Raw genomic sequence first — 115343 nt, 5'->3', positions numbered from 1 at the left:
CTCAACCTGTACCGGACCGTTCCAGCCTTCGATGGTCACTTTTTCCGTTTCCAGATCGGAGGTTGCTTCGTAGGTCAGCAGGCTGCCCACTTCAGAAGCCAGTTCGCGAAAACGCTTCGTGCTGATGTCATGCTCACGCATCAGGCCCAACTTGTGTTTAACGAGTGGGTGTTTCACTTCCACAATCTTCATTCTCTTTCTCCTCTGAGGTGGCATCCGCAAAAAAATCGCGGGATTATACCGCTTTTTTCGGATTGCGCCATACCCAACTTGCTTGACGTATATCAATCAAAAACAAAAAAGCCGGAGGCAGGGCTCCGGCTTGGGTGCGGGATCTTGCCCGGTGGCGCTGCGCTTACGCGGGCCTACGTGTATTGTAGGTCGGGTAAGCGTGAGCGCCACCCGACAGTTAGAGGTTATCGCCGTTGCTGGCAATCACCTGCTTATACCAGTCGAACGACTTTTTCTTGCTGCGGTTCAGCGTGCCGTTCCCTTCGTTATCTTTATCGACAAAAATAAAGCCGTAGCGTTTCTTCATTTCACCGGTGCCGGCAGACACCAGGTCGATACAGCCCCACGGGGTGTAGCCCATCAGATCGACGCCATCTTCCACCACCGCTTTTTTCATCTCGCGGATGTGTGCAGACAGATAATCAATACGGTACTGGTCGTTCACCGTGCCGTCGCTCTCCTGCACGTCGATCGCGCCAAAGCCGTTTTCAACAATGAACAGCGGCAGCTGATAGTGATCCCAGAACCAGTTCAGAGAGTAGCGCAGGCCGACAGGGTCAATCTGCCAGCCCCAGTCGGATTTCTGCACGTACGGGTTAGAGACCAGACTCTTGCTCTCGTCGTAATCCAGCGCCGGGTTATCTGCCGTCGCTTTGGTGGCGAAAGACATGTAGTAGCTGAACCCGATGTAATCCACGCAGCCCTGCGTCAGCGCGGCCTTATCTTCTTCGGTGATATCCAGCGCGAAGCCGCGACGTTCAAAGTAGTTGAGCAGATGCTGCGGATACTTGCCGCGCACGTGCACGTCGGTGAACCAGTAGCGGCGATGCATGGCATTCATCGCCATCATCATGTCGTCCGGCGCGCAGGTCAGCGGGTAGATGGGACACATGGCAATCATGCAGCCGATTTGCAGCGACGGATTGATCTCGCGGCCCGCCTTCACCGCCAGGGCGCTGGCCACCAGCTCATAGTGCGCCGCCTGGAACATGACCGGCTCGCGGTCTTCACCCGGCGCATATTTCAGCCCGGAGTTGGTGAACGGCGCAAAGTCTTCGTGGAAGTTGGCCTGGTTGTTGATCTCGTTAAAGGTCATCCAGTACTTCACCTTGTGCTGGTAACGCTCAAAAACGACCTTCGCGAAGCGCACGAAGAAGTCGATCAGCTTACGGTTGCGCCAGCCGCCGTATTCCGTTACCAGGTGGAAAGGCATCTCGAAATGGGAAAGCGTGATAACCGGTTCGATGCCGTACTTCAGGCACTCGTCAAACAGGTCATCGTAGAATTTGAGTCCTGCTTCGTTCGGCTCCAGCTCGTCGCCTTTCGGGAAGATACGCGTCCAGGCGATGGAGGTGCGGAAACATTTGAACCCCATCTCGGCAAAGAGTTTGATGTCTTCTTTATAACGGTGGTAGAAATCGATGGCTTCGTGGTTAGGATAATTTTTCCCCTCCAGCACGCCGTTGGTGATTTCACGCGGCACGCCGTGGGCGCCTGCCGTCATCACATCGGCAACGCTTACGCCCTTGCCGCCCTCTTTCCAGCCGCCTTCAAGCTGGTGCGCCGCAACGGCTCCACCCCACAGAAAACCTGCTTTAAATCCAGACATTCGCTTTCCCTCATTCTGCGTTATTTTCTGCAAAAACAGTTACAGAAACCGGTTTCAGTTCGATGATGTGCAAAGGGGAAAGCCGTTGCAAGCAGATCGCAGAAACCGGTTTCATTTTCGTGAACAGAGTCAAGTTTGTCGCCCTTTACCGGCCACTGAGAAAAAAAGATCTTCGCGCCGAGAATAGGCTCGCAAACGTTTGCCTGGACTGTTAGAATTGCGCCGATTTTTCTTACTAGCTATGCAATCGCGTGGGGACTTGAGCCGTGACCAACAAAACTTCTCTCAGCTACAAAGATGCCGGTGTTGATATTGACGCAGGTAATGCGCTGGTTGACCGAATCAAAGGTGTGGTGAAAAAAACCCGCCGCCCGGAAGTGATGGGTGGCCTGGGTGGATTCGGCGCACTGTGCGCGCTGCCGCAAAAATATCGTGAACCTGTGCTGGTCTCGGGTACGGATGGTGTAGGGACAAAACTGCGCCTGGCGATGGATCTTAAGCGTCACGATACGATCGGTATCGATCTGGTGGCGATGTGCGTCAACGACCTGGTGGTACAGGGCGCTGAGCCGCTGTTCTTCCTGGATTACTACGCGACCGGCAAGCTGGACGTGGACACCGCAGCCAGCGTCATTAACGGCATCGCCGAAGGCTGTCTGCAATCCGGCTGTGCGCTGGTCGGCGGTGAAACCGCTGAAATGCCCGGCATGTATCACGGTGAAGATTATGACGTCGCAGGCTTCTGCGTTGGCGTGGTAGAAAAATCAGAAATTATCGACGGCAGCAAAGTGGCTGACGGCGATGTGCTGGTTGCGCTGGCCTCCAGCGGCCCGCACTCTAACGGCTACTCTCTGGTACGTAAAATCCTCGAAGTGAGCGGTTGCGACCCGCTGACCACCGAGCTGGACGGCAAACCGCTGGCCGATCACCTGCTGGCCCCGACCCGCATCTACGTGAAAAACGTACTGGCGCTGATTGAGAACGTCGACGTTCACGCTATCGCTCACCTGACCGGCGGCGGCTTCTGGGAAAATATTCCGCGCGTGCTGCCGGACAATACCCAGGCGGTAATCGACGCCTCCTCATGGCAGTGGCCGTCCGTCTTCAACTGGCTGCAAACCGCCGGCAACGTGAGCTCGCACGAAATGTACCGCACCTTTAACTGCGGCGTGGGCATGGTTATCGCCCTGCCGGCAAGCGAAGCGGATAAAGCGGTTAAGCTGCTGACAGAAAAAGGTGAAAACGCGTGGAAAATCGGTACGATTAAAGCGTCCGATTCCGAACAGCGTGTGGTCATTGAATGAAAAACATCGTGGTGCTTATTTCCGGCAACGGAAGCAATTTGCAGGCAATCATAGATGCCTGCAAACAGAAGAAAATCAATGGCACCATTCGGGCAGTATTCAGCAACAAGGCCGATGCATTCGGCCTTGAGCGCGCGCGGGAAGCCAATATCCCCGCGCACGCGCTGGAAGCCAGTCAGTTCGCGGGCCGTGAAGCGTTTGACCGCGAACTGGTGCAGGAAATTGACGCCTACGTGCCCGACGTCGTGGTGCTGGCAGGCTACATGCGCATCCTGAGTCCGGCTTTTGTTGAACACTATGCCGGTCGGCTGCTCAATATTCACCCTTCCCTGCTGCCAAAATATCCCGGCCTGCACACCCATCGTCAGGTGCTGGAGAACGGCGATGAGGAGCACGGTACCTCCGTGCATTTCGTCACCGACGAGCTGGACGGCGGTCCGGTGATTTTGCAGGCGAAAGTACCGGTCTTTGACGGCGACAATGAAGACGACGTGACCGAACGCGTACAGACGCAGGAGCACGCCATTTATCCCCTGGTGGTAAGCTGGTTTGTCGATGGACGCCTGGAGATGCGCAACGGCGCAGCCTGGCTGGACGGCGTGAAGTTGCCCCCGCAGGGTTATGCGGCCGAAGAGTAGTCTGTTTGTATTGCCCGGCGGCGCTTCGCTTTCACGGGCCTACGGTCCCGTAGGTCGTGGTAAGCGCAGCGCCACCCGATACCCCTCCCCCAACCCTCTAAAATCCCCAACAAAAAAAATAACTGTCATACTTTTCTGGCACTGTTGGACATATCGTGGAAATGCTCGCCATAATAAGGACGAGACGGATTTACCACGTCCTGTGATTGAACTGGAGTGTGAGCTGTAATGGGTCAGGAAAAGTTATACATTGAGAAAGAGCTAAGCTGGTTAGCATTCAACGAACGTGTACTTCAGGAAGCGGCCGATAAAAGCAACCCGCTGATTGAGCGCATGCGTTTTTTAGGCATCTATTCCAACAATCTGGATGAGTTCTATAAGGTTCGCTTTGCCGAACTGAAGCGCCGAATCATCATCAGTGAAGAACAGGGCTTAAACTCCCACTCGCGGCATCTGCTTGGAAAAATCCAGTCTCGCGTCATGAAAGCCGATCAGGAATTTGATGGCCTCTATAACGAGCTGCTGCTGGAAATGGCACGCAATCAAATCTTCCTGATCAATGAACGTCAGCTCTCCGCGAATCAGCAAAACTGGCTTCGCCACTATTTCAAACATTATCTGCGCCAGCACATCACCCCGATTCTGATCAACCGTGAAACCGATCTGGTGCAGTTCCTGAAAGATGATTACACCTATCTGGCAGTGGAAATCATTCGCGGTGAGACCATCAACTATGCGCTGCTGGAAATTCCGTCCGATAAGGTTCCGCGCTTTGTGAACCTGCCGCCGGAAACGCCGCGTCGACGTAAACCAATGATTCTGCTGGATAACATCCTGCGTTACTGCCTTGACGATATCTTCAAAGGCTTCTTCGATTACGACGCGCTAAACGCCTACTCGATGAAGATGACCCGTGACGCCGAGTACGATCTGGTGCACGAGATGGAGGCCAGCCTGATGGAGCTGATGTCCTCCAGCCTCAAGCAGCGCCTGACCGCAGAGCCGGTGCGTTTTGTTTATCAGCGCGATATGCCGGACGCGATGGTGGAAATGCTGCGCGATAAGCTGACCATCTCCCGCTACGATTCCATTATCCCCGGCGGGCGTTACCACAACTTTAAAGATTTCATCGGCTTCCCGAACGTGGGCAAAGCCAACCTGGTGAACAAGCCGCTGCCGCGCCTGCGCCATATCTGGTTCGATAAGTTCCGTAACGGGTTCGACGCCATCCGCGAGCGCGATGTGCTGCTCTACTATCCGTATCACACCTTTGAACACGTGCTGGAGCTGCTGCGTCAGGCCTCGTTCGATCCGAACGTGCTGGCGATTAAAATCAACATCTATCGCGTGGCGAAAGATTCCCGCATCATCGACGCGATGATCCACGCGGCGCACAACGGCAAGAAAGTGACCGTGGTGGTTGAGCTACAGGCACGCTTCGACGAAGAGGCCAACATCCACTGGGCGCGCCGACTGACGGAAGCGGGCGTGCACGTCATCTTCTCCGCGCCGGGGCTGAAAATTCACGCCAAGCTGTTCCTGATTTCCCGTAAAGAAGGCGACGACGTGGTGCGTTATGCCCATATCGGCACCGGTAACTTCAACGAGAAAACCGCGCGAATTTACACCGACTACTCGCTGCTGACGGCCGATGCGCGCATTACCAACGAAGTGCGTCGGGTGTTCAACTTCATTGAGAATCCTTACCGCCCGGTTAGCTTCGACTACCTGCTGGTGTCCCCGCAGAACTCGCGCCGCCTGCTGTACGATATGATCGACAAAGAGATTGCCAACGCGCAGAACGGGTTGTCGTCCGGCATCACGCTGAAGCTCAACAACCTGGTAGACAAAGGCCTGGTAGACCGCCTGTACGCGGCCTCCAGCTCCGGCGTGCCGGTTAATCTGCTCATTCGCGGCATGTGCTCGCTCATCCCGGAACTGGAAGGCATCAGCGACAACATCCGCGTGATCAGCATTGTGGATCGCTATCTTGAACACGATCGCGTCTATATTTTCGATAATGCCGGTGATAAGCGCGTATATCTCTCTTCCGCCGACTGGATGACGCGTAATATTGATTACCGTATTGAAGTGGCGGCGCCGCTGCTGGATCCCCGCCTTAAGCAGCGTATTCTGGACATTATCGAGATCCTGTTCAGCGATACGGTGAAAGCACGTTATATCGACAAAGAACTCAGTAATCGCTATGTACCGCGCGGCAATCGCCGAAAAGTCCGGTCGCAGCTGGCGATTTACGATTACATCAAATCACTTGAGCAACCCGATTAACCTATGCCAATAAACGATAATACCCCCCGCCCGCAGGAGTTCGCTGCGGTCGATCTTGGCTCAAACAGTTTCCATATGGTCATCGCCCGCGAGGTGGATGGCGCGATGCAGATCATCGGTCGCCTGAAACAGCGCGTGCATCTGGCCGATGGTCTTGATGCGCGTAACATGCTGAGCGAAGAGGCAATGGAGCGCGGGCTAAACTGCCTGTCGCTGTTCGCAGAACGTCTGCAAGGCTTTTCGCCGTCCAGCGTCTGCATCGTCGGGACGCATACGCTACGCCAGGCGCTGAACGCGCCGGAGTTTCTGAAGCGCGCGGAAAAGGTCATCCCCTACCCGATTGAGATCATCTCCGGTAACGAAGAAGCACGCCTGATTTTTATGGGCGTGGAGCATACCCAACCGGAAAAAGGCCGCAAGCTGGTGATTGATATCGGCGGCGGCTCAACTGAACTGGTGATTGGCGAAGACTTCGAGCCGCGCCTGGTGGAAAGCCGCCGTATGGGCTGCGTCAGCTTCGCGCAGATGTATTTCCCGGGCGGCGTAATCACCCGCGAAAACTTCCAGCGCGCGCGCATGGCCGCCGTGCAAAAACTGGAAAACCTGGCCTGGCAGTACCGTATTCAGGGCTGGAACGTGGCGCTCGGGGCATCGGGTTCGATTAAAGCCGCCCACGAAGTGCTGCTGGCGATGGGTGAAAAAGACGGGTTTATTACGCCTGAGCGCCTGGTAAAACTCACCGAAGAGGTGCTTAAGCATAAGAGCTTCGACGCCCTGAGTCTGCCGGGCCTGTCCGACGAACGTAAAGCGGTGTTCGTCCCGGGGCTGGCGATCCTGTGCGGCGTGTTTGACGCGCTGGCGATCAAAGAGCTGCGCCTCTCTGACGGCGCCCTGCGCGAAGGCGTGCTGTATGAGATGGAAGGCCGCTTCCGTCATCAGGATATTCGCAGCCGCACCGCCCAGAGCCTGGCGAACCAGTACAACATCGACCGCGAGCAGGCGAAACGGGTTCTGGAAACCACGGTTCAGATGTACGAGCAGTGGGAGGAGCAGAATCCGAAGCTGGCGCACCCGCAGCTCGCTGCGCTGTTAAAATGGGCCGCGATGCTGCACGAGGTGGGGCTGAACATCAACCACAGCGGGATGCATCGTCATTCAGCCTATATTCTGCAAAACAGCGATCTGCCTGGCTTCAACCAGGAGCAGCAAACCATGATGGCGACGCTGGTGCGCTATCACCGCAAAGCCATTAAGCTCGACGATCTGCCGCGCTTTACGCTGTTCAAGAAAAAGCAGTTCCTGCCGCTGATTCAGCTGTTGCGCCTTGGCGTGCTGCTTAATAACCAGCGTCAGGCAACCACCACGCCGCCGACGCTGAAGCTGAAAACGGACGACCATCACTGGACGCTGAGCTTCCCGCACGACTGGTTCAGCCAGAACGCGCTGGTTCTGCTGGATCTGGAAAAAGAGCAGCAGTACTGGGAAGCGGTCACCGGCTGGCTGTTAAAGATTGAAGAAGAGAGTTCTGAGGCAGCCGCGTAACGGCTCAGGCGCTTTCCTCAGAAGGCTGCGTTTCGAGCAATGTTTCGAGCTCCACCGGCAGCCCAATCAGATAGCCCTGCACATAATCGATACCTAGCGCGTGGACCGCGCTACGTATCTCTTCTGTTTCCACGTATTCCGCCACCACCAGCATTTTCTTCATCCGGGCCAGATGGCAAATGGAGGCCACAATCTGGTAATCCAGACTGTTGCTGACAATATTGCGAATAAAGCCGCCGTCGATTTTGAGGATGTCGGCGTCCACGCTTTTTAACCGCGCGTAGCTGGCGTAGCCAGTGCCAAAATCATCAATGGCGATCCGTATCCCCATTTTTTGTAATTTCCTGAGGTTGGTTTCCGCCCGATCCGCATGACCAAAGGCGCTGCTTTCGGTTACCTCAAAAATCAGCTGCCACGCTTCAACGGCATATTTCGCTAGCAGGCGGCTCACCTCGAGCGGGAACTGAGCCCGGTAGACGGTAGACGGCGCAAGGTTGATCGCAAAGCGCTGGCCCGGCAGACGCTGACGGTGCTGCGCCAGGAAACGCAACGTACGCTCGAGTACCCATAAATCCACACGCGACGATAAGCCAAACTCCTGTGCTATGGGCAGGAACTGCTCGGGAAAGATCAGCGCACCGTTATCGTCGCGCATCCGCAGCAGCACCTCGTGGTAACGATCGCCGCGCAGCCCGCGAACCGGCTGAACCAGCAGGGTAAAGGCATCCTGCTCCAGCGCGGCCTGCAAACGACTCATCATCGCCACCTTATCTTTCAGGCTACGCTGCAAATGAACGGCCCCGCGCTGCTGAAGATTTTCCGGGTGGTTGGTGGACAGGGAGAGGTCGGCCACGATGCCCAGTTCCCCCAGCACCAGATAGAGATGATTGACGGGTGAACGTACATAGCAGTAGCTCACGCCGACCTGAGGCTGTACCGGCATACCATCCCAGATAAAAACGAACTGCTTGATATGCTCGTCCAGCGTCTCAATACGCTGCTGATGCGACTCCGCATCCAGACGCACCGCCATGTCATACCCGGTGAGGTGATAGACGCGCTCATTTGGCTGAAGGGTGCCATTTATCCATTGCGCCAGCTGCTGTTTATACTGGATGCGCAGCAGTACGCCGTAATTACGCCCCAGCACTTCCAGCTCGGGTACGCGCAGTAAGCAGAGCGCCGACCAGGGGTTACTGGCCAGCTCGCGCGACAGCGCCCGAAGATTCGGCATATGCACAACCGGATCGAGAAACGCCTGTCTGCGGGAACGAATATTAATGGCGCGCTGGCGTGTCGCCAGCATCGACATGTAGATGACGATAAATGAAAAGACCAGATAGCTGGAGGAGGTAATCGCCAGCTGAATGTCATAGCCCTGATGCTGCGGAATATAGTGATAATAATAGTGAATCGACACCAGCAGGACCGGCGTCCAGATAATCGACATCAGCTTGTAACCGAAGCGCATTGCGCCCCAGAGCATCACAGGCATCAGCAGAGACAAGGTATAGTTTGTACTGAAAATAGAGCTGTTGATGTTCATGGGCAGCAGCAGCATGCCCAGCAGCCCGCCCAGCGCTAAAAACCACGCCACAAACTCTACGACGGTGACCTTTTTGTCTATTTGCGCGCGAATCTGGGATATCAGCCCTTTGACGTAGCGCGGATGGCGAATCAGACGGATCAGCAAATAGCTGAGCGGCACGCCCGTCAGCCCGCTCACCAGCAGCGCCTGATAGTTAATGAGCGTGCGGATGTTGAAAGGATTTAACCCTGCCAGGCTCTGGCGGCTTTCGTACACGCCGAGATACACCGCAAACTGAAACAGTATCAAAAAGAGCGTTGCAGGGCAGAAAACCTGCCAGAAAATACGCTGCCCCATCAGGCGCACGTCGCCGTACGCGGTCATATTGCGTCGGGGCGCAAACACGCGATAACCGCCCCAACTGAGCACCAGGGGAACGATAAAATGCAGAATGCCGGCCACGGTTTCATACAGCCCAACGGAAGGGTAATAGCGTAAAAACAGCGACACCACGATGCCGGGGAGCGCCTCCATGCCGAAGAACAGCATCAGCGTCAGCAGAAAAGAGAGCGGTAAATAATAGAGTGCAACGATACCCTCGCCCAGCTGCGTTAAGGTATTTGCCACGCTCAGCACCGGGAGTAACACCACGGGTAAAATAAGAGGAAGTGCCCACCAGCGGTCTTTATTTTGCTTCAGGATGTGCTGAATATTCATAGATGCTCGTTTACAACCCTTGCGCTCCAGAGGGTAAGTGAAGACAGGCATCCAACCTGACGTATAAGTTGCCTGGAAAATTCCTGGCAAGCAGTGGAGGAAGGATTTTAAATACCAGAGGCGGGATTCCGTTGACCTAAATCAAATTAAATTATCTGAATAAATCTTTCTTACGTTTTTTTTGAATATTTTTCCTGTAATTATCAAGGCGATAAATAAATGCGTTGTTTTTAATAACATAAATTAATGTAAGCATTGACGGTATTTTACATTCTGACGAATTGACCCTGACTTGCGGCTGTGCCTTAATAGCCTCATCGCCCAAAAGGGTATACTCAGGAAAAATAAAGTGAGTCAGGCTACGCGTATGCGAAAACGACATCGATTCAACACCCGGATGACCCGCATCATACTGCTCATCAGCTTCATGTTTTTCTTTGGCCGCTTTGTATATTCCTCCATCGGCGCCTGGTATCACCATCAGGACAAAATTCAGTCGCAGCAGTCAGGTCTTGTGGTGGATACGCCCGAGCGCTAACGCTTGTTCGTTCCCGGCAGACAAACTGTATCGCACTGTATCCCGAGCGCCAGGCTGACAAACCGGTACAAAATGCCCGCAAAAGCAAACATCCCCGATACATAAAAATGGTCTTCTGTATCCCTCGCCATAATAAACTGATGAGGAGAGACACAGATGATTCGTCGATATTTCCTGCTTCCTGTATTTGCGTTGACGTCATTTGCTGGCGCACTGGCCGCACCGTTGGATGGCCTGAGCGCCGCTGAGGTTAATGGCCCGGCCGCCGTAGCGCCGCTGGAAAAACCCCAGCCGCCCGCAAAACTGATCGTCGATCCGCCGCTGGCGGGACCGCTGAGTAAAGGTGCGGTCTTTATTCAGTACCGGGTCGAAAACCTGCGCATTGAACCTGTATTTGGACCCGATGCGCTGAAAGTCACTCCGCGTATCGGCCATATTCACGTTGTGGTGGATGACGCGCCCTGGCACTGGGCTGATACCAGCGGCGAGCCGGTGATCCTGGTCGGGCTGCCCGCCGGGAAACACAAGGTAACCATCATCGTTGCCGACCCGACCCATAAACCCATCGACCATAAAACCGTTGAATTCACCGTGCCGCCACACGCCGCGGTTCATCACTTTTAAGGAGCCTTGTTATGAAAGCATTGTCTGTATTAACAGCGGTGCTGCTGGTGCACGGGGCAATGTGCGCAATCATATTAATTAGTCACAAATGCCCCCTCCCCCTCGCTTAACCATCAGAATCTATATGCCACCTTGAGGCTTCCCGTAGGGGACGTTTTTCGCTGAACAATTGGGCTATCGCCTGCATCACCCGTCAGCTGCGTAACGCCAGCTGCGGCAAGCAGACTCCAGCGAGAGGTGAGCTTATGAGTCCAGTCCAGGTTCAGCGAATACGCATATATTCCGGAACCGGCTTCATGTCGGGCAAATCGCGATGCGGCCGACTGGTCGGCGCTGACGCCGTAGTACGTTTGCATGTACTTGCTGGAACCCCAACTGCCGGTCAGCGCCAGCGTTACCGTATTTTTGGGAGATGTATAAAGCGGGCTGGCAATGCCGAAATGCACAGCTTCCCCGTTGTCTCTCTCCGAAACCGGAACCTCAGCCTGCATCTGCACGTTAAGCCAGTCGGTCACCTTGTATTCCAGCCCGGGCACAACGATAGCTGAGCCTTTAACGTCACCCATTCCTCGCAGGTAGTCGCTGCCGGAGGCGATCGAATCGCTGCTTACATCGCGATCCTTACGTCCTGCGCGATAGCTCAGCGCAGCGTTGTAGTTCAGGTTGCCAAAGCTATTGCCGTAGCCGATCCCCCGCATGGTGCTGACAAAGAAACCATTCGCCATAGCGTAATCAACCACCTGAGCCGCCGTAACGCGGCTCTTATCCGAACCGGAATAGCGTGGCGCAACGTCGACGCCGCCCCCCAGGGTTAACACATTGCCCTGAGGCTGATCAGCCGCCAGCGCCGGGGCGGCCAGTAACGCCAGGACGGCCCCCGGCAGGATGCTTTTCATGCTGCGACCGATGCGTGAACGGGGGAAATTATGACGCAGTTTGATGTTTCTCATTAAAGAAGCCCTTTGGATTCAGATAATTACGATACAAGCGGTGTTAAACGCCAGAACGAACATTCTGAATACCTACCCTGAGGTTCTAATGAGCCGTAAATGAAGAAATGCTGAAGCACGTGAACGTGCTGTAAACACTGAATAATTCCTGTTACCGTTTTTTCTTCAGTTGTTCTTCATTCTCTGTTGATACAGTGACCAATGTGAAAATTCTCCTCATTGAAGACGACCTGGATCTCGGCAATGGCGTACGTATCGCCCTTGCAGATCAGGGATTTGATGTTATATGGGTACGCCGCAAAGAGGATGCGCTGCATCAGCTTGCGCTCTGCGTGCCGGAACTTATTTTGCTCGACCTGGGGCTGCCCGATGGCGATGGCATGAGCCTGATGACGCGCCTGCGTCAACAGCTTAAGGGCGTCCCCGTCATCATCCTGACGGCGCGGGGCACGCTACAGGACCGCCTGTGCGGGCTGGATGCAGGTGCAGACGACTATCTGGTTAAACCTTTTGTTCTCGCCGAGCTGCTGGCGCGCGTACGGGCCCTTGCGCGGCGTAGCTATGGCTTTGAAAATGAAGCAATAGAAATTCGCGGTTTATCGCTTCATGTGCCGACGCGCCGCGTGACCGTAAGCGCACGTCACGTTGAGCTGACGGCCAGTGAATATGCGCTGCTTGAAACCTTAATGCTGCGTGCCGACCGCGTGCTTACGCGGCGGTATCTGGAAGAAAGAATATTCGGCACAAAAGAAAACCTCAGCAACGCGCTCGACGTGCATATGGGTAACCTCCGGCGAAAGATTGGCGAGGGCTTTGTGCGAACGGTGCGCGGCGTTGGGTACGTCATTGATACCGTACCGGTTCAGAAGGCGGCAGGCTGATGCGTAAAGTTTGGTATCACCTCAGGCTCCCTACGCTGGTCAGGCGTATGATGGTCGCCCAGATGCTGCTGCTTACGCTGCTGTGGTGTCTTTTTTTAACCTTCATTTTGCTGGAGGACCTGCGCAGCCCGCCGATCCTCACGGGCAGTGAGACTTACGAAACCGTTTTTTCTCTTGTCGAGAGCATGGACGATCGCCCGCAGGCGCGTGATGTTGTGCTGGCAGCGTTCAGCAAAGCGCTGCGGGAGGGATATGGCGGCGGCGAAGATCCGGAGCTGTCCATCAACCTCATTGTTCGCAAGCATAATGAGGTTATTTATTCATCGCCTGGCGCGCCAACGGAGGTGAAAAATAGCCGCCTGGGGGAAATGCAGCGTGTCGAGACTGAGGACCACGCCTGGACGAGCCGTACGCTCAAATCCGCGCACTCCGACGTGGAGGTCACCCTCTTCACCCCGGCCGGGAGCTGGAATTTCTTTATCTACCTGAACTCGCGCGGCTACTACGTCATGCCGCTGATGATATGCATCCCTTTTCTTCTGTTTCCCGCGTGGCTGTCAATCCGCATCGCGATGCGCCCCTGGAACAGGGTGGTGAATGAAATTTCATTACGTACGCCGGACGATCTCTCTCCTTTAAAGTCCGTCCCGAGGCACAGGGAGCTTCGCCAGACGGTGGACGCGATTAATGACTTTCTCGCCAGGGTGCGGGAAAGCGCCGAAAGGGAGAGAATTTTTATTGCCGATGCCGCACACGAGCTGCGAACGCCTCTGGCCGCGATGCGGATCAACGTCGAGGCGTTGCAGTCCTGGGTCACCAGCGAAAGCCAGCAGGAGCTGCTTGCAGGCATTGTTCGCAGCAATAGCCGTGCTGCTCGTCTCGTCAATCAGCTTCTGCTGATGCAGCACAGCGAAGCGCACATCGACACGGTTATGGAGCCTGTGCCGCTGACAACGCTTATTCAGGAGCGCATGGCTGCCCTGGAGCCGCTGGCGTCGGCGCGCAGTATTGAGCTTGAGTTTTTCGCCGACGATGAAATCCGGGTCGCAGGCATCCGGGAACGGCTGGTGTCACTGATCGACAATTTGATCGAAAATGCCGTGAAGTACAGCCCCGAGGGGGGACGCATAGAGGTGCAGCTGCAATCGAGAGAGACATCCGCTCAGCTGTGCGTCTCGGATGCGGGGCCCGGCATTCCGGTTGAACTGCGGGAGCGGGTGTTCGACAGGTTTTTCCGCGATCCCAATCAGATCCAGAGCGGGAGTGGCTTAGGGCTTGCCATCGTCAAAGCCGTTACGCAGCAGCACAACGGCAGGGTCAACCTGAGCACGTCAGCAGAAGGTGGCCTGATGGTGACCGTTGACTTCCCGACCCCCGCGTTCGCATGAACGGAAACGCGGCGCGCCCCAACGGCTGCGTAATTTTGCGGATGCCGCAGATTGCTTCAATAAGATTACCGTATTTGTTATATTGTTACTTATTGATTATTCACCTCTGCGGTGCCAAAAAGAACAAGATTCACCGCGACCCAGGACAGAAAAATGCTAGATTACCGCTTCCCGACAGCTTTGCAGATGGTTCTCAGCGTAGCGATGGCGGAGCAATCGGGTGAACGTTCGACGAGTGCAATCCTGGCCTACGGCCTGGAGGCGAATCCGAGCTTTATCCGCAAGTTAATGGTTCCGCTCGCTCGCGACGGCATTATCGTCTCCACGCTTGGCCGCAACGGCTCTATTCACCTTGGCCGCCCGGCGGAAGAGATTACCCTGCGTGATATTTACCTCTCCGTCACGGAAGATAAAAAGCTGTGGGCGTCCCGTCCTGACGTCCCGGCCCGCTGCGTGGTCAGCGCCAACGCCTGCTGGTATTTCAAATCCATTGCTGATGAAGCGGAGCAGGCTTCGCTGGAGGTTTTAGCGCGCCATACCGTCGCCAGCGCGCTGGAAGAGGTAAAAAAAGCCGACACCAGCGGGTGCGATCCGGTGCCGGAAATCTGTACGCAGCATAAAAAAGCGCCATAATCCTTTACGGACGGCGAAAAAAAACCGCCTTCACTGTGAAGGCGGTTTTTTATTGTCTGCTACGTCCTACGCAGGCAACACCTCTCTTTCCGCTTTGCCGCGCGTCACGAACTTACGCAGCGTGACGTAAAAGACCGGCGTCAGGAACAGACCAAACAGCGTCACGCCCAGCATACCGGAGAACACGGTGATCCCGGTGACGCCGCGCACTTCGGCACCCGCGCCGTGGCCGAGGATGAGAGGGATCGTCCCGGCAATAAAGGCGATTGAGGTCATCACAATCGGACGTAAACGCAGGCGGCACGCTTCCAGCGCGGCTTCCATAATGCCTTTGCCCTGCATTTCCAGCTCGCGGGCAAACTCTACGATAAGAATCGCATTCTTACAGGCCAGCCCCATCAGCACCACCAGACCCACCTGCACGAAGACGTTGTTATCGCCACCGGTCAGCCAGACGCCAAACAGCGCGGAGAGCATGGTCATCGGCACGATGAGGATCACCGCCAGCGGAAGCGTCCAGCTCTCATACAGCGCCGCCAGCACCAGGAACGCCAGCAGTACCGCGACCGGGAAGACGATCAGCGCCGTGTTGCCCTGAGTTGCCTGCTGGAAGCTCAGATCCGTCCATTCAATATTCATTCCGTTCGGCAGGATCTGCTTAGACATGGTGTCCAGCTGCGTCATGGCCTGCGCGGACGAGAGCACGCGAGGATCGGCATCGCCAATCAGATCCGCCGCCGGGTAACCATTGTAGCGGATCACCGGGTCCGGCCCGTAAGTAGTGCTGATATTTACCATGCTGCCGATCGGCACCATTTCGCCGAGGTTATTGCGGGTACGTAAATTCGCAATATCTTCCACGCTGTCGCGGAACTGCCCGTCGGCCTGCGCCATCACGCGCCAGGTGCGGCCAAACTGGTTAAAGTCGTTTACGTATGACGAGCCCAGATAGGTTTGCAGCGTACCGAACAGATCGGTGAGCGACACGCCCTGCGCTTTCGCCTTATCCCGGTCGACCTGCACGTCCAGCTGCGGAACGTTAGCCTGATAGGTTGAGATGGGGAAATGCATCCCCGGCGTCTGCATAATTGCGCCGGACATGGTGTTCACCGCATTTTGCAGCGCGCCATAGCCCAGACCTGCGCGATCCTGAATGTACAGGGAATAGCCCGATCCCTGTCCCAGCCCCAGAATCGGCGGAGGCAGAATCGAGAAGCCGAAGCCCTGCTGGATTTGCGCGATTTTCGCGTTGATCTCCGCGTTAATTTCCGCCGCAGAGTGTTTACGCTGGTCGAACGGCTTCAGGCCAAAAAATACCGTCCCGGTGTTCGGCGTATTGGTGAACTGGAGCGCATTCAGGCCAGGAAACGCGACCGCATAATCCACGCCTTCGGTATTCATACCGATTTCGCTCATTTTGCGGATCACCGCATCGGTACGCGCCAGCGACGAGCCTTCCGGCATTTTCACGCCGCCGATCAGGTACAGCTTATCCTGCGTCGGAATAAACCCGCCGGGTACGGCTTTAAACATCACGCCCGCGGCACAAAGCAGCAGCAGATAAACCGCAAACACCGCCCCGCGTCGGCCAAGCGTTTTGCCCACCAGCCCCTGATAGCCGGTCGAGCTGCGGTGGAAAAAGCGGTTAAACGGACGGAAGATCCAGCCAAACAGACGATCGATAAGCCGGGTCGGAGAATCTTTCGGCGCGCCGTGCGGTTTCAACAGCAGCGCGGCCAGCGCTGGCGAGAGCGTCAGCGAGTTGATCGCGGAGATCACCGTTGAAATGGCTATCGTTACCGCAAACTGCTTGTAGAACTGGCCGGTAACGCCAGAGAGGAATGCCATCGGCACAAACACCGCGCACAGCACCAGCGCTATGGCGATAATCGGCCCGGACACTTCCCGCATCGCCTGATGCGCTGCCGCAAGCGGGGCGAGCCCCTCTTCAATATTTCGCTCGACGTTCTCCACCACCACGATGGCATCGTCCACCACGATACCAATCGCCAGCACCAGCCCGAATAAACTCAGGGTATTAAGCGAAAAGCCCAGCAGATAGAGAATACTGAACGTGCCCACGACGGATACCGGCACCGCGATCAGCGGGATGATCGACGCCCGCCAGGTTTGCAGGAACAGGATCACTACCAGTACGACCAGCACCACCGCTTCCAGCAGCGTCTGCACCACCGCGCGGATCGAATCGCGGACGAAAACGGTCGGGTCGTAAGGCGCCGCCCATTTCATATCGTCCGGAAAACGGGTGGAGAGTTCGTCCATTTTCGCACGCACCGCGTTAGACAGATCGATGGCGTTTGCCCCGGGAGACTGGAAGATACCAATCCCGACCGCGTCTTTATTGTTGAGCTGCGAACGCAGCGCATAGCTGCCGGAACCCATCTCGATGCGCGCCACGTCGCGCAGGCGGACGACCGTCCCATCCTGCGTTGTTTTCAGGACAATATTGCCAAACTCTTCTTCGGTATGCAGCCGGCCCTGAGCGTTAATGGAGATCAGGAAATCGCTCTCTTTCGGCAGCGGCTCGGCACCAAGCTGCCCGGCGGACACCTGCACGTTCTGCTCCTGCATCGCCGTCACCACGTCTGAGGCCGTCAGCCCGCGCGCCGCCACCTTGTTTGGGTCCAGCCAGACGCGCATCGCGTATTCGCCCGAGCCGAAAATCTGAATCTGCCCCACGCCGGGCAGGCGCGCCAGCTCGTCCTTCACCTTCAGCGTGGCGTAGTTACGCATGTACAGTGAATCGTACTTACCGCCTGGCGAAAACAAATGCACTACCAGCGTCAGCGTCGGGGACTGTTTCTGAGTGGTGATGCCCAAACGCCGCACATCTTCCGGCAGACGCGCCTCAGCCTGCGCTACCCGGTTTTGCACCTGAACCTGCGCCTGATCCGGGTCGGTACCTGGACGGAAGGTGACGGTGGTCACCAGCACGCCGTCGGAACCCGCAACGGACTTCATGTACATCATGTTTTCAACGCCGTTGATCGCCTCTTCCAGCGGCGTTGCCACGGTCTCGGCAATCACCTTTGGGTTGGCGCCCGGATACTCCGCGCGTACCTGCACGCTTGGCGGGACGACGTCAGGATATTCGCTCACCGGCAGCAGCGGGATAGCGATTAATCCGGTGATAAAAATCAGAATCGACAGTACGGCGGCAAAAATCGGCCTGTCGATGAAAAAACGGGAAAAGTCCATGGGTTGGATTCTCAGGTAAGGGATCAGTTAAGGGCGGTGCTGGCGGTCATGGAAACGGTTTTCGCGTTAACCGGCATACCCGGCATAAACACTTTTTGTAAACCATCGACGATGACTTTATCCCCAGGATTCAGCCCCTGCTGTACGATGCGTAAACCGTCGGCCAGACGCCCGGGCGTGATATCGCGACGCTGCGCTTTTCCGTCTTTATCAACGACATAAACATATTTACGATCCTGATCGGTCAGCACCGCTTTATCGTCAACAAGCGTGGCTTTAAATTCCGCGCTGCCCGGCAGGCGCACGCGGGCAAAAAGACCCGGCGTGAACTGACGCTGCGCGTTATCTAACAGGGCGCGCATGCGGATCGTTCCGGTACTCGGCGTGAGCTGATTATCAAGAAAATCCACTTTGCCCTGGTGGGGATAACCCTCCTCACCGGTCAGGCCGATCTCCACCGGCAGCGCCGTATGATGACTGGACGCCCCCTGCCCGCTGCGGGCAAGGTTTTGATAGTGAAGGTAGGTTGACTCGTCCACGTCGAAGTAGACGTAAACCGTCTTCTGCGAGACCAGGGTGGTGAGCACGCTGGCGCTGTCGCCGGCGGTGACCAGATTACCGCTGGTGATCAGTGCACGGCTGGCGCGGCCATCAATGGGCGCGGTCACTTTGGTGAAGTCCAGGTTAAGCTGCGCGGCATCAACCGCCGCCTGCGCTGCGCGAATGTCGGCCTGCGCCTGGGTGGCGGCCGAACGACGCTGCTCCCACTCTTCACGGGAAACCACGTTAGTGTTGACCAGTTTATCGGTCCGGTTAGCCTCGCTTCGCGCCAGGCTGGCCTGCGTTTTGGCTCTCGCCAGCGCCGCCTGCGCCTGTTCCAGCGCGGCGCGATAGGTTCGGTCGTCAATCGTGAATAGCACCTCGCCCTTTTTCACCTCCTGGCCGTCGGTGTAATTCACTTTATCAATGTAGCCGGAGACGCGCGGGCGCAGCTGGACGCTTTCCACCGCCTCAATGCGACCGTTAAAGCTGTCCCACTGGCTAATGGATTTCACAACCACGTCAGCGGCGCTGACGGCGGGCGCCTGCGGCGCAGCATTTTGCGCGACGCTGTCATCGCACCCGACCAGCAGCGCGGAGAGTAATATCACCCCCATCGCGCTCAGATGAAAGTTACCCCAGGTTTTTTGCAGGCTCATTATTTTTATTCCGGTTATTGTAGCCGCCGGGCAAGACGCAGCGGGAGGCGCCGCGCCACTTCCTTTGTCCGGGCTGGCTGAAGGCCATTTGTGTCGTTCATCGCCACAAAACTGTAACAGTTGCGAATACACTATCGCGGCGATTGTAGGAAGGCGCTTAATTAAGTGCAAGAATAATTGTTGCACTTTATGTGCTATTTGCGGTGAAGGTGAATAACCTGTTTTTAGAAGGGATTTAAATGTAACAATAATACTTGCAATTAATGCAAAAACGGGCCACCTTTAAATGCAACAAACAAAGATGCTTTTTGATGCGTGGCGTAGGGGGAAGCAAGATGAACACGGGTGCATTCATTCACGATTTACTCGACTGGATCGACAACAACCTTGATAGCCGTCTGGACATTGAAACCGTCTCCAGGCGAGCCGGGTATTCGAAATGGCATCTCCAGCGGATCTTCAAAGAACATACCGGCTCCCCTCTCGCCGAATATATTCGCGCGCAAAAGCTGCAAAAATCGGTTGAGCGCCTGGCTCAAAGCGATGAACCGATTCTGAACGTGGCGATCGCGCTCGGCTTTGACTCCCAGCAGTCCTTCAACCGCAGCTTTAAACGTCAGTACGGTCAGGCGCCAGGCGCATGGCGGCGCAGTATCGGCTGCCGTGGATCGCGGCAGATGAGTCAGTAGCTGACGTTACGGTCGGGCAAAAAAAACCCTCTGTTTAAACAGAGGGTTTTAAATGCTTCTGCCTGTTTATGAGAAAACAGGTTGGGTTACTGGCTTATTCCCACTCAATTATCAATAATAAAATAAAACATAAATAAATCAAGAATTTGCAACAAATAACTTTTCAGTTACCGCGAAAAATGTCATGTCTCAACAATAGAGCTGTCTACAGGCTGTTCAGACGAATAATATGGCCGCTCTACTCCTACTAGAGTCCTTAGCTCGGTCACATCACTAATTTCAACACAGATGTGAACAAAATGAGGCATCAACGCACCTATTCAGTTAGTGTATTTGATATCGTATTTGGCGACGAAAAATGGAGTTACAATCTTGAAAGTAAGCGAGTTATCTAGCCAAATTGGCCGACTTTACGGCTTGAACAACATCAACATAATTATGGGCCGAAACGGCGCGGGAAAAAGTCGTTTTCTTCGCGATATTGAACAAACAATCAGCCAGAACAAGCAGCAATTTTATGTCCGGTATGTAAGTCCAGAGCGAGCAGGGTCGTTCAAGCGAGATGGCTCCGTCCTCACAAATATGAGCGACAACCCCGAATGGCTAAGGCACACTCGGGCAGTTAATCAGGCAAGCAACTTCAAAGCTGCATCGGCTATGCTATTTCGCGAGGCTGAGACTCTTTACTTACGTCGACTTGCCAATACCCCGGAAATTCGAACTGATCTAACGCGAAACTTTCAGACAGACCGATTAAGTAAAATTAATCAGCTTCTTACTAACATTTCGCTCGAGATGGGTAATGCCGATTATGAGTTTCGATCACTTGTAGATGGTGAGATTATTGATCCGGCCCAAATCAGTAGCGGTGAATCAGAAGCGGTTGCATTAGCCGCGGAAATCATCTATTTCTTCGATACAATAGATCCGGAGAAATTCAACGTACTCCTCCTCGATGAGCCTGATGTACATCTGCACCCCGACCTCCAAGCTAGACTGGGCAAGCTGATAATCAGTATGCTCGATGAATTCAGAACACACGCGAACAGTATTGCCATATGCTTATCCACCCATAGTTCCCCGCTCGTCTGTTCTCTTGCCGCCTCCCCATATGTATCAATAGGCACGAAAAGTTTTGCAGTAAATGAAATATCACTGAAACCGGCCAGCGACGAACTTCGAAAGATTGCTCCATTTTTTGGGCACCCCCTATCGCTTTCTCTTAGCGAAGACGCTGCATTGATTTTGGAAGGAGAGGACGACGAAAGAGTGTGGCAACAAGCGGCCAGAACCTCACAGGGCCGAATAAAAATCTTTCCCGTACTTGCAGGTAGCGTAGATCAACAGAGCCAACTTGAGGATTTTTGCGTAGACCTCCTTAGTACACTCTATGACAATCCAATCGCCTTTTCCCTTCGTGACGGCGATGGGGTAATCAAAGAGTCACTTGAACATCGCCTACCTCTTAAACGTTATCGATTACGGTGCTACGCTATCGAAAATGTTCTTTTGACTGATTCATGCCTTGCAGTAATGAACGTTACATGGGTGGAATTTGTAGCCGCAGCCAAAAAATGGATTGAATTTAATCAAACACATTCCGACATAGCGTTAATTGCAGAACTAATAGAATCGAACGACCGATTGCGTCACAAGAAGATCAAGAAAATCCGCCAACTCGTATGTGCTATTGTTGAGTGCAAAAAACCTTGGGAGGTAGTAGTTGGACAAGCAATCGGGGCATTGACCAGAGAAGACCTTGAAAACTCGAATATGTTGATCGATTTCCTTGACGGAGAGATGGTCAGCGACGTCATTTTCAGGGTCGCAATAAACCCATGAGAATAGCCTGATACCATGACCACGATTGATCCGTCCTCATGGTATCAGTATTTTTTATAACCCGCCTCTCAATACACCAAGAGAAACGCTATTAATAATGTGGGATATATAATCACCAATAAAAATATTTAGCAATTAAATCAACACATTAAAGATAGATTTCACTCCCACTCAATCGTCGCCGGTGGCTTACCGCTGATGTCATACACCACGCGGGAAATGCCGTTAACTTCGTTGATGATGCGGTTAGACACGCGGCCTAAGAAGTCATACGGCAGATGCGCCCAGTGCGCGGTCATGAAGTCGATGGTTTCCACCGCACGCAGGGAGACAACCCAGTCGTACTTACGGCCATCGCCCATCACGCCGACGGAGCGAACCGGCAGGAATACGGTGAACGCCTGGCTGACCTTGTTGTACAGGTCAGCCTTGTGCAGCTCTTCGATGAAGATCGCGTCCGCACGGCGCAGCAGGTCGCAGTACTCTTTCTTCACTTCACCCAGCACGCGCACGCCGAGGCCCGGGCCCGGGAACGGGTGACGGTAGAGCATGTCGTACGGCAGACCCAGCTCCAGGCCGATCTTACGCACTTCATCTTTGAACAGCTCGCGCAGCGGTTCAACCAGGCCCATCTTCATCTCTTTCGGCAGGCCGCCCACGTTGTGGTGAGATTTGATGACGTGCGCTTTACCGGTTGCGGAGGCCGCAGACTCGATCACGTCAGGGTAGATAGTGCCCTGCGCCAGCCACTTCACGTCTTCCAGCTTCAGCGCTTCTTCGTCGAACACTTCCACGAACACGCGGCCAATGATTTTACGTTTCGCTTCGGGATCGTTCTCGCCGGCCAGCGCGTCGAGGAAGCGCTGCTCGCCTTCCACGTGAACGATGTTCAGACCGAAGTGGTCGCCAAACATGTCCATTACCTGCTGGGCTTCGTTCAGGCGCAGCAGGCCGTTGTCCACGAAGACGCAGGTCAGGTTTTTACCGATCGCGCGGTGCAGCAGCATCGCGGTGACGGAGGAGTCCACGCCGCCGGAGAGGCCGAGGATCACTTTGTCATCGCCAACCTGCTGGCGGATACGCTCCACGGCGTCGTCGATGATTTTTGCCGGGGTCCACAGGGCTTCACACTGGCAGATGTCACGCACGAAGCGCTCCAGCATGCGCATACCCTGACGGGTGTGGGTCACTTCCGGGTGGAACTGCACGCCGTAGAAGCGTTTTTCTTCGTTCGCCATGATGGCGAACGGGCAGCTTTCGGTGCTGGCAACGGTCACGAAGTCGGATGGGATGGCGGTAACCTTGTCGCCGTGGCTCATCCACACGTCCAGCAGCGGCTTGCCGTCTGCGGTCAGGGAGTCTTCGATACCGCGCACCAGCGCGCTGTCGGTGACGACTTCAACCTGCGCGTAGCCGAACTCACGCTCGTTAGAGCCTTCTACGTGGCCGCCCAGCTGCATCGCCATGGTCTGCATGCCGTAGCAGACGCCGAATACCGGTACGCCCGCTTCGAACACGTATTGTGGCGCGCGCGGGCTGTTCTCTTCGGTGGTGCTTTCCGGACCGCCGGAGAGGATGATGCCGCTTGGATTGAACTCGCGAATCTGTGCTTCCGTGACATCCCACGCCCACAGCTCACAGTAAACGCCCAGCTCACGCACGCGGCGCGCCACCAGCTGAGTGTACTGAGAACCGAAGTCCAGGATGAGAATGCGATGTTTATGAATGTTTTCCGTCATTGACGCTAATTCCGAGGCAAGTGAAACAAAACAAAGCGCCCGGCATTGAGCCGGGCGCGGAAATTTATCAGGAGCCCAGACGGTAGTTCGGGGACTCTTTGGTGATCGTCACGTCGTGAACGTGGCTCTCCTGGATACCCGCACCGCTGATGCGTACGAATTCCGCTTTGGTACGCAGCAGGTCGATGGTACCACAGCCGGTCAGACCCATACAGGAGCGCAGGCCGCCCATCTGCTGGTGAATGATCTCTTTCAGGCGGCCTTTATAGGCCACGCGACCTTCGATACCCTCCGGCACCAGTTTGTCTGCGGCGTTATCGGTCTGGAAGTAACGGTCGGAGGAACCTTTGGACATCGCACCGAGGGAGCCCATACCGCGATAGGATTTATAAGAACGGCCCTGGTAGAGTTCGATTTCGCCCGGGGATTCTTCAGTACCGGCCAGCATAGAGCCCACCATCACGGCGGCTGCACCTGCGGCGATTGCTTTGGCGATGTCGCCAGAGAAGCGAATACCGCCGTCAGCGATAACCGGGATACCGGTCCCTTCCAGCGCTTCAACCGCGTCAGAAACCGCTGTGATCTGCGGAACGCCCACGCCGGTAACGATACGGGTGGTACAGATGGAGCCAGGGCCGATACCCACTTTCACCGCGCTGCAACCCGCTTCCGCCAGTGCGCGAGCGCCTGCGCCCGTTGCCACGTTACCGCCGATGATCTGGAGATCCGGGTATTTAGCACGGGTTTCACGGATACGTTGCAGAACGCCTTCGGAGTGGCCGTGGGAGGAGTCAATCAGCAGCACGTCAACGCCCGCAGCAACCAGAGCGTCAACGCGCTCTTCGTTACCTGCACCCGCGCCAACCGCTGCACCGACGCGCAGACGGCCATGCTCGTCTTTACAGGCGTTCGGTTTACGTTCTGCTTTCTGGAAATCTTTAACGGTGATCATGCCGCGCAGATGGAAGCTCGCATCCACAACCAGCGCTTTCTCAACGCGTTTTTCGTGCATTTTCGCCAGCACGACGTCGCGGGTTTCGCCTTCACGCACGGTCACCAGACGCTCTTTAGGCGTCATGTATACGCTGACAGGCTGGTTCAGGTCAGTGACAAAACGCACGTCACGACCGGTGATGATGCCCACCAGCTCGTTATCTTCGGTCACAACCGGGTAGCCCGCGAAGCCGTTACGCTCGGTCAGCGCTTTCACTTCGTGCAGGGTGGTGGTTGGCAGAACGGTCTGAGGGTCGGACACAATACCGGATTCATGTTTCTTCACGCGGCGAACTTCTTCCGCCTGGCGCTCGATAGACATGTTTTTGTGGATAAAGCCAATGCCGCCTTCCTGTGCCAGGGCGATAGCCAGACGCGCTTCCGTCACGGTGTCCATTGCTGCGGAGAGCATAGGAATGTTCAGACGAATGGTTTTCGTCAACTGCGTGCTGAGGTCGGCAGTATTCGGCAGAACGGTGGAATGAGCGGGAACGAGGAGGACGTCGTCAAACGTCAGTGCTTCTTTAGCGATACGTAGCATGGGCAATATCTCTGACCTGGGTGGTTAAATATTGCCGTGGCATTATACAGAGCGTAACCGATTGCATCTACACTTTTTTAAAAAAAATGCTTGCGCTCCCCTCTCAGCAGGTTACTATCGACTGAATAACTTGCTGATTTAGAATTTGATCCCGCTCACATGTTATCCTCTCAATCCCCCTCAATTTATACTGTCAGCCGCCTTAATCAGACGGTGCGTTTGCTGCTTGAGCAGGAAATGGGGCAGGTCTGGATCAGCGGTGAAATCTCTAACTTCACGCAGCCCGCTTCCGGCCACTGGTACTTTACGCTGAAAGACGACACCGCCCAGGTGCGCTGTGCCATGTTCCGCAACAGCAACCGTCGCGTGACGTTCCGTCCTCAGCACGGCCAGCAGGTTCTGGTGCGCGCCAATATTACCCTGTATGAGCCGCGCGGTGATTATCAGATTATCGTCGAGAGCATGCAGCCCGCCGGTGAAGGCTTGCTGCAACAGAAGTACGAGCAGCTTAAAGCCATGCTTTCGGCTGAGGGGTTGTTTGACCAGCAGTTCAAAAAGCCCCTGCCCTCTCCTGCCCACTGCGTAGGGGTTATCACCTCGAAAACCGGTGCGGCCCTGCACGATATTTTGCACGTGCTGAAGCGTCGTGACCCTTCCCTGCCCGTCATTATCTACCCAACTGCCGTTCAGGGTGACGATGCGCCGGGGCAGATCGTACGCGCCATTGAGCTGGCGAATGCGCGTCAGGAGTGTGATGTCCTTATCGTCGGGCGCGGCGGCGGCTCGCTGGAAGACCTGTGGAGCTTTAACGATGAGCGCGTGGCGCGGGCAATCTTTGCCAGTCTTATTCCTGTCGTGAGCGCCGTCGGTCACGAAACGGACGTGACGATTGCGGATTTTGTCGCGGATTTACGCGCCCCCACGCCGTCTGCGGCGGCAGAGGTGGTCAGCCGTAACCAGCAGGAGCTACTGCGTCAGATCCAGAACGGGCAGCAGCGCCTGGAGATGGCGATGGACTATTTCCTCGCTAACCGCACCCGCCGCTTTACCCAGCTTCACCATCGTCTGCAACAGCAGCATCCGCAGTTGCGTCTGGCGCGCCAGCAAACCGTGCTGGAGCGTCTGCGCCAACGCATGAACTTCGCGATAGATACCCAGCTTAAGCGCGCGGTATCCCGTCAGCAGCGCGCCACGCAGCGTCTGAATCAGCAAAACCCGCAGCCGACCATCTACCGTGCGCAAACGCGGATCCAGCAGATCGAGTATCGCCTTGCGGAAAATATTCGTTCACGCCTGAGCACCACCCGCGAGCGTTTTGGCAATGCGGTCACCCATCTGGAAGCCGTCAGCCCGCTCTCCACGCTGGCGCGCGGCTACAGCGTGACCACCGCGACGGACGGCAAAGTGCTGAAACAAACGAAACAGGTTAAAGCCGGGGATGTGCTCACCACCCGTCTTTCAGACGGCTGGGTTGAGAGTGAAGTCAAAGAGATCAAACCGGTGAAAAAAACGCGTCAGCGTAAAAGCGGATAAATCTTCGCCGGTTACAAACTATACTGCTGCTATTGCCTTTTTTAATAAGGAGAGCAGCATGCCCCATCTACATAGCGTCATCCCTCCGTATATTCTTCGTCGTATTATCGAAAGCGGGTCAGAGCCCCAGCAGCGCTGCGCCCGTCAGACATTAACCCACGTGCAAACCCTGATGGCGCATATGCCGGGTAAGCCCGCCGCGCCGCACGTCAATAAAGCCGGTCAGCTTGAGCGTGACATCTACGATGCAAAACAGACCCAGGAGCTGCCGGGTACCCAGGTGCGCTATGAAGGCCAGCCGTCCAACGGCGATGTGGCGGTGGATGAAGCGTACGATTATCTGGGCATCACCCATGATTTCTTCTGGAAGGAATATCAGCGCGATTCGCTAGATAACAAAGGGCTGATCCTCACCGGCACCGTGCACTATGGCCGGGAGTATCAAAACGCCTTCTGGAACGGCCAGCAGATGGTCTTTGGCGATGGCGACGGGGAAATCTTCAACCGCTTCACCATTGCCATCGACGTGGTGGCGCATGAGCTGAGCCACGGCGTGACGGAGACCGAGGCCGGACTGATCTACTTTGAACAGTCAGGCGCCCTGAACGAGTCGTTATCCGACGTGTTTGGTTCGCTGGTGAAGCAATACCGTCTTAAGCAGACTGCCGATCGGGCAGACTGGCTGATTGGCGAAGGACTGCTGGCGGAAGGCATTAACGGGAAAGGGCTGCGCTCTATGTCTGAACCCGGCACCGCCTATAACGATCCCCTGCTCGGCAAAGATCCGCAGCCCGGGCATATGAAAGATTTCATTAAGACGCGCGAGGATAACGGCGGCGTACATCTCAACTCCGGCATCCCCAACCGGGCGTTTTACCTGGCCGCGACGGCGATCGGCGGTTACGCCTGGGAAAAAGCCGGTTATGCCTGGTACGACACGGTGTGCGATCGCAATCTGGCGCAGGATGCCGATTTTGACGCTTTCGCAAAACTGACGATCGCCCACGGCGAGAAGCGCTCCGGTAGTGACGTTGGGGCGGCAATTAAACAAGCCTGGGAACAGGTGGGAGTACTGTAATGCAGGTACCGGAACTGACGGATGACGCCGTGGTTGAGCTGGCCCGGGAAGGCGGCGTCGCCTTTATTCCTAAGCTGAGCGGTCAGCGCACTATCGCCCTCTCCACGCTCAACGAGGCGCAGCGTCAGCGCGTGGTGAATATTCTGGAACAGGCTATCCCGCGCGGGCAGCCGCCGGGCCAGGCGTCGTCTCCGGGCAGCGGCGATCAGCGCTATTTTCGCATTCAGATCATCTGGACCCGGCACAATCAGGCGCAGTATACCGATATTATCGTGCTGGTTCCGGAGCAGGAAGCGCCGGAATCGCTGATCCAGCTGTGGCAAAAAGGCGAAGGCTGCGTTTGCGATTAAGCCTCGGCCCTGACGAACTCGACGCGTTTTTTTGAGATCAGTCCGTGGCCGTTCTGACAGAAGTAATCCACCGCGCCGCAGGCTTTGAGTACCTGAAGCGGCTGGTGACAGTCAGGGCAGCGCGCTTCGAGGGGAATATCTTTATTGCAGCTGTCGCAGTGCGCGATACCGTTTTGCGGCTCAAGCTCTGCGTGGCAGTCAGGACAGGTAATAGACATGCTCTCTCCCGTTAAGTTGGGCCGGGGCAGGATAACCGCCCCGGCAGTCTGAGAATTATCAGGCTTCAGTAGCCGGTTTAGTCTGCGCATTTTCCAGCATGCGACGTACCGGAACAATGAGGACGATCAGCACCGCAGCACAAATTAGCAGCGCAATGGAGCAACGGGCAAAGAGGTCCGGCAGCATATCCAGCTGGTCGGCCTTCACATGCCCACCAATGAGGCCCGCCGCCAGGTTACCCAGCGCACTGGCGCAGAACCACAGGCCCATCATCTGGCCGCGCATTCTTTCCGGTGCCAGCAGGGTCATGGTTGCCAGGCCGATTGGACTCAAGCACAGTTCCCCGAGCGTCAGCATCAGGATACTGCCCACCAGCCAGAACGGCGATACGCCTGCCCCACCGTTGCTCAGCACGTTCTGTGCCGCCAGCATCATCAGCCCAAAGCCCCCTGCCGCACACAAAATACCGATAACGAACTTGGTGATGCTGCTCGGGCGAATATTATTGCTCGCCAGCTTTGGCCATGCCCAGCTAAATACCGGGGCCAGCAGAATGATGAACAGGGCATTAATCGACTGGAACCATACCGCCGGGATTTCAAAATCACCGATCATGCGGTTAGTGTAGTCGTTGGCGAACAGGTTGAAGGAGGTTGGCTTCTGCTCGAACGCGGACCAGAAGAACGCGGCGGAGACCAGCAGAATAAAGCACACCAGCAGCCTGGCGCGTTCTTTGCGGTTCAGACCGGCGAAGATGAACAGGTAGATAAAGTAGAGCGCAACGGAGGCGGCGATCACATACACCAGCACGCTGGCGACCGCGACCGGATTGATCACAATCACGCCCTGGGCAATCAACGTAACGATGATTGCAACACCCACCGCCAGCGCCAGCAGCCAGGCACCTACGCCGTTACGTTTCACCACCGGGCTGTTCCAGGTAGAGTCCAGACCCACTTCAGCGTCATAGCGCTTCATGGCCGGAACGGCAAACACGCGGAAGATGATCAGCGCCACCAGCATCCCGATACCGCCGATACCAAAGCCCCAGTGCCAGCCGTGCGTTTTGATCAGCCAGCCGGAAATCAGCGGGGCAATGAACGAGCCCATGTTGATGCCCATATAGAACAGCGAGAAACCGCCGTCACGACGCGCGTCGCCCTTTTTGTACAGGGTACCGACCATGACCGAGATACAGGTCTTAAACAGGCCGGAGCCGAGCACGATGAACATCAGGCCGATGAAGAACAGGTTGTCGCCCATGATGGCCGACAGCGCGATCGACAGGTGACCAAGCGCAATCAGAATCGAACCGTACCAGACGGCACGCTGCTGGCCGAGCCAGTTATCCGCCAGCCAGCCGCCCGGCAGCGCGGCCAGGTACATGGTTCCGGCAAAGATACCGACAATCGCCGAGGCGTTTTCGCGCGCCAGGCCCATCCCGCCGTCATAGACGGTGGCGGCCATAAACAGGATCAGCAGCGGGCGAATACCGTAAAACGAGAAACGCTCCCACATCTCGGTGAAGAACAGCGAACCGAGCGGATAAGGATGGCCGAAGAAGGTTCGGCTCTCTTTTGGATTAACAGAGGATTGCATAATTCTCCCGAAAAGGTATGTGTCGTGCTTGTAAACACCAGCATGTACGCCGAACGGTTACGTATCCGATCGATTTTTTACATGCGGCGAAAAGTTGGTTAACCATTTGATAACCAGGCGCTAGTTTTGTCTAGTACCGAACCCTGGACTTTAAGACGAAAATTCGACGATTGTCTACTTTCTTAGATATAAACATGGTTAAAAGTGAATAGTGATTGACATCACAGAGACTTAATCAAGGCCTGCTGTCAGGCATAAAAAAACCCGCGACAGGCGCGGGTTTCAGTGGGAAGAGCAAGGCTTATTTGCTTTTCTTAATGTGCTTAATCAAACGCTTACGCTTACGCATCTGGTTCGGCGTCAGGGTGTTGCGTTTATTCGCAAACGGGTTTTCCCCTTCCTTAAACTGAATACGGATAGGCGTACCCATTACGTCCAGCGACTTGCGGAAGTAGTTCATCAGGTAGCGTTTGTAGGAATCCGGCAGATCTTTCACCTGGTTGCCGTGGATCACCACGATAGGCGGATTATAGCCACCGGCGTGGGCATATTTCAGCTTCACGCGACGACCGCGCACCAGCGGCGGCTGGTGATCTTCCGCAGCCATATTCATGATGCGGGTCAGCATGGCGGTGCTCTGACGACGGGTAGAGCTGTCGTAGGCTTCACGAACGGATTCGAACAGGTTACCAACGCCGCTGCCGTGCAGGGCAGAGATGAAGTGCACGCGGGCAAAGTCGATAAAGCCCAGACGGAAGTCCAGGGTTTCTTTCACCTGTTCACGCACCTCGTTGCTCAGGCCGTCCCACTTGTTGACGACAATGACCAGTGAGCGCCCACTATTGAGGATAAAGCCGAGCAGAGAGAGATCCTGATCGGAGATACCTTCACGTGCGTCAATCACCAGCAGCACTACGTTCGCGTCTTCAATCGCCTGAAGGGTTTTGATCACCGAGAATTTTTCCACCACATCGGTGATTTTCCCGCGCTTACGCACGCCTGCGGTGTCGATAAGGACATACTCACGTTCATCGCGCTGCATTGGAATATAAATGCTGTCACGCGTTGTGCCCGGCATGTCGTAAACCACCACGCGTTCTTCACCCAGAATACGGTTAGTAAGCGTAGACTTACCTACGTTAGGGCGACCAACGATAGCCAGCTTAATAGGCAGATCCTGCGGGTTGAAGTCGTCTTCCGGCTCTTCCTCGCCTTCTTCTCCGGTTTCAAACTGCGCCCAGTATTCGGCGTCTTCATCCACCTCTTCCGGCGGGTTCACTTCATCCACCCACGGCAGAAGAACGGTTTCCAGCAGGCTGGTCACGCCGCGGCCATGCGAAGCCGCGATAGGATAAATATCGCCCAGGCCTAAAGACCAGAAATCCGCAACGGCCTGATCGGCATCGATACCGTCAGTTTTGTTCGCCACCAGGAAGGTTGGCTTTTCGCGTGAACGCAGATGTTTGGCAATAGCAGAGTCCGCAGGCATCAGGCCAGCGCGCGCATCCACCATAAACAGAACCACGTCCGCTTCTTCGATAGCCAGCAGAGACTGCTCTGCCATGCGGGTTTCTACGCCGTCTTCCGTACCGTCAATACCCCCGGTATCGATACAGATGAACTCGCGTCCTTCCACCTCTGCACGACCGTACTTACGGTCACGCGTCAGCCCCGGGAAATCCGCAACCAGCGCATCACGGGTGCGTGTTAAACGGTTAAAAAGAGTGGATTTTCCAACGTTAGGGCGCCCGACAAGCGCGACCACAGGTACCATGTTTGAAGCCTCATAAAATTCAAAATAACGTCGCTTTCGCGGCGTTTTTAAAAATGTCAAAACGGCTCCTGAGTGAACAGGAGCCGTTTAGTATACTACAACCGCCGTGTAATTAACGCGTGATCGCGTACAGCGTGCCGTCTTTTGCCTGAATCAGCAGTTTGCCGTCAGCCACAACCGGGTCGGTCAGGAAGCCTGAGCCGTCCACTTTCTGCTGCGCCACGAAGCGGCCATTCTCTGGATCGATCCAGTGCATATAGCCTTCGCTGTCGCCCACCACCAGGCTGCCGTTATACAGTGCCGGTGCGGTCAGCAGACGGTGCAGCAGATCGCTCTGCGTCCACAGCGTCACGCCACCTTCGGTGCTCAGCGCCAGCAGACGGTCGTTCTGATCCACCATATAAATACGGTTGCCGTCGACGATGAAATCGTTCACGGAACCCAGCTCACGTTTCCACATGATCTGGCCGCTACGCAGGTCCAGCGCCGTCAGGTTGCCGTTATACGCCAGCGCGTAAACCACACCGTCAACGATAACTGGCGTCGTGTCCACGTCGCTCAGACGGTCAATTTCAGTTGAACCGGTCGCCTGAGAGATACGCTGCTGCCAGATCATCTGACCCTGCTGCATCAGTACCGCACTGACGCGGCCGTTGTCACCGCCCACAATAGCGGCGCCGAAGGCGGTCGCCGGAGCAGATTCACCGCGCAGAGACAGCGCTGGCATATCCAGGTTAACGGTCCATTTTACCAGACCGTCGGCTTCGTTCAGCGCCTGAAGCTGGCCGTTGCTGGTATGGATCAGCACCAGCCCGTCGCTCACGACCGGACGAGACAAGGATTCACCGGCAACGGCGGTCTGCCATGCAACAGAACCGTCGCTGGCATTGAGCGCGTAAACCTGCGCTTTTTCGCTGCCCACGTACACGTGACCACCGACAACGGTCAGGCCGCCAGAAAGCAGTGCAGGCTTACGGGAGAACCAGCCGTCTTTTTCCGCCAGGTTAATGGACCACACTTCTTTTCCGTCATCCGCGTTAAGTGCTTTGACGGTGCCTTTGCGATCGGCTGCATAGACCACGCCGTCAGCAAACGCCGGGTGCAGGTTGGAATAAAAATCGCCAATACCATCTCCCACGGAGGTATCCCAGGCGGTGGCTGGCGTGAACTGGTTTTCAACCGTCGGCAGCGGGGACATTTTGACAACGTCTTCTTCGCCACTGAACAGTGAACAACCGCTCAATAACGTAACAGAAAGCAGTCCTGGCAGAAGTAATTTACGCAATTGCATTGGGTCCCTCTCAGACGGACAAATTATTTATTTTCATCTGCATCATTTCGCTCAGCGCAGGTGAAGCTTTGCTATCCACGCCAGCTTGCCACGCTTTGCGCGCGCCCGCTTTGTCACCTTTGCTCAGCAGTGCTTCACCGCGGAGATCGGCAACGATGGCGGCAAAGCCTTCGCCTTTGATGGTATCAAGCGTTTTCAGCGCGTCGTCAGCTTTTTTCTGCTGAACCTGAATACGTGCCAGGCGCAGATTAATTACCGCTTTCAGATTTTCGTCACTGGCAGCAGCAAGCCCCTGAGACAGCTGCGCAGCGGCTTTGTCCAGTTCGTTTTTATCAACATACTGCTGAGCCACTTCCAGCGCAGCCAGTGCGCCGTAGGTATTTTTGTTGTCAGCGGCAAATTTTTCCGCGGCCGCCAGGGTTTGCGGCCGATCGGCACTGATTGCGCTAACGGTATTTTCGTAGTTCAGGGACGAACCGCGAGCAGAGTCAGCCTGATGATTGTTCCAGTAACGCCAGCCTACCAGCGCACCTACACCTAAAATAACCCCAACAACCAATGCCTTGCCGTTTTCGGCAAAGAAGCGTTTAACCGCATCCACCTGGTCGTGTTCGTTCTCGTAAATTTCCACGCAGTCCTTCTCCTTAGCCTAATAGAGTGCGCAAGTGTGCCGCAACGCCGTCCTGCGTTACCGTAGTTTGCTCACCAGAGCGCAGGTCTTTCACTACCACTTCGCCGTTGGCCACTTCGGACTCACCCAGCACCAGTGCGATACTTGCGCCCCACTTATCGGCACGAGCAAACTGTTTTTTAAAGTTGCCGCCGCCGTGGTTGGTCATCAGCTTAACGTCCGGCAGCGCATCGCGCACGCGTTCGGCAAGCTGCATTGCCGCAGACTGCGTATCCGCACCTGAGGCCACCAGGTATATATCGACAACAGGATCGGCTTTAAATTCCGGATTAACTGCCTGAACCAGCAAAACAAGTCGCTCAAGGCCCATCGCGAAGCCAACAGCCGGTGCTGCACGACCACCCAGTTGCTCAACCAGACCGTCATAACGACCGCCGGCACACACGGTGCCCTGCGAACCGAGGCTGGAGGTGACCCACTCAAATACGGTGCGGTTGTAGTAGTCCAGACCGCGAACCAGACGCTGGTTAACGGTATAAGCAATGCCCGCCGCTTCAAGCAGCTTGCACAGGCCGGCAAAGTGTTCGCGGGATTCTTCGTCAAGGTAGTCACCCAGTGCAGGCGCATCGTTCAGCAGCGCCTGTACGTCAGGATTTTTGGAATCGAGTACGCGCAGCGGGTTGCTGTACATACGACGCTTACAATCGTCGTCCAGCTTCTCTTTATGCTGTTCCAGGAATGCCACCAGCGCATCGCGATAGTTCGCACGCGCTTCCAGAGAACCGATTGAGTTCAGCTCCAGTGAAACGTGCTCAGAAATACCGAGCGCACGCCACCAGCGGGCAGTCAGCATAATCAGTTCAGCGTCGATATCTGGCCCTTGCAGACCAAACACTTCCACGCCAAGCTGGTTGAACTGACGATAGCGGCCTTTCTGCGGACGTTCGTGGCGGAACATCGGGCCGATATACCACAGGCGCTGCTCCTGATTGTACAGGAGACCATGTTCGATGCCGGCGCGTACGCAACCCGCCGTCCCCTCAGGACGCAGGGTCAGGCTGTCGCCGTTGCGGTCCTCAAAGGTATACATCTCTTTTTCAACCACGTCGGTCACTTCACCGATCGCGCGTTTGAATAACGGGGTCTGCTCTACAATCGGCAAACGAATTTCGCTGTAACCGTAGCTGCCGAGCACCTGCTTCAGTGTGCCTTCAATGCGCTGCCAGATGGCGGTTTCGCCAGGCAGATAATCGTTCATGCCGCGGATGGCTTGAATGTTTTTTGCCACGTTTATTCTCTTTCTATATACAAAAAAGAACCCAAAGAATGGGCTCAATCATACATGGGAAGCAGCCTGCTTCCCATCACGTTATTTTTCAACCTGCTGAACGCTGATGCGCTGCGCTTCGTCCATCATCGTCGCTTTTGCGCGAATGCGGGCTTCGAGCTGGTCGATCATGTCACTATTATCCAGACGATCTTTACGAACGCCATCTTCATAGAGACCACTTTTCTTGTTACCGCCGGTCACGCCCAGCGTGGACACCAGCGCTTCACCCGGACCGTTCACCACGCAACCGATGATGGACACGTCCATCGGGGTGATGATGTCTTCCAGACGCTGCTCCAGGGCGTTCACGGTGCCGATCACGTCAAATTCCTGACGTGAACAGGTTGGGCAGGCAATGAAGTTGATCCCACGCGCGCGGATACGCAGTGATTTCAGGATATCAAAACCGACTTTGATCTCTTCCACCGGATCGGCGGCCAGAGAGACGCGTAACGTGTCGCCGATGCCTTCAGAGAGCAGCAGGCCAAGGCCAATCGCCGATTTTACCGAACCGCTGCGCAGGCCGCCCGCCTCGGTGATCCCAAGGTGCAGCGGCTGATCGATCTGTTTCGCCAGCAGGCGATACGATTCAACGGCCAGGAAAACGTCAGAGGCTTTTACGCTCACCTTGAATTGATCGAAGTTAAGGCGATCCAGATGATCGACGTGACGCATGGCGGATTCGAGCAGCGCCTGCGGCGTTGGCTCGCCATACTTTTCCTGGAGATCTTTTTCCAGAGAGCCGGCGTTCACGCCGATACGGATTGGAATGTTTTTGTCGCGGGCGCAGTCAACCACCATGCGAATGCGTTCTTCATTGCCGATGTTGCCTGGGTTAATGCGCAGGCAATCGACACCGTATTCAGCGACTTTCAGCGCGATACGGTAATCGAAGTGAATATCGGCAACCAGCGGCACGCTCACCTGCTGCTTGATCAGTTTGAACGCCTCAGCGGCGTCCATGGTCGGCACAGAGACGCGAACAATGTCCGCGCCTACGCGCTCTAACGCTTTGATTTGATTGACCGTCGCTTCCACGTCCGTGGTGCGCGTATTGGTCATCGACTGGACGGCGATAGGCGCCCCATCGCCGATTGGCACGTTCCCAACGTAAATCCGTTTCGATTTTCTACGTTGAATAGGAGCCTGGTTATGCATGTAAAATCTCCCGCATTGCCCGTCTGTTACTGTGCTGCTGATTGTTCGGCATTAACGGTAAGACGCGCAACCTGGTTAGTTCTGATAAAGCGGCTCAGATCGACAGGTTTTCCTTGATACTGGATCTGTACCGCTGCCGGTGCGCCGATTTTAAGCTTGTAAGGTGCCTGGCCCGTTAGATTTAACGTGCCATCTTTGCGTTGCAGGCCGCTGAACAGCTTTTTACCTGTTGCGTCAGTCACTTCCAGCCAGCAATCCGCCGTAAAATTCATCACCAGCGCATTCGGGTCAACGGCAGGGGCCGCCGTACCAGCCGGGTCAGTTGGCAGCGACGCCGCGGTGTTATCCGCCTGTGCCGTTGCCGCAGGTGCGGTATCAACATTTGCCTGTGAAGGCGATACCACCGCATTCTGATCCTGAGCCTGGGTTGCTGGCGCGGTATTCGCCGTCGCCTCTGGCGCTGGAGCAGCTTCGGTTGCAGGCGCGTTCGCTGCTGCCGTCTGCGGTTCGCTGGAGGTCGAAGCCCCTTCCGTACTCAGCGGCACGCTTTGTGCACCGTTGGATTGATTAAGCTCAGCGGAGGACTGATCGGCCATGGTGGTGATCTCTTCCTGCTGCGCTTTGTGGTTTTGCCACCACCATGCGCCCGTCAGGCCGACAACCACAAACAGAACCAGCCAGGTAAAGCTCATCAGCCAGCCATCGCGTTTTTTACGACGCTTACCCAGCGAGAAGCTTTGCATCGGCGCCACTTTTGCTGCACGTACCGGCGCCTGCTTCTCCATCATCGGCAGTAATTCGTCTTCAGGGATATGAACCAGTTTGGCGTAAGAACGGATATAGCCGCGCAGAAACGTTGAAGCCAGATCGGCAGGAGCCTTATCTTCTTCAATGTCGCGAACGGTGGAAACCTTCAGGCACAGGCGTTCTGCAACGGCTTGCTGGCTGAGTCCGAGTTGTTCACGGGCGTTGCGAAGACGAACGCCAGTGGAGAGTGCTGCATTTTGATCGTGAGTGGCTTCAGTATTCATTCGCTACAACTACTGGTACGTGAAAATAAGGGTTCAGGTGCCGGTGAGTCACAATGCCACCCGCACCGCGAAACTTCAGGTCAGTTAACCTGGAACAAACAGTATAAGACTGTCGGGCCGCAGATGACAGCGCTGGCGGGCCTTCACGCTAAACTGTTGTTACGTCGTTACATACTGCCCGAAAGTCGTATGAAACGCACCGTAATTATTAATCAGTTGTAATGATTGTGGCTGATTATTCAGTAAATTAATGCTTCACGGCGCAAAAAATGCGCCGTGTCTGCATAATAATCAGACGGTTTTAACCGCGATTGACTCACCCTGCATGCGCTTACGCAGCGTACGTTTGGTACGGTCAATAACGTCCCCCGCCAGCTGACCACAGGCTGCGTCAATATCATCACCACGCGTTTTACGCACGATGGTGGTGAAACCATACTCCATCAGCACCTTGGAGAAGCGATCGATACGGCTGTTTGAGCTACGGCCATACGGCGCGCCCGGGAACGGGTTCCATGGGATCAGGTTGATCTTGCATGGCGTATCTTTCAGCAGTGCTGCCAGCTCGTGAGCATGCTCGGTACCGTCGTTGACATGATCCAGCATCACGTATTCGATGGTCACGCGGCCCTGGTTGGCGTTGGATTTCTCCAGGTAACGGCGCACGCCGGCCAGGAAGGTTTCGATATTGTACTTTTTGTTGATCGGCACAATTTCGTCACGGATGGCGTCGTTTGGCGCGTGAAGGGAGATTGCCAGTGCGACGTCAATCATGTCGCCCAGTTTGTCCAGCGCAGGCACAACGCCGGAAGTAGAGAGCGTCACGCGGCGCTTGGACAGACCAAAACCGAAGTCGTCGAGCATGATTTCCATCGCCGGCACGACGTTGGTCAGGTTCAGCAGCGGTTCACCCATCCCCATCATCACCACGTTGGTGATGGGACGCGTACCGGTGACTTTCGCCGCGCCCACGATTTTCGCGGCACGCCAGACCTGGCCGATGATTTCCGACACGCGCAGGTTACGGTTAAAGCCCTGCTGCGCCGTTGAGCAGAATTTGCACTCCAGCGCACAGCCCACCTGAGAAGAGACGCACAGCGTGGCGCGATCGTCTTCCGGGATATACACGGTTTCAACGCGCTGATCGCCAACGGCAATGGCCCACTTGATGGTGCCATCCGAGGAGCGTTGCTCTTCCACCACTTCCGGCGCGCGGATTTCCGCCACTTCTTTAAGCTTATTGCGCAGCACTTTGTTGATGTCCGTCATGTCATCAAAGTTGTCGCTGCAATAGTGGTACATCCATTTCATAACCTGATCGGCACGAAACGGCTTCTCGCCCATCTCTTTAAAGAACTCGCGCATCTGCTGACGGTTCAGGTCCAGCAGGTTAATTTTTCCATTTTTATTGGGAACCGCAGGAATGGCGACTTCGGAGATATTTACTAATTCAGACATAATATTTTCCGGCCTCGTTGTTACACGTTGTGGCCCTTGGTGGGTTGAAAAGAAACGCCCCGGTAAGCAGTCTGCTCGTCCGGGGCGTTGCATTGTACAAAGTCTGGCGCAGGGATGCCACGTTTGCACGCGGCATTTACGAAATTATTAGCGAGTGCGCGGGCACACTTCGCCTTCAGCGAAGAAGAACGCGATTTCGCGCGCAGCAGATTCAACGGAGTCGGAACCGTGGGTGCCGTTCTCGGTGAAGCTGTCTGCATAGTCGGCGCGCAGAGTACCGGCCAGCGCGTTGTCCGGGTTGGTTGCACCCAGCAGGTCACGGTGACGCTGTACCGCGTTTTCGCCTTCCAGTACGGATACCACGATTGGGCCAGAAGTCATGAACTCGACCAGACCGTCAAAGAATGGGCGACCTTCGTGCTCAGCGTAGAAACCGCGAGCCTGCTCAACGGTCAGGTGCAGCATTTTGGTGCCAACGATCTTAAACCCTGCTGATTCAAAGCGAGCGAAGATGCTGCCAATAACGTTTTTTGCCACCGCGTTTGGTTTGATGATGGAAAAAGTACGTTCAATAGCCATTGATAACCTCTGTAAAATGTTCTGTTGTTTTTGCATACCTGAGTATGGTGTGGCGCGGATTATAAAGAGCAATAGCGCCATTGCCTATGGTTATGCATAACATTTTTTTAAAATGAGACGAAGATTAGCAACAGCCCGTATTTCGCATACCGTATTGATGGTGAAAACAGAGCGGACACTGCTTTTCATCAGGCGTAAATGACCAGAAATGACGGTGGCACGTCCGGCAAACGGCTTCATATGCCGGTATGGCCACGCTTTTCGCTGTCCCCTCTGTTTGCGTCACTTTTATCGCCCCATGCTGGCACACCGCTTCGCAGCCGCCGCAGCCGGTACAGCGCCCGGTTTCCACGACCAGTTCAGCGTTCTCAAACCGAATCGCGTTTTCCGTACAGCTCCGCCAGCACGCGCCGCACAGTACGCACGTTCCGGCCTCGAGAGTGACCTCTGCCTCGCTAAACGCAGAAAACGCCCTGCGCAGTTCACGCTGACCGGGCACGACGCTACAGGCCTGGACATCCTCGCGGGGTACGTGCATCAGCGCGCGGCGGGCGATATTCACCTCGCTGGCGGGTATCAGCTTAAACGCCCACGCCGCTTCACCGCGTCGACGAAGCGCAAGATTGAGCCGGGCAATCGCCAGCAGCCAGTCAGGATACTGTTCTGCGTCGATACTGATAAAACGAACGTGGTGCTGCACGTGCCACAGCAGCAGCTCATTCACCCCGGGCGCGCGTTCAGTAAAAGGCCCAACCAGCGTATCGCCATACAGAAATCGTTTTCGCGGCGTGATGCCGGCGATCGCCTCCGTGGGGCAGACAAACAGGCAGTCACCGCATTCTATACAGCGGCTCTCATCAACCGAAATGCCTGCGTCCGTAAAAGAAAAAGCCTGCACAGGACAGGCGTCCGCACAGGCGCAGCAGGAAGCGTGGCGAAAACGGCGATGGACGCACGCCTGCGTCACGTCCATCGCCGGGGCAAACGTTAATCCGCCCATCAGCCAATACTGAAGAAAACGAAGCGCAGCATCAGTTCACCCACAATCAGCAAGGCGCTGCCCAGCAGCATTGTGCCGCGCGCCACTCTTAAGCCGCCCGCAGCAAAGCACAGCAGACCCGCAACAGAAACGCACCAGCTCAGCAGATGCACGGTGCGCAGTTGCTCCAGCATCCGTAGCGGAGCGTGAGGGAACGTCACTACGGCGTTGTCCATGGCAGTGATGTCCGCCAGCCAGACGGGCTGCATCACCAGACGCACAAGCACCAGCAGCGTGACAATGCCCACCGCCGCACGGACGTTGATGCGGGCATGCGGCGCACAGGCCATGCAGGCTGAGCCGATGATCCCCACCGAGCCGATAAACAGCACAAGCGTGTTAATGTGCTGCCACGTCACCACGGACGCATGCATGTAGATCTGTGCCATGCAGAACACGTCGACCAGACCCATCAGACCTGCCACAACCAGCAGCGGCTTCCAGCCCGGCTTTTTGACAAACATCAGCAGCACGGCGAGACCAAGCGCCGCAAGGTAAAGGCTGGCAAAGATGATCTCACGGCTTAGCCAGGAGCTGGAGACGTGGCGCAGCGCGTTAAGCGCATTAAGCGGATAGCCCATGTGCAGCGCTGAGGCGAGCAGCCCAAGGCTTGCCAGCACAAACGCGCCGACAGCAGGAAGCAGCGCGCTACGTTGCGAAGCGTACGCGCCCCCGAACGCCAGCCAGAGCGTAACGCCAACCGATCCTTGCAGGAACAGCGTAAAAATCAGCAACGGTAACTCATGCATGACGTTTCCCCTCTTTCTCTGCGCCCTGATGCGCTTTGATCACCAGGTTTGGTTTGGTGATGGAGGAATCAGGTAACCCTTTCACATCACAGACCGCACCATACTTCGCCCGCAGTTCATCAATCGGCCCGAATTTAATCGCTTCGAGTGGACAGGTTGCCACGCAGACGGGCTGTTCTCCCTTCGCCTGGAGATCCACGCAGAAATCACATTTGGACATCTGCCCGGTCTGCTCGTTGAGCTGGGGCGCGCCGTAAGGGCAAGACCACGCGCAGTACCCGCAACCCACGCACTTATCCGTATCAACACGCACAATGCCGTCCCCCGGACGCTTATGCATCGCGGTGGTCGGACAGTTTTTGGTGCAGATTGGGTCCGCACAGTGATTACAGGAAATAGAGAGCGTGTAGGCAAAAACGTTATTGCTGACGCCGCCCTGCCCGGTCGGGATAAAGCTCCCGCCGTACACTTCATAAACACGACGGAAACGACGTCCGACCTCAAGGTTGTTTTTATCTTTGCATGCCACCTGGCAGGCCTTGCAGCCCGAGCAGCGAGAAGAGTCGATATAAAAACCCAGCTGTTTGTCGCTCACCGGCGCGTAGTGTTTAAACTGACTCATGCTTTAGCTACCTCCACCAGCATGGTTTGATGGGAATTCCCTTTCGCAAGCGCGGTAATACGGGCAGAACTGAGCACGTTCGCGCAGCCGCCCTTATCGATACCCTGCGCGTCCGGCTGCCACCAGGCGCCAGCCTGCATGGCGACAACGCCTGGAATAATGCGCGGCGTGACCTCCGCCGGGATCTCGCAAATGCCGCGGGCGTTATGAATACGCACGGTATCCCCCTGCGCAATGCCGCGCTTCTGCGCGTCCTGCGGGTTGATCCACAGCTTTTGCTGCTGGGCTTCAATCAGCCACGGGTTGGCGTACTGGGTGGAGTTAGCGCGGTTTTTCCCCTTCCAGGTGATCAGCTGGAGCGGGAAGCGTTTCGCCAGCTCGTCTTCCGGCCCTTCATGGGCAGGCACGTAGTGCGACAGCGCCGGAATTTCCGGATGATGCATGTCGTACAGACGCTTCGAGAAGATCTCAATTTTCCCGGAGGGCGTCGGGAACGGATGATTCTGCGGATCGCGAATGTTGTCTTCAAAGGCGACGAACGGCGCGCTTTTGAAGAGGTGCTGGCGCGTCTTCTGAAGCGTCGCGAAGTCCGGCAGGTTTTCATCTGGCATGGAGAGCCGCGTCTGCTCCCAGATGTGCTCAATCCACGCTTTTTCATCACGGCCTTCGCTGAACGCAGGTTCGACGCCAAGCTTAGCAGCAACTTCCCGCAGCCAGTCGTAGTCTGAACGGCGCTCGAATTCGGGTTCAATCAGCTTCTCTGACAGGATGAGATAGCTTGCGGTGCCCCAGGTTTCGCCGATATTCCAGCGTTCCATAAAGCTGGTTTCCGGCAGGAGAATATCGGCGTATCTGGCGCTCGGCGTCATAAACAGATCGCTTGCGACGATGAACTCGATTTTCGACTCGTCTTCCAGAACACGGGTTGCCTGATGCAGATCCGGGTTCTGGTTAGCCAGATAATTTCCCGCCAGCGAAAACAGGATGCGGATATTGCTGTCCAGCTTCTCTGCATCCTTCAGGCCGTCTTCCGCCGTTACCTTAGAAGCATCATCGGCGGCCTGCACCCAGTTCATTACCGATATTTTGGCCTTCACCGGGTTTTCCGGCATTTCGGGACCTGCGGCAAATTTCCGGTTTGCGCAGCCGCCATATCCTGCCGCCCAGCCGCCCTTCACCCCGACGTTACCCGTCAGCGTGGCCAGCAACGTCGAGCCGCGTGCGGTGCGCTCGCCGCAGTTATGGCGCTGCGGCCCCCAGCCCTGGATCAGCGCGGCGGGTTTGGTGGTTGCGTAGTCGCGCGCCAGCTGACGAATGGTCTGCGCAGGCACGTGGGTGATTTTCTCTGCCCACTCGGGCGTTTTCGCCACGCCATCTTTTGCGCCGCTCAGATAAGCCATCAGGGATTCATTAGCCGGAACGCCTTCTGGCATGGCGTCTTCGTCAAAGCCCAGGGTATAGCGCTGAATAAAGTCGCGATCGTGCAGATTCTCCGTGACGATCACATACATCATCGCGTCCATCAGGGCGTTGTCTGTTGTGGGGAGCAGCGGGATCCACTGGTCGGCCAGGGAGGAAACCGTATCGGAATAGCGTGGGTCAACAACGATAAAGCGCGTCCCGTTTTGCTTCATCTTCTGATAGAAGTGGTTGCTGTGCCCGAAGATCGTTTCCGTCGGGTTATGTCCCCAGAGAATGACCAGTTTGGTGTCCAGCAGCGTGTCCAGAGAGCTGCCGCTGGCGGCGGTGCCGTAGGTATACGGCGTGGCTGCCGCCGTGTTACCCATACTGACCGAGTGATAGCTTTCGAGATAGCCGCCGGTTAAGTTCAGCAGACGACGAACCATTTTATCGCCGGAGAACGTCCCGCCGGAAACCGCCGTACCCACATGAACATAGCGTGAAGCCGCACCGTATTTTTGCGTAATGGTTTTTAAATGATTCGCAATAAGCGTGGTGGCTTCATCCCAGGTAATACGCTCGAATTTTCCTTCGCCACGTTTACCCACTCGTTTCATTGGATATTTTAGCCGATCGGGATGATAAACAAATTTCCGATAAGCCCGACCACGAACGCAGGCGCGCATTACCGGCATTTGCGGATCCAGCGCGTTATCCGGACGCGTTGAAATTCGGGTCACGACGCCTTCACTGACGTGAGCACGAATATCGCACTTACCGCCGCAGTCAAACGTGCTACAGGTTTGCACCACTTTTTCTTCAGGCGTAGCGTCTGATACCGCCGCGTCCTGTGCCTGTGCTTTGCCCGTTTTGATGACAAACGGCAGGGCGGCGAGCGCCGATCCTGCCTGAATAAACTGACGCCGGGATATGGCGGGAATAATCCCCTCTCCCTGATGTTTATTTTTTTTCATTGCTCGTTCCTGAAAATAAAAACGCATTCTCGTTTTTTTTCAGGAACGAATATTGATAATTATCAAGCTAACTCTTCAGGAGTAACACTTAGCGATCTAATTCAAAATTCACCGTCGCCGTTTGTCCTGTTTCATCTAATACAATTAATTGATATTTACCCGACAAATATAATTGTAATGAATAATTCTTTTGATGGCCGTCCAGCGGCTCGCCGTTCAAAAACCACCATCGCTGCCCCTCCCCGCCGCTGGTTGAAACGAAGAGGGTCATATTTTTCTCGCCCGGAAGACGTTTAATAACCGCCCCTTCCCTGACGCCTGACAACATCAGCGGTGCTGCATTATGGTTATCCAGCGGGGGGCAAACCCCGGAACGGGCGGGGAGACGAGCAGCCCGTTTTTCGGCAGCAGGCAGCCAGGGCTCCAGCGGCAACGGCCAGACATCCAGCACTTTCTCTGTGGCATCCGGACAATCCGCCGCGACGCGTTTTCCTGCCTTATCCAGCCAGACCGGGAAACGGATCCCGCGAATCCCTTCCTGTTCCGGCAACAGCAGCGTAGGTGGTTCACTGCCTTCAAGCAGCCAGGTTGACAGCCGACGCCGACAGTTTTCGCTGCCTTCAGGCAGAAACTGGCCGCCTGGCCAGCAAATCACGCCCCGTCCAACGCTGGCAGGACGCGGATCGCGCGGCAGACGCGCTTCATCCACCATTGAGCGTGACTGAAGCATGTTATTCACCTGATTAAGGAGCGGAACCGCGCTGGCGAAACCAAATTGCCCCGCAACGGGCGTACCGTCCGGACGTCCAGTCCAGATCCCGATGACATAGCGGGCATTCAGCCCGATGGCCCAGGCATCCCGGTAGCCGTAGCTGGTGCCCGTTTTCCAGGCCAGCGGCGCAACCTGGGGCAGCGCGCTGTCCGGCAGGGGCTGCGCTTCGTTGGCAAGTATGCGACGAATAATCCACGCCGCGCCCTGCGACAGCAGCGGACGTTCGATCAGCGGATCGCCAGGCTGTAAACGCAGTCGGCCCGCCTTACCCTGACGCGCAAAAGCGCTGTAGGCGGCAGCGATATCAGCCAGGCGCGCTCCGGCGCCTCCCAGAATCAGGGAGAGATTGGGCTGCGCACCCGCAGGGAGAATGAGCGGTAATCCCGCGTTGCTCAGCATGCCTGCAAAGCGTTTTGGACCGTACGCTTCCAGTACCTGCACCGCAGGCAGGTTGAGGGAACGCACCAGGGCTTCACTCATGCTGACCGGCCCGTGAAAGCCACTGTCAAAGTTGCCGGGACGATAATCTCCCGTTTTTCTTGGGACATCCTGAAGCAGCGAGGCGGGATGGATGAGCCCCTCGTCCAGCGCCATGCCATAGATGAATGGCTTGAGAACCGATCCCGGGGATCGGATCGCATTGACCATATCCACGTGGCTAAAACGGCTGTCATCATTGATATCTACCGAACCAACCCAGCCACGTACTTTCATGGACGTATGATCAACGACGATCATCGCCAGCGAACTGCGGGCGGGCAGGCGCGATTTCCAGTTCATTGCCAGCTCTTCAAGCTGTCTTTGCAGAGCTGCATCCAGCGTGGTGACTATTTTTGTGTCACGACTTTTGCTGAGCATCATGCGTGAAAAGAGCGGCGCCAGCTGCGGCATCTGCCGGGGAGCCAGCCACACCGGTTCTTCACGGGACTCTTGCACCTGCTTCTCTGACCAGACGCCCTGAGTCAACATGCGGTCGAGCACTTTGTTACGCGCCGCTTCCGCACGCGCCGGCCAGCGGTCCGGGCGCAGACGGCTTGGCGCCTGCGGCAGCACCGCCAGCAGCGCCGCGTCGGAATAGCTCAGCCGTGAGGGCGGCTTTCCAAGGTAAGTCCAGCTTGCAGCGCCCACGCCCTGCAACGTGCCGCCAAACGGGGCACGGTTTAGATACAGCGTAAGAATGTCACGCTTGGAGAGATGCCACTCCAGCTGCATCGCCCGCCACAGCTGGCGAATTTTGCCGCCAAAGGTGCGCGGATGCGGATCCAGCAGGCGCGCCACCTGCATGGTCAGCGTGCTCCCGCCTGACACGACTCTCCCGGAGGTGAGATCCTGCCAGGCGGCACGCAGTACAGAAAGCGGATTGACGCCAGGGTGGTTCCAGAACCAGCGGTCTTCATACTGGATCAGCGCTTCCAGATAGCGTGGTGAGACGTCTTCAATGGTAACCGGATAGCGCCAGATACCTTCGCTGTCGGCAAAACGCCACAGCGGGACGCCCTGCTCATCCACGACCACTCGCGCAGGGTTAACCTCTTTCAGGGGCAACGGCCAGACACGGTCAGCGACGACAATCAGTCCCCCTAAAACGAGAAGCGCTCCCGCCAGCCACAGCCAGCGGGAGCGAATCAGGCGCGTTATCCGCATTTTACGGTACAACGATCAGCGGGCCACTGGCCGCCCCCGTTGCTCGCCACTGCGGAACGTACATGGACTCGACCATCGGAACAGGCACCTGGTAGGTTCCCGGCGTAACGGCACGTGCCAGATAGACCAGCGTGACCGGCTGACCTTCGTTGACCGGCACGGCGGCCACAAAGCGATCGTCGCGGAATTCCATGTGCTGGATATCAGACTGCTGCATCTGATTAAGCAGGTTTTGCACCTCACTGCCGCTGTCCGGCAGGCTGGCACTGCTGCTCGCCAGATTCTGATTTTCCAGCTCCAGACCTGCCGGGAGCAGATCCACCACCAGGGCATCCGGCACGTTCTGGCTGGCCTTCACTTCCAGCCACACCAGAACCAGTTCCCCGCTCTTCACCGATGAGAGCGATTTCGTGCTGCCGTCCAGGGACAGTATATGACGCTGGATGCTCAGAACCTTCGAAGAGGGCTGCGGGGCATATTCCGGATAACCGGTACTGTCGAGGCGCACCCACAGCGGCGCGGCGCCGATGTTGGTGACCTGCAAACCGTCAAGCTGAGCACCGTTCACGTTTTGAACCTGCGATTTTTCACTGTTCAGCGTCTGATCGGAAAGGCTGGTGGTGGCCTGCCAGGCGCCGCTGAGGTTTTGCAGCGAACGTCCGGCAAGAAACAGGGCGTTACTTTCCTGCGTGGAGAGCCAGCGCTGGCTAAATGCCTGCTCAGACAAGCCGTTCAGTAGCGTATTTTGCGCCTCCGGCAGCAGCTTATTTTCTTCAAGGAGGGCGAGCATCAGGGCGTTATCGCGAAGCTGGCTGCCATAATCCGCAATCCAGGTTTTGCTCTCTTTGCGCGGCGTTTTCATCGCCTGATCCATTGCCTGCTGGCTGCGCGGCCCGTCGCCCATCAGCTTCAGCGCCACGCCCAACTGCATCAGCGGGAGCCCGGAAGCAGCCTGGGCCTGACGATCCCAGATTTCACGCAATGCCCCAAGCGGCGCTTTTTGCTGGCGCGCCAGCACCAGCGCAGCATAGGCCTGCACGGCGAATTTGCTGGCCTGGGTGTCGTCGCTGTAGCGGATGGACATCATGCCCGGATCCTGCAAATAGCGCAGCAGGCGGTTATTGGCTTTATTGACCGCGTCAGCGGGAACGCTGTAGCCCAGTTCTCCCGCACGAACCAGGAAATCCGTCACATAAGCGGTCAGCCAGTACTCTTCCGGACCATTTCTATCCCACAGCGCAAAACCACCGTCGTCACGCTGCATTTGCAGCAGGCGGGAGATCCCGATATCAATGGCGGCGCGGCGTTTATCATCAGTGTCGCCCTTGATGCCCAACGCCGCCAGCTGCGCGGCGTTAGTGTAGAGCGACGGGAACAGGCCGCTGGTGGTTTGTTCCAGACAGCCGTACGGATACGCCTGTAGCTCACGAATATAGCGCGCCAGGTTCAGCGGCGGTTTGCCGCTCAGCAGCAGTTGCCCCTGTAAAGTGGCAGTCGATAAGCCGCTGCTGTGCTGCACCGGCGCGGTCCATGACTCGCCGGGATTGAGCATGGCGCCGGTATTCACCGTTTGCGCCGGGTATGCGGGACGCACGCCTATCTTCCAGCTCTTGTGCTGAGGGACAAACGTTTCACCCGGCAGCTGAAGCCCGGTAACAAGCGCGATGACTTCCCCTTCACCGTAACCGTCCTGCGCGCGCACCGGGATGTACAGCGTGCTGCGCGCGCCGGGCTCTAGCTGAACCGGGCGCGGCGGCGCGCTACTTTCAATCGCCAGCTTGCCCGTAGAGGTTAATACGACATTGAGCGTTTGTGGCTTGTCAGTCAGGTTCGTCAGATCCAGCGTCAGCCGTGAGGTATCGCCGCTCGCCAGGAACCGCGGCGTGTTAAGCTCGGTGATAATCGGCGCAGCCACTACGACTTTGCTTTCGCTGCTGCCGAAATCGTCTTCCGTCCAGGCCTGTGCCATCAGACGCAGTTCGCCGTTGAAATCACCAATCGGCAGCGTGATAGTGCCTTCGCCATTGGCATCAAGCGTTACCGGCTGCGCCTGCTGGGCAATAATGGTGACATGGTTCACCGGTGGCTTACCGCCGCGTTTCAGTTCATCGCCGTCCCCCCCAAAGCGCAGTGCGGCCATGCGGCCCTGGCCCTCAATAACCTGGCCGTAAACATCATAGATATCCGCGCCATAGCGCTTCTGGCCGAAGAAAGCTTCCCACGGATCCGGCGTAACGTAGTCGGTGATGTTCAGCACGCCGCTATCCACAGCCGAGACCAGCACATTGACTTTCTGCGGCACAGCCCCCTCTTTCACGCTGGCCTTAACCTTCACTGAAAGTGTCTGGTTCGGGCGCATTTTTTGCGGGTTCTCAAGGGCAATGTTGAGACGACGATTTTCGTCGCCCATCGGCAGGTGCAGCAATCCAACCGCGCGCTTCGGCGTGGCGGATTTGGATTTATCGCCGGGACGAACCACCAGCGTGCTGAGATAGAGATCGTGACGCTTCCAGGCTTTATCCACCGGAATAGAGAGATTCAGACCGTTTGCCGGCACGTCGATCTCTTTCCACCACAGCGGTCCTTCGCTGGATTCGATCATCGCATAGCCCTTGCCTGCTGCCGGGGCCGCAATGTGCAGGTTAATGGTATCGCCCGGCTGATAAGCGGGTTTATCCAGCTTCAGCGTTACGCGGTCTGGACGTGCAGCCCCCGTGCCATCGCTGTTATCCTGCCAGCTGTAACCGGCCCAGAAGCGTACGCTGCTGACCATATCATCAGGCGCTTTCACTTCCAGACGGTATGAGCCCCACTCCACCGGGAAGGTGACTTTTCCGGTTTCATCGGCCTTGAGGTTAAGCTCCTGCTCGCCCTCAACCAGATCTTTTTGATCGAACTGAGACTGCCAGCCCTCACTCTCGGACCAGTTCCAGAAGTAGTCACGACGCTCACGGATAAGACGCACCTGCAAGCCGGATGCCGCTTTTTTCGCCCCGCTGGCATCGGCATAGACAATGTCAAAACTGGCGTTGCCGTTCTCATCGACGATCGGCTGGTTGACGGTGGTATCGGTACGGTAGTCATAAACGGCCTTGCTGGCGAACTGTGGACGGATCCCCGGGAGTTCAGCCGCAGGCCAGATAGCCTGCTCAGCGCGTCGTGTCACCGGACGCCCGCCTGATTCCAGCAGGCTGGCCTGCAAAATCAGATGCAGCGGCGAGTGCGTATCTTTCCACTGGCTTTCGGTGGTTACCTGCCCGCGTCCCTTTTCGTCCAGCGTAAGCTGCACTTCATCCAGGCTGCGGCTCAGGTTTTCCTCGGCAATATCACCAAACTGGAAGCCAGGCAGTGCAGGAACGGCGTCGCGTAGCGGGCGCAGGAAAAGCTGGCCTTGCAGAGCATTGCCGTTAGCCGGTGCGCCATACAGGTAATAGCCCACAACGTTAAAGTCCACATTATCCTGCGGGGAAATCGGTGTTTTTTGCCCGGTCAGATTCAGCGCCATACGCTCAGGCATAAAATCTTCGACGTGGAAATCCCACATGCGCTGCTGGTTATCGCCCGTATTTGCGCGAATATGCCACATGCCGGTCTGGGCGCCGCTATCCAACGGATAATTGAAGCGATAGAGACCGTTCTCGGGTTGCACAACGACCGTACGTGCTACCTGTCCGTCCGGACGCAGTACTTCAAGTTTTACCGGCTGATCGGGAAGCGGTTTTCCGTCGCTGTCGCGCAGCAGGCCGTTAAGGATCACCGTTTCACCCGGACGATAGAGATCGCGCGGGCCAAACATAAAGAACTGCTTGCTGTACCCGGGCTTGCCTGCGATATCAAACTCCGCCAGATCCAGCGCCGGAAGCTTGAGGTCAAGAAGCGTGGTCTGGCCGTCTTTGCTGGCCAGGATCAGCGCGGCTTCTTTATCGGTTTCCAGTTTCGCATGGCCGTCGGCGTCGCTGTTCGCCTCGGCAAGGGTCTGCCCTTTATCGTTCAGCAGGGTAATGGTCACGCCTGACTGCGCCGCACCGTTTTCAAGACTCTGGGTGAAGATGTCCAGGCGGTTATGATAACGGTGAGCGGACAGCCCAATATCACTTAAGGTAAAGAGCGTCGCGGCGTTACTGTAGTTATAGTGACCGGCCTGATTCATCACGGCGATATAGACGCCAGACTGCTGGAGCGGCTTAATCTCTTTGAGCGGCAAAAGCAGTTTTTCACGCGTGTTGCGCGCCGGGTTGAGGTCGAAACGGCCGGTATAGACCAGTTCCGCCATCTTCAGCAGGTTATCGGATTCCCAGTTGGTCAGCGAGTTACGGTACTCCCACTGGCTGACAAACGAGGCCAGCGACTCCGGCTTCACGCGGTAGAAGTTGACGTCCACGTTGCTGACGTTAAGCGCCATCACCGGCAACCCTTCCACCACTTTGCCCGGCAGCAGCGATCCCCGGCTGGCGAATCCGACCGTCGGCTCAATATCCCGTGTCGTAAGCGCCTTTTCATAGCTCTTATCGAAGGTTGCGTTATTCAGTGCCTGTAGGCCATGCTCAACGGTGACGACCAGATTACGATTCGGCTCCAGGTGGCGCAGGCGCAGCTCCTTAAGATTGGGCGCCAATTCCCATGCACCGTCCACCTTCCCGCTTTTCTTATCCACCACGTGCACCGTTTTGGCGAAATCCTGATCGGGTTTCAGAGGTACAGAGAAGGTCAGAACCAGCGTCGCGGCGCCGTCGAGTTGCACTTCAGAAGCATCCAGCAGCGTCAACGCCTTGCCCTGACTCTGCGCGGCCAGCTTAGCCAGCTTTTCAGGATCAGCTTTTTCCGGGGCTTTCTGTTGTGATGCCGTAGACGCTGCGGGCGCAGCGGCCTGAGGTTTATCGTCGCTGTTATCACAGCCGACAAGCGTAAAGGTGGTGAGCAGCGCGAGAGAGATCGCGGCTAAGCGAAACGGTTTCATCCTGTGTCCCTGGCCTGAGGGGGCCTGTTGGTCGTCGTCCGGATAAGTATTATCCGCAAGTTTCGTTAATACAAAAAGTCCAATTTTATAATCTGGAAAGCGCCTCGCAGAATTGCATCGCGCTCACCTGTGGGGATTGGAAGCGCGATCACACGGCGTAACGTAACATGTTACCTTTCACGTCATTTGTTTTTAAAACAAGAAGATAGCTGGATAAACTCGCGCTGAGCCTGCTAGTTTTATGTCCATGACGCACCCCGAGTGCGCGGTTCAATAAGAGAGAAAGCCATGAAACGAGCCGTGAACGCCCTACAAAATTTCGGAAAATCACTTTATGGACCTGTACTTATCTTACCCATCGTCGGCCTGTTTATCGCCTTTGGCAATGTACTGGGTAACGGCAATCTGGCCGAGTACCTGCCCTTTCTCGGCCATCCGCTGATCCAGAATGTCGGCCAACTGATCGCCAAATCTGCCGTGTCGGTGCTGGTCAACCTGGCGCTGGTGTTTGCCGTCGGGATCCCCATTGGGCTGGCAACACGAGACAAAGGCTACGCGGCGCTGATTGGGCTGGTGACCTTTATCGTATTCATTAACGCGATGAACGTGACGCTACAGCTTCAGGGTGAACTGGCTCCCGCTGAGCAGATGAAAGCCGCCGGACAAAGCATGGTGCTGGGCGTCCAGGTGCTGGAGATGGGTGTTTTCGCCGGGATCCTGACCGGGGCGCTCTCCGGTTATCTGTACAACAAATATTCCGGCGTACAGTTTAACGGCGCGATGGCGATTTACTCCGGCCACTGCTTTGTGGCGATTGTCATGCTGCCCGTCTCTATGCTGCTCGGCGTGGTCATGAGCGAACTCTGGCCATACGCGCAGCATGGGATTAGCGCCCTGGCGCTGGCTATTAAAGGCTCTGGTCCGTTCGGCGTGGCGATCTACGGTTTCCTTGAGCGAATTCTGGTACCGACGGGTCTGCATCATCTGGTCTATACGCCGTTCCTGTATACCGAACTGGGCGGCACGCAGGAGGTGTGCGGCACGGCTTACCAGGGGGCGCGCAATATCTACTTCGCCGAGATGGCCTGCCCGGACGTCAAACAGCTCAGCAGCACCGTGGTGTGGGATGCGCGCGGCATCAGCAAGATGTTTGGCCTGCCCGCCGCCGCGCTGGCGATGTACATGACCGCGAAGCCAGAGCGTAAGGCGATTGCGAAGGCCATTCTGATCCCGGCGGCGCTGACCTCGCTGCTGGTCGGCGTAACCGAGCCGATTGAATTCTCCTTCCTGTTTGTCGCCCCGCTGCTGTTCGTGGTGCATGCGGTGCTGACCGGCATCGGCATGATGCTGTTCTCGCTGTTTGGCGTTCACGCCATCGGCGCCAACGGAATTATCGATTTCATCCTCTACAACCTGCCGCTCGGCACGGAGAAATCCAACTGGCCAATGTACATCGTGGTGGGGCTGATCATGTTTGCCCTCTACTTCGTGGTGTTCCGCTTCCTGATCCTGCGTTTCAACATGAAAACGCCGGGCCGTGAAGATGAGGATCGGGAGACGCGCCTCTACAGCAAGCAGGAGTACCAGGCGAAGGGGAATAACGACGGGCTGGGCGAATCTATCGTGGTGGGTCTGGGCGGTCGGGAAAATATTGAAGTCGTTGATAACTGCTACACCCGCTTACGCGTCACGGTGAAGGACGTCGACATCATCGACGAACCGCGCCTGAAAGCGACCGGCGCGAAAGGGGTTATCAAACAAGGTAACAACGTTCAGGTGGTCTACGGGCTGCATGTCAAAAAAATGCGAGAAGCCGTTGAGACGTTTCTCTGAAAGGAGCTAAAAATGTTTACACCCCCCTTTATTCTGTCGATTGCCGGCGGCGGCAGCACCTACACGCCGGGTATTGTGAAAAGCCTGATGGTACGCCTGGACGATTTCCCTCTGGCAGAGATCCGCCTGTACGACATCGACGAGGCGCGTCAGAAGACCATTGCGCCCGTGGTGGAGAAGGTCATTCGCGACCACAGCCAGAGCATCAAATTCACCGTCACCAGCGACCCGGAAGTGGCCTTCAGCGGCGCACACTTTGTTTTTGCCCAGATGCGCGTCGGGCAGTACAAAATGCGCGAGCAGGATGAAAAAATTCCGCTGCGCCACGGCGTGGTCGGCCAGGAAACCTGCGGCCCAGGAGGGCTGGCGTATGGCCTGCGCACGATCCTGCCGATGGTGGAGCTTATCGATCTGGTCGATCGCTACGCACATGAGAAAGCGTGGATCGTGAACTACTCCAACCCGGCGGCGATTGTTGCGGAAGGCGTGCGTCGCCTGCGCCCCAACGCACGGGTGCTGAACATCTGCGATATGCCGGTCGCGGCGATGCGTAATATGGGGGCCATACTGGGCGTGGATCGTCGCAGGCTGGAGGTGGACTATTTTGGTCTCAACCACTTCGGCTGGTTTACCCGTGTGCTGGTGGACGGCGAGGACAAATTACCGGAGCTGCGTAAACATATCGCGAAGTTTGGCCTGCTGACGGAAGATGCCGCAAAAACCGACCCGCAGCACTCGGATCCGTCGTGGGTGAAAACCTGGCGCAACATCAAGCCGATAATGGATAACTTCCCGGAGTACCTGCCGAACCCGTATCTACAGTACTACCTGATGCCGAACCAGATTGTGGAGCATCAAAACCCCGACTATACCAGGGCCAATGAAGTGATGAACGGACGTGAGAAAAAGCTGTTCGCCGCTGCCGAAGAGTACCAGCGCACCGGAATTTTACCGGATGCCTTCCACGTAGGTGTCCACGGTGAGTTTATCGTCGATGTCGCCTGCTCGCTGGCGTTTAACCTGCGCCAGCGTCATCTTGTGATGGTCGAAAACCGCGGGGCGATTACCAACCTGCCTTATGATGCGGTGGTGGAAGTGCCTGCCTATATTACCTCCGAAGGACCAGAGCCCGTCCGCGTGGGTCAGGTGCCGCTGTTCCACCAGACGCTTTTACAGCAGCAGCTGGCCTCTGAACAACTGCTGGTTGAGGCGACCATCGAAGGCAGCTATGAGAAAGCGTTGCAGGCATTCACCCTCAACCGCACCGTGCCGACCATGGAACACGCGAAAGCGATCCTGGATGAGATGATCGAAGCCAACCGCGACTACTGGCCTGCACTGCAAAAGGCCTGGCAGGACGGCGAAGCGGTGAAAAAATAGGGGCTTGCTCGCGAGTTGAACGTGGTTAGCTTGTCGGTGTCAGAAAAAACACCGACAATCCTTTTTTACGGAAAAGAATGGAGGCAACCATGTCCACCTCATATTTTGTCGCTGCCGACTGGCTGATTGAGCACGGCGACGATCCGGAAGTTCAGATTATTGATGCGCGCATGGCCCCTCCGGGGCAAGAGCATCGTGACGTTCCCGGTGAGTACCGCGCAGGGCATCTGCCAGGCGCGGTATTTTTTGATATCGAAGCGCTTTCCGATCACACCTCTCCCCTGCCACACATGCTGCCGCGTCCGGAAGCGTTTTCCGTGGCGATGCGCGAGCTGGGCATCAGCAAAGACAAACATCTTGTTGTTTACGATGAAGGCAATCTGTTCTCCGCGCCGCGCGCGTGGTGGATGCTGAAAAACTTCGGCGTGGAAAAAGTGTCGATTCTGGCGGGTGGGCTTGCGGGCTGGAAACGCGATGAGCTGCCGCTCCAGCAGGGTGACGTCACGCTGCCGGAAGGCGATTTCGACGCGTCCTTTGACGCACACGTGGTGAAGCGTCTGACCGACGTGCTGGTCGTCAGCCACGAAAAGACGGCGCAAATCGTCGATGCGCGCCCAGCACCACGCTTTAACGCTGAAGCGGATGAACCACGTCCGGGGCTGAGGCGAGGCCATATTCCGGGTGCGCTGAACGTGCCCTGGGGTGATCTGGTGTTTGAAGGCGAGCTGAAAACCACCGATGAATTGCGTGCCGTTTTTGAACGTCAGGGCGTGGATCTGCATCGTCCGATTATTGCCAGCTGCGGCTCCGGCGTGACGGCCTGCGTGGTGATTCTGGCGCTGGCAACCCTTGGCGCGAATGACGTGACGCTGTATGACGGCGCCTGGAGCGAATGGGGCGCGCGGGACGATCTGCCGGTTGAACCGGCGAATTAATGGATAACCGCCTGGCAACGCTGTTAACGCGCGGGTCCTCACTGACCCGCGCGGAGTATCGCGTCCTCGCCCACCTCACAGAGCATCCGCTGCTGGTGGGCAACATCACGGTGCGCGAGCTGGCGCTGGCGACATTTGTCTCCACCGCGACGATTATGCGCCTGTGTCAGAAGCTCGGATTCAGCGGCTTTAGCGAGTTTATCTGGCACTGCAAGCAGCTGCTTTCAGACACGCCGCACATCACCGTGCAGCCTGAGCAGCATGCGGAATTGCCTACGCTTTTTGCTCAGTTCATTGCCAACTATCAGCACACCTTTCAGTGGGTCACCCAGGCCAAACGCCAGCAGTTTGCCGGCCTGCTGCGCCAGAAAGAGAGCTTCTTTCTTTACGGCGCCGGGTTTTCGTATCTTTTTGCCGAGTACCTGACCAAGAAGTTGCAGGTGCTGGGTAAAACGGCGTTCATCTCCGGGCCGGGAGACAGCCGGAATATTTTTCTCAGTAACGCCGCGCGTTATCAGGTGTTTATTGCCGTCTCCCGCAGCGGCGAAACGGAGCAGGTACTGGATAAAGCGCGGATAGCCAAAAACGTCGGCATGACGGTCGTCGCCTTTACCCGGGCCTCCGCCAATACGCTGGCGGGCATGGCGGATCTGCATTTCGCGCTGTATGACGAGGCGGTGCACTTCGCTGCCGAAGCCGCAGGCGTGACGTCGTTTGAGTCGAATCTGGTGCTGCTGATGGATTTACTGCTGCTGGAGGCAACGGGGTGAGGCTCACCCCGCCGTAATTAAATAATGCGGTTGGTTTTAAGATCGCGCAGGAAGCCGCCCCAGCGACGCTCGTAGAACGGGGTGATGTGCTCGGTAATAAAGTGGCTGATCCCTTTCTCGCCCTTCTTCACCTGACAGATATCGATCGGCTCATCGCCCGGCAGCGTGTCGGTCGCTACGCTTCCCGCCGCCTGAATGATGTCTTCAATATCGCCGTCCGCTTCAATACCAATCAGCAGCACGGGCTGTTCATCAGCCCCCTCTTTGATGGAGCAGAGGAAAGCGCGTTTCACCGGCTTGATGGTACTAAACAGCGTGGTCAGGGAGTCAATCATCTGCGCGGGCGGCTCGGCCACTTCAGAGAGCAGCAGCGTTTCTCCCCCTTCCAGCACCTCCTGGGTGCTAAGCGGGTTGCCCTCCTCACCAATCAGGTGGCTGATTTCGCGCGGGGTGAACTCTTTCCCTGTTGGCAGTTTGGCGTTGAGGAAAAGCGTCTGCCCCAGCGTCATTTCGAACAGCGTGCGCACCGGCATCACCACGAACGCCTGTTCGTCTTCTACCGCTTCCTGCAAGGCTTCCAGTGAGGTAAAGAACGGGATCACCGAGGTGCCGTCATCTTTCTCCCAGTGCAGCAGATCCAGCGCGCTGTCTTCCACTACCTGCTCCCCTTCTGCCGCCGTTCCCGGCACCCAGACGGTAGATTCCAGCAGCGTGCGGAAAAAGGCCGGACGGTGAGCGGGCTCGGTCGCCGCCTGCTCCAGCAGGGTCTCTAATTCGTTTTTAGTATCTGACATAGTTTCGCTACTTCAAAAAAACGCCGGGTGGCGCTTCGCTTACCCGGCCTACAAAACCGTAGGCCCGTGCAAGCGCAGCGCCGCCGGGCAAAAAAGATCACTCAGCCGTCAGCAGGTTCGCCACGGTACGCACGCCCAGACCGGTCGCACCCGCAGACCACTGTTCAACCGCCGCTTTACGGTAGGTTGCAGAGCAGTCGATGTGCAGCCAGCCTTCATGATAGTTCTCAACGAAGTGCGACAGGAAGCCCGCTGCGGTGCTTGCTCCCGCCGGATATGCCGCGCTCGCGGTGTTGTTCAGCTCGGCAAAGTTAGACGGCAGCTGGCTGCGGTGGAACTCGGCCAGCGGCAGGCGCCAGAACGGCTCGTTTTCCGCCGCGGCGCTTGCCAGCAGGCGAGCGGCCAGCTTGTCGTCGAAGCTGAACAGCGCGTGGTAGTCGTTACCCAGGGCCGTTTTCGCCGCGCCGGTCAGGGTTGCCATGTCGATAATGAGCTCTGGCTTCTGGGCGGAGGCGTCGATCAGGCCATCGGCCAGCACCAGACGGCCTTCGGCGTCGGTGTTCATCACTTCGACATTTTTACCGTTGCGGTAGCGAATGATGTCGCCCAGCTTGAAGGCGTTACCGCTCACCATGTTATCCGCGCAGCACAGGTACAGCTTGACGCGCTTGTTCAGACCACGTGTGATGGCGAACGCCAGCGCGCCGGTGATGGTTGCCGCACCGCCCATGTCGGACTTCATGGAGTCCATGAATGCGCTCTGCTTCAGGCTATAGCCGCCGGTGTCGAAGGTAATGCCTTTCCCGACCAGGCAGGCAAAGACCGGCGCTTCTTTATTGCCGGTTGGGTTGTAATCCAGCGCCAGCAGGACCGGAGGACGTTCGGAGCCGCGGCCCACGGTATGAATGCCCATGTAGTTCTGCTCGCGCAGATCTTCGCCCTTGGTGATGCGGTAGGACATGTTATCCCCCGCCACGCCGGACAGCAGGTCAACGGCGCGCTGCGCCAGCTGCTCAGGGCCAAGCTCTTCCGCCGGGGCGTTAATGGTGTCGCGCACCCAGTCGATAATTTTCAGGCGGCTTTCCAGCTCTTTCTGACCAGCTTCGTCGAGGTTCGCCCACTCAATTTTACGGGTGCCTTTCGGGCCTTTGTATCCCGCCCAGAACGCCCAGCTGCGGTCAGTATCCCAGCCTTCACCTTCCAGCGACACATGCTTAATGCCCAGGCCGTCAATTTTACGCGCGGCGCGCTGGATCAGACCCAAATCATCGTTGCCCGTCAGGTGCAGGGTGATACCGTCGTTGTTGATGCTGTACGTGGCTTTTTCGCCCCAGCGCGCGTCAGCAGGCTGTGTGGCGAGCGTAATCTTCATCGCTTCGGTCATTTTATTTATCCTTATTAGCAACTAGCAAACGGGCCGCCTGAAGGCAGCCCGTTTTGTTATTTATTCTGCTTCATCTAACCAGACTAACAGAATCGCCTCCAGAATTTTTTCATTGGATGCGTTAGGATCGTCGTCGAAATCCTCTAAATCGCAGATCCACTGGTGCATGTCGGTGAATCGTACGGTCTTCGGATCGAGATCCGGGTTCGCGTCGTAGAGCGCTTCGCCGATTTCACGGCTGTCTGTCCACTTCAGTCCCATATTAGTGCTCGCGTGCGTGGTTGATGGTGTAGCGCGGGAATTCTACGACCAGATCTTCATCGGTCACCGCGGCCTGGCAGCTCAGGCGGCTGTCTGGCTCCAGACCCCATGCTTTATCCAGCATGTCGTCTTCGTCTTCGGTGCTCTCGGCGAGAGAGTCGAAACCTTCACGCACGATGCAGTGGCAGGTGGTGCAGGCACAGGATTTTTCACAGGCGTGTTCCACTTCGATACCTGCACGCAGGGCAACATCGAGAATGGTTTCACCGGTCTTCGCTTCCAGAACTGCGCCATCCGGACAGAGGTCCGCATGAGGCAAAATAACAATCTTTGGCATATTAAACCTCGTCCACGGACTGGCCTTTCAGCGCGACGCGGACAGATTTGTCCATGCGGCGAGCGGCGAAGTCCTGGGTTTGTTTATCAACGTTTTTAATGGCTTCTTCTATTGCGTCAGCGTCATTGCCTTCGGCGACTGCGCTTAGGCGCGCAGCAGCCTCGTCAATCACCTGACGCTCGGCGGCGCTTAACAGCGCGGCATCGGCAGCGAGCGCCCCGTTCAGGCTTTCCAGCACGCGTGCGGCTTCAACTTTCTGTTCAGCCAGCATACGCGCCTTCACATCCTGCTCGGCGTAGCTCATTGAATCCTGGATCATGGAGGCGATTTCGCCATCGGTCAGGCCGTAGGACGGCTTCACCTGGATGGACGATTCCACGCCGGTGGATTTTTCCATCGCCGTCACGCTCAGCAGGCCGTCGGCGTCCACCTGGAAGGTCACGCGAATATGCGCCCCGCCCGCCGGCAGCGCCGGGATACCGCGCAGCGCAAAGCGCGCCAGAGAGCGGCAGTCCTGCACCAGTTCGCGCTCGCCCTGCATCACGTGGATGGACATCGCGGTCTGGCCGTCTTTGAAGGTGGTGAACTCCTGCGCGCGCGCCACCGGAATGGTGGTGTTACGCGGGATCACTTTCTCCACCAGGCCGCCCATGGTTTCTAAACCGAGAGACAGCGGGATGACGTCCAGCAGCAGCATTTCGCTGTCCGGCTTGTTGCCAACCAGAATATCGGCCTGGATAGCGGCGCCGACGGCAACCACTTTGTCCGGGTCGATGGAGGTCAGCGGCGTGCGGCCAAAGAATTCGCCCACGCGCTCGCGCACCAGCGGCACGCGCGTTGAGCCGCCTACCATGACCACTTCCAGCACCTCGTCAGCCTCCACGCCCGCATCCTTCAATGCGCGACGGCAGGCCAGCAGGGTGCGTTTAACCAGAGGCGCAATCAGCTCGCTGAACCGATCGCGGGTGATTTCACCCTGCCAGCCTGCGACATTCACGCTGACCGACTGCGCATCGCTCAGCGCAATTTTGGCGTCGATGGCCGCATCCAGCAGTTCGCGCTGAACGCGCGCATCGCTGCGATCGCTGATGCCCGCCTGCTCGCGGATGTAGTCCGCCAGCAGATGGTCGAAATCATCGCCGCCGAGCGCGGAATCCCCGCCGGTCGCCAGCACTTCGAACACGCCGCGGCTCAGGCGCAGGATAGAAATATCAAAGGTGCCGCCGCCCAGATCGTAGACCGCAATCACCCCTTCCTGACCGGAGTCGAGGCCGTAGGCAATCGCCGCCGCCGTCGGTTCGTTCAGCAGGCGCAGCACGTGCAGGCCCGCCAGACGCGCGGCGTCTTTGGTGCCCTGACGCTGTGCGTCGTCAAAATAGGCCGGAACGGTGATCACTACGCCGTCCAGATCGCCGCCGAGCGTCGCCGTCGCGCGCGCCGCCAGCGCTTTGAGGATGTCAGCTGAAACACGAATTGGGTTCAGCAGGCCGGCCGCCGTGGCAATCATCGGCAGGCCGTTTTCACTGGCCTGAAGCTGATACGGCAGGTGCGGGTAGCGGGTCTGGATATCAGCCAGCGAGCGGCCCATCATGCGCTTTACGGAACTGATGGTATTGGCCGGATCGCGCGCGGCGTTGGCGCGGGCGTCGTAGCCAACCGCGTGCCCCTGCGGCTGATAGTGGACCACGGAAGGCAGCAGATGGCGGCCCTGCTCGTCAGCCAGCGTTTCCGCCTGGCCGCTGCGCACGGTCGCCACGAGGGAATTGGTGGTGCCCAGGTCAATACCGACCGCCAGACGACGCTGGTGCGGTGCGGCGCTTAAGCCAGGCTCACTAATTTGTAATAAGGCCATAATTGCTTCCGAAATTAAAAATCGAGCAGCTTTTCTTCGAGTTGTTCAGCACTGCTTCGCAGTTTATCGAGAAAACGGAGTTTGCGCACAGTGTCTGCCGCGACGTCCCAGGTCTCGTTGTTCAGTTGCTCCACCATCTGCTGATGGCGGGTATCGAACATGCCCTTCACGCGCGTGATAAAACGTTCCAGACGCGCTTCATCTTTGGCCTGTTCAATCTCATCCAGCTCTTCGCGAAGCGTAAGCTGTTCCATCAGAAAGGCGGTGTCGCGCACGGTATGCTGTTCGCTCGCCAGATCGAAACCGTGGAGCGAAAGCAGATATTCGGCACGCGTCAGCGGATGACGCAGCGTTTGCCAGGCCTGATTGATGGTCGCGGAGTGCGATACCGCAGCCAACTGCTCTGCCTGCGTCCCGCTGGCGAATTTATCCGGATGGTACTGACGCTGTAGATCCTGGAAACGGATCGTCAGTGCCTGAAGATCGATCGGGTATTGAGCGGGTAGTCCGAAGAGAGTGAAGTAATCCATAACAATCTCAGGGGTAGCCTGTTAGAACAAACCCCACGCGCAGCAAAGCCACGGTGGGGTTTCGGATGACGCGCGGTTAAACGTGGAAGCTTTCGCCGCAACCACACTCGTCTTTGACGTTCGGGTTCGTGAATTTGAACCCTTCGTTCAGGCCTTCTTTTACGAAGTCCAGCTGAGTGCCGTTGAGAAATTGCAGGCTTTTGCCATCGACCACCACCTTCACGCCCTTGTCTTCAAACACGGTGTCATCAGACGCCGGCTCGTCAACAAACTCCAGTACGTAAGCCATACCAGAACAGCCGGAGGTACGTACGCCCAGTCGCAGGCCAAAGCCTTTACCACGGTTCGCCAGAAAAGAGCTTACTCGCGCGGCAGCGCTGTCGCTAAGGGTAATCGACATACTCAAACCTCAATTATTTTGCTTCACGTTTGCTTTTGTAATCCGCAATGGCGGCTTTGATCGCGTCTTCTGCCAGAATAGAACAGTGAATTTTCACCGGTGGCAGTTCGAGTTCTTCAGCAATATCCGTGTTCTTGATTGCCTGTGCTTCGTCCAGAGACTTGCCCTTCACCCACTCGGTGACCAGGGAGCTGGAGGCGATAGCAGAACCGCAGCCGTAGGTCTTGAAGCGCGCGTCTTCAATGATACCTTCATTGTTGACTTTAATCTGCAACTTCATCACGTCGCCACATGCTGGCGCACCAACCATGCCGCTGCCGACAGAGTCGTCGCTGTTGTCAAAAGAGCCAACGTTGCGCGGGTTCTCGTAATGATCGATAACTTTTTCGCTGTATGCCATGATTGAATTCTCCTTATGTACCGATTAGTGATGTGACCATTCAATGCTGTTCAGGTCCACGCCCTGCTTGAACATTTCCCACAGTGGAGAAAGGTCGCGCAGACGGCCGATGGAGTTACGAACCAGCTTGATGGTGTAGTCAATCTCTTCTTCGGTAGTGAAACGACCTAAAGAGAAACGGATTGAGCTGTGTGCCAGCTCGTCAGTCATGCCCAGCGCACGCAGCACGTAGGATGGCTCCAGGCTTGCAGACGTACAGGCAGAACCGGAAGAAACGGCCAGGTCTTTCAGCGCCATGATCAGCGATTCACCTTCAACATAGTTGAAGCTGACGTTGAGGATGTTTGGCGCGCCCTGCTCGAGATCGCCGTTCAGATACACTTCTTCCATATCTTTCACGCCGTCCCACAGACGGTTACGCAGCGTACGCAGGCGTGCCATCTCGGTTTCCATCTCTTCTTTCGCGATACGGTACGCTTCGCCCATGCCCACGATCTGGTGAACAGGCAACGTACCGGAACGCATGCCGCGCTCATGACCGCCGCCGTGCATCTGTGCTTCGATGCGGATGCGTGGCTTACGACGAACGTACAGCGCGCCGATACCTTTCGGCCCATAGATTTTGTGGCCGGAGAAGGACATCAGGTCTACCTTCAGCTGGCTCAGATCGATAGGCAGTTTGCCCACGCTCTGGGTCGCATCCACGTGGTAGATGATGCCGCGCGCACGGCACATTTCGCCGATGGTCGCGATGTCCTGTACAACGCCGATTTCGTTGTTAACGTGCATGATGGAAACCAGAATGGTGTCGTCACGCATCGCCGCTTCGAGCTCTTTCAGGTCGATGATCCCGTTGCTCTGCGGCGCCAGGTAAGTCACCTCGAACCCTTCGCGCTCCAGCTGACGGCAGGTGTCCAGCACGGCTTTGTGTTCGGTTTTGCTGGTGATGATGTGCTTGCCTTTTTTCTGATAGAAGTTGGCCGCACCTTTGATCGCCAGGTTGTCGGATTCGGTCGCACCGGAGGTGAAAACAATTTCACGCGGGTCGGCGCCAACCAGGTCAGCAATCTGATTACGGGCGATATCTACCGCCTCTTCAGCATGCCAGCCAAAACGGTGTGAACGGGAAGCTGGGTTACCAAAGTTTCCGTCCAGGGTCAGACACTGCATCATTTTCTCGGCAACACGCGGGTCCACCGGCGTGGTTGCGGAGTAGTCGAGATAAATCGGTAATTTCATTGCTCTATAAACTCCGTACATCGCTTCAATGCAAGGAATCAGGCAACCGGCTGGATGTACGACCGAGTACGCGGGGTGTGACCACCCCGGCCTGATTCTGAATACTTATCTTTTTAATTACGCGCGCAGTTTAACGTCGATAGCGTCCTGCGAACGGGTGCTGCGTTGTGAATCCTGACTGTGCTGACGACCAGAAACGTCCAGAACTTCCTGGTTATTCACCAGTTCACCGAGGGTGATGTTGTTCAGGAAGCCGGTCAGACGGTCGCTCAGATCGCGCCACAGCGCGTGGGTCAGGCATTTATCGCCGCCCTGACAGCCGCCTTTACCCTGGCAACGGGTTGCGTCAACGGATTCATCCACCGCGCTAATCACTTCGCCAACCGCAATACTGCCCGCGTCTTTACCCAGCAGATAACCGCCGCCCGGGCCACGAACGCTGGACACCAGTCCATTTTTACGCAGTCTGGAGAACAGCTGTTCCAGGTAAGAGAGGGAGATCCCTTGTCGTTCAGAAATATCAGCCAACGGAACCGGGCCCGCTTCGGAGTTGAGCGCAACGTCCAGCATCGCGGTCACGGCATAACGCCCTTTAGATGTCAGTCTCATGTCTTACTTAACCTCAAACTCGCCCCTGCCCGGGGTTTTTTATTGTAAAATGGGGGTATTGCATAGCAGGGCCAAGTCTGACATTCCTGACTAAATTGGTCAACTATTTACTTGACTGTTTTAGTCAGGTATTTAACCTTCTGTGCCGTATTTTTTGCCCGGCGGCGCTGTGCTTGCACGGGCCTACGGGCTTTGTAGACCGGGTAAGCGAAGCGCCCCCCCGGCGAACACACGGCACTACTCTTTATTCTTCTGTTCAATCGACGCCAGAATCCCGCGCAGGATGTTAAGCTCCTGGCTTTCCGGACGGGCGCGGGTGAACATACGGCGCAGCTTGTTCATTACCTGGCCCGGGTGGCCTTCACGGATGAAGCCGGTAGAGAGCAGCGTCTGCTCCAGGTGGCCGTAGAAACGCTCCAGGTCGTCCACCAGTGGGTAGGCCGTCTCTTCTTTAGGTTCGACCTTTTTTTCCTGCGTCGCCAGCCATGCCATGCGCACTTCGTAGGCGATTACCTGCACCGCCATCGCCAGGTTAAGCGAGCTGTATTCCGGGTTGGCGGCAATCGCCACGTGGTAGTGGCACTTCTGTAGTTCCTCGTTGGTCAGGCCAACGCGTTCGCGACCAAACACCAGTGCAACCGGCGCCTGCTCCGCTTCTGAGACGCTTTTCAGGCCGCATTCTCGCGGGTCCAGCATCGGCCACGGCAGCGTACGGGAGCGCGCACTGGTGCCCACCACCAGACTGCAACCGGCCAGGGCTTCATCCAGCGTGTCCACGATCTGCGCATTACCGATCACGTCGCTGGCGCCGGCCGCCAGGGCAATAGCCTGAGAGTCTGGTTTCACCAGCGGATTAACCAGCCACAGGTTCGTTAAGCCCATGGTTTTCATAGCGCGGGCCACAGAGCCCATGTTGCCGGTGTGCGATGTTTCGACCAGCACGATTCGAATGTTTTGCAGCATAATTTTTAGATGTCTGGGTTCAGTGTCTGAAGAATATTCGGGCATATTATCATAAACGAGAGACATAATCCGATCCCGCTGCTATACTCTGCGCCGATTTTCCTGTTCTTTAACATCCAGTGAGAGAGACCGATGCATCCGATGCTGACCATCGCCGTGCGCGCAGCGCGCAAGGCGGGTAATGTAATTGCCAAACACTACGAAACTCCAGACTCCGTAGAAACCAGCCAGAAAGGCAGCAATGATTTCGTGACTAACGTCGATAAAGCCGCAGAAGCGATTATTATCGAAACGATCCGCAAATCTTACCCGCAGCACACCATCATCACCGAAGAAAGCGGTGAACATGAAGGTACCGATCAGGATGTTCAATGGGTTATCGATCCACTGGATGGCACCACCAACTTCGTTAAACGCCTGCCACACTTCTCAGTTTCTATCGCAGTACGCATCAAAGGCCGTACTGAAGTCGCCGTTGTCTACGATCCAATGCGTAACGAACTGTTCACCGCTACCCGCGGTCAGGGCGCGCAGCTGAACGGCTACCGTCTGCGTTGCAGCAATGCACGCGATCTGGACGGCACCATTCTGGCGACCGGCTTCCCGTTCAAGGCGAAGCAGCACGCAACCACCTATATGAATATCCTGGGCAAACTGTTCACCGAATGCGCGGACTTCCGTCGCACCGGCTCTGCTGCACTGGATCTGGCCTACGTGGCGACCGGTCGCGTTGACGGTTACTTCGAGCTGTCCCTGAAGCCGTGGGACTTTGCAGCGGGCGAACTGATCGCACGTGAAGCAGGCGCCATCGTGTGCGACTTCACCGGCGGTCATAACTATATGTCTACCGGCAACATCGTTGCAGGTAACCCGCGCGTTGTTAAGGCCATGCTGGCAAACATGCGTGATGAACTGAGTGATGCGCTGAAGCGTTAAGCCCGGTAACTGCCCCCAGCGGTTATTTCTTCCGTACTGTCTGTGCGTATATAAATCCCCGACGTTCAACATCGGGGATTTTTTATTAGTGGTTCTTTTACCCCTAAATAAACGTCAGTATTTTCTCTGTAATTTGATTTATAGCAGATTGCCTTTTCAATTTTATCATTACGATACTTCCTGACTAAGCGCCTCACTCAGGAAAAATAAATGAGCAACCTTATTTATTTAACGCTTGAGGGCGATATTCAGGGAAGGATTTCTGCTGACTGTGGTTCTCAGGCTTCAGTCGGCAACCGATATCAGCTGGGGCATGAAGATGAAATCTTTGTTTTCAGCCTGAAGCAGGAAGCGGGCGGTATCGGTGGCCGGTTTCACCATCGCGGACTGCAATTCTGTAAGATCCTGGATAAAAGCTCTCCGTTAATGAGTAACGCCATTAATAACAATGAACGTCTCAAGCTTACGTTTAATATTTACCGCATCAATCGGCACGGCCAAATGGAGAAGTATTATCTTATCGAATTACGTGGTGCAACAATACGGTCCATTCACCTGAATTACAGGATGAATGATATGGACTATGAATACATCTCGGTTGATTATGATTATATTCTGAGTCGCCATCTTATTGCCGGTACCGAATTTGATTATCTGCTGACGCCTGAAAATTATAACCGTCTCTTTCCGGTGGTGCAGAAGACAGTCCTCCCCGAAGAGCGGCCTGAACGTAAGGTGACGCTGGTGCTGGGGATATTCTTTGACGGCACTGGCAATAACGCGGTGAACACCCGGAACATGCTTGAGGCTCTGACGGCGCAGCACTTTGATATCAACAGCCCGGATGCGGCAACCATTCTCGCCAGAAATGCATCGGAGAAGATGGGGATAAGTGGGATCGGGGCGGGGAGCTATCTGGGATATTATACAAACATTTATTGGTTGAATGAGTTGTATGAGAAAAAATTTCCACCAGACAGTCACTACATACAAGATGTTATCTATGTCGAGGGTATTGGTACCCGGGCAGGTGAACCCGACAATCCGATAGGTCTGGGACTGGGCACAGCAGAGACCGGAATTATTGCCAAAACTGACGATGCGGTGACACAACTGGAAGTCGGGATAAAGAAAGCGCTTTCTCAATTAAACGGTAAGTTTGTTGTCGATACCCTGCTGTTTGATATCTTCGGTTTCAGCCGAGGTGCGGCGGCGGCCCGTCATTTCGCCAACCGTGTCCAGGCGGAAGACCGCGCCATAATCGAAACAATCTCGGCTGGGATGAAAGAATATAATTATCGCGGCGCACCAGCGGGTAAAACCCGCTTCCTCGGTATCATGGACACCGTGGCGGCCGTCGGTACGGTAATGAATGGCCTCAATCCACACAGCGCCGACACCGGAAATGTCAACATCCGCCTGCGTCCCGGCGTGGCGGGAAAAGTATTTCACATCATCGCCCAACACGAGTGTCGCTTTAACTTCGCACTTAATAGCGTTGCCCCTGCCTGGCCGGAACTTACACTTCCCGGCGCCCATTCCGATATAGGCGGCGGCTATCTGCCTCAGTTGCGGGAAGACCTCTTTCTTACTAGACCGTTAGTGGAAACCCTGCCACACAACCAGCCCGGCACACAGTCGCATGTTTACCAGCAGACGATGGCGCAGCTGCGCGTGCTGGAGCGTTCACCGGTTGTCATGCCCGTCATTCGAACCAATGCTATCACCCCGGACGTATGGGAAGATGATTTCGCCCCGCCTGACCGCTACAGCCAGCCGCAGAAACGGATCTTTTCCGCTCTGACGCTACGCCATCGGACGGTCCTTTTTGACTGGTCAAAGGTGGCGCTGCGGGTAATGGTCGATGCGGCAGTAGAGGCAGGAGCGTTATTAACTGACGTAGACAGCATCAGAACGCACGCCTTACCTGATGAACTGAGGCCGTTGTGCGATTACGCACGATTGATGGGTAAAGCAGCCCGTCAGCACAGAAGCGTAAACGGCTTCACACCCGACGAGGTGGATATAATTACCCGGAAATATATCCACTGTTCAGCCCACTGGAACGCAGTGGAGCTTAAACAGTCCGGTGAAATACAGGGTGGCGCTTCAGCGTGCGAAACCGTCGGCTTTGTTAATCGGCCAGATGAAAACTGGATAAGAACGATTTACAACATGGATGGAAAAAAACGATGAAAACACATAACGCACTGACAATTCTACTGCTGCTGGCAATGACGGGCTGCAACCCGCACAAGCCTCATCCTTTACAATCAAAACAGGCCGCCAGTGGTGACTGGATTCTGCCTTATGGCGAATGGAGTTTTTCTTTTATCACGCCCTACGAGCTGCCAGCAAAAGCGCTTCATGCCCGGGTGATCGACACGGATGGTTACTTGTATACCTTTAATACCCTTGACTCCACTTCTCGCGATTCCGAATCCGTGGGCAAATGGACTGATGTGGCCTATGGAGGTAGTGTCAATTTCAACAAAGTCAAAAAGCCCCCTCAGTACATTGTCTTCTGCTGGGAGTCCTACATTGACCAGCAAACCTATGAAACCAGCGCCGTGTTCGGACCGGACACCTGGCTGCGCATGAAAACCCCTGCCGATCATACCTATCGATCTGGCGCTCCCGTCTGGTACGACAATATGACCTTCGGCCTGTCCCCCGGCGGCAAAGTCAAGGTCTGGCTTCCGGATGTCGCCGGACGCCCCAGCCTGCCCCTCAAACCGTTGAAGATGTGGACTCACGCCGGCAAGGACCTGACTCTTTGCAAAGACTATGTTGTTCCCGGCGGTACGTTTAACGTCATCAAGTCAACGCAGGATTTCATTAAAGGCAAAACTTACCCCTACGGTAATTGGGATTAACAATAAGAGACAGCTCCGTGGCAGAGGGGAAGGAGACCGCACGTCGTTAAAACGACCGCAGCCCCCTTCCCACCGGCACCGCGCTCATCCACATCGTGACCGCAGCCACCAGCAGAATCACCCCGCCCGCCAGCGCAAGCGTCGTCCAGCCAACCTGTCGCCACAGCACCGGCGTTTTATTGCCGCTGAGTTTTACCGCGAGCTGACGAAAGCTGTGCACCAGCAACGCTAACGAAGAGATAGTCAGAGATGTTCCCGCCGCCATCGCCAGCGCCGAGAGCATACCCCAGCCAAATACCCCAATCACTTTGCTGAACAACAGCACCATGATTGCTCCCGAGCACGGGCGCATCCCCATAGAGAGCACAATCATCAGCCGCGCGCGCCAGTCGTCGCCGCTCTGTAATTGCGCCTGCGTCGGCAGATGCTGATGCCCACATCCGCAGTTTTCATGGTGAACGTGATGCGGCGTAAAGGCTCTGAATTTCGGTTTTTGCAGCAACGCGCGCAACTTTTTCAGCGCCCGCCAGCAGAGGATCAGCCCCAGCACGCCGACCAGCGCGTAACTCCCCTTCTCCAGCCAGAAGCTGCTCATATGCAGCTGACGGGCCGGCAGCTGCAACAGCGAAAGGACTATCACCACGAGCGCAATCGCCACAATGCCCTGAAGTAAAGAGGACGCCAGCGTCAGGCCAATACTTGATTTCAGCTTCGACGGATGGGTGGCAAGCCAAGTGGTGATGACGATTTTACCGTGCCCCGGCCCCAGCGCGTGCAGCACGCCATAGATAAAGCTGAACGCCAGAAGAGAACCGCCCGCTTTGGTCGGGTTCTCCGCCACCGCCTTCAGCAGCCCGCTCATCTGCTGGTTGACTTCACGCTGCCAGATAATGCTTTTTATCATCACCTGCGGCCAGGCCTGCCACAGCCAGAGCGCGCCGCAGACGGCTAACAGTAAAAAGAGCGCCAAAGGCCAGAGGTGCAGCCAGCGACGCTGCTTGCTGACGGGAGAGGAGATCACTGACATTGCAACGTTACCTCCTGCGCAAACTGTTTTCCTAATTCCATGTCTTCTGGGGGCGCATCTTCTTTATCAAGGGAAACGGCAAAATTCAGCGTCTCTTCGCTGGGCGTCGGCGTGTGCACGGCAATTTTGCAGTTTTTTTGCAAATTTTCCGGCAGCTGCACGTCGCTGTCCTGGGCGTAATGCATATCGACGTAGTAGGTTGGATCAAACGTAGAGAACGTGTACTTCTGCCCTGCCAGCGGCTGAGGGTGCGCCAGCGGAAGGATAAACGTCAGCACCGCCTGATGACCGTCGCGGGTCATGCCGTACTCCGTGGGACGGTTAAGAAACTTCACCTTTTGTCCGTTGTGCCAGAACTCGGTGAAGTAGTGCTGACCCAGCACGTTGGCCATCACCTCTGCCGCCAGCTTTTTCCAGATCTCGTCGCCGGGCTTTGCGTTTCCGGCATCGTACAGCAGATCGGCGGAGGTGATTTCATCCATCGTCCAGCGCATTTTCAGGCCGCTGAGCTGCGTGCCGTCCGTCACCAGCTCGGTTTTCAGGCTGATAAAACTGTGAGGATGGGCGCCGGCGGCGAAAGTGAAAACCGCCAAAAATAACGCTACCGCGCTTTGTTTAACTATTTGCATCTGTTCCTCACGTCAAAAATTCTGTGATGTTCGCCAGCAATCCTGAGTGAAAGGCCTGCCGGCGCGCTTTTCAGCGCCCATCCTTTAGCTATTCTTATCAAACATTCACACTGGATACCCGACAGATGATGATGACGACGCTTGAAATTCCATCTGTGCTTTCCAGTTCGCAGCGCCGCTGCCAGGTGCTTTTGATGCTTTACCTGCCCGATGCTGCCGTCACCGCACAGAGCATAATCGCTGCCAACGGCGTGGACGACGCCCTGGCACGGCAAGATATAGCCGAGACGCGCGATGAAATCCAGCGCTATCATCGGCTTGATATCGTCACGCACCTTGATGGCTGCTACCGAATTGAGGGTTCCGCCCTGAACCAGCGCTTGTGCCTGCTGCACTGGCTGCGCAGGGCGCTCCGGCTGTGTCCGCATTTTGTCTCGCAACAGTTTACCCCGGCCTTAAAAACGGCGCTTAAACAGCACGGTATCGCCCGCCCTCTTTATGACGATGCGAATCTTCGGGCGCTTATCAGCTTTTGTTCGCGCAAGCTTCAGCGTCAGTTTGAGGCCCGCGACGTGCAGTTTTTACAGCTCTATCTGCAATACTGTCTGATTCAGCATCATCTGGGCAATACGCCACAGTTTTCTCCCGTTCAGCGCAGCTGGACGCAGTCGAGAGGGGAGTACTTTACGGCGCAGGAAATTGTTCGCCACTGGAAACGGCGCGTTCCACAGGGCACACACGGCGATGAACAGCTGTTTCTGGCGCTGCTGTTTATGATGCTCCGCACACCCGATCCGGTGCTGGATAAACATCAGCAGGATCAACGCCTGCGTCGCGCCATCGTGCGTATGATTGCCCGTTTCCGGGCACAAACCGGCATGAACTTCAGCGATGAGCAAGGGCTGACCGATCAGCTTTATGTTCATCTGGCTCAGGCGCTGGACCGCTCCTTATTTGACATTGGCATCGACAACAGCCTGCCGGAAGAGATCCACCGCCTTTACCCCCGGCTGCTGCGCACCACCAAAGAAGCGCTGTCTGAGCTGGAAGCCGAATTTGGCCTGCGATTCTCCGGTGAAGAGAGGGCTCTGGTGGCGGTGATTTTCGGTGCCTGGCTGATGCAGGAAACCGATCTGCATGAAAAACAGGTAGTGCTATTAACGGGGGAAGATAAAGCCTGTGAGGAACTGATTGAGCAGCAGCTTCGCGAACTGACGCTGCTGCCGCTCAATATTCGATATCTCAGCCTGGAAGCGTTTAAGAAAGAGGGCGCTCCTCGCGAGGCAGCGCTGGTCATTACTCCCTATCCAACCGCCCTGCCGCTGTTCTCGCCGCCGCTCATTCATGCCGTTGAGACCCTGAATTCGCAGCAGCAGGAACATATTCGCGTTATGCTCGAATCATAGTCACGCGCGAGCAGCCACCTTCGGGCGGATGACGATGGCCGGTAAGGCCACCAGCGCCATCACCCAGAACACCCCGTGCCCGAGATGCTGATAGAGGAAACCGGCGAAGACGGTCATCACGGCGATACTGCCCCCCATCGCCACCGCTGAATAGACCGCCTGGAGACGAATAACGTCCCCACCCTCTCGCGCCGCGATGTAGCGCATCGCCGCCAAATGGCACACGGTGAAGGTCCCGCAGTGCAGAATTTGCGCCACAATCAGCCACGGCAGCTCCGTCGTCCAGCCCATAATGCCCCAGCGCGCCACGCCGCAGACGGCGGAAAGCAGCAGCAGATCCCGCGCACCGAAACGACTGAACAGTTTTTTGCTGAGCGCAAAGATAATCACTTCAGCCACTACGCCAAGCGACCATAAATAGCCGACGGCGGAGGCGGAATATCCCGCCCCCTGCCAGTAAATGGCGCTGAAGCCGTAATAAGCCGCATGCGCGCCCTGAAGCAGGCAGACGCAGGCCAGAAAACGCCAGCTTTGCGCCACCAGGCTTCGCCAGGCGGGCCAGCCCGCGCTTTCCTGATGACGGCTTTCCCCTTGCGGCATCACCGACGGGCGCAGTAGCATCCCCAAAAGCATGGAGGCGATCCCGATACTCAGCAATGCCAGGATCGCGCGGTAATCGTAGAGGCTGACCAGTTTGCCCACCAGCGCAGAGCCGATGACGAAGGCAATCGATCCCCACAGGCGCACGCGGCCATAGTCCATGGTGATCTGCTTTTGCCAGGTGTTCGCCAGCGCATCCGTCAGCGGCACCAGCGGGGAGAAGAACAGGTTAAAGCCAACCATCACCACCATCAGCCAGGCAAACTGGTGGCTGACCCAGAAACAGGCCGCGAAGACCAGCGTCAGCAGGGCCAGAACGCGCACCGCTTTAATCAGTAAGGAGGGATCGCTGACGCGGGGGGCAATCAGCAGGCTACCGAGGAAACGCGCCACCAGCCCTGCGCCCAGCAGGATACCGATGGTTTCAGGCGTCAGACCAATTCCCTTGAGCCAGACGCTCCAGAAAGGCAAAAAAATACCGTAGCTAAAGAAATAGGTGAAATAGCTGAGCGCCAGCCAGCGCGTGGAATGCAAGACCATGAATCCCTCCCGAAATGGAGGCGATAGTCTGGCGTTTATCCTGTACTTTAGCAAGTCGTTAGCGCGCTATAAATTTACGAAAAATTAACATCATGCACAGCCGGTCGGCGTATGGCGAGAGCGGTAAAACTGTATTACGTTTAAAGGACATCGCCTGAAGAGGTCGTTTGCCATGAACAGCTTACGTTATTTCGATTTCGGCTCCTCCCGTTCGCTCCTGCTTTTAATTGCCCGCATTGCCATCGTGGCTCTGTTTATTATTTTCGGTTATCCAAAGCTGACGGGGTTTAGCGGCACCGTTCAGTACATGACGTCGCTCGGTGCGCCCATGCCCATGCTGGCGGCCATTATTGCCGTCGTGATGGAGATTCCCGCCGCTATATTGATTGTGCTTGGCTTTTTCACCCGCCCTCTCGCGGTCATCTTTGTCTTCTATACGCTGGGGACGGCGGTAATTGGTCATCACTACTGGGATATGACCGGGGATGCGGTCCTGCCCAATATGATTAACTTCTACAAAAATGTGAGTATCGCGGGCGCCTTTATTTTGCTGGCGATTACAGGGCCGGGGGCCATCTCCCTCGACCGACGTTAGCCCACAAAAAAGGCCGCATAAGCGGCCTTTTTCAGTTCTGCAACGCAGGGAATTAAGCGTACACCGGGAAGCGTGCGCAGATTTCCAGAACTTTACCCTTAACGCGCTCGATAACCGCGTCGTCATTGATGTTGTCCAGAACGTCACACATCCAGCCCGCCAGCTCTTTCACTTCCGCTTCTTTAAAGCCGCGACGCGTCACGGCCGGAGAACCGATACGGATACCGGAAGTCACGAACGGGCTCTTCGGATCGTTTGGCACGCTGTTTTTGTTCACGGTGATGTTGGCGCGGCCCAGGGCAGCGTCAGCTTCTTTACCGGTCAGGTTCTTATCAACCAGGTCCAGCAGGAACAGGTGGTTTTCCGTCCCGCCAGAAACCACTTTGTAGCCACGGTTCAGGAACACTTCCACCATCGCTTTGGCGTTCTTAGCAACCTGCTGCTGATACACCTTGAACTCTGGCTCCATCGCTTCTTTCAGCGCCACCGCTTTAGCCGCGATAACGTGCATCAGCGGGCCGCCCTGCGCGCTTGGGAACACGGCAGAGTTTAGCTTTTTGTACAGCTCTTCGTCACCGCCTTTCGCCAGGATCAGGCCACCGCGTGGACCCGCCAGGGTTTTGTGGGTAGTGGTGGTCACAACGTGAGCGTGTGGAACCGGGTTCGGATAAACGCCTGCGGCAATCAGGCCGGCAACGTGCGCCATGTCGACAAACAGGTACGCGCCGATGCTGTCTGCGATTTCACGCATTTTGGCCCAGTCAACGATGCCGGAGTAAGCAGAGAAACCACCGATGATCATTTTCGGCTTGTGCTCTTTAGCCTGCTTCGCCATGTCTTCGTAGTCAATTTTACCGGACTCATCAATACCGTAAGGAATGATGTTGTACAGTTTACCGGAGAAGTTAACCGGGGAGCCGTGAGTCAGGTGGCCGCCCTGTGCCAGGTTCATACCCAGAACGGTATCGCCCGGCTGCAACAGCGCGGTGTAAACAGCGAAGTTAGCCTGAGAGCCAGAGTGCGGCTGGACGTTTGCGTAGTCAGCGCCAAAGAGTGCTTTCGCACGGTCAATTGCCAGCTGCTCAACGATATCAACGTACTCGCAGCCGCCGTAGTAGCGCTTGCCCGGGTAACCTTCAGCATATTTGTTGGTCAGCTGAGAGCCCTGCGCCTGCATAACGCGCGGACTGGTGTAGTTTTCGGAGGCGATCAGTTCGATGTGCTCTTCCTGACGTACTTTTTCCTGCTCCATAGCCTGCCACAGTTCGGCATCATAATCGGCAATGTTCATTTCACGCTTTAACATCCGCATCTCCTGACTCAGCTAACAAGTAAATTTTTGGCCTGAAAAGGCAGTCCTGTTGGACGACGGGCAACAGTATAACTGAATAGTTCTGCGATAACAGGTCTTGACAAACGATTTTACGCAAACGTTTACCTTCACGCCACGCAAGGGTTTGAGCGATAAAGCTCTCGCCATTTTCAACGGATTTCTTTTCAGCTTTGTGATGCATATTTTTCACGATGCAAAGAACCATTTACATTGCATGGGTATTTTTATAAGATGCATCTAAAATACATCATTAAAGTAACATCAGAAGGAAGCTGCTATGCTCGACGCTCAAACCATCGCTACCGTGAAGGCCACGATCCCCCTGCTGGTTGAAACGGGTCCTAAGCTGACCGCCCATTTCTACGATCGCATGTTTGCGCATAACCCGGAGCTCAAAGAAATTTTTAACATGAGCAACCAGCGTAACGGCGATCAGCGTGAAGCGCTGTTTAACGCTATCGCCGCCTATGCCAGCAACATCGAAAACCTGCCGGCTCTTCTGCCTGCGGTGGAAAAAATTGCCCAGAAGCACACCAGCTTCCAGATCAAACCTGAACAGTACAACATCGTCGGCAGCCACCTGCTGGCCACGCTGGACGAAATGTTCAGCCCGGGCCAGGAGGTGCTGGACGCGTGGGGTAAAGCCTACGGCGTGCTGGCAAACGTGTTTATCAACCGTGAAGCGCAGATCTACAGCGAAAACGCCAGCAAGAGCGGCGGCTGGGAAGGCACTCGTGCCTTCCGTATCGTTGAGAAAACCCCGCGCAGCGCGCTTATCACCAGTTTTGAATTTGAGCCGGTTGACGGCCAGCCGGTGGCGGATTATCAGCCTGGGCAGTATCTGGGCGTCTGGCTGAAGCCGGAAGGTTTCCCGCATCAGGAGATCCGCCAGTACTCCCTGACCCGCAAGCCAAACGGCAAAGGCTATCGCATTGCGGTTAAACGTGAGGAAGGCGGTCAGGTATCGACCTGGCTGCATAACGTCGCTAACGTGGGCGATATCGTTCATCTGGCCGCGCCGGCGGGTGACTTCTTTATGGCGGTGGAACCCGGCACGCCGGTGACGCTGATCTCCGCGGGCGTGGGTCAAACGCCAATGCTGGCGATGCTGGATACGCTGGCAAAATCCAGCCACAGCGCGCAGGTCAACTGGTTCCACGCGGCCGAAAACGGTGATGTCCACGCCTTCGCGGATGAAGTGAAAACGCTGGCAGCCAGTCTGCCGCACTTTACCGCGCATACCTGGTACCGTTTGCCAACGGAAGCCGACCGCGCAGCGGCACGTTTTGACAGCGAAGGGCTGATGAATTTAGGGCAGCATGAAGGGGCGTTCAACGCACCGGGAATGCAGTTCTACGTTTGCGGACCGGTGGCGTTTATGCAGTATGCCGCGAAGCAGCTGGTAGACCTGGGTGTGGACAAGGACAACATTCATTACGAATGCTTCGGCCCGCATAAGGTGCTGTAATCGCCCGGCGGCGCTTCGCTTGTACGGGCCTACGAAGGGTTTTGTAGGCCGGGTAAGCGCAGCGCCACCCGGCAAGAGTGTTAAATCGCCGCGTCGTCTTCTTCGCCGGTACGGATACGGATCACGCGCGCCACGTCAAAGACGAAGATTTTCCCGTCGCCAATTTTGCCGGTCTGTGCCGTGCGGATAATGGTATCCACACAGGTATCGACGATGTCATCGCTCACCACGATCTCGATTTTCACCTTCGGCAGAAAGTCCACCATGTACTCTGCGCCACGGTACAGCTCGGTGTGGCCCTTCTGACGACCAAAACCTTTCACTTCAGTTACGGTCATCCCGGTGATGCCCACTTCAGCCAGCGCTTCACGTACATCATCCAGTTTGAAAGGTTTAATAATCGCATCAATTTTTTTCATGGTCGGTCCTTAAACTCTTGCCTGTAAGCTGCCTCGTAATCGGTTGCTCACAGTATCATATTCAGGCGGATTTTGCGGTATTACTCTTTAAAATCGTTCGCTTCCAGCTCGTGGCGTGAGAGGAGTTTATAGAACTCGGTACGGTTACGCCCGGCCATGCGCGCCGCGTGGGTCACGTTGCCTTTGGTGATTTGCAGCAGCTTGCGCAGATAGTTCAGCTCGAACTGATTTCGTGCTTCCGCAAACGTCGGTAAGGCCGTGTTTTCCCCTTCCAGCGCCTGCTCCACCAGTGCATCGCTGATCACGGGCGATGAGGTCAGCGCCACGCACTGCTCAATCACGTTCACCAGCTGACGCACGTTGCCCGGCCAGCTTGCCGTCATCAGGCGCTTCATCGCATCGGTGGAGAACGCGCGCACAAACGGTTTGTGGCGGTCTGCGGCCTGGCGCAAAAGATGGTTTGCCAGCAGCGGAATATCTTCCGCCCGCTCGGCCAGCGCCGGAATTTTCAGGTTGACGACATTCAGTCGGTAGTAGAGATCTTCGCGGAACTCGTTGCGCGCCATCGCCTTGGGTAAATCACGGTGGGTGGCGGAAATAATACGCACGTTGATGTCGATATCGCGGTTGCTGCCGAGCGGACGCACTTTTCGCTCCTGCAACACGCGCAGCAGTTTGACCTGCAACGGCGCGGGCATATCGCCAATTTCATCGAGAAACAGCGTGCCGCCCTCAGCCGCCTGGAATAGCCCTTCACGGCTGCTCACCGCGCCGGTAAAGGCGCCGCGGGCGTGACCAAAGAGCTCAGACTCAAGCAGCTGTTCCGGCAACGCGCCACAGTTGATGGCGATAAAAGCATTTTTACTGCGCGGGCTGGCGTTGTGGATCGCCTGGGCGAGGATCTCTTTCCCGGTCCCGCTCTGGCCGTTGATCAGTACGCTAACGTCTGATTGCGCCACCATCCGCGCCTGTTCCAGCAAGCGCAGCATAACCGGGCTTCGCGTTACGATGGATTCACGCCAGGCGTCGTCGCCAGAGGGCGCCGCGTGCTCAAGGGCGCTGTCGATTGCTTTGTAGAGGGCGTCTTTATCCACCGGTTTGGTGAGGAAGCTGAACACGCCCTGCTGCGTCGCGGCCACCGCATCCGGAATGGATCCGTGTGCGGTGAGGATAATCACCGGCATCCCGGGCTGCTGCTTCTGGATCTCCGCGAACAGTTGCAGGCCGTCCATTTCATCCATGCGTAAATCGCTGATCACCAGATCGATTTTCTCGCGGCTGAGCACTTTCAACCCCTCCTGCCCGCTTTCAGCGGTGACCACGCTGTAGCCTTCGCTGACCAGACGCATCCCCAACAGCTTTAATAAACCGGGATCGTCATCCACCAGTAATAGATGGGCAGGTTTACGGCTTGTCATGGCTTCACATCCTCTTGTTTCGGCGTCTCACCGTCTGGCGTCGTGGCAGAGTTGCCTTTCGACCCGTCGGGCAGATAGCTGCCTGCCGGCTTACGCGTCGAGAGCTGTCTCTCGATATCGGTCAGATTTTCAAGCTTGCGCGTGGTGGTATCAAGCTGCTCGCGCAGCGACTCCTGCTGCTGGCGCAGCGCATCAAGCTCGCTGTCGCTCGACTGCTGCAATTTGCTGTAGCGGAAACGCTCTTCAGACAGCTGTAATTGCAGGGTTTGTCCGTCCCGCCAGAGCTGATAGACCGGGCGCACCTGCGAGGGAATATTGATTACGTAAGTATCGAGCCGCGTCACGTTGGCGCGGCGTTCGACGGGGGTGATTCTGGCATCGGCCATTACGATCCCACGTTTAAACGCGTCCTGCCAGGTGTCGTCCACCAGCATCGCCGCCTGCGCACGGGCCTCGGCGGGGGCCAGACGCTGGGCGCAGTCTATTCCCCGCAGCCAGAACAGCGGGTTGGATTCGACATCGTGTCCCGACAGGCTCCAGATATCATCGCAACGTGTTGAAAAGAAGTCGGCCAGCTGTTTTTGCGGCCATTTATCTTCCTGTTTGTGGCTAATTGCACTTTTTGGTGCATGGGTGACACAGCCTGCCAGCAGCAGGCAGGGCAGGCTCAGGCGCATATTTTTGCTGGAAAACACCGCGCGCAGAGCGCGATAAAAGACGTGTGACATACTCACCAGGTTGTTATTCATTTCATTGATTTTTCCGGCTCAAGAGGCAGTTCGATACGAAAACAGACATCGGCGCGTTCATCACTCACGATGTTAAGCTCACCCTGCATGCGTCGTATGCAGTCGCGGGCAATACTCAGCCCCAGACCACTTCCTTTTACCGCACCTTTTCGCTGATGACTCCCCTGGAAGAAGGGTTCAAAGATCATCGTTTTTTCATCATCCGGAATCGGGCTTCCCGTATTCGCTACGTCAATAAATACCCGCGAACCGTTGTTATTGCTTCTGATATAAATGGTACCGGATTCAGTACCATAGTGCACCGCATTGGAATAAAGATTATCCAGCACGCTCATTAAAAGCATCGGTTCTGCAAGACAGGCTGGCGCATTGAGATCCACCTGGGTATGCATCATTTTAGCTCTTGCTGGCAGGCTATGGGCGGAGATAACCATATCCACCAGCGGTTCAATTTCAACGCTCTCGAGCACCACAGCACCATCCGCCAGCTTGCGGTTATAGTCCAGCAATTGTTCGATAAGTTTCTGTAAATTGCGGCTGCTGGCATCCAGGATCGCCACGATCTCTTTTTGCTCAGGCGTTAACGGCCCCGCCACTTCGTCGGCCAGCAGCTCTGTGCCTTCACGCATGCTGGCCAGCGGTGTTTTGAGTTCGTGTGAGATATGGCGCAGAAACTGGTGACGCTGGGATTCGAGCCACGCCAGACGCTCTGAGAGCCAGATAATGCGCTGGCCGACCGAACGCAGCTCGCGCGGGCCTTTAAAAACGACGGTATCCCCGAGGGATTTGCCCTCTCCGAGGCGGTTAATCATCCGCTGGATCCCCTTCACGGGGCCGATGATCATGCGGGTAAAGAGCAGCACCAGCCCCAGGCTGACCAGAAACAGCACCAGCGCCTGCCAGCCAAAGAACTGGCCGCGCTCGGCAATCTCCTGCTGGAGCTGCTGCCCGCGGGAAAAAATTACCGTACGGGTGGACTGAACCATCTCCGTGTTGGCATTCGCGAAGGCTTCAAGCCGTGCAGCGGCGGCGGCATCAGGACCGCTGTTTTTGCACTGGAGCTGCGCCAGATCGTTCAGATCCTGACGCAGCGCCTGATAGAGTTTGTCATCCGGCAGCACCCCGGCATGGGCGTCCAGCATTTCGCTGTAGCGTTTACGCTGATTCTGATACACCCTTTCCAGCGTGCGGTCGTCCAGCACGCAGTACTGGCGATAGCTACGCTCCATCTCCAGCGCGGCGTTGGTCATCGCCTCGCTACGGCGGGCATCAATAAGCGTGGTGCGGTTAGTCAACGCCGCCTGGGCACTTAACGCGTTCAGGCTTTGCCAGGCCTGCCAGGCCAGCACCAGCAAAGGTAGCAGGATCAGCAGGAAGGCCATCATAACGAGCTGTCGCAGGGAGCGAGGGAAAGCGGGCCAGCGTTTCAACACATTACTCTCTTCATCCGGGTTTGAGGAGAGCGTAACTGAGTCTGCCCTTCAGATACAACAAAGCCGGGTAAAAACCCGGCTTTGTCATGGAATAAGGCGGTGCCTAACTCGACGTTTCGCCCTGGCCTGATAAAGCATTGCAATAATCAGTAGTTGGACGGCAGGCACCTTTTTGTGCGTCATTCGAAGTTTATGTAGCACGTCCCGAAGGGGCTGACATAAGAAGGTGAATGAGCCACTGACTACTGTAATGCAACTCGCGTGCCAGAATGCAAAACAATCGATTATCTTTATGATTAAAAAAGATTTTATTACATAAGTGTATTGAAAGCGGCGTAAATGATTTCCAGCCTAAGTGTCGCTATTAAGCAACACCTTAACGGGAACTTGTCATGCCATATATAAATCAATAAGTTAAATGTCTCTTTTTGGAGACACTCAAACCGGAGGATTGTCGCGATTTTGCGACAGGTATAAAAAAGCCCGGTGGCGCTCACGCTTACCGGGCCTACAGGTAGTACGCTAAACCTTAACCCAACTGTTTACGCGCGTTGCGGAAAATGCGCATCCACGGGCTATCCTCGCCCCAGTTTTCCGGGTGCCAGGAGTTGCTCACGGTACGGAAGACTCGCTCCGGGTGCGGCATCATGATCGTTACGCGACCGCTTTCGCTGGTGACCGCAGTAATACCATTTGCCGAACCGTTCGGGTTAGCCGGATAGGTTTCGGTGACCTTGCCGAAGTTATCAACGAAGCGCAGCGCCACCAGCCCTTTGCTTTCAAGCTGAGCCAGATGCGCCGCATCGCGCACTTCAACCTGACCTTCACCGTGCGACACCGCGATTGGCATCTGAGAACCCACCATCCCCTGCAACAGCAGAGACGGGCTTTGGGTCACCTCTACCAGGCTGAAGCGCGCTTCGAAGCGGTCAGACTGGTTGCGCACAAAGCGCGGCCAGGCTTCACTGCCCGGGATCAGCTCGCGCAGGTTAGACATCATCTGACAGCCGTTACAAACGCCCAGCGCCAGCGTCTGCGGGCGGTGGAAGAAGGTCTCGAACTCGTCACGCACGCGGCTGTTGAACAGGATGGACTTCGCCCAGCCTTCGCCCGCGCCCAGCACGTCGCCGTAGGAGAAACCGCCGCAGGCCACCAGCGCCTGGAAATCATCCAGACCGGTACGCCCGGCCAGCAGGTCGCTCATGTGAACATCAATGGCGTCGAAGCCCGCCCGGTGGAAGGCCGCGGCCATCTCAACGTGGGAGTTAACGCCCTGCTCGCGCAGCACGGCCACTTTCGGACGCGCGCCGGTCGCAATGTACGGTGCAGCAATGTCTTCGTTGATGTCGAAGGAGAGCTTCACGTTCAGGCCTGGATCCTGGTCATTGGCCTTCGCGTTATGTTCCTGATCGGCGCATTCCGGGTTGTCGCGCAGGCGCTGCATCTGCCAGGTGGTTTCCGCCCACCACATACGCAGCGTGGTACGGCTTTCGCTGAACACCGCGTGGCCGTCGGCTTCAATCACGAAGCGGTCACCCTGCACCGCTTTCCCCAGATAGTGCACGCAGTCTGCCAGACCGTGCTTCGCAAGGAGAGCTTCCACCGCCTCGCGGTCTGCGGCGCGGACCTGAATCACCGCGCCCAGCTCTTCGTTAAACAGCGCTGCCAGGCGGTCTTCGCCAAGAGCGCCAATGTTCGCTTCCACGCCGCAGTGGCCGGTGAAGGCCATCTCTGCCAGGGTGACCAGCAGGCCACCGTCGGAGCGGTCGTGGTAGGCCAGCAGCTTGCGCTGTGCCACCAGCGCCTGGATCGCGTCGTAGAAGCCTTTAAGCTGGGCGACGTCACGCACGTCGGCTGGCTTATCGCCGAGCTGACGGTAAACCTGCGCCAGCGCGGTTGCGCCCAGTGCGTTATGGCCTTTGCCGAGGTCAATCAGCAGCAGGGCGTTATCTTCGGTCGCCAGCTGCGGCGTAACGGTATGGCGTACGTCTTCTACACGCGCAAACGCGGTGATCACCAGCGACAGCGGAGAGGTCATCTCGCGCTGCTCGTTACCCTCCTGCCAACGGGTTTTCATCGACATGGAGTCTTTACCCACCGGAATGGTCAGGCCGAGCGCAGGACACAGCTCTTCGCCCACCGCTTTCACCGCTTCATACAGGCCTGCATCTTCACCCGGGTGACCGGCAGCGGCCATCCAGTTCGCGGAAAGCTTGATGCGTTTAATATCACCAATCTGCGTGGCGGCAATGTTGGTCAGCGCTTCACCAACGGCCAGTCGCGCAGAGGCGGCGAAGTCCAGCAGCGCCACCGGCGTACGTTCGCCCAGCGCCATCGCTTCGCCGTAGTAGCTGTCGAGGCTCGCGGTGGTCACGGCGCAGTTAGCGACCGGGATCTGCCACGGGCCGACCATCTGATCGCGCGACACCATACCGGTTACGGTACGGTCGCCGATGGTGACCAGGAAGGTTTTCTCTGCCACGGCCGGGAGGTGCAGTACGCGGTTCACCGCGTCCGCAACGGTAATGCCCTGGCGGTCCAGCGCTTTGCCCGCCGCTTTGCGGGTAGTGACGTCGCGGGTCATCTTCGGCGTTTTGCCGAGCAGCACGTCCAGCGGCAGATCGATCGGCTGGTTGTCAAAGTGGGTATCGCTCAAGGAGAGGTGCTGCTCTTCGGTCGCTTCACCGATGACGGCATACGGCGCGCGCTCGCGGCGGCACAGCTCGTCAAACAGCGGCAGCTGGTCGGCGGCCACCGCCAGCACGTAGCGCTCCTGGGATTCGTTACACCAGATTTCCAGCGGGCTCATGCCCGGCTCATCGCTCAGGATGTCGCGCAGGTTGAAACGGCCACCTCGACCACCGTCGCTCACCAGCTCCGGCATGGCGTTGGACAGACCGCCTGCGCCCACGTCGTGGATGAACAGGATCGGGTTGGCGTCACCGAGCTGCCAGCAGCGGTCGATCACTTCCTGACAGCGACGTTCCATCTCCGGGTTGTCGCGCTGCACGGAGGCGAAATCGAGATCCGCATCAGACTGGCCGGAAGCCATAGACGAGGCTGCACCACCGCCCAGACCGATGTTCATGGCCGGACCGCCGAGCACGATCAGCTTCGCGCCGACGACGATCTCGCCTTTCTGCACGTGATCGGCGCGAATGTTGCCGATCCCGCCCGCCAGCATGATCGGTTTGTGGTAGCCGCGCAGCTCTTCGCCGTTGTGGCTGTCCACTTTCTCTTCATAGGTACGGAAGTAGCCGTTCAGCGCCGGACGACCAAATTCGTTGTTGAACGCCGCGCCGCCCAGCGGGCCTTCGGTCATGATATCCAGCGCGGTCACGATGCGCTCTGGCTTGCCGAAATCTTCTTCCCACGGCTGTTCAAAGCCCGGGATACGCAGGTTGGAAACGGAGAAACCGACCAGACCCGCTTTTGGTTTAGCGCCGCGACCCGTCGCACCCTCGTCACGGATTTCACCGCCGGAACCCGTCGCCGCACCCGGCCACGGCGAGATTGCCGTCGGGTGGTTATGGGTTTCCACTTTCATCAGGATATGCGCAGGCTCCTGATGGAAGTCATAGCGCCCCGCTTCGCGATCGGCGAAGAAGCGGCCCACCTCGGAACCTTCCATTACCGCGGCGTTGTCCTTATAGGCAGACAGCACGTGGTCAGGGGTTTGCTCCATGGTGTTTTTGATCATTTTGAACAGCGACTTCGGCTGCTGTTCGCCGTCGATAATCCAGTCGGCGTTGAAAATCTTGTGGCGGCAGTGCTCAGAGTTGGCCTGCGCGAACATATACAGTTCGATGTCGTTCGGGTTGCGGTTCAGCTTAACGAATGCATCCTGAAGGTAGTCAATTTCATCATCTGCGAGTGCCAGACCCAGACGCAGGTTTGCGTCGATCAGCGCCTGACGCCCCTGCCCCAGCAGGTCTACGCTCTGTACCGGCGCAGGCTGATGGTGGGAAAACAGCTTCTGCGCCTCATCCAGAGAGGCAAACACGCTCTCCATCATGCGGTCGTGCAGCTCTGCCGCAACGGCCTGCCACTGCGCGTCGCTCAGGGTGGACGCTTCCACATAGTACGCCACGCCGCGCTCCAGACGGTTAATCTGGCTCAGGCCGCAGTTGTGGGCGATATCCGTTGCTTTGGAAGACCAGGGGGAGATGGTGCCCGGACGTGGCGTGGCAAGGATCAGTTTGCCGGTCGGCGTATGGCTGCTCAGGCTTGGGCCATATTTAAGCAGGCGTTCCAGCTGGACGCGCTCCTCTGCATTCAAAGGGGCATTCAGGTCAGCAAAATGGACATACTCAGCGTAAATATTGCTTACCGGAAGGTCGGCCGCCTGAAAACGTGCCAGCAGTTTGTTAATACGGAAGGCAGACAGTGCAGGCGAACCACGCAGAATTTCCATCATAAGTCTCTCGTCTTCGAAGCGCCGGGGCGCTTACAGTGTGCGCAAGGGGGAAAACGGGCGTCATTATAGAGAATCCTGAGCGCCGACGAAACCGTTTGCGTCGAAATAAAATCATCCATTATGTTTAACAATAGATGTGACCTGTCTCTCTAATTGGTTGCCAACTGGCGCTACTTTGCGCAAAATGCCGCTCAATCAATGGCAAACCCTATTCATAACATGACTACAGCACACTGAGGCATCCGGCGTCGCAGAGAATTAACTAATTGAAAAAATTAAAGATTAATTATCTGCTCATCGGCATTGTTACGTTGCTGCTGGCAGTGGCCCTCTGGCCTTCTATCCCCTGGTTCGGCAAAGCCGAGAACCGTATCGCCGCCATTCAGGAGCGGGGGGAGCTGCGCGTCAGTACCCTCTCTTCCCCGCTTATTTATGACGATATCAACGGTAAAACCATTGGGCTTGATTACGAACTCGCACAGCTATTTGCAGACTACCTGGGCGTAAAGCTGAAGGTCACCGTGCGACAAAACATTAACCAGCTCTTTGACGACCTGGATCATAACCGCGCCGATATCCTTGCCGCCGGACTGGTGTACAACACCGAGCGGAGCAAAAACTATCAGCCGGGCCCAACCTATTATTCCGTGTCGCAGCAGGTGGTTTACCGTGTGGGTAGCCTGCGCCCGCGCTCGCTGGCCGACATCACCGAACAGCAGTTAACCATCGCCCCTGGCCACGTGGTGATTGACGATCTGCGGGAATTAAAAGAGAAAAAATATCCGAACCTCAGCTGGAAGGTTGACCCGAAACAGGGCACCAACGCATTGCTGGAGCAGGTAAAGGATAAAAAGCTGGCCTATACCATTGCTGATTCGGTAGCGATCAGCCTCTTCCAGCGCGTTCATCCTGAAATCGCCGTGGCGCTGGATGTGACCGACGAACAGCCGGTGACCTGGTTTACCCCGCTAGACGACGATCAGACCGTTTCTGCGGCCATGCTCGATTTCTTTAATTCCATCAATGAAGACGGCACCCTGGCGCGTCTGGAAGAGAAATATCTCGGTCACGGTGACGATTTTGATTACGTGGACACCCGCACCTTCCTGCGCGCCGTGGACAGCGTGCTGCCGGAGCTGCAACCGCTGTTTGAGAAATACGCACAGGAAATTGACTGGAAGCTGCTGGCGGCGATTTCCTACCAGGAATCACACTGGGATGCTCAGGCCACCTCCCCTACGGGCGTGCGCGGGTTGATGATGCTGACCAAAAATACCGCCCAGAGCCTCGGCATCAGCGATCGGACCGATGCGGAACAGAGCATCAGCGGCGGCGCGCAGTATTTACAGGATATGATGGCAAAAGTGCCGGAGACGGTCCCGGAAGGGGAGCGGATCTGGTTTGCGCTGGCCGCCTATAACATGGGCTATGCGCATATGCTCGACGCGCGCGCGCTGACGGCGAAAACAAAAGGTAATCCGGACAGCTGGTCTGATGTAAAACAGCGCCTGCCGCTGCTTAGCCAGAAACAGTGGTATAAAAAACTGACGTACGGCTATGCGCGCGGACATGAAGCGTATGCCTACGTGGAGAATATTCGTAAATATCAGATAAGCCTGGTGGGGTATTTGCTGGAGAAAGAAAAAGAGGCAACCGAGGCCCAACAGCTGGCTGAAAGCTATCCGGTGGTTGCACCGGACGAGCTTAATCACCCTGCGGCTTCAATTCTGCCTTTTGTTGCTTTTTCTGCTGCCGACGCATTCGAAAAAAGTCACTTAACAGACCCGAACATTCTGGTGCAAGTACCCCACCGATAGTTTTCACCTGGTGGTTCATCCCCGGATGCCCAAGCACGTCCATCAGCGAGCCGGCAGCGCCCGTCTTTTCATCTCGTGCGCCAAATACCAGCGTGCCGATTCGGCTGTGCACCATTGCCCCGGAGCACATCACGCACGGTTCAAGGGTGACGTAGAGTGTGGTATCAAGCAGACGATAGTTTTGCAGCACCAGTCCGCCCTGACGAAGCGCCATGATTTCAGCATGCGCGGTGGGATCGTGGCGGCCAATAGGACGGTTCCACCCTTCTCCAATCACCTGATTGTTATGGACCAGCACCGCGCCCACGGGCACTTCGCCCTCTTCCCAGGCGCGCTGAGCCAGTGCCAGCGCGTGGCGCATCCAGTATTCATGATTGTGTTCAGGGTTGGACAAGGGCTGATACTCCAGTCGAAAAGCGGGCGGCATTATACACAGCCGTTATAGATAAGACTATTCGAGTTGCTGAAGTTCACCCAGAGGCGTGACGCGCCATCGGTGCTGGCAAAAATAGAGCAGCGGGTTGTCCTGCTTGCTGTCGCTGTAGCCGCTGTACAGGCGCAGCGGCGTGCCGATGCGTTTTTCCAGCTGAACCACTTTTTCATGCCCCAGGCAGCGCATCGTCAGGACCCAACCGCCGTAGCCGCGTGAGATTTGCGTGGCGATAAGATTCACGCGCGGCAGCCAGGGGGTATCAAAGTAGACCTGCTCCACCAGCGTCTGCGGGGAGCCGGTAATCAGCCAGATATCGGCGTCGTTGGCGTCGAGGTAGCTGGTGAGGCGCGCCTGTACCACGGGAAACGCGGCCACGTGCCCGCGAAACCAGTGGGCAAAATCCTGCTCAAGCTGCTTAAGACGCGCTTCGCTATGACCAAACGTACATCCCCAGAGCAGCAGGCTCATCGGCCAGCGCGCTGCACGGCCTTTTACCAGCAGCGCGATGCCAATAACGGGTAACAGGGGCAATACCAGCAGCGCGTTAAGGGGCTGGCGCCGCAGCAGGTAGCGCATAAACGTGCCGAACATATCCTGCTGGTGCAGCGTTCCATCCAGATCGAAAAAAACAACGCGACGCTCGTGATTGGCCAAACCTTACTCCTCTGGGTCGTTGAATCCTAACAGCCAGGTAAACAGGAACCCGGCGATCACCGCTACCAGATAGCCTAACAGATAGAGCATGACTTTTCCGGTCACGATGGTTAATGCCAGCGGTAAACCGGAGATCCCAAAGGTGATAACGGTCGCCACTTTCCAGGAGCTGATCAGCGCCCCGCCCACCGCACCGCCGAGGCAGGCGGCCAGGAACGGTTTACCCAGCGGCAGCGTAACGCCGAAAATCAGCGGCTCGCCGATACCGAGTAACCCGACCGGCAGCGCCCCTTTAATGACCTTTTTCAGACGTGCGTTGCGGGTTTTCATCAGTATCGCGATGGCCGCACCGACCTGCCCAACGCCCGCCATCGACAGGATCGGCAGCAGCGCGTTATAGCCGTGCGCCTGTACCAGTTCGACGTGAATCGGCACCATCCCCTGATGCAGACCGGTCAGGACTAACGGCAGGAAAGTTCCGGACAGTACGGCGCCTACCAGCAACCCGCCGCGATCGATAGCCAGAGACGCGCCGTGGGCGATGGCTTCCGAGATCCAGCCGCCCAGCGGTTGCAGAGCCACAATCGCCACGCTCCCGGTAATCAGCGTGGTCAGCAATGGGTTGAGGATCAGCTCAATCGAGCCGGGCAGTACCGCGCGCAGCTTTTTCTCGATCCAGCACATCAGGATCACCACCAGCAGCACGGCAATCACCCCACCTCGGCCAGGCTGAAGCGCCTCGCCAAACAGCGTAATTTGCGCCAGCTGCGGGCTGGAGAGGATCCCGGCCATCACGCCGCCCATCGCCAGCGAGCCGCCGAACACTTTGGCGGTATTCACCCCCACCAGAATGTTCATGATGGCAAACACCGCGCTGCCGAAAATGGCGAGAATGCCCAGCAGGTTCGGATACTGCGTGGCAAAATCCCCGACAATATCCGGACGCTTAAGGATATTGATAATCCCGGTGATCAGCCCCGACGCGATAAATGCCGGGATCAGCGGAATAAAGACGTTGGCCAGCTGGCGCAGCGCGTCGCTCATAGGGGCTTTATACCTGGCTTTCGCCTGCGCTTTGGTGCGTTCCGCGTCGTCAACGGCGTGAACCGTTTCCCCGCCCGTCATCAGAGCGCGCATGGCGTCAACCACCTGCGCCGCTTTGCCCGGGCCGACAATCAGCTGATGCTGTTGCCCCTGCTTAACGTACCCGCTCACGCCGGGAAGCTGCTTCAGGCGCGTGACATCGAGCTTGTCGTCGTTATGCACCTCGACGCGCACGCGCGTCATGCAGTTTTCCAGACGCTGAATATTGTTTTCCCCACCGATCCCGAGCAGGATGTCGCTGGCGAGCGCTGCTGTTTTGTCCATACACGCCTCTTATTCGTGTTCTAATGCCGCCCGTAAAAACCCGTGATGGGCATCGAGTCTGGCTCTGGCCGCGGCTGCATCCAGCCCGGTTAATATCATCAGAATGGCCGGTTTGACGTCGTGATCGGTCTGCTGAAGCACCCTTTCCGCCTCTTCACGCGCGGCGCCCGTCGCTTCCATCACCATGCGGCACGCTCTGTCCACCAGCTTGACGTTGGTCGCCTGCATGTCCACCATCAGGTTTTGGTAGACCTTGCCGAATTTCACCATCGCGCCGGTGGAGATCATATTGAGCACCAGCTTCTGCGCGGTACCCGACTTAAGACGCGTCGAGCCGGTTAACGCCTCGGGCCCAACGACAGGCGAGATGGCAATGTCCGCTACCTGCGCTATCGGCGAGCCGGGGTTGCAGGAGATGGCGACCGTGGTGCACCCGATCTTCCGGGCGTATTCCAGCCCGCCAATGACGTACGGCGTACGCCCGGAAGCCGCCAGTCCGACCACCAGATCCTGCGCGGTCAGGTTCAGCGTCCTGAGGTCATCTTCCCCAAGCTGTTTATTATCTTCTGCTCCTTCCACCGCTTTCAGCAGCGCGCCAGGGCCGCCGGCAATCAGGCCCACAACCAGGCCGTGCGGAACGCCAAAGGTCGGCGGACACTCGGAAGCATCCAGCACACCGAGGCGCCCGCTGGTTCCCGCCCCCATATAAATAATGCGTCCTCCGGCTTTCAGCGCGTCGGCAGCGGCGTCCACGGCTTTTGCTACCTCAGGCAATGTCTCTTTGACTGCCAGCGCGACGAGGGTATCCTGTTGATTAAAGCGGTTTACCAGCTCAAGCGTGGAGAGCGCGTCAAGATCCATGGTTTGCGGGTTACGCGTTTCAGAAACAAGAGAGCCTAGATTCATGTTATGTACCTCTGGAATTTTTAATTCATAATAAACGCACTATAATGGAATATAAAATTCATTCAGGCGAGCAAAATCCGTATTTGCGCAGGCAATCACATTTTCGCCAGGAGATCGTATGAACTGTTTAATTCGCATTCGTCAGCGCTACGCAGGCTTTGCCCAGAGTGACAAAAAGCTCGCGGATTTTTTACTCTCTCAGCCCGATCGCGCGCGGCACCTTAGCTCGCAGCAGCTGGCAGGCGAAGCCGGAGTGAGCCAGTCAAGCGTAGTGAAGTTTGCCCAGAAGATTGGGTTTAAGGGCTTTCCGGCGCTGAAGCTGGCCATCAGCGAAGCGCTGGTGAGCAACCCTAACCCGCAGTCTATGCCGGTGCATAACCAGATCCGCGGCGACGATCCGATGCGTCTGGTCGGTGAAAAGCTGATTAAGGAGAACGTGGCGGCAATGCATGCCACGCTGGACGTGAACACCGAAGAGAAGCTGCTGGAAAGCGTCGCCATGCTTCGCGACGCGCGGCGCATTGTGTTGACCGGGATTGGGGCATCCGGGCTGGTGGCGCGTAACTTTGGCTGGAAGCTGACCAAAATCGGCTATAACGCCATCGTTGAGCAGGATATGCACGCGCTGCTGGCAACCGTTCAGGCGATGGATCCTGACGATGTGCTGCTGGCCATCTCCTATTCCGGCGAGCGCCGGGAGATAAATATGGCCACCGACGAAGCCCTGCGCGTGGGGGGGAAAATTTTGGCCATTACCGGCTTTAGCCCGAATGCGCTCCAGCAGCGGGCAACGCGCTGTCTCTATACCATTGCCGAGGAACAGGCCACTCGCAGCGCGGCTATTTCCTCAACGAGTGCGCAAATGATGCTGACGGATCTGCTGTTTATGGCGCTGGTTCAGCAGGATCTGGAGCGTGCGCCAGAGCGAATTCGCCACAGCGAAGAGCTGGTAAAAAAACTGGTCTGAGCACAAAATGCGCGTATAATGCCCGCCCTGTTTGTGATGTTTCTGAGAATTTCCCGATGGCGCTGTTAATCACTAAAAAATGCATCAACTGCGATATGTGCGAACCCGAATGCCCTAACCAGGCGATTTCGATGGGCGACAGCATTTATGAGATTAACAGCGACCGCTGCACCGAGTGCATCGGCCACTATGAGACGCCGACCTGCCAGAAGGTGTGCCCAATCCCCAATACGATCTTAAAAGATCCGGCACACGTCGAGAACGAAGAACAGCTGTGGGATAAGTTTGTCCTGATGCACCATGCGGACAAAATTTAACTCTCGATAATTACCGTTGCACAGGCATAGTGCCGTTCATCTGCCAGCGTTACGTGCATGTGCGCCACGCCCAGCGTTTCCGCCAGCTTAAGCGCCTCGCCCCATAAGCGCAGACGTGGTTTACCCAGCTCATCGTTAAAGACTTCAAACTGGTTAAACGCCAGGCCGTTACGAATGCCCGTGCCGAACGCTTTCGCCGCCGCCTCTTTTACCGCAAAACGCTTTGCCAGAAAGCGCACCGGCTGTTGATGCGCCTCCCAGATGGCCCATTCGTTATCGCTCAGCACGCGTCTTGCCAGGCGATCGCCGCTGCGGGCGATCACCGCTTCGATGCGGGCTATTTCAACGATATCGGTACCTAAGCCCAGAATGGCCATTACTGACGTGCTTCCAGCATCAGGCGCTTCATCTCTGAAACCGCCTCTTTCAGGCCGCTCATTACCGCCCGGCCAATAATCGCGTGGCCGATGTTTAGCTCGTGCATTTCCGGCAGGGCGGCGATGGCCTTCACGTTGTGATAGGTCAGGCCGTGTCCGGCGTTCACCTTCAGGCCCATACTGGCCGCGTAGGTTGCCGCTTTGGCAATACGCTCCAGCTCTTTAGCCTGTTCAGCGTCATTTTCAGCATCAGCATAGCAGCCGGTGTGAATTTCAATGTACGGCGCGCCCGCGTCGGCCGCGGCTTTAATCTGGCTGAAATCGGCGTCGATAAACAGGGAAACCAGGATACCGGCATCCGCCAGGCGTTTGCAGGCGTCGCGCATTTTGTCGAGCTGCCCCGCCACGTCCAGACCGCCTTCGGTCGTCACTTCCTGACGCTTTTCCGGCACCAGACAGCAAAAGTGCGGCTTCGTATCGCAGGCAATCGTCAGCATCTCTTCCGTTACCGCCATCTCCAGGTTCATGCGGGTATCCAGCGTCTGGCGCAGGATGCGCACGTCGCGATCGGTGATGTGGCGACGGTCTTCACGCAGGTGGACGGTAATGCCGTCCGCCCCAGCCTGTTCAGCGATAAATGCCGCCTGAACCGGATCCGGATACGCGGTGCCGCGCGCGTTGCGCAGGGTGGCAATGTGGTCGATGTTGACGCCTAACAATAATTCAGCCATGACAATCCTCGGTTTTCTTTCTGATGCTGTGGTCTAACGTTTCGGCATAAACTGCCTGAATAATTCGCGGCTCTTTAAGGGCTTGCCACCAAGATACGGCTTGAGCGCAATTCGGGTAAAGCGTTTTGCGGCGCGCAGGGTGTCGGCGTCCGGGAACTCGCGTTCATACAGTGCTCTGAGCTGGCGTCCGGTAAAGGTGCTGTTATCAACGACGACGCTGGCAATGAAGCCCTTTTCCTCACGATAGCGATAGGTCATGGTATCTTCTACCTCGTCCCCACTCCCCGCGCAGTGCAGAAAATCGACGCCGTATCCAAGATGTCCGAGCAGCGCCAGCTCGAAACGACGCAGCGTAGGCTCAGGGGTGCCGGTTGCGCCAGCGAGCGACTGAATACAGTGCAGGTAATCGAAGAAAAGTTCAGAGAAGCGGGTCTCATGCTCAAGCACCCGTGAGATGAGTTCGTTGACGTACAAACCGCTGTAGAGCGTGATACCAGAAAGAGGAAGCGCCAGGGAGACGGCTTCAGCACTGCGCAGGGTTTTGACTTCCCCTCGCCCGCCAAAGCGAACCAGCAGCGGGGTAAAAGGCTGTAAGGCACCTTTGAGATTAGAACGCTTGGAACGTGCGCCTTTAGCAACAAGGCGCACGCGACCGGACTCTTCCGTGAAGACGTCCAGCATCAGGCTGGTTTCGCTCCAGGGACGACTATGCAGGACAAAGGCGCGCTGCCATCCATCCATATGCTCGCCGTCTTTGGTTACTGGTCTTCGCCGTAACCGAGGCTGCGCAGCGCACGCTCATCATCGGCCCAGCCAGATTTCACTTTCACCCACAGTTCCAGGTGAACCGGTGCTTCAAACATGTCCTGCATGTCTTTACGGGCTTCGATTCCGATAGTTTTGATCTTGGCGCCTTTATTGCCGATCACCATCTTCTTCTGACCTTCACGCTCAACGAGGATCAGACCATTGATGTCGTAACCGCCGCGCTCGTTCGACTGGAAACGCTCGATCTCAACCGTGACCGAGTACGGCAGCTCTGCGCCCAGGAAACGCATCAGCTTCTCGCGGATGATTTCAGAGGCCATAAAGCGCTGCGAGCGATCGGTGATGTAATCTTCCGGGAAGTGATGAGTCGCTTCTGGCAAGTGCTTACGTACGATGCCGGCAATGGTATCAACGTTCAGACCGGTTTCCGCAGACAGTGGAACGATGTCCAGGAAGTTCATCTGGCTGCCCAGCCACTGTAGGTGTGGCAGCAGATCGGCTTTTTCCTGCACGTTGTCCACTTTATTGACCGCGAGGATCACCGGCGTTTTGCCGTCGCGCAGCTTGTTCAGGACCATTTCGTCGTCCGGCGTCCAGCGGGTGCCTTCCACAACGAAAATCACCAGCTCTACGTCGCCAATGGAGCTGCTCGCCGCCTTGTTCATCAGACGGTTGATGGCGCGCTTCTCCTCCATGTGCAGGCCCGGGGTATCGACGTAAATCGCCTGATACGCGCCTTCAGTATGGATACCGACGATGCGGTGACGCGTGGTCTGCGCCTTACGCGAGGTGATAGAAATCTTCTGCCCAAGCAGATTATTCAGCAGGGTGGATTTGCCAACGTTCGGACGTCCGACGATGGCAATAAATCCGCAATAGGTTTTGTCGATGCTCATTCCAGCTCCAGCATTTTTAACGCCTGTTCGGCGGCAGCCTGTTCAGCCTTACGACGGCTTGAACCCGTGCCGACCACCGGTTCACTCAGGCCACTGACCTGGCAATGGATGGTAAATTCCTGATCGTGCGCTTCGCCACGCACCTGCACCACCAGATAGGATGGCAGCGGGAGGTGACGACCCTGCAAATATTCTTGCAGACGCGTTTTCGGATCTTTTTGCTTATCGCCCGGGCTGATTTCGTCCAGACGGGTCTGATACCAGTTCAGGATCAGCTTTTCTACGGTCTGGATATCGCTGTCCAGGAACACGCCACCGATTAAGGCCTCGACCGTATCGGCGAGAATGGATTCACGACGGAACCCACCACTTTTCAGCTCACCCGGCCCCAGACGCAGACATTCACCCAGCTCAAACTCGCGTGCGATTTCAGCGAGTGTGTTGCCGCGCACCAGCGTGGCGCGCATGCGACTCATATCACCTTCGTCCACACGCGGAAAACGATGATAAAGCGCATTCGCAATCACGAAGCTTAAAATAGAGTCGCCTAAAAACTCGAGACGCTCATTATGTTTGCTGCTGGCACTGCGATGGGTTAATGCCTGTTGCAACAACTCCTGATGATGAAAAGTGTAGCCCAGCTTCCGTTGAAGCCGATTAATTACGATGGGGTTCATGCGATACCAATAAATGAATGCGTCAAAAATGCAGCACACGAAACCGACCTGAGAAAACCAACGCGGTTTCGTGTGCCGTGGCACCCTTGCAGGGCCAACCTTAAACTTCGGGGGAATATTCTATACACAACGACAGGGGATGTCGTTAGTTCAAAGAGATTTATCGCTGAAATAATTCACGTAGCGGCTAATAAAAGCCGCTACGCGTTATTTTTCACGAAAATTAATGGATTCCGCCAATACGATTCAGGCGAACGCCGGTCGGCCACTCGCCTTCCTGCTTCTCGAAGCTCATCCAGATAGCGGTTGCTTTACCGACCAGATTCGCTTCCGGCACAAAGCCCCAGTAACGGCTGTCCGCGGAGTTATCGCGGTTATCACCCATCATGAAGTAGTGTCCCGGCGGCACAATCCAGGTCGCCAGCTGCTGTCCCGGCTGCTGGTAGTACATTGCCAGCTGGTCCTGCGCGATTGGCACGGTCAGAATGCGGTGAGTAACATCGCCCAGCGTCTCTTTGCGCTCAACCAGACGAATGCCGTTCTCTTTGGTTTCACCTTTTGGCACCTGGAAGAAACCGCTGGTCGCTTCACCGCCGTTACGACGGGCGAAGGTCTGCACAAAATCACTTGGCTCGACGTTGGAGTAAGTGATTGGCAGCGCATTTTCGCATGCATTACCAGAGCGACAGCCAGGCTGAACGGTCACCTCTTTCGCCACCGGATCGTAGGTCACTTTATCGCCCGGTAAACCTACCGCGCGCTTAATATAGTCCAGGCGCGGATCGTCGGGATATTTAAACACCACGATATCGCCACGTTTCGGATGACCCGTTTCGATCAGCGTTTTCTGGTAGATCGGATCTTTAATGCCATAGGCAAACTTCTCAACCAGAATAAAATCACCAATCAGCAGCGTTGGCATCATCGATCCTGACGGGATCTGGAACGGTTCATAGATAAATGAACGCACCACCAGCACAATCGCCAGCACCGGGAATACCGATGCCCCCGTTTCCAGCCAGCCCGGTTTAGGGCCAACTTTCTTCAGGGTTTTCGCGTCCAGCGCATCGTCAGTGGCTGCCTGCGCGGCAGCCTGACGTTCACGGCGTTTTGGGGCGAAGATAAACTTATCCAGGCACCACAGCAGGCCTGTCACCAGGGTAGCGATGACCAGGATCAGGGCAAACATGTTCGCCATGCCAACTCCTTAAGGTTATTTACCGTTACCGTCTTTACCAACATGAAGGATGGCAAGGAATGCTTCCTGCGGCAGCTCTACGTTACCGACCTGCTTCATACGCTTCTTACCTTCTTTCTGCTTCTGCAACAGCTTTTTCTTACGGCTGACGTCACCGCCATAGCATTTCGCCAGAACGTTTTTACGCAGCTGCTTCACGGTTGAGCGGGCAATGATGTGGTTACCGATGGCCGCCTGAATCGCAATGTCAAACTGCTGACGCGGGATCAGATCTTTCATCTTCTCAACCAGCTCGCGACCGCGGTACGGTGCGTTATCGTTGTGGGTGATGAGCGCCAGGGCATCAACGCGTTCGCCGTTGATCAGCACGTCCACGCGGACCATGTTCGAGGCCTGGAAGCGTTTGAAGTTGTAGTCCAGCGACGCATAGCCGCGGGAGGTGGACTTCAGACGGTCGAAGAAGTCGAGCACCACTTCCGCCATCGGAATTTCATAGGTCAGGGCCACCTGGTTACCGTGGTAAACCATGTTGGTCTGCACGCCACGCTTCTCAATACACAGGGTGATCACGTTGCCGAGGAACTCCTGCGGCAGCAGCATGTGACACTCTGCGATAGGCTCACGCAGTTCCTGAATGTTATTCAGCGGCGGGAGCTTGGACGGGCTATCAACGTAGATCACCTCTTTCGACGTGGTTTCTACTTCGTAAACAACCGTCGGGGCGGTGGTGATCAGGTCCAGATCGTATTCACGCTCCAGACGTTCCTGAATGATCTCCATGTGCAGCAGGCCGAGGAAGCCACAACGGAAGCCGAAGCCCAGCGCCGTAGAGCTTTCTGGCTCGTAGAACAGGGAGGCATCGTTGAGGCTCAGCTTACCGAGCGCATCGCGGAAGTTTTCGTAATCATCGGAGCTGACCGGGAACAGACCCGCATAGACCTGCGGTTTCACTTTCTTGAAGCCGGGCAGCGCTTTATCTGCCGGGTTACGTGCACCGGTCAGGGTATCACCCACCGGCGCGCCGAGGATGTCTTTAATGGCACAGACCAGCCAACCCACTTCGCCGCATTTCAGCTCGGTACGGTCAACCTGTTTTGGCGTGAAGATGCCCAGACGGTCAGCGTTGTAAACCTGTCCGGTGCTCATGACCTTGATTTTGTCGCCTTTACGCATGGTGCCGTTTTTAATACGTACCAGCGAGACAACGCCGAGGTAGTTATCAAACCAAGAGTCGATGATCAGCGCCTGTAACGGCGCATCCGGATCGCCTTCCGGCGGCGGAATGTCACGCACCAGACGTTCCAGTACGTCCGGAACGCCGACGCCGGTTTTTGCCGAGCAGCGTACGGCATCGGTCGCATCAATACCGACGATATCTTCAATCTCTTCCGCTACGCGCTCAGGATCGGCGGCTGGCAGGTCGATTTTATTCAGAACCGGCACCACTTCGAGATCCATTTCCATGGCGGTGTAGCAGTTTGCCAGCGTCTGGGCCTCTACGCCTTGCCCGGCATCCACCACCAGCAGCGCGCCTTCGCAGGCCGCCAGCGAGCGTGATACTTCATAAGAGAAGTCAACGTGCCCTGGGGTGTCGATAAAGTTCAGCTGGTAGGTTTCACCATCGGAAGCCTTATAGTCGAGCGTTACGCTCTGCGCTTTGATGGTAATACCGCGTTCGCGTTCCAGGTCCATGGAGTCCAGAACCTGGGCTGCCATTTCACGATCAGACAGGCCACCGCAAATCTGGATAATACGGTCAGACAGCGTCGACTTACCGTGGTCAATGTGAGCTATGATCGAAAAGTTACGTATGTTCTTCATATAGTTAAATAATTATGCCTTACGAATTCCTGGAGGCCGCTGTTCTTAGCCTGACGTTTTTCAGTGCGAAAACGCAGCATTCTACACTACATCCTCGTCTGCTGGAAATGCACTTAGAGCCAGGTATAGCGCGAAGAGTCGGCGTTTTCTTTATTGCGGTGTAAATAATAATAAAGCCCGGCAGATCACCGGGCCTCAGAAGAGAGCGTCTCAACACGAAGTTGGTCGGGTGCCAGCGCAACGCTGAGGATGACGGGCTGCCAGGCTTCCCGGGCGGTAAGCCTGGGGGAGAGGCCTTTAGCAAGCCAGAATCCGCCTACGCCGCCTAAAGCAGCTCCGCACATGGCAGCCAAATCTGTGCCAAACAGCATCTGGAAAAGCCCGCCCATCACGAACAAACCAGCCAGGGGAGAAAGGTAAACCAGCATGGCCGAGGTGAGCAGGCTACCTTCAGCGATGCCCAGTTCCACTTTCTGCCCTGCCACCAGCGGCTGGTCACTTGGTACCGCAATAGTATGCGACGTCTGCGGCCCCAGCTTATTCAACACGCGGCTGCCGCAGCCGGCTCGGGAGGCGCAGCTGCTGCATGATGCTTTAACATCACAGCTGACGAGCGCTACGCCATCCTGCCAGGAAACGACCGTGGCCCACTCTTTAATCATTGTGCCGCCCTGAATTTGATGCTGTCTGAAATGCGTTTTGCCGTTGGCGGCGGTAATTCACCGACAATGGTGATTTCCGCGTTATCGCGCACCGTGGTACTAACCGTCCGGCGGCCGGTACGGAGCATCTGTTCGGAACTGTTCGCCGTAGCGCGATTGATGTTCACCGAGAAGCTAAACAGACCATCGGAGTAGAGTCGTGACTCAACCGGCGTTTCGATAGTAGGCAACTGGCGACGGCTGCTGGAAACTTCGCTGAACCCTTGCGGGATCCAGGAAGGTACCCAGTTGAAATTAACAGAATCGCCAGCAGGAACGGAAAGCAAAGGCGGCAGACTGGCTTTGGCCAGATTTTGCATGCTGTTGCCAACCTGGCTGTTCACGTCGAAGGAGATGACGCGGAACTGTTCAAGCGTTTCACCGTCGCGATCGAGCAGATCAACGCGCATCGGCAGCTTCGTCTCTGCGTCAATCCAGACGATATAGCTGTAACGTGTGCCATCCCGCGCCACAACGCGGATCACTTCGCACAGTCTGTCGGCAATACGCGTTCGTCCCACAGAGATAAAATCATAGTAGGGAGCGAGACGTTTAAAATCGGTATAAATGAGCGACGGCAGAGAATCAACGATGTAGTCGCCATTGAGCGTAAACGGCTCAAGGCCAGGCTCGAAATAGCTGATTTCGTTCCCACGCTGGACCACTTCCCGACGCGGGCCATCCATCTGTAAAAGCTGGGCGAGCGGCTGATTATCAAGGCGGGCGTGGCGATAGCGTAACGATTCGACACCCTGCTTATTGATGCTGATAAATGCCAACTCATAATTGAGTGACTGGCTGGCCAGATTCATTTGCTGCAACAACGCCCCGGATGAAACATCAGCCGAGGCGTTAGCAGAGAAGAACAGGCTACCCGCCATCAAAGACATGGCGAACCAAAGTTGCTTCATTACTGCGATTGCGTTCCTAAAGTTTGGTTTCCTGGCACCTGCACAGCAGCCTGCTGGGTTTGGGCCTGCTCAAACTGAAGCTGCTCGGAGTGCAGACGACGCTGCAACTCGTAATCCTGCAACATCGCATTAATGCGACGACGCTGCTCCTGTACCTGCTGTTGCTGTCCGCCGCTTGCGGAGGCATCTGCCGGTACGCCCAGGCTCACCGGGCTGGCTTTACCCATCATCGGCAGCGTATTGAACACTGGCGCTTCAGGCTGCTGGCTGGCTTCAGACTGAGTATTATAGTGCTGGACCCCAACGATAACTGCAAGCGATACGCACGCAGCGACACCCATCTGGGTGAGCTGGCTCGCCCACGGACGCACCTTGTGCCAGAACGGCATTTTCTGCCACTGGTGAGGTGCAGGCTGCGCTTCAGGAATCAGCGGCGTGGTCTGATGAACAGGTTCGTTCTCAATGGCCGCCATAACGCGAGCTGAGATATCGAAATGGAGAACCTCGCTGGTATCACCGCGCATCGTGTCGCGGATGAGGTGATAGTTCTCCCAGGTCTGTTGCATTTCGGGAGAATGAGACAGCTCATCAAGCAGCTCACTATCCAGCGTTTCACCATCCATTAAAGCGGAAAGTTTTTCTTTCTGCATGCCTAATACCTTTTCCAGTATCCCGCTATCGTCAACGCCTGATAAGCGGTTGAACTTTATTATCAATGGCTTCTCGCGCACGGAAAATTCGTGAACGAACCGTGCCGACCGGACAATCCATGATGGCGGCTATCTCTTCATAGCTTAGGCCATCCAGCTCCCGTAACGTAATTGCCATGCGTAAATCTTCCGGGAGCGACTCGATCGTGCGAAAAACGATTTGTCTCAGTTCTTCTGACAACATTAAGTTCTCAGGGTTCGAAATTTCTTTCAGCGCGCCGCCACTTTCGAAGTTTTCCGCGTCGATAGCATCGACATCACTTGAAGGCGGACGACGCCCCTGAGCAACCAAATAATTTTTAGCCGTATTGACTGCAATGCGATACAGCCAGGTATAAAAAGCACTATCCCCCCGGAATGAATCCAGCGCGCGATAGGCCTTAATAAAAGACTCTTGTACGACATCAGGCACATCGCCTGACGGTACATAGCGGGAAACCAGACTCGCTACCTTATGCTGGTAGCGCACCACCAGTAGGTTAAAAGCTTTCTGATCTCCCTTCTGGACCCGTTCAACCAGGACCTGGTCCGTTAACTGCTCGCTCATCCGAGGTAATGTCTCCCCAAACCAAATTCCACGCGTTATCGAAACGCCACTCTACCAACATTGCACTTTGAGCAAGCACCGAGTTAGAGCGTCTGTTCTTCAATAAGTTCCGTAACGCCTTTGTTTTTGTTCATCGCGCCGCAGACCGTTCATTTTCTCTCATTATAAGTCTGTTCACGATACGCACCCGCTTTCTGACAAGAATCATCAACTTTATCGTCAGAAGAGTAACGCAACACAGGCTTTATTTCACCACAAAATCTGAAGCTAACGATCTGCTTCGCAAAATATTTCCCGTCATTTAGCGATGATTTAACTTCTGGCCTTTCGTTTAGTCATTGCAACACGCATCAAAAAAAACGTGCGATAACTCGCATCAGAATGCTATTCTCCCGACACCATGTTTAGTAAATTAAACAAACATCATGAACACGACGCCTGAACTTCATTGTGATGTACTGATCATCGGTAGCGGTGCTGCCGGCCTTTCCCTTGCGCTGCGCCTGGCAGAACATCAGAACGTCATCGTGCTGAGTAAAGGGCCGATGAGCGAAGGTTCCACCTTCTATGCACAAGGCGGCATTGCCGCCGTGTTTGATGAAACGGACAGCATTGCCTCACATGTAGAAGATACTCTGATTGCCGGTGCCGGGATCGTGGATGAGCATGCCGCAGAATTTGTCGCCAGTAATGCCCGCCACTGCGTGCAATGGCTTATCGACCAGGGCGTGCTGTTTGATACACACGTTCAGCCCAATGGTGAAGAGAGTTATCACCTGACCCGTGAGGGCGGGCACAGCCACCGCCGTATTCTGCACGCTGCTGATGCGACCGGAAAGGCGGTTGAAACTACGCTGGTCAGCAAAGCTCTCAGCCATCCCAATATTCAGGTGCTGGAGCGCAGCAACGCCGTCGACCTGATTATTTCCGATAAGATTGGCCTGCCCGGCACGCGCCGCGTTGTCGGCGCATGGGTGTGGAACCGGAATAAAGAGAAGGTGGAAACCTGCCAGGCAAAAGCCGTTGTGCTGGCGACCGGCGGAGCCTCCAAGGTTTACCAGTACACGACGAACCCGGATATCGCGTCCGGAGACGGTATCGCCATGGCCTGGCGCGCCGGCTGCCGCGTGGCGAATCTGGAGTTTAATCAGTTCCATCCCACCGCCCTGTTCCATCCGCAGGCGCGAAACTTTCTGCTGACGGAAGCGCTGCGCGGTGAAGGCGCCTGTCTGAAACGCCCGGACGGCTCCAGGTTTATGCCGGAGTTCGACCCCAGAGGTGAACTGGCGCCGCGGGATATCGTGGCCCGCGCCATCGACCACGAAATGAAGCGGCTTGGCGTGGACTGCATGTATCTGGACATTAGCCATAAGCCGGCAGAATTTATTCGCCAGCACTTCCCGATGATTTACGAAAAGCTGCTGAGTCTGGGTATCGATTTGACCCGCGATCCGGTACCGATTGTGCCTGCCGCCCACTATACCTGTGGCGGGGTGATGGTTGACGATCACGGTCGTACCGATGTGGATGGCCTGTATGCCATCGGCGAGGTCAGTTATACCGGCCTGCATGGCGCCAACCGCATGGCATCAAACTCGCTGCTGGAGTGTCTGGTATACGGGTGGTCTGCTGCGGAAGATATTGCCAAACGCATGCCCTACGCGCGCGCGACAGCGTGCCTGCCGGCGTGGGATGAAAGCCGGGTGGATAACCCTGACGAACGGGTGGTTATCCAGCATAACTGGCACGAGCTGCGGCTGCTCATGTGGGATTATGTCGGGATTGTACGCACAACGAAGCGTCTGGAGCGCGCGTTACGCCGCATTATGATGTTGCAGCAGGAAATTGATGACTATTACGCCAACTTCCGCGTTTCCAATAACCTGCTGGAGCTTCGCAACCTGGTGCAGGTTGCCGAACTGATTGTGCGCTGCGCAATGATGCGCAAAGAGAGTCGTGGTCTGCATTATACGCTGGACTATCCCGACACGCTGGAAACATCCGGCCCGTCGGTGCTGACGCCGCAGGTTCACATAAACAGGTAAAAGGCCTGGGTCAGGGCAGTGTAATCTTCGGAATAACGCTGGTCTGGCCCGCGAATGACCATCCTGTCGATAAAGCACTCCCCCTCTTTCGGCGAGAGCGCCAGCAACACGCGGTGCGGTAAGCGCCCTTCCGTATCGGAGATATCGGTACGAAGACGCAACTTCCAGCCGATCTCACGAGCGATCTCAATAAAGGTGTTGCCCGTGCTTTCAGGCAGGACCACGCAGAAAAATCCCTCTTCCGAGATAAGTTCCGCCGCACTGGTCAGGAGTGACGGGTGATCGAGCGAACGGGTGTAACGCGCCTGCTCGCGTTCCGGCGTTCCACACTCCACGCCGGGCACGAAATACGGCGGGTTGCTGACGATCAAATCGTAACGCGCGGTCTGCTCTGGCGCCCAGGTCAGGACATCTGCGCATTCCACCCTGACGCGTTCTGCCCACGGGGATTCAGCAGCGTTTTCCCGCGCCTGCTGCGCCGCCTGAGGATCAAGCTCAACGGCATCGATCGTGACGTGTTCTTCCGTTCGCTGCGCCAGCATCAACGCCTGGAGCCCGGTGCCCGTCCCGATATCCAGAATGCGTTTAACACCTGCGACAGGCGCCCATGCACCCAGTAAAATACCGTCTGTACCGACTTTCATCGCACAACGATCGTGCGCCACAAAAAACTGTTTAAACGTAAAACCATCGCGGCGCAGCTGCGCTTTGAGTTGAGACATGTCAGGGCAACCTTCTGTGTGAAACTGGAGTAGCATAGGGGAAAGCGAAGTGGCCGAAAAGCGATATCCATACAAACAGATGAAGATTACAGCCGTAACGTCTATAATCAGCGCCCCACACAGAGGTAGAACATGACTGTAACGACTTTTTCCGAACTTGAACTCGATGAAAGCCTGCTCAATGCTCTTGAGAGCAAAGGCTTTACACGCCCGACCGCCATTCAGGCCGCGGCCATTCCGCCTGCGCTTGAGGGCCGCGATGTGCTCGGTTCTGCGCCAACCGGCACGGGGAAGACAGCAGCCTACTTGCTGCCTGTGTTGCAGCATTTGCTCGATTTTCCGCGTAAAAAATCAGGCCCGCCGCGTATTTTGATCCTGACCCCGACCCGTGAGCTGGCGATGCAGGTTGCCGAACACGCGCGTGAGCTGGCGGCGAACACCCATCTGGATATCGCTACCATCACCGGCGGCGTAGCGTATATGAACCACGCGGAAGTGTTCAGCGAAAACCAGGATATCGTTGTTGCGACGACGGGCCGTCTGCTGCAATACATTAAAGAAGAGAACTTCGACTGCCGCGCGGTGGAAACGCTCATTCTCGATGAAGCTGACCGCATGCTGGACATGGGTTTTGCCCAGGATATCGAACACATCGCGGGTGAAACGCGCTGGCGTAACCAGACCATGCTGTTCTCGGCAACCCTTGAAGGGGATGCCATCAAAGATTTCGCCGAACGTCTGCTGGAAGATCCGGTGGAAGTGTCCGCCACGCCATCCACGCGCGAGCGTAAGAAGATCCACCAGTGGTACTACCGTGCAGATAACCTTGAGCATAAGGTTGAGTTGCTGAAACACCTGCTGAAGCAGGAAGATGCAACCCGTACCATCGTCTTCGTTCGCAAACGCGAGCGCGTGCATGAGCTGGCAGAAATGCTGCGCAATGCCGGCATCAACAACTGCTATCTCGAAGGTGAAATGGCGCAGGTTAAGCGTACCGAAGGGATTAAGCGTCTGACCGATGGCCGCGTGAATGTGCTGGTTGCCACCGACGTTGCCGCGCGCGGGATCGACATCCCTGACGTGAGCCACGTGATCAACTTTGATATGCCACGCAGCGGTGATACTTATCTCCACCGCATTGGTCGTACCGGCCGTGCGGGCCGTAAAGGTATTGCTATCTCTCTGGTAGAAGCGCACGACCATCTGCTGCTTCAGAAAATTGGCCGCTACGTTGATGAGCCGCTTAAAGCTCGCGTTATCGACGGACTTCGTCCGACCACACGTGCACCGAGTGAAAAAATGACGGGTAAACCGTCCAAGAAAGCGCTCGCAAAACGTGCCGAGAGAAAAGAGAAAGAAAAAGAGAAACCGCGCGTTAAGCAGCGCCACCGCGACACCAAAAACATTGGTAAGCGCCGTAAACCAAGCTCTGCTGCGCCAGAGACAAAAACTGAAGAGTAAAAAAAAGCCGGGACATTCCCGGCTTTTTTATTCCCCCCCGTGGCTGAAACCTTACAGGCTTTCAGTAAAGGTACGTGCGATAACGTCGCGCTGCTGTTCCGGGGTCAGAGAGTTGAAGCGTACCGCATAGCCAGACACGCGGATGGTCAGCTGCGGGTATTTTTCCGGGTGCTCAACGGCGTCCATCAGGGTTTCGCGACGCAGAACGTTAACGTTCAGGTGCTGACCGCCTTCCACGCGGACTTCTGGCTTCACTTCCATTGGAATTTCACGGTATTCAATTTCGCCCAGCTTTTTCACCGGAACGATTTCGTCTTCCGCAAAACCTGCTTTCGCTACGACACAGCGCGCTTCGTTTTTTTCGCTGTCCAGCAGCCAGAAAGAGTTCAGCAGATCGTCGTTTGCTGCTTTAGTAATCTGGATACCTGTAATCATGTGTTGCCTCCCTTAGGCTACATTAACTGATGCTGGCCTTTCGCGGCCAATTGGTAAAACCATTGTTTCTTGTGTGTATATATAACATTCAGACCCCGGTGATTTGTTGATTTAAATCAACAAAACCACTAACCACACAAAGAGTGCGGTCTGCATTTGTTGCTCCAGATCAATTTCTTCGCCTTACCCATTCAACTTATCCCGCATCTTTTCCAAAATAAATTTAGCGACTTAGCCCACTTTTCAGCGTGTTATTTTGCTCAACGGGCTTTAACAGGTAAGCTAGGCAGAGAATGAAATTCGCAGGAGAGCGAGATGACGACACCTTTAACCTGGCATGACGTGCTGGCAGAAGAGAAGCAGCAGCCCTACTTTATCAATACCCTCAGCACCGTTGCGGCTGAACGGCAGGCTGGCCAGACGATTTATCCGCCGCAGAAAGATGTGTTTAACGCCTTTCGCTATACCGAACTGAGCGACGTGAAGGTGGTTATTCTGGGCCAGGATCCCTACCACGGCCCTGGTCAGGCTCACGGACTGGCGTTCTCCGTGCGTCCGGGCGTGGCTATCCCCCCTTCTCTGCTGAATATGTATAAAGAGCTTGAAGGAACGATCCCCGGCTTTACTCGCCCTAATCACGGCTATCTGGAAAGCTGGGCGCGCCAGGGCGTGCTGTTGCTGAACACCGTGTTGACGGTTCGTGCAGGCCAGGCGCACTCCCACGCCAGCCTCGGCTGGGAAACCTTTACCGATAAGGTCATCAGCCTGATTAATGAGCACCGTAAAGGCGTCGTATTTTTACTCTGGGGTTCGCATGCACAAAAGAAAGGGGCGATTATCGATCGTCAGCGTCATCACGTACTGAAAGCACCGCACCCGTCGCCGCTGTCTGCACACCGCGGTTTCTTTGGCAGTAATCATTTTGTTCTGACAAATGAATGGCTGGAAAAGCATGGCGAAAAGCCAATTGACTGGATGCCTGTATTACCGGCAGAGAGTGAGTAGTTTGGGCCTGAATGCCCGGTGGACCGGGCATTCAATCAGCACAAAGGCTTATGCTTTATTCTGACGCCACCATTCCGCCAGCAGTACGCCGGTCGCAACGGAGACGTTCAGGCTTTCAACGTTGCCTGTACCGTCGATAGAGACGCTCAGGTCAGCGCTGGAGAGTGCCGCATCAGACAAACCATCACGCTCCTGGCCTAACACCAGCACCATTTTGCGTGGCAGCGTCGCTTTGAACAGCGGCGTTGCGGCACGGCTTGAGGTAGTGACAATGGTGTAGCCCGCTTTACGGAACTGCTCGAGGGCTTCCAGCACGCTGTCGCCGGTGATCGGCTGAACGTGCTCTGCACCGCCTTCCGCGGTACGGATTGCCGCACCGGATTCCAGCAGCGCGGCATCCTGTAACAGCACGCCTTTCACGCCAAAGTGCGCGCAGCTACGCATCATTGCACCCAGATTATGCGGGTTACCCACATCTTCCAGCGCCAGCACGCAGTCATCGGCATCCGCCTGGCTGACCCACTGCTGCACGGTAGTACCGTTACGTTTTTTGATCAGGAAGCAGACGCCGCCGTGGTGTTCAGTACCGGACGCTTTAGTCAGCTCGGCATCGTCAACCACGTGGTAGGCTTTGCGGTTCGCCGCCATCCAGCGCAGCGCTTCTTTAAAGCGCGGGGTCACGCTCTGGATAAACCATGCGCGAACGATACACTCCGGGCGGCTCTGGAACAGGGCCTGACAGGCGTTCTCGCCGTATACACGGGTCTCTTCCGCACGCTGACGACGCAGCACTTCCGGATCGATAAAGCTTTTTCCGCTGATACCGCCGTGATCGGCCTTTTCAGTCGCCTCTTCACCCGGCGCGCGCGAAACGGTACGCCATGGCGATCCACCGTCGCGGACAACATCGTCGCGTTTGCGATCGTCACGCTTACGGTCATCACGTTTGCGGTCATCACCGCGGTTATTTCTGTCATCGCGGGCGGGGCGACGGCCACCGTCTGCACGAGAAGACGCTGGACGCCCGCCACCCTTTCCGGTACGCGGATTTTGGGTGCGTTTATCAGAGTCATCATCACTGCGGACATACATCACTTTGACCTTGCCGCTTTTGTTTTTCATTTCGTCGTTCATGCTTTTCTCCACCAGCGCTGCGCGAAGCGCGCAGATTACCCGATGTGCAAGCTCATAGCCATAATTTCGTACAAAAGCCTGTGACTATTGTTCCCATTGAATAAAACGCGTTGTCGTTTCATACAGGCTCACTGATAATATGTAACATATCAGAAACATTATCGGCGTTCTGCCGTTGTTCCACGGCTCTATCAGAGGTTAGTTATGAATACCGTATGTGCCAACTGTCAGGCTTTAAACCGCATTCCGGACGATCGGATGGATGACGGTGCGAAATGCGGGCGTTGTGGCCACGAATTATTTGATGGCGATGTCATTAACGCGACGGGTGCTACGCTGGACAAACTCCTCAAGGACGATCTGCCTGTTGTGGTCGATTTCTGGGCGCCGTGGTGCGGCCCTTGCCGCAACTTTGCGCCAATTTTCGAAGACGTGGCGGAAGAGCGCAGCGGGAAAATGCGTTTTGTGAAAGTGAATACCGAAGCCGAACGTGAGCTCAGCGCCCGTTTTCGCATTCGCAGCATTCCCACCATTATGATTTTCAAAAATGGTGAAGTGATCGACATGCTCAACGGTGCCGTGCCAAAAGCGCCTTTCGACAGCTGGTTAAACGAATCCCTGTAACATTCACGGGGCACATCTTGTGCCCCGTTCTCTCCTCTGCGAAAATGGGGTTTTTCCTGCCTTTTCGCCCATGACTGATAACGCTGTACTTCAATTACGCGCCGAGCGCCTTGCTCGCGCCACCCGCCCTTTTCTGGCCCGAGGCAATCGTATTCGCCGCTGCCAGCGCTGCCTTTTACCGCTGAAGGTGTGCCTGTGCGAAACGCTTGCGCCGAGCGAGGCGAAAAGCCGCTTTTGTCTGGTCATGTTTGATACCGAACCGATGAAGCCCAGCAATACGGGGCGCCTGATCGCCGATATTCTGCCAGAAACAGCGGCGTTTCAGTGGTCGCGTACTGAGCCACCTCAGGCACTGCTCGACCTGGTGGCAAACCCGGACTATCAGCCAATGGTCGTTTTCCCTGCATCGTATGCAGGCGAACATCGTCAGGTGCTTTCGGCGCCGCCATCCGGTAAACCGCCGCTGTTTATTATGCTCGACGGTACATGGACGGAAGCCAGAAAGATGTTTCGCAAAAGCCCGTATCTTGATGCGCTGCCGGTAATTTCCGTCGATCTGTCGCGCGTTTCGGCCTATCGCCTGCGCGAAGCCCATGCCGACGGCCAGTACTGCACTGCGGAGGTCGCGATTGCGCTACTGGATCTGGCAGGCGATACCCGGGCTGCTGGCGCGCTTGGCAGTCACTTCTCCTGCTTCCGCGAACGTTATCTTGCGGGAAAAACCGTTCATAAGGGTAGCGTCACAGCAACTGAGACAGAAAGCGTTTAAAATCATCAGGTCGCTTGCATTCACGGGAGGCCTGCATGAGCCAGAGAGGGTTAGAAGCGCTACTTCGTCCGAAATCCATTGCCGTTATTGGCGCCTCAATGAAACCGGACCGCGCAGGGTTTCTGATGATGCGCAATCTGCTGGCTGGTGGGTTTAATGGCCCGGTCATGCCCGTTACGCCCGCCTATAAGGCGGTTCAGGGGGTGCTGGCGTGGCCGGACGTGCAAAGTTTACCGTTCGTTCCCGACCTCGCCGTGCTCTGTACGCATGCGAAACGAAACCTCGAACTGCTTGAGTCGCTCGGCCAGAAAGGCTGTAAAACCTGTATTATTCTCTCGTCGCCTCCTGAGCAGCAGCCTGAGCTGATGGCCTGCGCCAGCCGCTACCAGATGCGTATTCTTGGTCCAAACAGCCTGGGTCTGCTTGCGCCCTGGCAAGGGCTGAATGCCAGCTTCTCCCCGGTTCCGATCCGTAAAGGTAAGCTGGCCTTTATTTCGCAGTCGGCTGCGGTATCCAATACGATCCTCGACTGGGCGCAACAGCGTGAGATGGGCTTTTCCTACTTCATCGCCCTGGGTGACAGCCTGGACATTGACGTTGATGAACTGCTGGATTTCCTGGCGCGTGACAGCAAAACCAGCGCGATCCTGCTCTATCTTGAGCACCTGAGCGACGCCCGTCGTTTTGTGTCGGCGTCGCGTAGCGCATCGCGTAATAAACCGATTCTGGTCATCAAAAGCGGGCGCAGCCCGGCGGCGCAGCGCCTGCTGCATTCCCATTCCGGGATGGATCCCGCATGGGATGCCGCGATCCAGCGCGCCGGTCTGCTGCGGGTTCAGGATACGCACGAGCTTTTTTCTGCCGTCGAAACGTTGAGCCACATGCGCCCCCTGCGCGGTGAAAAGCTGATGATCGTCAGCAACGGTGCCGCTCCCGCCGCACTGGCGCTGGACGAACTGTGGCTGCGCAACGGCAAGCTGGCAACGCTGGGCGAAGCGACGCTTCAGCGCCTGCGGGAGGTGCTGCCGGGCAGCGTTACTCCCGGTAATCCGCTCGATTTACGCGATGATGCCACAAGCGAGCGCTACATCAGGGCGATCTCCCTCCTGCTCGACAGTCAGGATTTCGATGCGCTGATGATCATTCATTCACCCAGCGCCGCTGCGCCCGGCAGTGAAAGCGCACGCGCGCTGATTGAGGCTGTCCGAAACCATCCGCGCGGCAAATACGTCACCCTGCTGACTAACTGGTGCGGCGAGTTCTCTTCACAGGAAGCGCGCCGTCTGTTCAGTGAAGCCGGGCTGCCAACCTACCGCACGCCGGAGGGCACCATTACCGCGTTTATGCATATGGTTGAATACCGCCGCAACCAGAAGCAGCTGCGTGAAACGCCAGCCCTGCCGGGCAACCTCACAGCAAATTCGGTGGACGTGCACAGGCTATTGCAGCAGGCCATCGAAGAGGGCGCCACGTCGCTTGATACGCATGAAGTGCAACCCATTCTTGGCAGCTATGGGATGCAAACGCTGCCCACCTGGATTGCCGGCGACAGCGCCGAGGCGGTACATATCGCTGAGCAGATTGGCTATCCGGTTGCGCTGAAGCTGCGCTCCCCCGATATTCCGCACAAATCAGATGTGCAGGGCGTCATGCTGTATCTGCGCACCGCGACAGAAGTGCAACAGGCCGCGGATGCCATTATCGATCGCGTTAAAATGACGTGGCCACAGGCCAGGATCCACGGCCTGCTGGTGCAGAGCATGGCTAACCGTGCGGGCGCGCAGGAGCTGCGCGTGGTGGTCGAACACGATCCGGTTTTTGGTCCGCTCATTATGCTGGGTGAAGGCGGCGTTGAATGGCGGCCTGAAGAACAGGCGGCTGTCGCGCTTCCGCCACTAAACATGAACCTGGCGCGTTATTTAATTATTCAGGCCATTAAAAGTAAAAAAATCCGCGGGAGAAGCGCTCTGAGGCCGCTTGATATCGCCGGATTAAGCCAGTTTCTGGTGAAGGTCTCTAACCTCATTGTTGACTGTGCGGAGATCCAGCGCCTGGATATCCACCCACTCCTCGCTTCCGAAAATGAATTTACGGCCCTCGACGTGACGCTGGAAATTGCGCCATTTGTCGGTGACCGGGAAAGCCGTCTCGCCATTCGTCCTTATCCGCTTCATCTGGAAGAGTGGGTGGAGATGAAAAATGGAGAGCGGGCGCTGTTTCGCCCTATCCTGCCGGAAGATGAGCCGCTGCTGCGAGCGTTCATCTCGCAGGTGACGAAGGAAGACTTATACTATCGCTATTTCAGCGAAATCAACGAATTTACCCACGACGATTTAGCCAATATGACCCAGATCGACTACGATCGAGAAATGGCGATTGTGGCGGTTCGCCGCTCCGGAGAGGGAGAGGAGATCCTTGGCGTGACGCGCGCCATTTCCGACCCGGATAACGTGGATGCGGAGTTTGCCGTGCTGGTGCGTTCCGATCTTAAAGGTTTGGGGTTGGGCAGACGGCTGCTCGAAAAACTCATTGGATATACGCGCGATCACGGATTGTCACGCCTGAACGGCATTACTATGCCAAATAATCGGGGTATGGTGACCCTGGCGCGGAAGCTCGGTTTTGACGTTGATATCCAGCTGGATGAAGGCATTGTCTCCCTGTCCCTCAGCCTGACATCAACGGATAAACACGAGTAAGCTTCTGGAAATGTTACCCACTTTTCGCATCACTGGGGTATCATTGTCCGCTTATGTTGTTTGCCTGGTACAGACAACCCTTCAATGAACAGAGAAGAAACGCACTGTGATGTTGTCAAAATTTAAGCGTAATAAACATCAACAACACCTTGCTCAACTACCGAAGATTTCTCAGTCAGTTGATGATGTAGAGTTCTTTTATGCTCCCGCTCGTTTCCGGGAGACGCTTCTGGAAAAGATTGCCAGCGCGACGCGACGTATCTGCATTGTGGCGCTCTATCTTGAACAGGATGAAGGTGGGCGTGCTGTCCTGAACGCGCTCTATGAAGCGAAACGCCAACGTCCGGAACTGGACGTTCGTGTGCTGGTTGACTGGCACCGCGCGCAGCGTGGCCGTATTGGCGCGGCCGCCTCGAACACTAACGCTGACTGGTATTGCCGCACGGCCCAGGAGAACCCGGGGATCGATATTCCGGTGTATGGCGTGCCCGTGAATACCCGTGAAGCGCTTGGCGTTCTTCATTTCAAAGGATTTATCATTGATGACAGCGTCCTTTACAGCGGCGCCAGCCTGAATGATGTTTATCTCCATCAGCTCGATAAATACCGTTACGATCGCTACCATCTGATTCGCAATCCGCAGATGGCCGACATCATGTTCAACTGGGTGGATAAAAACCTGGTTCATGGCCGGGGTGTCCACCGTCTTGACGATCCTCATCGCCCGAAAAGCCCGGAAATTAAAAACGACGTTCGCTCCTTCCGCCAGGAGCTGCGCGATGCGGTTTATCGTTTCCAGGGTGACGCCAGTAATGAAGAGCTGTCCGTTACGCCGCTGGTAGGCCTGGGAAAAACCAGCCTGCTGAACAAGACGATTTTCCATTTGATGCCGTGCGCGGAGCATAAGCTCACTATCTGCACCCCATACTTCAACCTTCCCGCCGTTCTGGTGCGCAATATTATTCAGCTGCTGCGTGAGGGTAAAAAGGTGGAAATCATCGTCGGAGATAAAACGGCAAACGACTTTTTCATTCCGGAAGATCAGCCTTTCAAGATCATCGGCGCACTGCCTTATCTTTATGAGATTAACCTGCGTCGCTTCCTGAGCCGTTTACAGTACTACGTGAACACGGACCAGCTGGTCGTGCGTCTCTGGAAAGATGAAGATAACAGCTATCATCTCAAAGGGATGTGGGTCGATGATGAGTGGATGCTGTTGACCGGTAATAACCTGAACCCGCGCGCCTGGCGTCTGGATCTGGAGAATGCCATCCTGATTCACGATCCTCAGCATGCATTAGCCGCGAAACGCGATCGTGAGCTGGAGCTTATACGCACGCATACCACAGTGGTTCGTCATTACCGCGATCTGCAAAGCATCGCGGATTATCCGGTGAAAGTTCGCAAGCTGATTCGCCGTCTACGTCGGATCCGTATCGATCGCCTCATTAGCCGTATTCTGTAATTCCCGGGCCCTGTCACTGACGGGGCTTTTTTATGGAGCCTGTTAATGCGTACGCCTTTCCTGATAATCCCTCTTTTCCTGACCGGTTGCAGCCATATGGCGAATGATAGCTGGTCGGGTCAGGACAAAGCTCAACACTTTCTGGCGTCTGCAATGTTGTCCGCTGCGGGCAATGAGTATGCGCTGCACCAGGGATATAGCCGGGATCGAAGCGCCACAATGGGCCTGATGTTCTCCATAAGCATGGGGGCATCGAAAGAGCTTTGGGATAGCCGCCCCTCAGGAAGCGGCTGGAGCTGGAAAGATTTTGCGTGGGACGTAGCCGGCGCAACAACCGGCTACGCCGTCTGGCAGATGGCACATTATTAAAGGCGGATACCTTTTCCTTTGCGATGCAGCATCAGCGAGACAATAAACGCCAGCGCTCCCATTACGGTGACATACCAGAAGAAGGTCGTTTCACTGCCCCACGACTTAAGTGAGAGCGCGACATATTCCGCCGAACCGCCGAACAGGGCATTCGCGACCGCATATGACAGGCCTACACCCAGCGCCCTCACCTGTGCGGGAAACATTTCCGCTTTCAAAATGCCGCTGATTGCCGTGTAAAAACTGATAATGATGAGTGCCACCATGATCAGCGCGAAAGCGGCATACGGCGACGTTGTCTGCTGTAGCGCAGTCAAAAGCGGAACGGTACCCAGGGTGAGCATGCCGCCAAAGATCAGCATGGAGGTGCGGCGACCTATTTTGTCCGACAGCGCGCCGACAATCGGCTGGATAAGCATAAAGACGAGTAACGCCACCGTCATGACGACACTCGCAACGTTTGCATGCATGCCCGTGGTGTTAACCAGATATTTTTGCATGTAGGTGGTGAAGGTATAGAAACTTAGCGAGCCCGCGGCGGTAAAACCTAACACCATCAAAAATGCTTTGCGGTTTCGCCAGAGCCCCTTCATTGAGCCCGCCTCCTTCAGCGCCCTGACCTCCTGTTGAGAGGTTTCATCAAGCTGACGGCGTAGCCACAGGGCGACAACCGCCAGGGCAGCGCCCATAGCAAACGGGATGCGCCAGCCCCAGGCGCGCAAATCTTCATCGCTAAGGATTTGTTGCAGGATCACCACAACCAGTAACGCCAGCAACTGTCCGCCAATGAGGGTCACATACTGAAATGATGCATAGAAACCTTTTCGGCCTTCAACCGCCACTTCGCTCATGTATGTCGCACTGGTGCCGTATTCGCCACCGACTGACAGCCCCTGGAACAGACGAGCCAGCAGCAGCAATGCGGGTGCCCATGTTCCGATAGTGTCATATCCGGGCAGGCAGGCAATCACCAGAGAGCCGACGCACATCATGCATACGGAGATGAGCATGGAGGTCTTGCGCCCTTTTCTGTCTGCGATCCTGCCGAACAGCCATCCACCGATAGGGCGCATCAGGAACCCGGCGGCAAAAACGCCTGCGGTTTGCAAAAGCTGAGTGGTGGTATTCCCTGACGGGAAAAAGATATGCGCAAAGTAGAGTGAACAGAATGAATAGACGTAAAAGTCAAACCACTCTACGAGGTTTCCCGATGAGGCCCCAACGATTGCCCAAACCCGACGACGGGTATCCTTATTTGCCAAATTGGTGTTATCCGTATCTGCACTGGCTACGGTTTCTGTCATTTTAAAATCCCCTGTCTCACATTGCGGGCCATTGCCCACAAACAGTAAAACCGGATTTAAAACGAATCGTTAGGTAAATAAAATGTTTCTAATATGTTTCATTACGTTTTGTGAACTCGATCAGGTATCGAATTATTAGCGGACGTAGTAATTATCCCCACTTCTGCTGATGCGCCTTTTTTCGCTGCAAATAATCTTCATCTGCCCGAATTTTATCCCACCACTTTTTGAAGACCGCGGCGGCTTCTGCTTTTACGGGATCGCAATCCAGCGGTTTGACCTGGCGCTTCTCATCGTACTTTTTACCGCCTTTATGATTGGCGTATCGCCTGGCGCGGGTATAGCCCATCTGAATGAATTTACGCGCCATATCCATACCCACAAAGTCGTTTTGCTGACGATATTCTTCAAACAGGGCGTAAATTTCTTTCGCCGATCGCGCTGCAACTTCAGCATTTTTGTATCGCCAGTGCGGAAGGATTTCGCTTTTGTAAGGTTCCACCATGAGCACACCCTGCTCTCCCCGCCCCACCTGATACAGCTCTGGATGGTCACGGAAATTAATGTTGGCAAAATCTTGTTGGTAATCAAAGGGACGTATCAAAGCAGCACCATTGTTAAAAGCGTTTTAACAATTGTAGGCACGGTCAGGCGGTGCCGCCACCCGGCATTTTCTGGCGCACAAAGCAAAAAACC

General features: G+C 56.1%; 99 protein-coding genes (1 of these 99 running past the window's edge). 35 read left to right on the top strand and 64 right to left on the bottom strand.

Features of this window, described 5'->3' with window-relative positions; genetic code table 11:
- On the bottom strand, positions 1-192 hold the 5' end (the start) of the coding sequence (gene upp / locus IM267_RS12770) for a uracil phosphoribosyltransferase (protein ID WP_040074548.1). Its footprint begins 435 nt before the window's first position; the window shows 192 of its 627 coding nt (coding positions 1-192); its start codon is at positions 190-192; its stop codon lies beyond the left edge, outside the window.
- A gap of 217 nt (positions 193-409) precedes the next feature.
- Positions 410-1840 (bottom strand): 6-phospho-beta-glucosidase, encoded by a 1431-nt coding sequence (locus IM267_RS12765; RefSeq protein WP_107533479.1) that lies wholly within the window; start codon positions 1838-1840, stop codon positions 410-412.
- Positions 1841-2106: 266 nt separating this feature from the next.
- Between IM267_RS12765 and purM the strand changes: the two genes are divergently transcribed.
- The 4 genes from purM to ppx all read left to right on the top strand — a co-directional run bounded on the left by purM (position 2107) and on the right by ppx (position 7613).
- Positions 2107-3144 (top strand): phosphoribosylformylglycinamidine cyclo-ligase, encoded by a 1038-nt coding sequence (gene purM, locus IM267_RS12760; RefSeq protein WP_063450491.1) that lies wholly within the window; start codon positions 2107-2109, stop codon positions 3142-3144.
- Entirely contained in the window at positions 3141-3782 is a 642-nt protein-coding gene (gene purN / locus IM267_RS12755; protein ID WP_193033528.1) for a phosphoribosylglycinamide formyltransferase, read from the top strand. The genes purM and purN overlap by 4 nt, the downstream gene beginning before the upstream one ends.
- 228 nt (positions 3783-4010) lie before the next feature.
- On the top strand, positions 4011-6071 hold the full coding sequence (ppk1, locus tag IM267_RS12750) for a polyphosphate kinase 1 (protein ID WP_006811494.1): 2061 nt from the start codon (positions 4011-4013) through the stop codon (positions 6069-6071).
- Positions 6072-6074: 3 nt separating this feature from the next.
- Complete coding sequence (ppx, locus tag IM267_RS12745) at positions 6075-7613, top strand: exopolyphosphatase (protein ID WP_063868035.1); 1539 nt, start codon at positions 6075-6077, stop codon at positions 7611-7613.
- 4 nt (positions 7614-7617) lie between these two features.
- Here ppx and IM267_RS12740 read toward each other — a convergent pair whose 3' ends face one another.
- Positions 7618-9858, bottom strand: coding sequence for an EAL domain-containing protein (locus IM267_RS12740; protein WP_193033527.1), 2241 nt, complete (start codon positions 9856-9858; stop codon positions 7618-7620).
- A gap of 367 nt (positions 9859-10225) precedes the next feature.
- On the opposite strand from IM267_RS12740, the gene IM267_RS21250 reads away from it, so the two are divergent.
- On the top strand, positions 10226-10396 hold the full coding sequence (locus tag IM267_RS21250) for a YfgG family protein (RefSeq protein WP_064910267.1): 171 nt from the start codon (positions 10226-10228) through the stop codon (positions 10394-10396).
- A 156-nt stretch (positions 10397-10552) separates the two neighbouring features.
- Complete coding sequence (locus IM267_RS12730) at positions 10553-11020, top strand: DUF6130 family protein (RefSeq protein ID WP_193033525.1); 468 nt, start codon at positions 10553-10555, stop codon at positions 11018-11020.
- Between the two features lie 113 nt (positions 11021-11133).
- On the opposite strand, the gene IM267_RS12725 is transcribed toward IM267_RS12730, so the two are convergent.
- Positions 11134-11970: a MipA/OmpV family protein gene (locus IM267_RS12725; RefSeq protein WP_193033524.1), complete on the bottom strand. Its 837-nt coding sequence runs from the start codon at positions 11968-11970 to the stop codon at positions 11134-11136.
- A 203-nt stretch (positions 11971-12173) separates the two neighbouring features.
- Here IM267_RS12725 and IM267_RS12720 point away from each other — a divergent pair, with 203 nt between their 5' ends.
- From IM267_RS12720 to IM267_RS12710, 3 genes are all read left to right on the top strand, one after another.
- Positions 12174-12851, top strand: a complete 678-nt coding sequence (locus IM267_RS12720) for a response regulator (RefSeq protein WP_112791776.1) — start codon at positions 12174-12176, stop codon at positions 12849-12851.
- On the top strand, positions 12851-14239 hold the full coding sequence (locus IM267_RS12715; RefSeq protein ID WP_193033523.1) for a HAMP domain-containing sensor histidine kinase: 1389 nt from the start codon (positions 12851-12853) through the stop codon (positions 14237-14239). The genes IM267_RS12720 and IM267_RS12715 overlap by 1 nt, the downstream gene beginning before the upstream one ends.
- 153 nt (positions 14240-14392) lie before the next feature.
- Positions 14393-14872 (top strand): Rrf2 family transcriptional regulator, encoded by a 480-nt coding sequence (locus IM267_RS12710; protein WP_063868028.1) that lies wholly within the window; start codon positions 14393-14395, stop codon positions 14870-14872.
- Positions 14873-14938: 66 nt separating this feature from the next.
- On the opposite strand, the gene oqxB is transcribed toward IM267_RS12710, so the two are convergent.
- Positions 14939-18091 carry a multidrug efflux RND transporter permease subunit OqxB gene (gene oqxB / locus IM267_RS12705; protein ID WP_193033522.1) on the bottom strand — a complete coding sequence of 1051 codons (3153 nt, stop codon included), beginning with the start codon at positions 18089-18091 and terminating at the stop codon, positions 14939-14941.
- A gap of 23 nt (positions 18092-18114) precedes the next feature.
- A complete protein-coding gene (locus IM267_RS12700) occupies positions 18115-19290 on the bottom strand; it encodes an efflux RND transporter periplasmic adaptor subunit (RefSeq protein ID WP_193033521.1) in 1176 nt (391 codons plus the stop codon).
- Positions 19291-19625: 335 nt separating this feature from the next.
- Between IM267_RS12700 and IM267_RS12695 the strand changes: the two genes are divergently transcribed.
- A complete protein-coding gene (locus IM267_RS12695; protein WP_006811509.1) occupies positions 19626-19979 on the top strand; it encodes a helix-turn-helix domain-containing protein in 354 nt (117 codons plus the stop codon).
- 372 nt (positions 19980-20351) lie between these two features.
- Positions 20352-21821, top strand: a complete 1470-nt coding sequence (locus IM267_RS12690) for an AAA family ATPase (RefSeq protein ID WP_193033520.1) — start codon at positions 20352-20354, stop codon at positions 21819-21821.
- A gap of 161 nt (positions 21822-21982) precedes the next feature.
- Here the strand turns inward: IM267_RS12690 and guaA are convergent, their stop codons facing one another.
- Both guaA and guaB read right to left on the bottom strand, forming a co-directional pair.
- Positions 21983-23560, bottom strand: coding sequence for a glutamine-hydrolyzing GMP synthase (gene guaA, locus IM267_RS12685; RefSeq protein ID WP_063450503.1), 1578 nt, complete (start codon positions 23558-23560; stop codon positions 21983-21985).
- Between the two features lie 67 nt (positions 23561-23627).
- Positions 23628-25094, bottom strand: coding sequence for an IMP dehydrogenase (gene guaB / locus IM267_RS12680; protein WP_039270203.1), 1467 nt, complete (start codon positions 25092-25094; stop codon positions 23628-23630).
- Between the two features lie 159 nt (positions 25095-25253).
- On the opposite strand from guaB, the gene xseA reads away from it, so the two are divergent.
- Genes xseA through IM267_RS12665 form a run of 3 tightly spaced genes read left to right on the top strand, consistent with a single transcriptional unit; the run spans position 25254 to position 28055 of the window.
- On the top strand, positions 25254-26627 hold the full coding sequence (xseA, locus tag IM267_RS12675; RefSeq protein ID WP_193033519.1) for an exodeoxyribonuclease VII large subunit: 1374 nt from the start codon (positions 25254-25256) through the stop codon (positions 26625-26627).
- 58 nt (positions 26628-26685) lie between these two features.
- Entirely contained in the window at positions 26686-27705 is a 1020-nt protein-coding gene (locus IM267_RS12670) for a M4 family metallopeptidase (RefSeq protein WP_063450505.1), read from the top strand.
- Positions 27705-28055, top strand: coding sequence for a protealysin inhibitor emfourin (locus IM267_RS12665; protein WP_193033518.1), 351 nt, complete (start codon positions 27705-27707; stop codon positions 28053-28055). Before IM267_RS12670 ends, IM267_RS12665 begins: the two co-directional genes overlap by 1 nt.
- Here IM267_RS12665 and IM267_RS12660 read toward each other — a convergent pair.
- The 16 genes from IM267_RS12660 to IM267_RS12585 form a co-directional block, all read right to left on the bottom strand.
- Positions 28052-28273, bottom strand: a complete 222-nt coding sequence (locus tag IM267_RS12660; protein WP_193033517.1) for a zinc ribbon domain-containing protein — start codon at positions 28271-28273, stop codon at positions 28052-28054. The two genes, IM267_RS12665 and IM267_RS12660, sit on opposite strands and share 4 nt — an antisense overlap.
- A gap of 58 nt (positions 28274-28331) precedes the next feature.
- Positions 28332-29873 (bottom strand): peptide MFS transporter, encoded by a 1542-nt coding sequence (locus IM267_RS12655; RefSeq protein WP_193033516.1) that lies wholly within the window; start codon positions 29871-29873, stop codon positions 28332-28334.
- A gap of 301 nt (positions 29874-30174) precedes the next feature.
- Positions 30175-31647, bottom strand: a complete 1473-nt coding sequence (gene der / locus IM267_RS12650) for a ribosome biogenesis GTPase Der (RefSeq protein ID WP_193033515.1) — start codon at positions 31645-31647, stop codon at positions 30175-30177.
- 112 nt (positions 31648-31759) lie between these two features.
- Positions 31760-32938: an outer membrane protein assembly factor BamB gene (gene bamB / locus IM267_RS12645; protein WP_193033514.1), complete on the bottom strand. Its 1179-nt coding sequence runs from the start codon at positions 32936-32938 to the stop codon at positions 31760-31762.
- Between the two features lie 10 nt (positions 32939-32948).
- Positions 32949-33569, bottom strand: coding sequence for a YfgM family protein (locus IM267_RS12640; protein WP_063450510.1), 621 nt, complete (start codon positions 33567-33569; stop codon positions 32949-32951).
- Between the two features lie 13 nt (positions 33570-33582).
- On the bottom strand, positions 33583-34857 hold the full coding sequence (hisS, locus tag IM267_RS12635) for a histidine--tRNA ligase (protein ID WP_193033513.1): 1275 nt from the start codon (positions 34855-34857) through the stop codon (positions 33583-33585).
- Between the two features lie 81 nt (positions 34858-34938).
- Positions 34939-36057: a flavodoxin-dependent (E)-4-hydroxy-3-methylbut-2-enyl-diphosphate synthase gene (ispG, locus tag IM267_RS12630; protein ID WP_003860619.1), complete on the bottom strand. Its 1119-nt coding sequence runs from the start codon at positions 36055-36057 to the stop codon at positions 34939-34941.
- Positions 36058-36083: 26 nt separating this feature from the next.
- The gene (gene rodZ, locus IM267_RS12625) at positions 36084-37088 is read right to left on the bottom strand and encodes a cytoskeleton protein RodZ (protein ID WP_193033512.1); all 1005 of its coding nucleotides are present in this window, start codon (positions 37086-37088) and stop codon (positions 36084-36086) included.
- Positions 37089-37379: 291 nt separating this feature from the next.
- Positions 37380-38546: a bifunctional tRNA (adenosine(37)-C2)-methyltransferase TrmG/ribosomal RNA large subunit methyltransferase RlmN gene (locus IM267_RS12620; RefSeq protein ID WP_193033511.1), complete on the bottom strand. Its 1167-nt coding sequence runs from the start codon at positions 38544-38546 to the stop codon at positions 37380-37382.
- Between the two features lie 147 nt (positions 38547-38693).
- A complete protein-coding gene (gene ndk / locus IM267_RS12615) occupies positions 38694-39125 on the bottom strand; it encodes a nucleoside-diphosphate kinase (protein ID WP_003860625.1) in 432 nt (143 codons plus the stop codon).
- Between the two features lie 124 nt (positions 39126-39249).
- Positions 39250-40125, bottom strand: coding sequence for a 4Fe-4S binding protein (locus IM267_RS12610; RefSeq protein WP_193033510.1), 876 nt, complete (start codon positions 40123-40125; stop codon positions 39250-39252).
- The gene (locus tag IM267_RS12605) at positions 40125-40913 is read right to left on the bottom strand and encodes a DmsC/YnfH family molybdoenzyme membrane anchor subunit (RefSeq protein WP_193033509.1); all 789 of its coding nucleotides are present in this window, start codon (positions 40911-40913) and stop codon (positions 40125-40127) included. The genes IM267_RS12610 and IM267_RS12605 overlap by 1 nt, the downstream gene beginning before the upstream one ends.
- Complete coding sequence (locus IM267_RS12600; protein WP_193033508.1) at positions 40906-41535, bottom strand: DMSO/selenate family reductase complex B subunit; 630 nt, start codon at positions 41533-41535, stop codon at positions 40906-40908. Before IM267_RS12600 ends, IM267_RS12605 begins: the two co-directional genes overlap by 8 nt.
- Positions 41532-43910 carry a DMSO/selenate family reductase complex A subunit gene (locus IM267_RS12595; protein WP_305040925.1) on the bottom strand — a complete coding sequence of 793 codons (2379 nt, stop codon included), beginning with the start codon at positions 43908-43910 and terminating at the stop codon, positions 41532-41534. Before IM267_RS12595 ends, IM267_RS12600 begins: the two co-directional genes overlap by 4 nt.
- 88 nt (positions 43911-43998) lie before the next feature.
- Positions 43999-46326 carry a peptidoglycan glycosyltransferase PbpC gene (gene pbpC, locus IM267_RS12590; protein ID WP_193033506.1) on the bottom strand — a complete coding sequence of 776 codons (2328 nt, stop codon included), beginning with the start codon at positions 46324-46326 and terminating at the stop codon, positions 43999-44001.
- A gap of 1 nt (position 46327) precedes the next feature.
- Positions 46328-51283, bottom strand: a complete 4956-nt coding sequence (locus IM267_RS12585; RefSeq protein WP_193033505.1) for an alpha-2-macroglobulin — start codon at positions 51281-51283, stop codon at positions 46328-46330.
- Positions 51284-51571: 288 nt separating this feature from the next.
- Between IM267_RS12585 and IM267_RS12580 the strand changes: the two genes are divergently transcribed.
- From IM267_RS12580 to IM267_RS12565, 4 genes are all read left to right on the top strand, one after another.
- On the top strand, positions 51572-53116 hold the full coding sequence (locus IM267_RS12580) for a PTS transporter subunit EIIC (protein WP_107533519.1): 1545 nt from the start codon (positions 51572-51574) through the stop codon (positions 53114-53116).
- Between the two features lie 12 nt (positions 53117-53128).
- On the top strand, positions 53129-54496 hold the full coding sequence (locus IM267_RS12575; RefSeq protein WP_107533520.1) for a 6-phospho-alpha-glucosidase: 1368 nt from the start codon (positions 53129-53131) through the stop codon (positions 54494-54496).
- An 89-nt stretch (positions 54497-54585) separates the two neighbouring features.
- The gene (gene sseA, locus IM267_RS12570; protein WP_063868000.1) at positions 54586-55431 is read left to right on the top strand and encodes a 3-mercaptopyruvate sulfurtransferase; all 846 of its coding nucleotides are present in this window, start codon (positions 54586-54588) and stop codon (positions 55429-55431) included.
- Positions 55431-56201 carry a MurR/RpiR family transcriptional regulator gene (locus tag IM267_RS12565; protein WP_193033504.1) on the top strand — a complete coding sequence of 257 codons (771 nt, stop codon included), beginning with the start codon at positions 55431-55433 and terminating at the stop codon, positions 56199-56201. Before sseA ends, IM267_RS12565 begins: the two co-directional genes overlap by 1 nt.
- A 17-nt stretch (positions 56202-56218) precedes the next feature.
- Here IM267_RS12565 and sseB read toward each other — a convergent pair whose 3' ends face one another.
- From sseB to trmJ, 11 genes are all read right to left on the bottom strand, one after another.
- The gene (sseB, locus tag IM267_RS12560) at positions 56219-56995 is read right to left on the bottom strand and encodes an enhanced serine sensitivity protein SseB (protein ID WP_107533522.1); all 777 of its coding nucleotides are present in this window, start codon (positions 56993-56995) and stop codon (positions 56219-56221) included.
- 97 nt (positions 56996-57092) lie between these two features.
- On the bottom strand, positions 57093-58379 hold the full coding sequence (pepB, locus tag IM267_RS12555) for an aminopeptidase PepB (RefSeq protein WP_063867996.1): 1287 nt from the start codon (positions 58377-58379) through the stop codon (positions 57093-57095).
- Between the two features lie 60 nt (positions 58380-58439).
- Positions 58440-58640: a Fe-S cluster assembly protein IscX gene (gene iscX, locus IM267_RS12550; protein WP_003860650.1), complete on the bottom strand. Its 201-nt coding sequence runs from the start codon at positions 58638-58640 to the stop codon at positions 58440-58442.
- Position 58641: 1 nt separating this feature from the next.
- Complete coding sequence (fdx, locus tag IM267_RS12545; RefSeq protein ID WP_003860652.1) at positions 58642-58977, bottom strand: ISC system 2Fe-2S type ferredoxin; 336 nt, start codon at positions 58975-58977, stop codon at positions 58642-58644.
- Between the two features lies 1 nt (position 58978).
- Positions 58979-60829 (bottom strand): Fe-S protein assembly chaperone HscA, encoded by a 1851-nt coding sequence (gene hscA, locus IM267_RS12540; protein WP_193033503.1) that lies wholly within the window; start codon positions 60827-60829, stop codon positions 58979-58981.
- 14 nt (positions 60830-60843) lie between these two features.
- Complete coding sequence (gene hscB / locus IM267_RS12535; RefSeq protein WP_063867992.1) at positions 60844-61359, bottom strand: co-chaperone HscB; 516 nt, start codon at positions 61357-61359, stop codon at positions 60844-60846.
- 76 nt (positions 61360-61435) lie between these two features.
- The gene (iscA, locus tag IM267_RS12530; RefSeq protein WP_003860659.1) at positions 61436-61759 is read right to left on the bottom strand and encodes an iron-sulfur cluster assembly protein IscA; all 324 of its coding nucleotides are present in this window, start codon (positions 61757-61759) and stop codon (positions 61436-61438) included.
- Positions 61760-61772: 13 nt separating this feature from the next.
- Complete coding sequence (gene iscU, locus IM267_RS12525; RefSeq protein ID WP_015703172.1) at positions 61773-62159, bottom strand: Fe-S cluster assembly scaffold IscU; 387 nt, start codon at positions 62157-62159, stop codon at positions 61773-61775.
- Positions 62160-62183: 24 nt separating this feature from the next.
- Positions 62184-63398 carry a cysteine desulfurase gene (gene iscS, locus IM267_RS12520; protein ID WP_003860663.1) on the bottom strand — a complete coding sequence of 405 codons (1215 nt, stop codon included), beginning with the start codon at positions 63396-63398 and terminating at the stop codon, positions 62184-62186.
- A 117-nt stretch (positions 63399-63515) separates the two neighbouring features.
- Positions 63516-64007 (bottom strand): Fe-S cluster assembly transcriptional regulator IscR, encoded by a 492-nt coding sequence (iscR, locus tag IM267_RS12515; RefSeq protein ID WP_022649018.1) that lies wholly within the window; start codon positions 64005-64007, stop codon positions 63516-63518.
- Between the two features lie 237 nt (positions 64008-64244).
- On the bottom strand, positions 64245-64970 hold the full coding sequence (gene trmJ, locus IM267_RS12510; RefSeq protein ID WP_193033535.1) for a tRNA (cytosine(32)/uridine(32)-2'-O)-methyltransferase TrmJ: 726 nt from the start codon (positions 64968-64970) through the stop codon (positions 64245-64247).
- Positions 64971-65102: 132 nt separating this feature from the next.
- On the opposite strand from trmJ, the gene suhB reads away from it, so the two are divergent.
- The 3 genes from suhB to IM267_RS12495 all read left to right on the top strand — a co-directional run bounded on the left by suhB (position 65103) and on the right by IM267_RS12495 (position 68782).
- Positions 65103-65906, top strand: coding sequence for an inositol-1-monophosphatase (gene suhB, locus IM267_RS12505; RefSeq protein WP_003860668.1), 804 nt, complete (start codon positions 65103-65105; stop codon positions 65904-65906).
- A 210-nt stretch (positions 65907-66116) separates the two neighbouring features.
- Positions 66117-68102, top strand: coding sequence for a type VI secretion system tube protein TssD (gene tssD / locus IM267_RS12500; RefSeq protein WP_193033502.1), 1986 nt, complete (start codon positions 66117-66119; stop codon positions 68100-68102).
- A complete protein-coding gene (locus tag IM267_RS12495; protein ID WP_107533528.1) occupies positions 68099-68782 on the top strand; it encodes a DUF2931 family protein in 684 nt (227 codons plus the stop codon). Before tssD ends, IM267_RS12495 begins: the two co-directional genes overlap by 4 nt.
- Before the next feature lie 46 nt (positions 68783-68828).
- Here IM267_RS12495 and IM267_RS12490 read toward each other — a convergent pair whose 3' ends face one another.
- A complete protein-coding gene (locus IM267_RS12490; RefSeq protein WP_193033501.1) occupies positions 68829-69809 on the bottom strand; it encodes a nickel/cobalt transporter in 981 nt (326 codons plus the stop codon).
- A complete protein-coding gene (locus IM267_RS12485; RefSeq protein WP_107533530.1) occupies positions 69800-70438 on the bottom strand; it encodes a DUF1007 family protein in 639 nt (212 codons plus the stop codon). Before IM267_RS12485 ends, IM267_RS12490 begins: the two co-directional genes overlap by 10 nt.
- Positions 70439-70566: 128 nt before the next feature.
- On the opposite strand from IM267_RS12485, the gene csiE reads away from it, so the two are divergent.
- Positions 70567-71844: a stationary phase inducible protein CsiE gene (gene csiE, locus IM267_RS12480; RefSeq protein WP_063868352.1), complete on the top strand. Its 1278-nt coding sequence runs from the start codon at positions 70567-70569 to the stop codon at positions 71842-71844.
- Here csiE and IM267_RS12475 read toward each other — a convergent pair whose 3' ends face one another.
- The gene (locus IM267_RS12475; RefSeq protein ID WP_107533531.1) at positions 71845-72984 is read right to left on the bottom strand and encodes a 3-phenylpropionate MFS transporter; all 1140 of its coding nucleotides are present in this window, start codon (positions 72982-72984) and stop codon (positions 71845-71847) included. It lies immediately after the preceding gene.
- Positions 72985-73156: 172 nt separating this feature from the next.
- On the opposite strand from IM267_RS12475, the gene IM267_RS12470 reads away from it, so the two are divergent.
- Entirely contained in the window at positions 73157-73579 is a 423-nt protein-coding gene (locus IM267_RS12470; protein WP_112791762.1) for a DoxX family protein, read from the top strand.
- Positions 73580-73631: 52 nt separating this feature from the next.
- Here the strand turns inward: IM267_RS12470 and glyA are convergent, their stop codons facing one another.
- On the bottom strand, positions 73632-74885 hold the full coding sequence (gene glyA / locus IM267_RS12465; RefSeq protein ID WP_063450529.1) for a serine hydroxymethyltransferase: 1254 nt from the start codon (positions 74883-74885) through the stop codon (positions 73632-73634).
- A gap of 304 nt (positions 74886-75189) precedes the next feature.
- Here glyA and hmpA point away from each other — a divergent pair, with 304 nt between their 5' ends.
- On the top strand, positions 75190-76380 hold the full coding sequence (gene hmpA, locus IM267_RS12460; protein ID WP_193033500.1) for an NO-inducible flavohemoprotein: 1191 nt from the start codon (positions 75190-75192) through the stop codon (positions 76378-76380).
- Positions 76381-76460: 80 nt separating this feature from the next.
- Here the strand turns inward: hmpA and glnB are convergent, their stop codons facing one another.
- From glnB to purL, 5 genes are all read right to left on the bottom strand, one after another.
- On the bottom strand, positions 76461-76799 hold the full coding sequence (glnB, locus tag IM267_RS12455) for a nitrogen regulatory protein P-II (protein ID WP_003860685.1): 339 nt from the start codon (positions 76797-76799) through the stop codon (positions 76461-76463).
- 80 nt (positions 76800-76879) lie between these two features.
- Positions 76880-78217: a two-component system response regulator GlrR gene (gene glrR, locus IM267_RS12450; protein ID WP_063450531.1), complete on the bottom strand. Its 1338-nt coding sequence runs from the start codon at positions 78215-78217 to the stop codon at positions 76880-76882.
- Positions 78214-78966: a two-component system QseEF-associated lipoprotein QseG gene (qseG, locus tag IM267_RS12445; RefSeq protein WP_193033499.1), complete on the bottom strand. Its 753-nt coding sequence runs from the start codon at positions 78964-78966 to the stop codon at positions 78214-78216. The genes glrR and qseG overlap by 4 nt, the downstream gene beginning before the upstream one ends.
- Positions 78963-80396 carry a two component system sensor histidine kinase QseE/GlrK gene (gene qseE / locus IM267_RS12440; protein ID WP_107535613.1) on the bottom strand — a complete coding sequence of 478 codons (1434 nt, stop codon included), beginning with the start codon at positions 80394-80396 and terminating at the stop codon, positions 78963-78965. The genes qseG and qseE overlap by 4 nt, the downstream gene beginning before the upstream one ends.
- Positions 80397-80928: 532 nt before the next feature.
- Entirely contained in the window at positions 80929-84816 is a 3888-nt protein-coding gene (purL, locus tag IM267_RS12435; RefSeq protein WP_193033498.1) for a phosphoribosylformylglycinamidine synthase, read from the bottom strand.
- A gap of 266 nt (positions 84817-85082) precedes the next feature.
- Here purL and mltF point away from each other — a divergent pair, with 266 nt between their 5' ends.
- On the top strand, positions 85083-86633 hold the full coding sequence (gene mltF / locus IM267_RS12430) for a membrane-bound lytic murein transglycosylase MltF (protein ID WP_063867973.1): 1551 nt from the start codon (positions 85083-85085) through the stop codon (positions 86631-86633).
- Here mltF and tadA read toward each other — a convergent pair.
- From tadA to murQ, 4 genes are read right to left on the bottom strand one after another with little or no spacing between them, the layout of a single operon-like run.
- The gene (tadA, locus tag IM267_RS12425) at positions 86521-87060 is read right to left on the bottom strand and encodes a tRNA adenosine(34) deaminase TadA (RefSeq protein WP_022651606.1); all 540 of its coding nucleotides are present in this window, start codon (positions 87058-87060) and stop codon (positions 86521-86523) included. The two genes, mltF and tadA, sit on opposite strands and share 113 nt — an antisense overlap.
- Positions 87061-87084: 24 nt before the next feature.
- Complete coding sequence (gene yfhb, locus IM267_RS12420) at positions 87085-87720, bottom strand: phosphatidylglycerophosphatase C (protein ID WP_063450537.1); 636 nt, start codon at positions 87718-87720, stop codon at positions 87085-87087.
- A 3-nt stretch (positions 87721-87723) separates the two neighbouring features.
- Entirely contained in the window at positions 87724-89088 is a 1365-nt protein-coding gene (locus tag IM267_RS12415) for a PTS transporter subunit EIIC (RefSeq protein WP_193033497.1), read from the bottom strand.
- 9 nt (positions 89089-89097) lie between these two features.
- Complete coding sequence (gene murQ, locus IM267_RS12410) at positions 89098-89994, bottom strand: N-acetylmuramic acid 6-phosphate etherase (RefSeq protein ID WP_193033496.1); 897 nt, start codon at positions 89992-89994, stop codon at positions 89098-89100.
- Between the two features lie 118 nt (positions 89995-90112).
- On the opposite strand from murQ, the gene IM267_RS12405 reads away from it, so the two are divergent.
- Both IM267_RS12405 and IM267_RS12400 read left to right on the top strand, forming a co-directional pair.
- Positions 90113-90961, top strand: a complete 849-nt coding sequence (locus IM267_RS12405) for a MurR/RpiR family transcriptional regulator (RefSeq protein ID WP_063450540.1) — start codon at positions 90113-90115, stop codon at positions 90959-90961.
- Positions 90962-91017: 56 nt separating this feature from the next.
- Positions 91018-91278: a YfhL family 4Fe-4S dicluster ferredoxin gene (locus tag IM267_RS12400; RefSeq protein ID WP_023300734.1), complete on the top strand. Its 261-nt coding sequence runs from the start codon at positions 91018-91020 to the stop codon at positions 91276-91278.
- Here the strand turns inward: IM267_RS12400 and acpS are convergent.
- The 11 genes from acpS to rpoE all read right to left on the bottom strand — a co-directional run bounded on the left by acpS (position 91275) and on the right by rpoE (position 100615).
- On the bottom strand, positions 91275-91655 hold the full coding sequence (acpS, locus tag IM267_RS12395) for a holo-ACP synthase (RefSeq protein WP_063867967.1): 381 nt from the start codon (positions 91653-91655) through the stop codon (positions 91275-91277). The two genes, IM267_RS12400 and acpS, sit on opposite strands and share 4 nt — an antisense overlap.
- The gene (pdxJ, locus tag IM267_RS12390; protein ID WP_193033495.1) at positions 91655-92386 is read right to left on the bottom strand and encodes a pyridoxine 5'-phosphate synthase; all 732 of its coding nucleotides are present in this window, start codon (positions 92384-92386) and stop codon (positions 91655-91657) included. The genes acpS and pdxJ overlap by 1 nt, the downstream gene beginning before the upstream one ends.
- Positions 92387-92419: 33 nt before the next feature.
- On the bottom strand, positions 92420-93127 hold the full coding sequence (recO, locus tag IM267_RS12385; protein WP_063867962.1) for a DNA repair protein RecO: 708 nt from the start codon (positions 93125-93127) through the stop codon (positions 92420-92422).
- Positions 93128-93144: 17 nt separating this feature from the next.
- Positions 93145-94050 carry a GTPase Era gene (gene era, locus IM267_RS12380; RefSeq protein WP_003860709.1) on the bottom strand — a complete coding sequence of 302 codons (906 nt, stop codon included), beginning with the start codon at positions 94048-94050 and terminating at the stop codon, positions 93145-93147.
- On the bottom strand, positions 94047-94727 hold the full coding sequence (gene rnc, locus IM267_RS12375; RefSeq protein WP_003860711.1) for a ribonuclease III: 681 nt from the start codon (positions 94725-94727) through the stop codon (positions 94047-94049). Before rnc ends, era begins: the two co-directional genes overlap by 4 nt.
- A 223-nt stretch (positions 94728-94950) precedes the next feature.
- Entirely contained in the window at positions 94951-95925 is a 975-nt protein-coding gene (lepB, locus tag IM267_RS12370; RefSeq protein WP_193033494.1) for a signal peptidase I, read from the bottom strand.
- A 15-nt stretch (positions 95926-95940) separates the two neighbouring features.
- The gene (gene lepA / locus IM267_RS12365; protein ID WP_003860714.1) at positions 95941-97746 is read right to left on the bottom strand and encodes a translation elongation factor 4; all 1806 of its coding nucleotides are present in this window, start codon (positions 97744-97746) and stop codon (positions 95941-95943) included.
- A gap of 185 nt (positions 97747-97931) precedes the next feature.
- On the bottom strand, positions 97932-98408 hold the full coding sequence (gene rseC, locus IM267_RS12360; protein ID WP_193033493.1) for a SoxR-reducing system protein RseC: 477 nt from the start codon (positions 98406-98408) through the stop codon (positions 97932-97934).
- Positions 98405-99358, bottom strand: a complete 954-nt coding sequence (gene rseB, locus IM267_RS12355) for a sigma-E factor regulatory protein RseB (RefSeq protein ID WP_003860717.1) — start codon at positions 99356-99358, stop codon at positions 98405-98407. Before rseB ends, rseC begins: the two co-directional genes overlap by 4 nt.
- The gene (rseA, locus tag IM267_RS12350) at positions 99358-100008 is read right to left on the bottom strand and encodes an anti-sigma-E factor RseA (RefSeq protein ID WP_063450544.1); all 651 of its coding nucleotides are present in this window, start codon (positions 100006-100008) and stop codon (positions 99358-99360) included. The genes rseB and rseA overlap by 1 nt, the downstream gene beginning before the upstream one ends.
- A gap of 31 nt (positions 100009-100039) precedes the next feature.
- Positions 100040-100615, bottom strand: a complete 576-nt coding sequence (gene rpoE, locus IM267_RS12345; protein WP_006176728.1) for an RNA polymerase sigma factor RpoE — start codon at positions 100613-100615, stop codon at positions 100040-100042.
- Positions 100616-101040: 425 nt separating this feature from the next.
- Here rpoE and nadB point away from each other — a divergent pair, with 425 nt between their 5' ends.
- Positions 101041-102660 (top strand): L-aspartate oxidase, encoded by a 1620-nt coding sequence (gene nadB, locus IM267_RS12340; protein WP_193033492.1) that lies wholly within the window; start codon positions 101041-101043, stop codon positions 102658-102660.
- Here the strand turns inward: nadB and IM267_RS12335 are convergent.
- Entirely contained in the window at positions 102645-103382 is a 738-nt protein-coding gene (locus IM267_RS12335; RefSeq protein ID WP_063867952.1) for a tRNA1(Val) (adenine(37)-N6)-methyltransferase, read from the bottom strand. The two genes, nadB and IM267_RS12335, sit on opposite strands and share 16 nt — an antisense overlap.
- Positions 103383-103514: 132 nt before the next feature.
- Between IM267_RS12335 and srmB the strand changes: the two genes are divergently transcribed.
- A complete protein-coding gene (gene srmB, locus IM267_RS12330) occupies positions 103515-104843 on the top strand; it encodes an ATP-dependent RNA helicase SrmB (protein ID WP_063450547.1) in 1329 nt (442 codons plus the stop codon).
- 51 nt (positions 104844-104894) lie between these two features.
- Here srmB and grcA read toward each other — a convergent pair whose 3' ends face one another.
- The gene (grcA, locus tag IM267_RS12325; protein WP_193033491.1) at positions 104895-105278 is read right to left on the bottom strand and encodes an autonomous glycyl radical cofactor GrcA; all 384 of its coding nucleotides are present in this window, start codon (positions 105276-105278) and stop codon (positions 104895-104897) included.
- A gap of 315 nt (positions 105279-105593) precedes the next feature.
- Between grcA and ung the strand changes: the two genes are divergently transcribed.
- Positions 105594-106283 (top strand): uracil-DNA glycosylase, encoded by a 690-nt coding sequence (ung, locus tag IM267_RS12320; protein ID WP_193033490.1) that lies wholly within the window; start codon positions 105594-105596, stop codon positions 106281-106283.
- Between the two features lie 48 nt (positions 106284-106331).
- On the opposite strand, the gene IM267_RS12315 is transcribed toward ung, so the two are convergent.
- Complete coding sequence (locus tag IM267_RS12315; RefSeq protein ID WP_017383555.1) at positions 106332-107417, bottom strand: tRNA/rRNA methyltransferase; 1086 nt, start codon at positions 107415-107417, stop codon at positions 106332-106334.
- A 204-nt stretch (positions 107418-107621) separates the two neighbouring features.
- On the opposite strand from IM267_RS12315, the gene trxC reads away from it, so the two are divergent.
- The 5 genes from trxC (at position 107622) to IM267_RS12290 (ending at position 113343) form a co-directional block, all read left to right on the top strand.
- Complete coding sequence (gene trxC / locus IM267_RS12310; RefSeq protein WP_003860733.1) at positions 107622-108041, top strand: thioredoxin TrxC; 420 nt, start codon at positions 107622-107624, stop codon at positions 108039-108041.
- Positions 108042-108111: 70 nt separating this feature from the next.
- Positions 108112-108810 (top strand): tRNA-uridine aminocarboxypropyltransferase, encoded by a 699-nt coding sequence (tapT, locus tag IM267_RS12305; RefSeq protein WP_193033489.1) that lies wholly within the window; start codon positions 108112-108114, stop codon positions 108808-108810.
- Positions 108811-108845: 35 nt separating this feature from the next.
- On the top strand, positions 108846-111509 hold the full coding sequence (gene pat / locus IM267_RS12300) for a protein lysine acetyltransferase (protein WP_193033488.1): 2664 nt from the start codon (positions 108846-108848) through the stop codon (positions 111507-111509).
- Positions 111510-111618: 109 nt separating this feature from the next.
- Positions 111619-112974: a CDP-diacylglycerol--serine O-phosphatidyltransferase gene (gene pssA, locus IM267_RS12295; protein ID WP_063450550.1), complete on the top strand. Its 1356-nt coding sequence runs from the start codon at positions 111619-111621 to the stop codon at positions 112972-112974.
- Between the two features lie 45 nt (positions 112975-113019).
- Complete coding sequence (locus IM267_RS12290) at positions 113020-113343, top strand: YfiM family lipoprotein (protein WP_063867945.1); 324 nt, start codon at positions 113020-113022, stop codon at positions 113341-113343.
- On the opposite strand, the gene IM267_RS12285 is transcribed toward IM267_RS12290, so the two are convergent.
- A complete protein-coding gene (locus IM267_RS12285; RefSeq protein WP_063867943.1) occupies positions 113340-114647 on the bottom strand; it encodes an MFS transporter in 1308 nt (435 codons plus the stop codon). The genes IM267_RS12290 and IM267_RS12285 overlap by 4 nt on opposite strands.
- A gap of 151 nt (positions 114648-114798) precedes the next feature.
- The gene (locus IM267_RS12280) at positions 114799-115251 is read right to left on the bottom strand and encodes a DUF4385 domain-containing protein (RefSeq protein WP_063450553.1); all 453 of its coding nucleotides are present in this window, start codon (positions 115249-115251) and stop codon (positions 114799-114801) included.
- Positions 115252-115343 lie beyond the last annotated feature (92 nt).

It is taken from the genome of Enterobacter cloacae complex sp. P15RS (assembly GCF_014895905.1).
Taxonomy (GTDB): Bacteria; Pseudomonadota; Gammaproteobacteria; order Enterobacterales; family Enterobacteriaceae; genus Enterobacter; species Enterobacter quasihormaechei.
Note: the sequence above shows the minus strand (reverse complement) of the source record. Positions and strands in the feature narration are given on the sequence as shown.

Coding starts and splice junctions, on each gene's coding strand:
- trxC (WP_003860733.1), top strand. CDS start 107,622: ATGAATACCGTATGTGCCAACTGTCAGGCTTTAAACCGCATTCCGGAC.
- sseB (WP_107533522.1), bottom strand. CDS start 56,995: ATGTCAGATACTAAAAACGAATTAGAGACCCTGCTGGAGCAGGCGGCG.
- IM267_RS12695 (WP_006811509.1), top strand. CDS start 19,626: ATGAACACGGGTGCATTCATTCACGATTTACTCGACTGGATCGACAAC.
- ppk1 (WP_006811494.1), top strand. CDS start 4,011: ATGGGTCAGGAAAAGTTATACATTGAGAAAGAGCTAAGCTGGTTAGCA.
- pat (WP_193033488.1), top strand. CDS start 108,846: ATGAGCCAGAGAGGGTTAGAAGCGCTACTTCGTCCGAAATCCATTGCC.
- tssD (WP_193033502.1), top strand. CDS start 66,117: ATGAGCAACCTTATTTATTTAACGCTTGAGGGCGATATTCAGGGAAGG.
- pdxJ (WP_193033495.1), bottom strand. CDS start 92,386: ATGGCTGAATTATTGTTAGGCGTCAACATCGACCACATTGCCACCCTG.
- rseB (WP_003860717.1), bottom strand. CDS start 99,358: ATGAAGCAACTTTGGTTCGCCATGTCTTTGATGGCGGGTAGCCTGTTC.
- IM267_RS12405 (WP_063450540.1), top strand. CDS start 90,113: ATGAACTGTTTAATTCGCATTCGTCAGCGCTACGCAGGCTTTGCCCAG.
- ndk (WP_003860625.1), bottom strand. CDS start 39,125: ATGGCTATTGAACGTACTTTTTCCATCATCAAACCAAACGCGGTGGCA.
- IM267_RS12670 (WP_063450505.1), top strand. CDS start 26,686: ATGCCCCATCTACATAGCGTCATCCCTCCGTATATTCTTCGTCGTATT.
- IM267_RS12700 (WP_193033521.1), bottom strand. CDS start 19,290: ATGAGCCTGCAAAAAACCTGGGGTAACTTTCATCTGAGCGCGATGGGG.
- IM267_RS12575 (WP_107533520.1), top strand. CDS start 53,129: ATGTTTACACCCCCCTTTATTCTGTCGATTGCCGGCGGCGGCAGCACC.
- tapT (WP_193033489.1), top strand. CDS start 108,112: ATGACTGATAACGCTGTACTTCAATTACGCGCCGAGCGCCTTGCTCGC.
- trmJ (WP_193033535.1), bottom strand. CDS start 64,970: ATGCTGCAAAACATTCGAATCGTGCTGGTCGAAACATCGCACACCGGC.
- suhB (WP_003860668.1), top strand. CDS start 65,103: ATGCATCCGATGCTGACCATCGCCGTGCGCGCAGCGCGCAAGGCGGGT.
- hscB (WP_063867992.1), bottom strand. CDS start 61,359: ATGGATTACTTCACTCTCTTCGGACTACCCGCTCAATACCCGATCGAT.
- xseA (WP_193033519.1), top strand. CDS start 25,254: ATGTTATCCTCTCAATCCCCCTCAATTTATACTGTCAGCCGCCTTAAT.
- IM267_RS12475 (WP_107533531.1), bottom strand. CDS start 72,984: ATGGTCTTGCATTCCACGCGCTGGCTGGCGCTCAGCTATTTCACCTAT.
- IM267_RS12660 (WP_193033517.1), bottom strand. CDS start 28,273: ATGTCTATTACCTGTCCTGACTGCCACGCAGAGCTTGAGCCGCAAAAC.
- lepB (WP_193033494.1), bottom strand. CDS start 95,925: ATGGCGAACATGTTTGCCCTGATCCTGGTCATCGCTACCCTGGTGACA.
- IM267_RS12740 (WP_193033527.1), bottom strand. CDS start 9,858: ATGAATATTCAGCACATCCTGAAGCAAAATAAAGACCGCTGGTGGGCA.
- guaA (WP_063450503.1), bottom strand. CDS start 23,560: ATGACGGAAAACATTCATAAACATCGCATTCTCATCCTGGACTTCGGT.
- csiE (WP_063868352.1), top strand. CDS start 70,567: ATGATGACGACGCTTGAAATTCCATCTGTGCTTTCCAGTTCGCAGCGC.
- fdx (WP_003860652.1), bottom strand. CDS start 58,977: ATGCCAAAGATTGTTATTTTGCCTCATGCGGACCTCTGTCCGGATGGC.
- IM267_RS12610 (WP_193033510.1), bottom strand. CDS start 40,125: ATGGGCGGATTAACGTTTGCCCCGGCGATGGACGTGACGCAGGCGTGC.
- lepA (WP_003860714.1), bottom strand. CDS start 97,746: ATGAAGAACATACGTAACTTTTCGATCATAGCTCACATTGACCACGGT.
- glnB (WP_003860685.1), bottom strand. CDS start 76,799: ATGAAAAAAATTGATGCGATTATTAAACCTTTCAAACTGGATGATGTA.
- era (WP_003860709.1), bottom strand. CDS start 94,050: ATGAGCATCGACAAAACCTATTGCGGATTTATTGCCATCGTCGGACGT.
- IM267_RS12580 (WP_107533519.1), top strand. CDS start 51,572: ATGAAACGAGCCGTGAACGCCCTACAAAATTTCGGAAAATCACTTTAT.
- IM267_RS12730 (WP_193033525.1), top strand. CDS start 10,553: ATGATTCGTCGATATTTCCTGCTTCCTGTATTTGCGTTGACGTCATTT.
- rseC (WP_193033493.1), bottom strand. CDS start 98,408: ATGATTAAAGAGTGGGCCACGGTCGTTTCCTGGCAGGATGGCGTAGCG.
- IM267_RS21250 (WP_064910267.1), top strand. CDS start 10,226: ATGCGAAAACGACATCGATTCAACACCCGGATGACCCGCATCATACTG.
- IM267_RS12715 (WP_193033523.1), top strand. CDS start 12,851: ATGCGTAAAGTTTGGTATCACCTCAGGCTCCCTACGCTGGTCAGGCGT.
- IM267_RS12725 (WP_193033524.1), bottom strand. CDS start 11,970: ATGAGAAACATCAAACTGCGTCATAATTTCCCCCGTTCACGCATCGGT.
- IM267_RS12585 (WP_193033505.1), bottom strand. CDS start 51,283: ATGAAACCGTTTCGCTTAGCCGCGATCTCTCTCGCGCTGCTCACCACC.
- IM267_RS12415 (WP_193033497.1), bottom strand. CDS start 89,088: ATGGACAAAACAGCAGCGCTCGCCAGCGACATCCTGCTCGGGATCGGT.
- IM267_RS12605 (WP_193033509.1), bottom strand. CDS start 40,913: ATGCATGAGTTACCGTTGCTGATTTTTACGCTGTTCCTGCAAGGATCG.
- IM267_RS12290 (WP_063867945.1), top strand. CDS start 113,020: ATGCGTACGCCTTTCCTGATAATCCCTCTTTTCCTGACCGGTTGCAGC.
- IM267_RS12620 (WP_193033511.1), bottom strand. CDS start 38,546: ATGTCTGAATTAGTAAATATCTCCGAAGTCGCCATTCCTGCGGTTCCC.
- IM267_RS12765 (WP_107533479.1), bottom strand. CDS start 1,840: ATGTCTGGATTTAAAGCAGGTTTTCTGTGGGGTGGAGCCGTTGCGGCG.
- ppx (WP_063868035.1), top strand. CDS start 6,075: ATGCCAATAAACGATAATACCCCCCGCCCGCAGGAGTTCGCTGCGGTC.
- IM267_RS12470 (WP_112791762.1), top strand. CDS start 73,157: ATGAACAGCTTACGTTATTTCGATTTCGGCTCCTCCCGTTCGCTCCTG.
- glrR (WP_063450531.1), bottom strand. CDS start 78,217: ATGACAAGCCGTAAACCTGCCCATCTATTACTGGTGGATGACGATCCC.
- recO (WP_063867962.1), bottom strand. CDS start 93,127: ATGGATGGATGGCAGCGCGCCTTTGTCCTGCATAGTCGTCCCTGGAGC.
- der (WP_193033515.1), bottom strand. CDS start 31,647: ATGGTACCTGTGGTCGCGCTTGTCGGGCGCCCTAACGTTGGAAAATCC.
- pbpC (WP_193033506.1), bottom strand. CDS start 46,326: ATGCGGATAACGCGCCTGATTCGCTCCCGCTGGCTGTGGCTGGCGGGA.
- IM267_RS12710 (WP_063868028.1), top strand. CDS start 14,393: ATGCTAGATTACCGCTTCCCGACAGCTTTGCAGATGGTTCTCAGCGTA.
- IM267_RS12565 (WP_193033504.1), top strand. CDS start 55,431: ATGGATAACCGCCTGGCAACGCTGTTAACGCGCGGGTCCTCACTGACC.
- IM267_RS12495 (WP_107533528.1), top strand. CDS start 68,099: ATGAAAACACATAACGCACTGACAATTCTACTGCTGCTGGCAATGACG.
- tadA (WP_022651606.1), bottom strand. CDS start 87,060: ATGCCGCCCGCTTTTCGACTGGAGTATCAGCCCTTGTCCAACCCTGAA.
- glyA (WP_063450529.1), bottom strand. CDS start 74,885: ATGTTAAAGCGTGAAATGAACATTGCCGATTATGATGCCGAACTGTGG.
- rseA (WP_063450544.1), bottom strand. CDS start 100,008: ATGCAGAAAGAAAAACTTTCCGCTTTAATGGATGGTGAAACGCTGGAT.
- hmpA (WP_193033500.1), top strand. CDS start 75,190: ATGCTCGACGCTCAAACCATCGCTACCGTGAAGGCCACGATCCCCCTG.
- IM267_RS12285 (WP_063867943.1), bottom strand. CDS start 114,647: ATGACAGAAACCGTAGCCAGTGCAGATACGGATAACACCAATTTGGCA.
- srmB (WP_063450547.1), top strand. CDS start 103,515: ATGACTGTAACGACTTTTTCCGAACTTGAACTCGATGAAAGCCTGCTC.
- murQ (WP_193033496.1), bottom strand. CDS start 89,994: ATGAATCTAGGCTCTCTTGTTTCTGAAACGCGTAACCCGCAAACCATG.
- iscX (WP_003860650.1), bottom strand. CDS start 58,640: ATGGGACTGAAGTGGACAGACAGCCGTGAAATCGGCGAAGCGCTCTAC.
- sseA (WP_063868000.1), top strand. CDS start 54,586: ATGTCCACCTCATATTTTGTCGCTGCCGACTGGCTGATTGAGCACGGC.
- IM267_RS12315 (WP_017383555.1), bottom strand. CDS start 107,417: ATGAACGACGAAATGAAAAACAAAAGCGGCAAGGTCAAAGTGATGTAT.
- ispG (WP_003860619.1), bottom strand. CDS start 36,057: ATGCATAACCAGGCTCCTATTCAACGTAGAAAATCGAAACGGATTTAC.
- rpoE (WP_006176728.1), bottom strand. CDS start 100,615: ATGAGCGAGCAGTTAACGGACCAGGTCCTGGTTGAACGGGTCCAGAAG.
- IM267_RS12655 (WP_193033516.1), bottom strand. CDS start 29,873: ATGCAATCCTCTGTTAATCCAAAAGAGAGCCGAACCTTCTTCGGCCAT.
- grcA (WP_193033491.1), bottom strand. CDS start 105,278: ATGATTACAGGTATCCAGATTACTAAAGCAGCAAACGACGATCTGCTG.
- IM267_RS12595 (WP_305040925.1), bottom strand. CDS start 43,910: ATGAAAAAAAATAAACATCAGGGAGAGGGGATTATTCCCGCCATATCC.
- iscU (WP_015703172.1), bottom strand. CDS start 62,159: ATGGCATACAGCGAAAAAGTTATCGATCATTACGAGAACCCGCGCAAC.
- IM267_RS12400 (WP_023300734.1), top strand. CDS start 91,018: ATGGCGCTGTTAATCACTAAAAAATGCATCAACTGCGATATGTGCGAA.
- hscA (WP_193033503.1), bottom strand. CDS start 60,829: ATGGCCTTATTACAAATTAGTGAGCCTGGCTTAAGCGCCGCACCGCAC.
- iscA (WP_003860659.1), bottom strand. CDS start 61,759: ATGTCGATTACCCTTAGCGACAGCGCTGCCGCGCGAGTAAGCTCTTTT.
- iscS (WP_003860663.1), bottom strand. CDS start 63,398: ATGAAATTACCGATTTATCTCGACTACTCCGCAACCACGCCGGTGGAC.
- IM267_RS12600 (WP_193033508.1), bottom strand. CDS start 41,535: ATGAGTCAGTTTAAACACTACGCGCCGGTGAGCGACAAACAGCTGGGT.
- IM267_RS12485 (WP_107533530.1), bottom strand. CDS start 70,438: ATGCAAATAGTTAAACAAAGCGCGGTAGCGTTATTTTTGGCGGTTTTC.
- acpS (WP_063867967.1), bottom strand. CDS start 91,655: ATGGCCATTCTGGGCTTAGGTACCGATATCGTTGAAATAGCCCGCATC.
- purN (WP_193033528.1), top strand. CDS start 3,141: ATGAAAAACATCGTGGTGCTTATTTCCGGCAACGGAAGCAATTTGCAG.
- purL (WP_193033498.1), bottom strand. CDS start 84,816: ATGATGGAAATTCTGCGTGGTTCGCCTGCACTGTCTGCCTTCCGTATT.
- pssA (WP_063450550.1), top strand. CDS start 111,619: ATGTTGTCAAAATTTAAGCGTAATAAACATCAACAACACCTTGCTCAA.
- IM267_RS12335 (WP_063867952.1), bottom strand. CDS start 103,382: ATGTCTCAACTCAAAGCGCAGCTGCGCCGCGATGGTTTTACGTTTAAA.
- nadB (WP_193033492.1), top strand. CDS start 101,041: ATGAACACGACGCCTGAACTTCATTGTGATGTACTGATCATCGGTAGC.
- IM267_RS12490 (WP_193033501.1), bottom strand. CDS start 69,809: ATGTCAGTGATCTCCTCTCCCGTCAGCAAGCAGCGTCGCTGGCTGCAC.
- pepB (WP_063867996.1), bottom strand. CDS start 58,379: ATGACCGAAGCGATGAAGATTACGCTCGCCACACAGCCTGCTGACGCG.
- bamB (WP_193033514.1), bottom strand. CDS start 32,938: ATGCAATTGCGTAAATTACTTCTGCCAGGACTGCTTTCTGTTACGTTA.
- qseG (WP_193033499.1), bottom strand. CDS start 78,966: ATGAATAACAACCTGGTGAGTATGTCACACGTCTTTTATCGCGCTCTG.
- guaB (WP_039270203.1), bottom strand. CDS start 25,094: ATGCTACGTATCGCTAAAGAAGCACTGACGTTTGACGACGTCCTCCTC.
- rodZ (WP_193033512.1), bottom strand. CDS start 37,088: ATGAATACTGAAGCCACTCACGATCAAAATGCAGCACTCTCCACTGGC.
- rnc (WP_003860711.1), bottom strand. CDS start 94,727: ATGAACCCCATCGTAATTAATCGGCTTCAACGGAAGCTGGGCTACACT.
- iscR (WP_022649018.1), bottom strand. CDS start 64,007: ATGAGACTGACATCTAAAGGGCGTTATGCCGTGACCGCGATGCTGGAC.
- oqxB (WP_193033522.1), bottom strand. CDS start 18,091: ATGGACTTTTCCCGTTTTTTCATCGACAGGCCGATTTTTGCCGCCGTA.
- IM267_RS12665 (WP_193033518.1), top strand. CDS start 27,705: ATGCAGGTACCGGAACTGACGGATGACGCCGTGGTTGAGCTGGCCCGG.
- ung (WP_193033490.1), top strand. CDS start 105,594: ATGACGACACCTTTAACCTGGCATGACGTGCTGGCAGAAGAGAAGCAG.